Here is an 84,442-nt window from a genome sequence, read left to right as displayed (position 1 = left end):
GGACGTCCGCGAGTGGATCAAGGACTGGAACGAGGACCCCAAGCCGTTCGTGTGGAAGAAGACTGCCGAAGAGATCCTCGACTCGCTCGCCCGATATATCTCACGAATTTCCGGCGCAGGACACTAGAGCGTGAACCACTGGGAGGTCAGCAGCACGAGCCCGAGCGAGCACGCGGCCACGACGACCAGGCCCAGCGCCGCGACGACGAGCGGCCGGAAGCCGCTGCGGGCCATCTCCCGGAGGTCGAAGTTCAGGCCCACGCCGGCGAAGCACAGCAGGAACGCCCACTTCGACAGGTTGCCGAGGCTGGTGACGTCGGCCTTCGAGAAGACGTGGGCGGTCGCCAGCGCGGACACCACGACGAAGCCGAGCACGAACTTGGGGAACGTGCGCCACACGAACCCGGCGCGGCCCTTCAGTCCACTCGCGACGGCCTTGCCGCCCCGGGTCGACCAGTAGGCCGCGTACCCGAGCACGACCAGGCCGATCAGCGCGTTGCGGGTGCTCTTCACCGCGACGGCGACGTCCTGGGCGTGCGGCGAGTAGGCCGCGCCGGTCGCCGTCGTCTCCGCGGTGTTGTCCACGGCCAGGCCCGCCCACAGCCCGAACTGGGTGTCGGTCAGGTTCAGCGCGTGCCCGATCAGCGGGAAGGTGAACAGCGCGACGGCGCCCAGAGCGAGGATCGCGGCGATGGCGTACCCGGAGTCCTCGTCGTCGGCGTCGATGGAGCCCCGGCCCGCGATGATCGCCGAGACGCCGCAGATGGACGTGCCGATGGCCAGCAGCGACGAGAGCTTCCCGCCGAGCTTGAACGCCTTGCCCACCAGGAGGATCACCGTGGTGGCGACGGCCATGTCGACGAGGATCAGACCGAGGCTCAGGCCGCCGAGCTTGGCCAGGTCGCCCAGCACGAACCGGGCGCCGAGCAGCACGATGCCGATCTTCAGCCAGAACTCGTAGGTCGCGACGCCCGGGCGGAAGACGGCCGGGACGCCGATGGTGTTGCGGATGAGCAGGCCGAGGATGATCGCCCACAGCACGTACTCGAGGTCGGGCAGCGCGGTGCCGGTCGCCTTGCCGATGCTGCGCACCCCGTTCTGCGCCAGCGTTCCCACGATGCCGACCGCGACGAGCAGCAACAGGCCGGGGAGGTAGCGCAGGACGGGGATCGCCGTCAGCCCACCGCTTCGGGTGGTGGTGTCGGTCGGCGTCGTCATTTGACCAGGAAGGTGATCGTCGGCAGCAAGCCGAAGGCGGCCAGCGCCACCAGCACGGCGGCGACCGCCACGGCGGCCCAGTCGGCGCTGATGCGCGGCGCCGGTTCGCGGTCTGAATCGGAACTCATGACTGCAGGACTGTAGGCGCCGGTACGCGCACTGGACAGCGCGCGGCACCCGCGTCCAAGGGGTGGGAGTTGTCCGGTTCGCCCTTGACGGCGACCGGCGGCTCACGGGAGGGCGAACGCGGAACCGCCGCCGTGCCACCACTTCCGGTAGAACCGCGAAGCCTCGACGAGCGCGAGGTAGTCGTGCTCGATCTTGGCGCACACCTCGCCCACGAGCGATGCCAGCCGGGAGTCCTTGCGCCACGCGAGAACCAGGTCGCGCGAGAGCGGCGTGCCGGCCAGCGACAGCGTCGCGAGCCCGTCGCGCGGCGTGCCGATCGGGTAGAGCAGGCAGATACCCCGGTTCTCGGCGGTCAGCGCGAACGCGACGTGCGCCTCGGTGGTGAGGTGCGCGATGCGCTGCTCGAACCCGGCCGCCGCGCAGGCCCGGGCGAAGTACTCGTTCATCCCGCTGTCGTCCGGGTCGGGCATGACCCACTTCTCGTCGGCGAGGTCGGCCAGCTCGATCTCGCCGCGCTCGGCGAGCGGATGCCGCCGCGAGACGCCGATGAAGAACGGCTCCCGCACCAGCAACCGGTGTTCGACGCCGTCGGGCGGGCTCACCGGGAACCCCGAAAACTGGCGCAGCACCGCGACATCCAGCTCGCCGGAGCGCAGCAACGCCGTGAGCGTCCCGGTTTCGCGGATCGTGCGGCTGGTGACCTCGCGGCGCGGCAGCATCGCGGTCAGGGTGTTGACCAGCAGGCTGAACTGCTGCGCCGGGATCCCGCCCACCTTCACCGGCGCGCCGGACTCGCTCGCGGCGTTCACCCGGGCGGTGCGCTGCAGCGCGTCGAACTGGCGCAGCAGGTTGCGCGCGTCCCGGATCAGTTCGGCGCCGGTGTGGGTCGGCACCACGCCTTCGGGGGAGCGGAGGAACAACGCGCCGCCGACGAACTGCTCGATGCGTTTGAGCTGCGTCGTCACGGCCGGCTGGCTCAGGTGCAGCCGCGCGGCGGCGCGCCGCAGGCTGCCGGCTTCCGCCACCTCGACGACGAGTTCCAGGTGCCGGATCTCCAGACGCATCCCGAAACATTATCGCCTGATGCAATAGCGCCGATCCCGTGACGATCATGGCCGCCCCCGCCGCGGCCCGGTTACGTTCCTCCGCGTGACAGTCCTGGCTTGTGTTCCGCTGAGCGGAAAGACGGCGCTCCCCGCCCTGGTCTCCGACGACGTCGTCCGGCGATTCCTGGACGCCGCGGCCGCCGAGTACGCCTGCATCACGCCCGACACGCCGAGACCCTGCTTCGGCGTGCTGCTGGGCACGGTCGCCGAGGACGCGCTGCTGGTGTCGGACATCGCCTTCGCGCGCAACGCCCGCACCACCGATCCCAGCGCGCGGGCGGAGTTCGCGACGACGATCGTCCCGCGGTTCGGCTCGGCGTACGAGAACGCCGTGCGCGCGTGGTGGGTCGCGCCCGCCGATCTGCTCCGCATCTCCCGCGACGGCGACGACCGCGGCCTCGACCTCCTCGGCTCGATCCACCTGCACCCGGACTGGCACCGGCTCGGCCCGGAGTGCGAACGCGACCGGCCGCTGAGCGACCGGCCGACCCCGATGGACGAGTACGTCTTCCGCAGCGCGGGCTGGCCGTTGAACGTCGTCTGCTACCTGGAACGGCAGCACGGCGGGTTCTACTACTCGCTGGCCGCGTGGGACGGCGACTGCGCACCCGTTTCGCTGCGCGTGCTCGCCTCGGCGGGGGTGCCCGCGTGACGGACGAGGAGATCCGCGCGTTGTGGCACACCATGACGGCCGGGTGGGCGCGCGGTGACGCCGCCCGGTTCGCCTCGGTCTTCGCCGCCGACGTCGACTTCGTGAACGTCCGCGGCGAAGCGCTTTCCGGGCGTGACGCCGTCGAATCGGGCCACGCGCGGCTCTTCGCCACGGCGTATCGCGGGACGACGTTGTCGGCGTCGGTGACGCTGATCCGCCGGCTCGCGCCTGATCTCTCCCTGGTGCACGCGATGTCGGAGATCGCGCCCGCCGGCGTCCTGACGCACGCCCAAGCCGTGGTCCGGCACACCGGCGCTCCCGAAATCACCGCCTTCCACAACATGATCCCGAAGGGACCCCCTCGATGACCCGCCCCCGGCTGCGGCACCTCGCGTTCGTCGTCCAGGACGCCGAGCGGCTGGCCGCGTTCTACTGCGAGCAGTTCGGCATGGACCTGTTCCACGCCGACCCCGACGGCAGCTGCTTCGTCACCGACGGGTACCTCAACCTGGCGCTCATCCAGCAGCGGCTGGACGGCGACGTCGCGACCGGCTTCAACCACTTCGGCTTCCAGGTCGCGGACATCCCGCCGGTTGCCGACCGCCTCGCCGAGGCCGGCGTGCCGCGGCCCGTCCTGCGCGGCGGCGACCGCCCGTTCGCCGAGTACCGGGCGATCGATCCGGAAGGGAACTGGTTCGACCTGTCCGAGCACGGTTTCCTGCCGCCCGGCATCAACACTGAAGCGGGGTGATCGCACCGGCGCTCTTCTCACTTCGCGTGCTGCGGCCGGTTCCCGTGTTAGAAGTGGAGAATGCTATCCACTTCGATGCGGCTCGCGACCTACGACCGCTACGGACCGCCTGAGGTCCTGTCCGTGACCACGGCGCCCGTGCCCCGGCCGCGCCCCGGCGAGGTCCTGGTCCGGGTGCGCGCGGTGTCGGTCAACGGCGGCGAATCCACCGTGCGCGCGGGGAAACTACGCCCGTTCACCGGCAGGAAGTTCCCCAAGGGCGTCGGGGTCGATCTGGCCGGCGAGGTCGTCGAGCCGGGGACCGGCCGGTTCGCCGCGGGCGACCTGGTCTGGGGCGTGCTGGGCCGGCGGCTGGGATCGGCCGCGGAGTACGTCGCCCTGCCGGCCGACCGGCTGGACCACGTCCCGGCCGGACTCGACGCGGTGCAGGCGGTCGCGCTGGCCGTCGGGACCACGGCGATCACGGCGTTGCGGGACCTGGCCGCCCTCGCGCCCGGCGAGCGGCTGCTCGTCCGCGGCGCGACCGGCGGCGTCGGCTACATCGCCGTCCAGCTCGGCAAGGCGATGGGCGCGCACGTCACCGGCCTGGCGAGCGCGGGCAACCTGGACCTGGTGCGGGAGCTGGGCGCGGACGAGGCGATCGACTACCGCGCGCCCGGAAAGCTGGGCCGCTTCGACGTCGTCCTCGACACGGTCGGCACCGAACTGCCCGCCTTCCGCCGTCTGCTGACGCCGCGGGGCCGGATGGTCACGATCGCCTTCGAGCCCGGGCGCCCGGTCCGCTCCCTGGGCTACATCGCGGCGAACGCGCTGCGCCGGCGCCGGTGGGTCCGCTTCTTCAGCGGCAACCCGACCACGCCACTGCTGGCCGAGCTGGGCCGCTGGGTCGCGGCGGGGGCGATCCGCCCCCAGGTCGACCGGGTGTTCCCGCTGGCCGACATCGCCGCCGCGCACGGCGCGCTGGAACGGGGCGGGGTGCGCGGCAAGATCGTCGTCGACCTGTCCTGAGCTAGGTTGGCGTTCGGCCTGCCGAAAGGGAGAACGATGCCGGCTTTCGAGTTCGACGCCGTGGTGTTCGACGTGCTCGGCACGCTCGTCGACGAACCCGCCGGGATCCGCGCCGGTATCCGTGAGTCCGGGCCCGCCCTCGCGGATCCGGTGGTCGACGACCTCGTGCGGCGGTGGCAGGGCCACATCGAGGCCGAGCAGCGGCGCATCGCCGACGGCGAGCGGCCGTACGTCGTCAGCGACGTCCTCGACCGCGAAGCCGCCCAGGTTGTCGCCGAGGCCGCTGGGATCGCCGACCCGGCCGCGCTCGCGGTGTCGGCCCGGCGGCTCCCCGCGTGGCCGGACACAGTGGACGGTCTGGCCCGGCTCGCCACGCGGTTCCCGCTGATCGGGCTGTCGAACGCCAGCCGCACGGCGCTGCTGGGGCTCAACGCCCACGCGGGGTTGCGGTGGCACCAGGCGCTTTCCGCCGAGGACGCGCGGGCCTACAAACCGGACCCGGCGGTGTACCAGCTGGCGGTCGCGGTGTCCGGTGGCCCGCCGGAGCGGTTGCTGATGGTGGCGGCGCACGCGTGGGACTTGCGCGGGGCGCAGAAGGCCGGCCTCCGGACCGCGTACGTCGTCCGGCCCGTCGGCGACCCGCCGGCGTCCTCGGATCGGTTCGACCTCCACGCCGAGGGCCTCGCCGATCTGGCCGACCAGCTGGGCGGGTAAATCGGCGGGTGTCGACATGCCGATCCGGCTAGGGTGGGCCGATGAGTTCGGTCAGGCAGGTACAGATCACCTTCGACTGCGCGGATCCCGAGCGGGTCGCCCGGTTCTGGTGCGAGGTGCTGGGGTACGTCCTCCCGCCGCCGCCGAAGGGGTTCGACACCTGGGACGACTTCGACCGCACCCTGTCGCCCGAGCGTCAGGGCTCGGCGTTCGCCTGCGTCGATCCCACCGGCGAAGGGCCGCGTTTGTTCTTCCAGCGCGTCCCCGAAGGCAAGGCCGTCAAGAACCGGGTGCACCTCGACGTGCGCGTGGGCACCGGGCTCGTGGGGGACGAGCGGCTCGCCGCCCTCCAGGCCGAGAGTGCGCGGCTGGTCGCGCTCGGCGCGGTCCAGGAGCGGGTGCTGCTGGCCGACGGCTTCAACGAGTCGTGCATCACCATGCAGGACGTCGAGGGCAACGAGTTCTGCCTGGACTGAGCCTCAGCGGACGGCGACCCGCTCGATCACCGTGACGAGGTCGGCGAGGTCGGTGTCGAACTCGGTGTCCCAGTCGACCTGGGGGTCGAGCAGCGGGCCGAGGCGGTGGTGGGCGGGCAGCTCGTCCGGGCCGAGCAACGCGCGGCGTGAGCGCATGTCGCGGTTGCCGTCGGAGAACCGGCCCTGCGTCTCGGAGATCACGAACCCCAGCACGAACGTGGTCAGCAGCCGTTCGAGGCGGGCGACGTGGGCGTCGGGGACCCCCGCGTCCAGCAGCGCCTGGTAGATCCGGTCGACCGCGACGACGGCGTCTTCGGTGACCGACGGCCGGGTGAACAGCAGGGTCACCACGGCGGGGTGTTCTTTGGCGAGGACACGCACACCGCCCGCGAGCAGGCTGAGCCGCTCGAGCGGCGGCGCGCCCGGATCGGGCTCCGGCAGCAGGCCGAGCAGCCGGCCGACGATCGCGTCGAGCAGGTCGTCCTTGCCGCGGAAGTAGCCGTAGAGGGCCATCGGCGTCAGCTCGAGCCGCCCGGCGACGGCGCGCATCGAGACCGCGCCGAGCCCCTTCTCCCGGGCCAGGGTCATCGCCGCGTCGACGATCTCGTCGCGCCGGCCGGTCTTCATCTTGCGCACCGGGTCAGTCTACGGTGTAGATTCCTGGTCTACACCGTAGACTGGAGGTGGGGGATGCTCGAAGTCACCGATCTGGTGAAGCGGTACGGCGCGACCCGCGCGTTGGCCGGGTTCACGCTGCGCGCCGAGCCCGGCGAGGTGGTCGGCCTGGTCGGCCACAACGGGGCGGGCAAGACGACGTTCGCCCGGCTGGTGGCCGGCCTGGCCACGTCCGACGCCGGTCAGGTGCGGATCGGCGGCCGGGCACCGAAAGCCGCCCGGGCCCTGCTCGGCTTCGCACCGCAGGAACCCGCGCTCTACCCCGACGTCACCGTCGCCGAGACGCTCCGGCTCTTCGGCGGACTGGCCGGGCTGCGCCGCCGCGCGCTGGCCGAGGCGATCGACCGGATCGCCGACGCGTTGCTGCTCACGGCGTTTCTGCACCGGCGGGTCGGCGTGCTGTCGGGCGGTCAGCAACGGCGGACCCAGGCGGCGACGGCGATGCTGCACCGGCCCCGCCTGCTGCTGCTCGACGAACCCACCGCGGGCGTCGACCCGCAGACCCGGGCCGCGCTGCTCGCCGCCGTCCGCGCCGCGGCCGCCGACGGCGCGGCGGTCGTCTACACCACCCACTACCTGCCCGAGCTCACCGAACTGGGCGCGACCCTCGCGGTCGCCAAGGGTGGCCGGGTGATCGCCCGCGGCACCGCGGCGGACCTGCTCGGCGGGCTGCCCGGCGAGATCCTGCTCAGCACCGACGACGGCGAGATCCGCGTCGCCGCCACCGATCCCGGGGCGGCGCTGGCGGGCGTGCTGGCGACGACGTCCGCGCACGTCCGCGACGTCGAGCTGCGCCGGCCGACCCTCGACGACCTCTACCGGGCGGTGGCGCATGAGTAGGTTTTCGGTGCTGGTGCACCACAACGCGGTGCTGCGGCTGCGCGATCCCGGTCACCTGATCAGTTACGCGGTGATGCCGATGGTGCTGATGCTGGTGTTCAAGCCGCTCTTCGCCGCGTCGATCGTCGACGGCGCCACCCAGGCCGTGCTCGGCCTGCTGGTGATGTTCACCGTCCTCGCACTGTCCATTGTGGGCACCGCGCTGCTGTCGGAGCGGACGTGGCACACGTGGGACCGGCTGCGTGCCACCCCGGCGACCGCCGTGGAACTGCTGGCGGGCAAGGCGGTGCCCGTGTTCACCGTCCTGGTGGCGCAGCAGGCCCTGCTGCTGGTGTTCGGGCACTACGTCGTGGGCATGCCCGCGCCCGCGTCGCCGGTCCTGCTCGGGTTCGCGGTGCTCGTCTGGAGCCTGACGCTGCTGGCCATCGGCACCGCGGTGGCGACGCTCGTGCGCAGCCACGGCGAGCTGTCGGCGGTCTGCGACGTCGGCTCGCTGGTCGTCTCCTCGCTCGGCGGCGCGTTGATCCCGGCCGTGATGCTGCCGGGCTGGGCGCACACGATCGCGCCGATCTCGCCCGGCTACTGGGCGATGACGATGCTGCGTGGCGCCGTCGAAGGGCAGTCCGGCGACGTCTTCCGCGCGGCCGCGGTCCTCGGCGGGCTCGCCGTCGTCGCCGGGGGCGTCGCCGTGGTGCGGCTGGAGCGCGGCCTGAGCCGGCTGCGGGGGTGACTCAGCCGGCGCGCGGGGCGACGGCCGCCAACGTCGTGTACGGCAAGGTGAACCGGCCGCCGATCTTGTCGACGGCCGCGCCGACGTCGGCCAGGACCTCGGCGACCTGGTCGGCCGGGAGCCGCGTCAGCACGCCGGTGGTGGGCAGCAGGTCGAGCCATTCGTCGCGCGTGTACGGGTGTTCCCAGTCGAACCGCCACTGTTCCGGCTCGCCGAGTCCCGGCACCTGGCGCATGCCGTCGGCGGCCGCGGCGAACATCGTCTCGTAGATGTCCAATGCGGAGCGGTCGTGGCCCGCGACGCTCATGGGGGAGTCGGGCGCGACGCGCTTCAGCGCGGCCGCGTAGACCTCCGCGACGCCGGGCGGCATGTCGTAGACGTGCCCGAACACGGCCAGCAGGCCGCCCGGCCGCAGCACTTCGGCGGCCTTCGCCGGGCCGGCGACCGGGTCCACCCAGTGCCACGCCTGGGCGGCGACGACCGCGTCGAACGTCCGGCCGGCGGGGTCCCAGGCTTCGAAGGTCGAGACCTCGACGTCGACGCCGGTCTCGCGGGCGAACCCGGCCATCCGCGCGTCGGGGTCGACGCCGAGCACGCGGCCGCCGGCCGCCAGGAACTGCCGGGCCTCGATGCCGGTTCCGCAGCCGACGTCGAGGATGTCGCGGCCGGGACCGGCGGCGAGGATCCGCTCGATCAGCGCGGCGGGGTAGGGCGGCCGGGCGCGGTCGTAGCGTCCGGGATCGACCCCGAACGACTCCGCGATCCGCCGGGCCCGATGGGGCGCGGTTCCGGCAGAATAGGGCTGTTCCGAAGGGGAAGTGGGCATGCGCCCACCATAGTGGGCACTTGCCCACACGGGCAAGGGAGGAAGGCCGGGTGCCGACCGGGGTGCACATCCGCGACGCGCGGCGGCAGCTGTTCGACGCCGCCGAGCGCGTCCTGCTCCGGGATGGGCCGAGCGCGCTGACCAGCCGTTCGGTGACGACGGAGGCCGATGTTGCGAAGGGTGTGCTGCACCGGCACTTCGCCGACTTCGACGAGTTCCTGGCCGAACTCGTCCACGAACGCATCGCCCGGGTCGACGACCAGGCCGGGTCACTGCGCGCCGCGGCCGGCACGGGCACGGTCGCGGGCAACCTCGCCGCGGCGTTGACGGAACTGCTCGACCCGATCGCGCTGGCGATGGTCAGCCTGGTCTTCTTCCGCGACGAGGTCCGCACTCGCCTGCGCCGCTCCGGCCTGCCCCACGGGGTGCCGGTGCTCGCCGAGGCCCGCGGGATGTTCGCGGCCTACCTCACGGAGGAACGCGCGCTGGGCCGCATCGCCGCGGACGCCGACGTCGACAACGTCGCGTTGTCGCTGATCGGGGCCGGGCACCTGCTGTTCGCCGGCCGCCGCGGTGGGCCGCCGCCGGCCGGGGAGGTCGACCAGCTGGTGGCGACGGTCATCGCGGACGTCGTGCAGCGGCGCCTGCTGTAGGCAGCGGACTGCTCATCCGCAGGAACTGCTGCCGCAGCGGCCCGGTGACGTGCGGCTCGATCGCCCGGACGAACTCCTGCGTGTACGGCTGGGCCAGGTGCTTGTCCAGGTCGGCCTTCGACCGGAACATCTCGTAGATCACGAAGGTGTCCCGGTCGGCCCGATCCCGGTGGACGTGGAACTCGAGCGCGCCCTCCTCCGCCCGCAGCGGCTCGACCAGCCCGAGGATCAGCTCCTCGACCCGGTCCGCGCACCCCGGCTTGGCCGTGGCGAAGCCGAGATGGGTGTAGGGCCCGGTCTCATCGGCGTCCGGCTCGGGCAGCACGGTCATCGGCCCTCTCCGTTCACGGGGAACCACTTGCCCAGCCACGAAGTCACCGACGCCGGATCGGTACCGGCGGCGGCGAGGTAGCCGTCGGGCCGGATCACCAGGACGCCGGGTTTCGCCGCGAGTTCCGCCGCGATCCGGGCGTCGCCGCCGACCAAGCCGGGCTGCGCTGCCGCGATCCGGCCTTTGTGGATGGTGAAAACCCGTTGCTAGGGAAGGAGAATCTCGACGTTCGGTCCGGTCGTGAGCACGGTGAGCTTGGTCAGGTCGAGCAAGTCGTAGAGCCGCCGGACGCCGCCCTCGGCCACGACGTCGACGTCGGGCACCCGGTCGCCGGCGCGCAGCGGGCCCAGCCGGCCGGCCCCGGCGGCGATCGGGCTCTTGCGGTAGCTCGCTGTGGTTTCCCCGAGGATCGCGGTCGCCTTGTCCTGCACGAAATCCCGGCTCAGCGCGATCGGGGCCATCGTCGTGACCATCCGGTGCACCAGGGGATTGGTGGAGTTCCACACCTTCGTGGCCGTCTCGGTCGCGCGGACCAGCTTGGCGATCACCGGGACGCGGTCGGTCTGGTAGGTGTCGAGCAGCGCCGGCGCGGCCAGGCCCCGGTGCACCAGGGCCAGCTTCCACGACAGGTTGATCATGTCTTGGATCCCGGTGTTCATCCCCTGCCCGCCCGCGGGGCTGTGCACGTGCGCGGCGTCGCCGCCGAGGAACACCCGGCCGGCGCGCAACGCGGGCACGTGCCGGCTGTTGATCCGGAAGCGGGAGAGCCAGTTCGGGTCGCGCAGCCGCGCCGGCAGCGGTGCCACGTGGTCCCAGATGTCCTGCAGTGCGGCCAGTTCCGGCACGTCGTCGTCGCCGCCCGGTCCGGGATCCGTCGCGATGAACCGGAACCGGTGCCCGGCCATCGGGAAGACCGCGACGAAACCGTCCCGGGCGAGGAAGATCGAGAGCTGGTCCTCCGGGACGTCGCCGTCGAGGTACAGGTCGGCCAGCAGGTACCGCTGCGCCATCGCACGGCCCTTGAACGGCAGGTCGAGGGCGTGCCGGACGCCGCTGTGCGCGCCGTCCGCGCCGATCAGGTACGCGGCGTGCACCGTCTCGTGGCCGCCGTCGCCGTCCTTCAGCACCGCGCGGACGCCGTGCGCGTCGTGCTCGAAGGAGAGCAGCTCGACGCCGCGTTCGATCTCCACGCCGTGCGCGCGCGCCTGCTCGGCCAGCAGCTCTTCGGTCTCGGCCTGGGGAAGCAGCAGGATGTGGTTGTACCGCCCGGGAACCCGGTCCAGCTCGACGGTCGCCAGCTTCCGGCCGCGCCCGTAGATCGCGGTCCCCGAAGCCCGCTGCCCCCGGCGGACCATCTCGTCACCGACGCCGCGGGGCCGCAGCAGTTCGAGGGTCCGGGCCTGGATGGCCAGCGCTTTCGACGTCGTCGACGGCGCGGGCGCCCGGTCGACGATCCGGACGCGCACGCCGAGGCGCGCCAGCTCCATCGCGGCGGTCGGCCCGGTCGGTCCGGCGCCGACGACGAGCACGGGACGTTCCTGGTCCATGTCACCACTGCCTCTCAAGTCACCGAGCGTTGACTTATCGAGGGTAAGCCGGTCCGGGCGAGCAAGTCAACGGTGGGTGACTTATCCTCGTCCCATGGCACCCTCGCGAAGCCGCAACGCCCAGGCCACCCGGGCCGAGATCCTGTCGGCCGCGCGGGAACGGTTCGCGGCGGACGGCTACGAGCGCACGACGCTGCGGACGGTCGCGGCCGACGTCGGCGTCGACCCGGCCATGGTGATCCGCTACTTCGGCAGCAAGCAGGGCCTGTTCACCGCCGCCGCCGACTTCACGCTCGACCTGCCGGATCTCGCCGGCGTCGCGCCGGAGGACCTGGGCGCCGAGATCCTGCCGCGGTTCCTGGTCGCCTGGGACCACGACAGCACGTTCCTCGCGCTGCTGCGCGCGGCGATGACCAGCCCCGAGGCCGCTGGCAAGCTGCGCGAGCTGTTCAGCGCGCAGGTCGCGCCGGCGTTCGCCAAGGCCGCCCCGGACCACGCGAGCGAGCGGGCCGCGCTGCTGGGCTCGTTCCTGCTGGGGATCGCCACCACGCGCTACGTCCTGGAGACGCCGGGGACGGCCATGTCACCCGCCCGGCTCACCGCCTGGGCCGCCCCGGTGATCCGCCGGATCCTCACCGGCCCGGCCCCGGAGTGACGATCGTGGTCAGCCTGCCGCCGCGCGGCCGCCGTCGATGGTGACGATGGTGCCGCTGATGTAGCCGGCGCGGTCGGATGCCAGGAACGTCACCAGGTCCGCGACCTCGCGCGGTTCGGCGACCCGGCCCGAGGGCAGTGCCGCGAAGCTCGCGTCGACGTCCGCGTTGGCCGCGCGCATCGCCGTGATCCGCTCGGTGGCGACCGGGCCCGGGTTCACGCCGACCACGCGGACGCCGTCGCGCGGGCCGACGCCGCCCAGCGCCCGCGTGAAGGCCATCAACGCGGCGTTGCCCGCGCCGCCCGCGATGTAGCCGGCCGTCGGACGCTCCCCGCCGGTGCCGATCACGTTGACGATCACGCCGTGACCGGCTTCGCGCAGCCGCGCGTAGACGAGCCGGGTGAGGTCGACGTAGCCGAAGACCTTGAGGTCCCAGGCGTGCCGCCACTGCTCGGGGCCGACCTGGTCGAGCGAGCCGGCGGGGATGTCGCCCGCGTTGTTCACCAGGATGCCGGCGTCGGTCGTGGCCGCGGCGAGCCGCTCGAGGTCGGCGGCCACGCGCAGGTCCACGACGTGCACCGTGACCTCGACGCCGTACGCCTCGCGCAGCTCGTGCGCGCGGGCCTCCAGCGCGTCCGCGCTCCGGGCCGCCAGGTGCAGGTGGCAGCCCTCGCCGGCCAGCACCTCGGCGATCGCCGCCCCGATGCCCTTCGACGCGCCGGTCACCAGCGCGCGCCTGCCGCGAAGATCCAGGTCCATGTGCCGTCCTCAGTCGTGGGGAACCACCCGGTGTCGAACGTACGGGAAGTGCCACGCAGTCTCCCGGTTCCGCCGCCGCGGCTGGGGCGCGCGTGAGAGGCTTGACCTCGGCCGTAGCCGCCGGAGCGAGGTGGCGCACCGTTGGGGGGCGGTCAGCCGAGACCGAGGACACCATGACGTACCCGCAGCACCCCGGCCCGCCGCAGGGGCCGTACCCCGGACAGCAGCCGTACCCGGGGCAGCAGCCCTACCCGGCCCCTTCGGGCGGGTTCCCCGCGCAGCAGTACCCCGGTCAGCCGGGCTACCCGCCGCCGTACCCGCAGTCGCCCTACGGGATGCCGCCCCCGAAGCCGAACGGCGCCACGGCGATCATCGCGGGCGTGCTCGCGGTGCTCGGCGGGCTGCTGTACCTCGTCGGTGTGATCGGCAGCGTCATCGGGCTGGCGAGCATCGGGTTCGGGTACTGGTTGATCATCGTCTACCTGCTGCTGGACGTGGTGCTCGCGGGGACGCTGCTCGGCGGCGGCATCCTCCTGTTCGCGCGCAAGCCGATCGGCCGGCTGCTCACGATCGTCGGCAGCGGGCTCGCCATCCTGGTGACCGTCGTGTCGGTCGTGCTGGACGCGGTCGGTCTCATGCACTTCGGCGCCGGCATCGGCGGCATGTACCTCGGCGGCCCGATCGCCGGCCTGCTGATGGTCCTGATCCCGGCGGCCGCGACGCTGACCCTCGCGATCGTCAAGCCGACGGCGGTCTGGTGCGGCCGCCCCACGCCGGGCGCCGCGGGGTACCCGCCGCGCTGACCCGGCCGGCCGCGGGTGATCGGTGTGCGAGGGGCCGGGCAAAGCGCCCCTGCGCCGGTCCGGCATTGTTGCGCCCGGGAGTGCACGCCGCCGATCGGGGAGTCGTAGCTTGAGCACCGCACCAGAGTTCGTGGTTCCGGCCGTCGTCGAAAGTCCCGTGACGGCGAAACCGCCGTCCGGGCGGACCGTGCGGTGGCTCCTGGAGCACCGGGTCGCGCCGGCGGGCCCGGAGGCGGCCGAGGACCACGCGAGCCCGCAGGCGTGGTGGAAGGTCATGTGCCTCACCGGCGTCGACTACTTCTCCACCCTGTCCTACCTGCCGGGCATCGCCGCGCTCGCCGCCGGCGCGCTGTCGCCGCTCGCGACGTTGCTGATCGTCGCGCTGACCCTGCTGGGGATGCTGCCGATGTACCGGCGCGTCGCCCGGGAAAGCCCGCGCGGGCAGGGGTCGGTGGCGATGCTGGAGGACCTGCTGCCGTTCTGGCGCGGCAAGGTCTTCGTGCTGGTGCTGCTGGGGTTCGTGGCGACGTCGTGGATCATCACGATCACCCTGTCCTCGGCGGACGCGTCGGTCCACCTCCTCGAAAACCCGTACCTGCCCGGGTTCCTGCACGGCCACGCCGTGCTGATCACGGTCGTCCTGCTGCTGATCCTCGGCGGCGTCTTCCTGCTGGGCTTCAGCGAGGCGGTCGGCGTGGCCATCCCGCTCGTGGCCGTCTTCCTGCTGCTCAACGCCGTCGTCGTGGTCGTCGCCGGCGTCGACCTGTTCTCGGACGCGGCCGCGTTGTCGCGGTGGTCGGACGCGCTCACCTCGGGCGGCGGCGGGTTCGGCGGCATCGTGGGGCCGGCCGTCGTCGCGTTCCCGCTGCTCGTGCTCGGGATGTCCGGCTTCGAGACCGGGGTCAGCATGATGCCGCTGGTCGCGGCCGAGGGCAAGACCGACGAGCAGCGGCTCGAGTCGCGCATCCGCAACACCCGCAAGCTGCTCACGGTCGCGGCGCTGATCATGTCGGTCTACCTGATCGCCACGAGCTTCATCACCACCGTCCTGATCCCCGCGGACAAGTTCAAGGAAGGCGGGGAAGCCAACGGCCGCGCCATGGCCTACCTCGCCCACCAGGAGCTCGGCGAGGCCTTCGGCACCGTCTACGACGTCTCCAGCGTGCTGATCCTGTGGTTCGCCGGGGCGTCGGCGATGGCCGGCCTGATCAACATCGTGCCGCGGTACCTGCCCTCCTACGGCATGGCGCCGGAGTGGGGCCGCGCGGTCCGGCCCGTCGTGCTCGTCTACACCGTGATCAGTGTCCTGATCACCGTCGCGTTCGGCGCCGACGTCAACGCCCAGGCCGGCGCCTACGCCACCGGGATCCTCGCCATGATGGTCTCCGGCGCGGTCGCGGTGACGATCTCCTCGATCCGCCGCAAGCAGCACGCCGGCACCATCGGGTTCGCCGTGCTGACGCTCGTGTTGCTGTACGCGCTGGTCGAGAACGTCATCGAGAAGCCGGACGGCCTGGCCATCTCGGCGCTGTTCATCCTCGGCATCATCGTGGTGTCCCTGGTTTCGCGGGTGTCCCGCACGACCGAGCTGCGGGCCGAGCGCATCGAGTTCGACGAGCCGGCCCGCCGGTTCGTGACCGAGTCGCTGGCCGACGACGGCGCGCTGCACATCATCGCCAACCACCGGCAGGGCGGTGACCTCGCCGAGTACTCCGCGAAGGAAGCCGAGCAGCGCAGCATGAACCCGTTGCCCGGCACGGCGGCCGCGCTCTTCCTCGAGATCGACGTCGTCGACCCGTCGGAGTTCAGCAACGTGCTGCAGGTGCGGGGCGTCGAGGTCGACGGCTACCGGGTCCTGCGCGCGGACAGCCCGGCGGCGCCCAACGCGATCGCCGCGGTGCTGCTGGCGCTGCGGGACGCGACGGGCGTGCGGCCGCAGTGCCACTTCGAGTGGTCGGAGGGAAATCCGCTCGGGCACCTGTTCCGCTACCTGATCCTCGGCCGCGGCGACACCGCCCCGGTCGTCCGCGAGATCCTGCGGACCAGCGAGGCCGATCCCGCCCGCCGGCCCGGCATCCACGTCGGCGGCTGAGTTCGCGGCTGCCGTCTACTTGCGACGGACCGGTCACTCGTCGTCGGCGGACGCCTCCGGCGGCCGGGTGCCGAGGAGCTGGTGGGCCCGCAGCGCCATCTGCAGCTCCAGCCGGTGCAGCGGGTCCGCGAGCCGGTCGCCGAACAGGCCCGTCAGCTGGCCGACGCGGTAGCGCACGGTCTGCGGGTGGATGCCGAGCGCCTGGGCGATGTCCGGGGTGTTCCCGTTGTGCTCCAGCCAGCTCAGCAACGTCTCGGCCAGCCGGAGCTGCTGCTTGACCGTGAGTCCCGCGAACGGGGCGAGCACCTTATCCGACAGCCGGTCGAGCAGGAAGCGGTCCAGCAGCAGCCAGAGCGTCGAGAGGTGGTCCCCGCAGTGGGTCACGGCCCGGTCTTCGACGAGCCCCTCCCGGACGAGGTCGAGGGTCTTGCGGGCCCAGTGCCGCGACGTCGCCGCGTCGGGCGGCCGGACGCGGGGGCCGACCGCGGCCCGCCAGCCGGGCAGCCGGGCTTCGAGGGCGCGCAGGTCGCGGTCCGGGTTCGGGGTCAGCAGGCAGGGTTCGCTGCCTTCGAGGTCGAGCAGCACGTCGTCCGGCACCTGAGGCGCGGAGGGCAGTTGCTGCTCGTCCCGCGGTTCGAGCGCGATGACGGTGATCCACTCCGGGATCTCCCACTTCGCGGCTTTGGCCATCGTCGCCACCGTGGCCGGTGCCGAGGCCGGGGTGGCCAGGAGCAGGTCGAGCAGCCGTCTCCGGCGGCGCTCCAGCGTCCCGGTCGCCCGCGCCTGGGCCAGGGTGTACCCCTCGACCGAGTAGGACGAAATCTCGTCCACGTAAGCGAAGATGGCCTCGGCGCCGACGCAGAGGATCGCCGCGGGGAGGCGGTGGACCTGGCCGAACCGGGAGATGTAGCGCCAGGCGGCCCGGCCGCCCGCGCGGTAGGCGGCCTGCAGCGAGTTCAGGCTGCCGCCGTCGTGGTGGACGCGCTTGCCGACCTCGATGAACAGCTTCGCCCAGTCGTCCTGGGTGGCCCCTTGGTCTTCGATGCTGTCGATGCAGCTGACGACAGCCTGCTCGATCGCCTGGACGATCACCTTGCCGAACTCCCCTTCGAGGGGCTTCGCGTACTCCGGCACGGACCGCTGGATCTCTTCGAGGATCCGCCGCGCGACGGGATCGGCGTGCGGCCGGAACCGCCGCGCGATCTCGGTCGGCAGCGAGCACCAGAGCCGGCGGGCCTGGCCCGCGCTCCGAGGTAACGGAACCAGGTGTGTCACGTCGTTCGAGACCACCCGGTCTCCGGTCGTCCGCGTCACTGCCACCCCTTGCCGCACGACGGCTGCGACTTCCCCGGTGAAGTCCGCGATCTGCCGCGTGCTCTCACGTCGCGCCTGACGCTCCGACATCAACCGCGCACGCCATGTACTCATACGAGGTCCGATTTGGCAACCGTTGATCTTGCGTGCGGGTGACGTTCTGTCGCATCGCGAACAACCGGCCCGAAGAACTTGTCAACGTCCGACAACGCCGCGGGGCGGCGAACACTCACGTCCGGACGGGGTTCGCCGGGCCGATTTGTGAAGCCGGACGGTATCTTCGCCCGCGCCGCGGTTGTTAGCGTGATCAGCTGTTTCCGCTGCTCACGACCGGGGAGGACAGGATGACGGCGCTCGTGGCGTGGTGTTTCCGGCGGGCGCCGTGGGTGCTCGCCTGCTGGCTGCTCGCGCTCGGCGGGCTCCTCTTCGCCGCGCAGCACACCGGCGTCGCCTACCGCGACACCGTCGCCCTGCCCGCGGCGGACAGCTCCGTGGCGGCGGACCTCCTGCGCGGCGCGGGCGGGGACCGGGAACGCGTGGTCGTGCGAACCGCCGACGGCGCCCGGGTCGACGCGCTCGCGGGCCGGCTGCGGAGCCTGCCGCACGTCGTCTCGGTCGATCCCGGGCCGGTGTCGGCCGGCCACCGCGTCGCCGTGCTGGACGTCCGGTTCGACGCCGACGCCGAGACCTTGGGGCAGGCGGTGGCCGACGACTTCGCCGACGTCGTGCGCGGCGCCGGTGTGACCGCCGGGGCGTCCGGTCAGCTGGCCTCGATGACCGCCGCGGCGCCCGACCTCGGCAACGCCGGGATCGGGCTGGTCGCGGCCGCACTGGTGCTGCTGCTGGCTTTCGGCTCGCTGACGTGCGTGCTGCTCCCGGTCCTGACGGCGTCGGCGTCGGTCGGCTGCGCGCTCGCGGTCGTCGCGCTGCTGTCGCACGTCATGACCGTGCCGAAGATCAGCACCGAGATCGCCGCGCTGCTCGGGCTCGGCGTCGGCGTGGACTACGCGCTGTTCGCGCTCACCCGCTACCGCCAGGGGATCCAGGACGGCCTGGCCGCCGAACAGGCCCTCGCGGCCGCCGCGGCGACGTCGTGCCGGAGCGTGGTCTTCGCCGGGGTGACGGTGTGCGTGTCGCTGTTCGGCATGTTCACCGTCGGGATGGCGTTCCTCGACGGGATCGCCGTCGCCGCAACGGTTTCCGTGCTCCTGACGATGGCCGCCGCGGTGACGTTGTTCCCCGCGTTGCTGCGGCTGCTCGGCCGCCGGATGCGCGTCCGCCCGGCCGGCGCGGGCGGGCTGTGGCCGCGGGCGGCGCGCTCGGTGACGTCGCGTCCGGCGCCGTACGCGGTGGCCGCGGTGCTGGTCATCGCCGTGCTCTCGCTCCCGATGACGGGCCTGCGGCTCGGCGTCCCGGGCGCGGAACTGGACCCACCGGGCAGCGTCACGAAGGTCGCCGCGGAACTCCTGGAAGACGGCTTCGGGCCGGGCGCCAACGGACCCGTGCTGGTCGTCCGCCACGTCACCACGGACGCCGATCGAGCGGCCGTCACGGCCTTGCGCGTCACCCTGCTGACCCGCGCCGACGTCGGCCCGCCCGACTACCTGCCCGGACCGGTCGCGGTCCTGACGGTGGTGCCGCGGACCGCGCCCGACGACCCGGCCACCACCGACCTGCTCGCGTGGATCCGCACGGTCGGCGGCCCGGACGTCCACCTCGGCGGCGTCGTCGCCACCCAGGCCGACTTCTCCGCCGCGATCACCGGGCGGCTGCCGCTGTTCCTGCTCAGCGTCGTGGGCATCTCGGTGCTGGTGCTCGCCTGGGTGTTCCGCAGCGTGCTCATCCCGCTGACCGCCGCGGTGATGAACCTGCTCACCGCCGCGGCGACCACCGGCGTGGTCGTGTGGGTGTTCGGTGCGCCCGTCGAGCCGTACCTGCCGGTGTTCCTCTTCGCGGGGCTGTTCGGGCTGTCGATGGACTACGAGGTCTTCCTCATCGCGTGGATCCAGGAGGAGTGGCGCCGCGGCGCGGACACGCGGACCGCGATCGTCGAAGGGCTCGTCTCGACCGGGCGGACCATCACCGCCGCCGCGGTGATCATGGCGCTGGTGTTCGTCTCGTTCGCCTTCGTGGACGCGCGGGTGGTGCGCGAAGCGGGCGTCGGGCTGACGGCCGCCGTGCTGCTGGACGCCGTGCTGATCCGCTGCCTGCTGGTCCCCGCGGTGATGGTCCGGCTCGGTGCCGCGAACTGGTGGTTCCCGCGCCGGTTGCGTCCGCGTGAGCACCGTTCCGCAGCAATTCCGGTGCCGGATGACAACCGCGAAGTCTTGACACCCACCGACCGTTGATTCCATTCCGGCGCGTTGTTAGTTTCCGAAACAACCCGGTGAAAGGAGACCGCCGAAATGATTCGCGCCGGTGCGGCCGCCATGGTCATCGCCGTGACCGCCGCCGTTTTTCCGGGCGTCGCGACGCCCGAGGGATTCGCCACCAGTTTCGCCGACGTGCCCGCGACCGGGGGCATCACCCTCGGCGCCATGGTGATGCAGCCGTCGTCGCCCGGGCCGCACCCGCTCGCCGTGCTCATCGGCGCCTGGGGCGGCGGCCGCACTCAGAACATCATCCCCGCGCGCGACCTGGCCAACCGCGGCTACGTGGTGATCTCCTACGGCGCCCGCGGCTTCGGCGAGTCCGGGGGAGCGGTCGAGGTCGCCGGGCCCGACGACATCACCGACGTCTCCACGGTCATCGACTGGACGCTCGCCCACACGGCCGCCGACCCGGCCCGGATCGGCGTCGGCGGGGTGTCCTACGGCGCCGGGATCGGCCTGATCGCGGCCGGGTTCGACGCGCGGATCAAGGCCGTCGCCTCGCTGAGCGGCTGGGCGGACCTGGTCGCGTCGCTGACCCAGAACGACACCCGCCACGGCCTCGCCGGGCTGGTGCTCTACCTGTCGGGCAAGGCCAACGGCACGCTCAGCCCCGAGACCGACACGATGCTGACCAAGTTCCTGGAGCCGGCGATCTCCGACGCCGACTCGCAGGCCGTGATCGACTGGTCCCGGCCGCGCTCGCCGTCGTCCTACGTGGACCGGATCAACGCGAACCACCCGGCCGTGCTGGCCATCCAGACCTGGAGCGAGACGGTCTTCCAGCCCGGGCAGATGGCCGACCTGTACCAGCGGCTCACCGGGCCGAAGCGGGCCGAGTTCGTGCCGGGCGACCACGCTGCCTCCGAGTCCGGCGGCCTGCTCGGCCTGCCCAGCGACACCTGGACGTCGGTCTACCGCTGGTTCGACGCGCACGTCGCCGGCACCGACACGTCGATCGAGACCGAACCGCCGGTCGTCACCCGCGCTCGCCCCGGGACGCAACGTCCGGAGTACCACGCGGACTGGCCGTCCTTCGTCGCCTCGCCGTCGCGGTCCTACCTCGGCCGCGACACGCTGCAGGCCACGCCCGCCGCCTGGAGCGGCAGCATCGCCGCGAACCGCGACACCGTCGCCAACGGCGGGATTCCCTTGGCCACCTACAGCCTCGAAGCGCTGAGCGGGAACCCGCCGACGGCGTTCCTCTGGCAGGTCGACCGGGGCAGCGGCGCGGTCTGGAGCCAGCCGCCGGTCAAGGCCGTCACCCAGCTCCGCGGCTCGCTGCGCGCGCACCTCACGGTGGTGCCGCCGGCCACCGTCGGGTCGGTCGTCGCCTACGTCTACGACGTCGACCCGCTCGGCACCGGCAGCCTTGTCGACTACCTGCCCTACAGCTGGAAACACGCGACGCCGGGGCGGCCACAGCCGGTCGACCTGGACTTCTCGCCGACGGCCTACACCCTCGCCGCCGGCCACCACCTCGCCCTGGTCGTCGACTCCAAGGACCCGCTGTTTCTCGACTGGAACACCGGCGATGGCCGACTGGGCTTCGTCTCGACAGCGGCCGACCCGTCGTGGCTGGAGGTACCCGTGCGAAAGACTGGAGTGACGCCGTGACCGGAACCATGCCCGGCACCCGTGAGGAGTTCACGGCCCTGCGCGCGGGCGGGCTCAACTGGGACGTCCTGCCGTTGCGGCTGTTCGCCAAGGGCAACGCGAAGTTCTGGAACCCCGCCGACCTGGACTTCACCCAGGACGCCGTCGACTGGGCGGCGCTGTCGGACGAGCAGCGCTTCGCCGCGACCATGCTGTGCGCGCAGTTCGCCGGCGGCGAGGAGGCCGTCACCCACGACATCCAGCCGTTCCTCGCCGCGATGGGTGCCGAAGGCCGCTTCGCCGACGAGATGTACCTGACGCAGTTCTGCTTCGAGGAAGCCAAGCACACGCAGGTGTTCCGGCTCTGGCTCGACGCCGTGGGCGTCACCGGCAACCTGCACGAGCACGTCGAGGACAACCCGGGCTACCGCGCGATCTTCTACGACGCGCTGCCCACCGCGCTCGGCCGGCTGCGCGAGGATCCCAGTCCCGCCAACCAGATCCGCGCGTCCGTCGTCTACAACCACGTCGTCGAAGGCGTGCTCGCGCTGACCGGGTACTTCGTCTGGAACCGGGCCTGCCGCACGCACGGGATCCTGCCCGGCATGCAGGAGCTGATCCGCCGCATCGGCGACGACGAACGCCGGCACATGGCGTGGGGCACCTTCACCTGCCGCCGCCACGTCGCGGCCGACGACCGCAACTGGCAGATCGTGCAGGACGAGATGCAGGCCCTGCTGCCGCACGCCATCGCGCAGATCGAGTGGACCACCGCGCGGCTCGACGGCGACCCGTTCGACCTGCGGCTGGACGGCGTCATGGAGTACGCCGCCGACCACGCGATGCGCCGCCTGCGCGCGATCGAAGCCGCGCGCGGGACGCCGGTCGCGTCCATCGACCTCGACTACAGCCCGGAACAGCTCGAGGAGGACTTCCTCGACGAGGACACGGCAGGCGAATCCGCCTAGCACTGCGCCCGGCAACCCCGCCGGGTTCCAGCGGGTGCCCCTGCCGCAGCTGGTCGTGAGTGGCAATTCGGGTTCTAACCCTCATTACCACTCACGACCAGCCGCGGCAGACCCGCCGACGTTCCCCGACAGATCTGGAGGTGGTCGTCGTGAGCGGCCGGAAGGCGCCGACGCTGGTCGTGGTCGCGCTCGGCGCGTTCGTCACCACCCTGGACAACAACATCGTCGCGGCCGGGGTGCCGTCCATCGCGCGCGACCTGGCGCTGGACCTCTCGTCCCTGCAGTGGGTCAGCATCGGGTACATGCTCCCGTTCGCGAGCCTGCTGCTGGTCGCGGGCACGCTCGTCGACCGCTGGGGCCAGCGGCTAACGTTGTCCGCCGGGCTGCTCGCGTTCGGGCTCGGCGCGGCGATCGGCGGCCTGGCCGGGTCCGCGTGGGTGCTCGTCGGCGCGCGGGTGCTGCAGGGCCTGGCGGCCGCGTTCCTGGTGCCCGGCCTGCTGAGCCTGCTCCGGACCAACCTGGACGCGCGCGGGCGGGCCGTCGGCGCCACGATCTGGACGGCGAGCCTGGCGATCGCGCTGGCGCTCGGCCCGACGCTCGGCGGGTTGCTCAGCGAATACCTCGGCTGGGGCTGGATCTTCTTCGTCAACCTGCCGTTCGTCGCGGTGATGCTGGCCCTGCTGCCGGTGACGGCCGGCGCCCGCCGCGGCCCGGGCGGCGGCCGCCCGGCGATCGGATCGATGACGCTGGTGACGGCCGGGCTCGTCCTGCTCACCGTGGCCCTGGTCGAGTTCGGCGACGACACGCGCACCGGCGACGTGATCCCGTCGGTGCTCGCCGCGGGCGGGCTCGGGTTCCTCGGCTGGTTCGCCGTCCGCGAGCGGCGCGCCCGCGAACGCCTGGTCTCGCCGGACCTGACCGGGCAGCGCGTGTTCGTCGGCGCGCTCGCCGTGCAGCTGCTGTGGGGCCTGGGCGTCTCGGGCGTCTTCTTCTTCACGCCGTTGCTGCACCAGGAATCCCTCGGGCTCAGCCCGGTCCAGGCGGGGCTTCCGCTGATCCTGGTGGCGGTGGCGATCATGGCCGCCACACCGGCCGTGCCGTGGGCCGTGACGCGGTTCGGGCCGCACCGGACGGTCGCTGCCGGGCTCGTCGTCGTCGCCCTCGGGCTGCTCGCCGTCGCGCTGGTCAACCACATCCCCGAAGTGCTGCCCCGCGCGCCCGGCCTGCTGCTGATCGGCGCCGGCTCGGCCCTGACCACGCCGTTGACCTCGCACGCGCTGGAAGTCGTGGCCGAACGACACGCCGGTACCGCGTCGGGCCTGCTCACGGCGTCCCGGGAGCTGTCCAGCGCCCTCGGGGTCGCGCTCGTCGGCGCCGTGCTGACGGCCGTGCGCGCCGCCCGGCTCGACGCGGGCGTCGCGGCCGGGCCGGCGCTGGCCGGCGGCTACACGGCCGGGCTGCTGGTCGCGGCCGGTCTCGAACTCGCCGGGGCGGTCGTGGCCCTGACGGTATTCCGGGCGCGGAAAATCCTTCCCCCGGTGACAATCGCGCCCGTGGGTTCTCCGCTTCCCGATGAGTACGGCGTTTCCCGTGATTGACACTCGCAGTTCGGCCGAAATACAGTTTCTTCGAAGGTGAGGATCGGCGCTTTTCGGCGCATCCCCTTAATTACTCCGACGCTATTGGCGAGGGGCTATGGAAACCATTTCTCAGCCGGCCTTCGCGCTGCCCGGCCACGACACATTCGACCGCGATTCCTTCGCCACCCTGCTCGGCCGGTGGGCCCGGGTCCTGGGCGACGAGGTCGCCGTGACCTTCCTGGACCACCGCACGAGCGTCGACGGCCGCGCGGTGAGCCTCACCTGGCGCGAGCTCGACGACCGGGTCAGCGCCGTCGCCGCGCACCTGCGCACCCTCGCCGCACCGGGGGAGCGGGCCGCGGTCCTGGCCGCGCAGTCCGCCGACTACGTCGTCGCCTTCCTCGGCGCCATCCGGGCCGGGCTGGTCGCCGTCCCGCTGTTCGCGCCGAACCTGCCCGGCCACGCGGGCCGTCTCGCCGCGACGCTCACCGACTGCGCGCCGCAGGTCGTGCTCACCACCGCCGACCTGACCGGCGAGGTCACCGGCTTCCTCGGGACCCTCGACGTCGACGCGGCCGTCGTGGCCGTGGACACCCTGCCGCCGGTCACCGGCGAGCACGAGTGGCACCGCCCGGCCCCGGACGAACTCGCGTACCTGCAGTACACGTCCGGGTCGACGCGCTCGCCGGCCGGGGTCATGCTGACCCACCACAACGTCCTCACCAACGCCCGGCAGTGCTGCACCGCCTACGGCGCCGAGTCCGGCACGACGTCGACGATCAGCTGGCTGCCGCTCTTCCACGACATGGGCCTGATCCTCGGCATCGGCGCGCCGATGTTCGGCGGCCTGACCGCGGTGCTGATGGACCCGCTCGCCTTCCTCGAGCGGCCCGGCCGCTGGCTGCGGGCCCTCTCGGCCAGCCCCGGCGCGATCAGCGCGGCCCCCAACTTCGCCTACGCCTACAGCGCTTCCCGCGTGACCGACGACGAGAAGAGCTACCTCGAGCTGAGCCGGGTCGTCTCGCTGATCAACGGCAGCGAGCCCGTCCTGCCCGCCACCATCGCGAAGTTCCAGGCCGCGTTCGGCGAGTGCGGGCTGCGGCCGGAGGTCCAGCGGGCGTCCTACGGGCTGGCCGAGGCGACGGTGCTCGTCTCGGTGACCGACGCGGGCGCGCCGTCGCGCCAGGTCACGTTCGACCGCGACCGGCTGGCCGAGGGGTTCGCGGTGCCGGCCGCCACCGGCACGACGCTCGTCGCCTGTGGCCGGCCGGTGGACCAGCGGATCCGGATCGCCGACACCAACGGCGAACCGGTCGCGGACGGCGAAGTCGGCGAGATCCGGGTGAGCGGGCCGAACGTCGGCCAGGGCTACTGGCGGCGTCCCGGCGCGTCCGCGGCGACGTTCGGCGACGGCTGGCTGGCCACCGGCGACCTGGGTGTGTGGTTCGAAGGTGAGTTGTACATGACCGGCCGCTTGAAGGACCTCGTGATCGTCGACGGCCGCAACCACTACCCCCAGGACATCGAACAGACGATCGAAGCCCACGCCGCCGTCCGGCTGCACTCCGCCGCGGCCTTCGCGATCCCGCACGACGAGGGCGAAGTCGCCGTCGTCGTGCTGGAACGGGCCAAGAACTCCGACGCTGAGGTCGCCGTCGGGGAGCTGCGCGCGGCGGTGTCGGCCGAACACGGCCTGCGGCTGCACGACATCGTCGTCCTGTCACCCGGCGAGGTGCCGCGCACCTCCAGCGGCAAGATCAGCCGGGCGCTGTGCCGGACGTCCTACCTGGACGGCCGGTGGCCGCGATGACTCCGGACGCCATCCGGGCGTGGCTCGTCGAGCAGGTCGCCGCGATCACCGGGCTCCCGGCCGCCGAGGTCGCCGTCGACCGCCCGCTGCAGGAAGCCGGACTGTCCTCACGGGACGCGATGAGCCTGACCGGCGACTTGGGCCGGCTCCTCGGCCGGCCCCTCGACGCCACGCTGGTGTGGCAGCACCCCAGCATCACCGCGCTCGTCACGGCCTTGTCCACAGTAGACGTTGTGCAGGCCGCGCCGGTGCCGATGGCGGCGGGGGAGCCGATCGCGATCGTCGGCGTCGGCTGCCGCCTGCCCGGCGGGGTCGAGTCGCCCGCGCAGTTCTGGCGGTTCCTCGACGCGGGCGCCGACGGGATCGGCGAGGTCCCCGAGGGCCGCTGGGAGTCCTTCGCCCCGGCCGACGCGCTCGCTGGGCTGCCGCGTCATGGCGGCTTTCTGGGCGACGTCGCCGGGTTCGACGCCGCGTTCTTCGGCATCACGCCCCGCGAAGCCGAGGCGATGGACCCGCAGCAGCGCACGCTCCTGGAGGTCACCTGGGCGGCCCTGGAACACGCGGGCATCCCGCCCGGCTCGCTGCGCGGCACCCGGACCGGCGTGTTCGTCGGGCTGTCGGCCAGCGAGTACGGCTACCTCACGATGACCGACGTCCCCGGCATCGACGCCTGGTCCGGCACCGGCGCCGCGGCGAGCATCGCCGCGAACCGGCTGTCGTACCTGCTCGACCTGCGCGGCCCGAGCCTCACCCTCGACACGGCGTGTTCGTCGTCGCTGGTCGCCGTGCACCAGGCGGTGCAGAGTCTGCGCCGCGGCGAAAGCGACACGGCGCTGGTCGCGGGCGTGAACCTGCTGCTGTCGCCGGGCATCACGGCGAACTTCCACCGCGCCGGGGTGCTCGCGCCCGACGGGTCCTGCAAGCCGTTCGACGCCGGGGCCGACGGGATCGCCCGCGGTGAAGGGTGCGGCGTCGTCGTGCTCAAGCCGCTGAAGGCCGCCCGCGCCGCCGGCGACCGCGTGCTGGCCGTGATCCGCGGCAGTGCCGTCAACTCCGACGGCCGTTCCAACGGCATGATGGCGCCCAACCCGGACGCCCAGGCGGCGCTGCTGCGGGACGCCTACGCCGTCGCCGGCGTCGATCCGTCCTCCGTGGACTACGTCGAGGCGCACGGCACCGGCACGCTGCTCGGCGACCCGATCGAAGCCGGCGCGCTGGGCGCGATCCTCGGCGCCGGGCGCGAACCCGGCCGCCCGCTGCTCGTCGGCTCGGTCAAGAGCAACCTCGGCCACCTCGAAGGCGCGGCCGGCATCGCCGGGCTGATCAAGGTGGTCCTGGCCCTGGTGCACCGGCGGCTGCCGCCCAGCCTGCACTACCGCACGCCCAACCCGCACATCGACTTCGACGGCCTCGGCCTGCGGGTTGCCGCGGCCGGCACGGACTGGCCGCGTTACCCGGGCACCGCCCGCGCCGGCGTCTCGGCCTTCGGCTTCGGCGGGACCAACGCCCACGTGGTGCTGGAGGAGTGGCCCGCGGCGTCCTTCCCGGCCCGCGCAGGCAAAGACGACGGCCCGCGGATCTTCGCGCTCTCGGCGCGGTCGGCCGACGTCCTGCACACCCGCGCGAGCGAGCTGGCCGACTGGCTGGACTCGCCCGCCGGACGCGCCGTCCCGCTGAGCGCCGTCGCCTCGACGCTGGCGACGAGGCGGGAGCACCTGCCCGTCCGCGCGGCCGTCGTCGCCGAAGAACGCGGCGCTCTCGTCGACGCGTTGCGCAACATCACGCCCGGTGAAGCCCGGGGACGCGCGGACGTCGTGTTCGTCTTCTCCGGCTACGGCTCGCAGTGGCCCGAGATGGGCCGGCAGCTGCTGCGCACCGAACCAGCGTTCCGAGCCGAGATCGACGCCCTGGATCCGGCGTTCCGCGCCGACGCCGGGTTCTCGCTGCGCGAAGTCCTCGCGGGAGAACAGGAACTGCCCGACCTCGGCGCGACGCAGCTGGCGTTGTTCGGCATGCAGACGGCGCTGGCCGGGCTGTGGCGCGCGTACGGGGTCGTCCCCGCCGCCGTGCTGGGGCACTCGATGGGCGAGGTCGCCGCCGCTGTCGTCGCGGGGGCGCTCGACGTCACCGACGGGCTGCGCGTGATGGCGACCCGCGCGCGGCTGCTCGCGGAGGTCGACGCCGGGGGCACCGGCGCGATGGCCGTCGTCGAGCTGACGCCGGCCGAAATGGCCGAGCTGGCCGAATTCCCCGACGTCACCGTCGCGGTGTACGCGTCGCCGACCCAGTGCACGATCAGCGGCGACGCCGACCAGGTCGACGCGCTCGTCGCCCACGTCGAGCAACTGGGCCGGCTCGCCCGCCGGCTGCCGGTCCGCGGCGCCGGGCACTCGGCCGCCGTCGACGCCGTGCTCGACCGCTTCCGCGCCGAGCTGGCGTCGCTGAAGCCCGGTCAAGCCGAGATTCCCTGCTACAGCAGCGTTCTCGACGATCCGCGTGAGACACCGGCGTTCGACGTCGAGTACTGGGCGGCGAACCTGCGGCGGCCGGTGCGGTTCACGCAGGCCTTGGCGGCCGCGACCGCCGACGGCCACAGCGTGTTCGTCGAGATCTCGCCGCACCCGGTCGCGCTCGCCGCGATCGAGCAGACCACCGGCGGCGCCGCGATCGGCCTGCCCACCGGCAGCCGCAAGAGCGACGAGCGCGTCGCGTTCCTGACCAGCCTCGCCCGGCTGCACGTCCTCGGCCGGCCCGGGGTCCTGGACCACGGCCCGCGCACGGCGCCGGTCGAGCTGCCCGGCCCGGTCTGGCGGCACGAGCGGTTCTGGCCGCAGCGCCCGGCGCACCGGCCGGACACCGGGGCGCACCCGCTGCTCGGCGTCCACATCGAACAGCCCGGCGGCGACCTGCACCTGTGGCGCGGCGACGTCGGCACGGCGCGGCTGCCGTGGCTCGCCGACCACGCCGCGATGGGCGTCCCGCTGTTCCCGGCGACCGGGTTCCTGGAACTCGCGCTCGGCGCGGGCGACCGGATCGGGGATCTCGAACTGCACCAGGTGCTGCCGCTGGCCGAGCACACCGAGGTGACGACGAGCCTGGCGGGCACGGAGATCAGCGTGCACGCCAAGTCCGCGCACGGCGACTGGGTCCGCTACGCCACCGCGCGAGTGCTCGCGGATTCGCCGCCGCCGACGCCGTTCGGCCCCACGACCGGGGACGCCGTCGACCTCTACCGGGCGCTGGAGGACCTGGGCCAGCACTACGGCCCGGCGTTCCGCGGCCTGCGGCGGGTCGTGGCCGCACCGGGCCGGGCGTCGGCGTCGATCGCGCTGCCGTCGGAGGCCCGGGACCACCCGGCGTACCGGCTGCACCCGGCGCTCGCCGACGCCTGCCTGCACGCACTGGCCGCCGCGACCGGCGAGGCCCTGGGCGAGACCGCCGGGCTGTACCTGCCCCTGACGATCGGCGAGGTCAGCCTCGCCGGTGACCCGCGCCAAGGCGTCCGGGTCGACGCCGTCCTCGACTCGGTCGACGAGTCGGGTGACGGGCTGCTCGGCAGCGTCCAGCTCGTCGACGCCGAAGACGTGGTCCTGGTCCAGTTCCGGGACGTCTACTGCCGGCGGTTCCGGCGTTCGGCGTTGCCGGTGCCGTTGTCGAGCCTGGTCTTCGAGGCCGGCTGGCAGCAGTCCGAGCTGCCACCGGCGCCCGCGGACGACACGCACAGCTGGGTCGTGCTCCTGGACGCGGCGCAGGAGTCCGCGCCGTGGCTGGCCACGCTGCGCGAGAGCGACGCCTCGTTGTGCACGGTCCCGCTGGGTGACCACGAAGGGCTCGCGAAGGTGCTGCGCTCCCGCGAGGTGACCGGCGTGCTGGCGATGGTCGGCTGCGCGGCCGAGCTGGGCACCCCGGATCCGGCGCGGTCCGGGGACCTGGTGCTGACGCTGTCGGGGGTAGTCGCCGAGCTGGCGTCCGTCCCGGAGCCGCCGAGGTTGTGGCTGGTCAGCGCGGGCGCGGCGGCGGTCGAGCCGGGCGAAACCGGCCACCCGGAACTGGCGGCGTTGCGCGGGCTGGTGCGGGTGCTGGCGTTCGAGCACCCGGAGCTGCGGGTGAGCCAGCTGGACTTCGACGCCGAGCCCGACCCCGCGCGCTTGTGGGTGGCCGAGCTGCAGGACGAGATCCGCGCGGACGGCCCGGACGACGAGATCGCCTGGCGAGAGGGCATCCGCCACACCCGCCGCCTGGTGCGCCCGGCTCTCGCCGAACCTTCCCGCGTCCCTGTTGTTCGCGATGGTGCCTACCTCATCACCGGTGGCCTGGGCGGGCTCGGCCTCGTCGCCGCGAAGTGGCTGGCCGGACGCGGCGCCACCCGGCTGATCCTCTCCGGCCGGCGCGGCCCCACCCCCGAGACCGAAGCGTTCCTGCGGGACCTCGGCGTCGACGTCCAGGTCGTCACCGGGGACATCGCCGAACCCGGCACCGCCGAGCGGCTCGTCGCGGCCGCCGGTGACCTGCCCCTGCGCGGCGTCCTGCACGCCGCCGGCGCCCTCGCCGACGGTGCCGCGATCGTCCTCACCCCGGAAGCCGTCGAGACCGTCTGGCGGCCCAAGGCCCTCGGCGCCTGGCGGCTCCACGAAGCGACCGCGGGCCACGACCTCGACTGGTGGCTCGTCTACTCCTCGGCCGCCGCGCTGTTCGGCTCCCCGGGCCAGGCCGCCTACGCCACCGCGAACGCCTGGGCCGACGCGCTCGTCGCCTGGCGGCGCGGCCGTGGACTGCCCGCCGCGACGATCAACTGGGGCGCCTGGGGCGAAGCCGGCGCTGTCACCGGCAGCCAGAACCCGGTGCTGGACCCGCTCGGTACCGCGGAGGCCCTCGACGCGCTCGAAGCCGTGCTCGAACGCGATCGCGAAGCGACCGGCGTCGCCCGCGTCGACACCGAGACCGTGCTGGCGCTCTTCCCACGGCTGGCCGAACGGCCGTTCTTCGCACTGTTCGTCCCGGCCGAAGCACCCGGCACCGCCGGACCGTCCACATGGGACGGGATGGCCGCGCTGCGAGCGGACGAACCGGCACGGGCACGGAAAGCGATGGCCGACCACCTCGCGGCCCTCGTCGCCGGGCTGATGGGCTTCACCGCCGGCGACGTCGACCGGAACGCGCCGCTGACGAGCCTCGGGCTGGACTCGCTGATGGCGATGCGGGCCCGCGGCGCCGTGGAACGCGACTTCGGCCTGCCGCTGCCGGTGCCCCTGCTGCTGCGCGGCGCGAGCCTCGCCGAGATCGCCGGGCACCTCGCCGAACAGGCCGGGTTCGGCGCGGGCGCGCCGGACGAGCCGAGCTACGCCGTGCTCGGGCCACGCGACCCCGCCGAACGCTGGGTCGCCCGGCACTGGCAGGCCGTCCTCGGCGGGCCGGAACCGGGCGTCTACGACGACTTCTTCGCCGTCGGCGGCGACCAGGACGCCGCGGACCGGCTGTGGGCCGCGTTCGCCGAAGACCTCGACGAGGTGCCCGAAGCGGACCTGCTGTTCGCCACGCCCACCATCGCCGCGCTGGCCGACCTGCTGCGCGCCGAGGTCGAAGGCTTCGGCGGCGGCCCGGTGCGGCTGCTGCGCGACGGCGTCGCGGCCGACCCCGTCTTCCTGTTCCACCCGGCCGGCGGCCCGACGAGCGTCTACCAGGAGCTCGTCCGCCTGCTGCCCGAAGGACAACCGGCCTACGGGCTGGAGCGGATCGACGAAGAGGACACCGTCGAGGGCAAGGCGGCGTGTTACGTCGAGCTGATCCGCGAGATCCAGCCGCACGGGCCCTACCGGCTGGGTGGCTGGTCGTTCGGCGGCTGCCTCGCCTACGAGACGGCCAAGCGCCTGACCGACGCGGGGGAGAGCGTCGGCGTCGTCTTCATGATCGACACGATCCTGCCGCTGCCCGCGCCGGACACCCCCGTGCAGGATCTGCTCCTCGCACGCTTCGACCGGTTCGCCGAGCACATCGAACTGACCTACGGCGTACCCCTGGAGATCCCGCGGGCCGAACTCGCGCAGCTCGGCGAGCACGACCAGATCCGGCTCGTGATGAGCCGGCTGGCCGCGCAGGTTCCCGGGATGGGCCAGGGCGTCCTGCACCACCAGTACACGTCCTACCTGGACGCCCGGGTCGCCGAGCGGTACGTCCCCGAGCCGTACACCGGGAAGGTGCTGCTGCTGCGGGCCCAGGACCCGCACCCGCTCACGACCACGCTCGACCCGCGGTACCTGCGCACCGACGACCCCCTCGGCTGGGACGCGCACTGCGCCGACCTGGAGATCGTCCGGGTGCCCGGTGACCACCTCTCGATGATCGACCCGCCGCACGTGGCGGTGATCGCGGCCGCCCTGTCCGCCCGCCTCGCCGGTCAGCACGCAGGAAAGGGATGACGATGACACTCGAAGACCTCTCCTTCACGCCGACGACGTCGTTCCGGATCGCCGACCTGGCCGCCCGCCAGGACGAGGTGGTCCGGATCGCCGAGAAGCGCGCGATCGACCGGCAGCACGCCAAAGGCAAGCTCACCGCCCGCGAGCGGATCGACCTGCTGGTCGACCCGGGCTCGTTCGTCGAGCTCGACCAGTTCGCCCGGCACCGCTGCACCGAGTTCGGGATGGACGCCAACCGCCCCTACGGCGACGGCGTCGTGACCGGCCACGCCACAGTGGACGGTCGGCAGATCTGCCTGTTCTCCCAGGACTTCAGCGTCTTCGGCGGCAGCATGGGCGAGGTCTTCGGCGAGAAGGTCCTCAAGGTGATGGACCTGGCCATGACGCTCGGCTGCCCGGTCGTCGGCATCAACGACTCCGGCGGCGCCCGGATCCAGGAAGGCGTCGTCTCACTGGCCTACTACGCGGAACTGGGGCGCCGCAACGCCCACGCGTCCGGCGTGATCCCGCAGATCTCGATGATCATGGGCCCGTGCGCCGGCGGCGCGGTCTACTCGCCCGCGATCACCGACTTCACCGTGATGGTCGACGAGACGTCGCACATGTTCGTCACCGGCCCGGACGTCGTGCACGCCGTGACCGGCGAGCGGGTGACCGCGCAGCAGCTCGGCGGCGCCGCCACCAACAGCGAGGTCGCCGGCAACGCCCACCACCGGGCGCTCGACGAGGAAGACGCGATCGAGTGGGTGCAGACCCTGCTCGGTTACCTGCCCTCGAACAACCTCGACCTCGCCCCGGAGTACGCCGACGACACCGCCCCCGAGCTGACGGCGGCGGACCTGGAGCTCGACCGGCTGGTGCCGGATTCGCTCAACCAGGCCTACGACATGACCGAGGTGCTCGCGCGGCTCGTCGACGACGGCGAGTTCACCGAGATCCACAGCGCCTTCGCACCCAACATGATCTGCGCGTTCGCCCGGATCGAGGGCCGCTCGGTCGGCGTCGTGGCCAACCAGCCGCGGCACCAGGCCGGCGTGATCGACATCGACGCGTCCGAGAAGGCCGCGCGCTTCGTCCGGTTCTGCGACGCGTTCGGCATCCCGCTGCTCACCCTCGCCGACGTCCCCGGCTACCTGCCCGGTGTGGACCAGGAACGCGGCGGCATCATCCGCCGCGGCGCCAAGCTGATCTACGCCTACGCCGAGGCGACCGTGCCGAAGGTGACCGTGGTGACGCGCAAGGCCTACGGCGGCGGGTACGCCGTGATGGGCTCCAAGCACCTCGGCGCCGACGTCAACCTGGCCTGGCCGACCGCGGAGATCGCGGTGATGGGCGCCGAGGGCGCGGTGCAGGTGCTGCACCGGCGTGAGCTCGCCGGGCTGTCCCCGGACGAGGTCGCCGTCACCCGGCGCCGCCTCACCGAGGAGTACCGCGAGCGCCACGCGAGCCCGTACCTGGCCGCCGAGCGCGGCTACGTCGACCAGGTGGTCGCCCCGTCGCAGACCCGCCTCCAGGTGGCCCGCGCGCTGCGCACCCTGCGGACCAAGCGGCAGACCCTGCCGGCCAAGAAGCACGGGAACATCCCGCTGTGAGAACGGAGAACAGATGAAGCTCGAGCGGGCCGGGCGCCGACGTCGTCGCCGGGCCGGACTGGCAGTGCTCTTCGCGGCGGTGCTCCTCGGCACGGGAACCAGTCCCGTGGCGGCGGTGACCCCGGTGACCGCCGACGACGGCGCGAAGGTGACGCAGGAGACGTGGCTGGACGCGCGCACCGTCGACCTCAAGATCAGCTCGCCCGCCCTCGGCACCACCGGGATGGTCCGGCTGATCGTGCCGGCCGGCTGGCAGGCGCAGCCGACGCGGACCTGGCCGACGCTGTACCTGCTGCACGGCTGCTGCGAGCCGGTGGACTACAAGTCCTGGGACCAGTTCACCGACGTCAAGGCGTTCACCGCGACCAAGGACGCCATCCTGGTCATGCCGACCGACGGCGCGGCCGGGATGTACAGCAAGTGGTGGAACTTCGGGCTGAAGAACACCCCCGACTGGGACACCTTCCACACCGCCGAGGTCCGCCAGATCGTCGAGCGCGGCTACCACGGCGGCACGCGCCGCGCGGTCGCCGGCGTGTCGATCGGCGGGTACGGCGCGCTCGCGTACGCCTTCCAGCACAAGGGGATGTTCGGCGCGGCCGCCTCCTACAGCGGGGTGCCCAACACGCTCTTCCCGGGCACCGCAGGCGTCATCAAGGGCATCCTGGCGCGCGCGGGGTTCTACAACTTCTTCGACCTCTGGGGCGACGAGGTGGCGACCTGGCCGATCTGGTCGGCGCACAACCCCTACGACCACACCGACGCCCTGCGCGGCACCGCGCTCTACCTCTCCTGCGGCAACGGCCAGACCGGCCCGCTCGACCCGCCGGGGCAGTCCGATCCGCTGGAACCGTCGGCCTTGCTGACGTCCCAGAGTTTCACGGACAAGCTGAAGTCGCAGGGGATCCCGGCGACGGTCGACTACTACGGCCCCGGCACCCACAGCTGGCCGTACTGGCAGCGCGCCCTGCACAACTCCTGGCCGATCCTCGCGAACGCGCTCGGCCTGCCCGTGTGAAAGTCCTTTCCCCGATGGAGGTTCCGGTGAAACGCAAAGTACTGCTCGCGCTGCTGAGCTTGTCGACGCTGGCGGCGGGAGTGGCCGTCGTCGGCTCTCCGGCGGCCGCCGCGCCCGTACCCGCGGCCACGGCGGCCGTGGGCCTGCCCGGCCCGTTCGACGACTCCTTCTACAAGGCCCCGGCCCCGCTGCCGGCCGGGCAGCCCGGTGACGTCCTGCGCTGGCGCCCGTCGGTGCCGCTGATGAACGCCGCCAACGCCGACGCCTGGGAGGTCATGTACCTCTCGACCAACGGGCTGGGCAAGCCGGACGCGGTGACCGGCACGATCCTCGTCCCGAAGGGCGTCGACCCGGCGAAGGCGCCGATCATCGGCTACGGCGTCGGCACGCAGGGCCCGGCGTTCAAGTGCACGCCGTCCAAGGCGATCGAGCGCGGCACGCTCTACGACCAGCCGGCCATCAACGACTCGCTCTCCAGCGGGTACGCCGTCGCCGTCACCGACTACGAGGGCTATTCGCCGACGACCGTGCCGACCTACATCACCGGCCAGTCGATGGGCCCGGCCGTGATCGACTCGGTCCGCGCGGCGCAGCGGTTCTCCCCGGCCAAGCTCTCGAAGACCGCCAAGGTGATCTTCCAGGGCTACTCCCAAGGCGGCGGCGGAGCCATGTGGGCGGGGGAGAAGCAGCCCACCTACGCACCGGAGCTGAACCTGGTCGGCGTCGCGGCGGGCGGGGTCCCGGCGGACCTGACCGCGGTCGCCAAGGGCCTCGACGGCTACATCGGCTTCGGCTTCCTCGCCTTCGCCGCGGTCGGGCTCGACGCCGCGTACCCGGACCTGAAGCTGGACTCCTACCTCAACGCCACCGGCCGCCAGCAGCTCGACGACGCCAAGCAGAACGCCTGCGTGGTCGAGCTGCTGACGAACTACCCGTTCAAGAAGATCAGCGACTACACGACGTCCAACCCGCTGGACACCCCGCAGTGGAAGGCGCGGCTCGCGCAGAACAAGCTCGGCGCGAACCCGCCGCGCGTGCCGGTGTTCCAGTACCACGCGAGCACCGACGAGATCGTGAACACGCCGCAGGCCGACGCGCTGCACAAGACCTACTGCGCCGCCGGGGTTCGTGAGCAGTGGAACACCTACGTCTCCGACCACCTGTCCGGCATCTTCGCCGGCAACGGGGACGCGCACCAGTGGATCGTCAAGCGGTTCGCCGGTGACCAGGCGCCGTCCAACTGCTGATCGGCGAGGCGCGTGAACGATGAGGAGCAGGAGTGCCTGGCCGCGCGGCTGCGCGCGTGCCGGGAACGCCTCGGGCTGACCCAGCGCGCGGTCGCCGACCGGCTCGGCGTGCCGCGGTCGGCGGTGTCCGGGATCGAAGCGGGCACGCGCAAGGTCGACAGCCTGGAGCTCAAGGCCCTCGCCGGGCTCTACCAGCGGCCGGTCGGCTTCTTCCTGGAAGAGGCGGCCGGCCACCCGTCCGAGCCGGCGCGGCTGCTGCGGCTCTACCAGTGCCTCGCCGCGGCCGACCGCACCCGGCTCGTCGAGTACGCCGAACTGCTCGAAATCGCGCGTACGGCCCGGCGTGCTCCGGCCGGCACCCCCTTCACCGGCCGCTGACGCCCAGCCCGGGTGGGGCCCCGAGCGCCCCAATGTGGCGTTGGGTGCGCTGGACGCACCGAACGCCACATTGGGTGCGTTGGACGCACCGAACGCCACATTGGGGCGCATCGCCACCTGCCCACCGCAGTTTGTCCATCCGCAATTGTCCACAAAGGAGTGGTTCCCATGTCCCACGGCATCCGTCCCCTCGGCGTGCTGGCGGTGGCCGGCGCGGCCGCGGTGGCCCTCGCGGCCCCGGCGTCCGCGGCGGTCGTCCCGGTCAACCTGGACTGCCAGGCCAACGCGCCGATCGTCGGCCCGCAGCAGGCGAACCTGGTCCAGGGTACCGACGTCACGGCCCCGGCCACGGTCGCGCCGGGCGCGGCGTTCGACATCGTCGTCGACCCGGCGCCGAACACCGTGCCGGCCACGGTCGCGGGCTTCAAGCTCAAGCAGGTCAAGAACTTCGCGCTGAAGCTGCCGGTCCCGGCGAACTCGACGTACGTGAGCTCGGCCCTCTCGGGCGGCTCCGGCCTGGGCTCGAGCGCCCCGACGATCGCGGTCTCCGGCGGCGTGGCGACGCTGAGCTTCGCCGGCCCGATCGCCGGCGGCGCGGCGTTCGAGCTGCCGACCATCACGTTCCACCTGAAGGCCGGCGCCTCGGGCACGATCAAGACCCAGCTGGCCGGCACGAGCTACAGCAACCCGGGCCTCACGTTCACGTCGGTGGTCAACCAGATCTTCGACATCTCCGCCCCGACGGCCTGCTTCCCCAACCCGAGCCCCATCTTCACCACGACGACGATCGCCTGACCCAGGTACGGGGCCGTGGCGGCCGGGTGCCAAACCCCGGCCGCCACGGCCCGTTCACCCCTGGGCGACGTCGACGGGCCGGGTGCCGCGCAGGCGGTGGGCGTGCAGGGCGAGCTGCATGTCCAGCCGCTGCGCCGGGTCGTTCAGGCGGTCGCCGAACAGTTCCGTCAGCTGGTTCAGCCGGTACCGCACCGTCTGCGGGTGGATCTTCAGCACCTCCGCGATCTCCGGTGTGCTGCCCCGCGACTCCAGCCACGCCATCAGCGTCTCGCCGAGGCGCTCCTGCTGCTTCGCGGTCAGGCCGACCAGCGGGCCGAGGACCTTGCGGCTCAGCTCCGTGAGCAGAAAGTCGTCGTGCATCAGCCAGACCGTGCTCAAGTGGTCCGTGCTGTGCACGACCGGGTTCGGCTCGATCACCCGTTGCCGCATCAGCTGGAGCGTCCGGCACGCCCAGCTCAACGACGTCGCCGCGTCGGCCAGCGGGACGCGCGGCCCGACCGCCAGGAGCCAGCCCTTCAACGCGGGCTGGAGCAGCCGCAGGTCGCGCTCCAGGTTGGCCGACACCAGGCACGGCTGGGTGCTCTCCAGGTCGACCAGGACGTCCGCGTGCAGCGGCAGGCCCTGCAGGTCACCGTGCTGGTCGTCGGGGGATTCCAGCGCCACGGCGTTGACGTGCTCCGGGAGCTTCCACTCGGCCGCCTTCGCCGTGGCGGCGATGTTCTGCGGGGACGACGGCGGCGTGGCCAGGATCAGTTCCAGCAGCCGCCGCCGGCGCCGCTCGAGCGTGCCCGCGGCCTTCGTCTGGGCCACCGTGTACCCCTCGACCGAGTACGACGAGATCTCCTCGATCACGGCGAAGATCGCTTCGGCGCAGACGCACAGCATCGGCGTGGGCATGCCGGTGCGCTGGCCCCACGCCGCGATGTAGCGCCACGCGGCCTGGCCGCCGACGCGGTAGGAGGCCTGCAGCGAGTCCAGGCTGCCGCCGCCCTTGTGGACGCCGCGGCCCACCTCGCGGAACATCGCCCCCCACTTGTCCTGAGTGGACGGCCGGCCGCCGATGCTGTCGATCGAGCCGATGACGGCTTCCTCGATGGCCTTGATGATGACCGAGCCGAAGCCGCCTTCCAGGGGCTTGGCGTACTCGGGCACCTCGCGCTGGATCGCTTCGAGGATCTTCTTGCCCAGGTTGTCCGCGTGCGGCCGGAACCGCCGCGCGACCTCGCCGGGCAGGGACACCCACAGCGTCCGGGCCTGGCTGCCCGTCTCCGGCGCCGGGCGTCCGCGCTCCGCCGGCTCGTTCATGTCGAAGCTCCTTCGCTCCACTGCCCCGTTTGCCATGCACTCACGCGCCGGACGAGGACGCAAAACGGCCCGGACCGGCTGAGCCGGGGTGATGAATCCGGGGGACGCGGTTGTGCGCGGCTGCTAAAGACGCGACGATCGGGGCATGGGTGCTCAGCGGTTCCGCGCCGTCATCACCGCGGGCAGCCGGGGTGCCGGCGTCATCGAGGTGCCGTTCGACCCGGACGAGACGTGGGGCGCGAAGGCCGACCACCCGGTCGGTGGCACGATCGGCGACCGCCGCGTCCGCGGGAGGCTGGCTCCCGGCGACACCGGGTGGGCACTGACCGTGACGCCGTTGTGGCTGCGCGACACCGCCGTCGCGATCGGCGACGAGGTGACCGTCGAACTCGCGCCGGAGGGGCCGCAACGCGGTGACCTCGCCGAAGACCTCGCCGCGGCGCTGGCGGCCGACCCGGCGGCGGCCGCGTTCTTCGACACGCTGGCACAGTTCTACCGCAAGGCGTACCTGCGCTGGATCGACGGGACCAAGGGCAAGCCGGACGTCCGCGCGACCCGGATCGCCGAGGTGGTCGGCCTGCTCGCCGACGGCGTCAAGGAACGCCCGCGGCCGTAGAGTCGCCGCATGCGACGAAGGACCGGACTGGCGATGGCCGCAGCCGCGGTGCTGGCCTGGGGCGAGTGGCTGAACTGGCGCTGGTCTCGCGCGCTCGTCGGAAGCGGTGCGGGCGCGTCCGAAGCCGTGGTCGTGCTGGGCTACCGGAACCCGCGGCCGACGGCGAACGTCGTCAACCGCTGGCGGGTGCGCGCGGGACTCCGGTCCGCGGCCGCTGACACCCGCGTGATCTTCAGCGGTGGTCCCACTGGCAGCGGAGCGGCGGAGGCCCGGTTGATGGCCGGCTACGCGAAGGCGGTGCTCGAGTTCGACGGCACCGTGCTTCTCGAAGACCGGAGCGCGACGACCTGGGAGAACATCACGAACGTGATCCCGCTCATCGAGGACGTCGACCGCATCAAGATCGTCTCCCAGCCGGCTCACGCGCTCAAGGGCCGGGCGTACCTGCGGCGGCAGCGCCCTGATCTCGCCGAGCGGCTCGTGCGGGCGGACGACTACCGCCTCGGCGAGTGGCTGCTCGGCAAACCCCTGCTGGCGCTGTACGGGCTGTGGACGCTCCGCAGGCTCACGGCCGACGAACGGAAGGTCGCGCCCGGGCCGGAAATCCGGCCCGGGCCCGCTGGGTGATCACCGGCAGAACGCGGTGTCCACAGTGGCCACGACGGCCTTCGCCGCCTGGTCGGCGTCGCCGAAGGTGCCCGGCAACGCCGTCACCGCGAGCCCGACCGAGCGGCCGTCGTCCGTGGTGCCGCCCCGGGTTTCGTACCCGTCGATGTCGCCGCCGTGGCCCCAGTACGCGCCGCCGCAGCTGAGCGGGACGCGGAACAGGCCGAGGCCGTAGCGCCACCCGGGCAGCAGCGGCGCGTCGACCGTCTTGCGCATCTCGGCCAGCTGCGCGGGCGGGAGCAGCCGGCCGTCGAGCAGCGCGCGCGAGACCTGCGCGAGGTCGCTCGGCGTCGAGATCAGCTGGCCGGCCGCGCCGCCCCAGGACGGGTCCATCTCGGTGGCGTCGAGGATCGTGGGATCGGTGAAGGTGCGGGTCGCGTAACCCTGCGGGTGGGGTCCGTGGATGGTCTGGTCCCCGGGCTGCGGCCAGTAGGTGTGGCGCAGTCCCGCCTTCTTGATGACGCGTTCGGTGATCTGCTCCTGCACCGGGCGTTCGGTCACGCGCTCGATGAGCATGCCCGCCAGGAGGTAGTTGGTGTTGCTGTACTCCCACTGCGTGCCGGGCGCGAACTTCGCCGGGTGGGCGAGGGCCGCGGCGAGCAGGTCGTGGGGCTGGAAGAACTTGTGCTGGATCTTCCCGAAGTCCTCCAGTCCGATGTACTCGGTGTAGTTCGGCAGCCCGCTGGTGTGCTGCAGCAGCTGCCGGACGGTGATCTTCGTGTCGTCGATGCCTTCGCCGCGCACCACGCCGGGCAGGTACTTCTCGATGGGCGCGTCCAGCTCGACCTGGCCCTCGGCCACGAGCTGCAGGACCACGGTCGCGGTGAACGTCTTCGTGTTGCTGCCCGCCCGGACCTCGCCGTCCCGCGGCACCGGGACCTGGCCGCCGAGCCGGGCGGACCCGGAGACCAGCGACGTCGTCCGGCCGTCCTTGGTCACGGAGGCGAGCGCGGCCGGGAACTTCTCCTGGCTCACCAGCGAGTCCAGGCTCTGCTGGACCGCCGACCTCGATGGCGGGCCCGCCGCGGCCGCCGTCGTCAGGGCGGCCCCGAGTGCCCCCGCCACGGTCAGCACCACTACGCCCTTGCGCACCGTCGTCTGCATCAGCTCTCCTTCGCCGAACCGGATTCGATGGCCCAATGCTGGTCGGATCCGGCACGAAGATCAGTAGCGCTGCCTACCGGACGCCGGGTAGTGCAGGCGCTACCTCGACGAGCTGCACGAGCGCCCCGGCGTCGGAAGTGCTGTGCTGGGCCAGTTCGGTGAAGAAGTGCGCGACGTGCCCGGTGGCCAGGTGCACGCGGAACGCTTCGGTGTCGTCGTAGATCTCGTAGAGGTAGAAGACGCCGGGGTTCGCGACGTCCCGGAACGGCCGGAACTCGCGGCAGCCCGGCTCGCCCCGCACCGCGGTGGTGAGCGTCGCGATGGCGGCGGCGAGCTGCTCTTCGTGGCCGGGGACCGCCCGGACGACGGCGACCATCGGCCGCTCGCCGGGCGGGAGGTCCGTGCCGACCTCGGGCATGAACTCCCTCACGGGACCAGCACCGGGGTTCCGGGCAGGACCAGCCGGACCTCGATCTCCGGCGCGAGCCGCGCGACCGCGTCGGCGTAGTGGCGCGGATCCTGATCGCCCTTGGTGATCATCCGGTCGCCCAGCCGTCCACTGTGGAACGCGTAGTGGTGCGGCACGGCCAGCGTCGGCTTCAGCGCGGCCGTCAGCCCGGCGGCTTCCTCGGCGTCCATCACGACCTGCTGGAGGTTCAGCGGCCGGATGCACAGGCCGTTGGTCGGCAGGATGGCCAGGTCGACGTGCCCGAACCGCTCCGGGATGGTGTCGAGCTCGGGGACGCGCAGCGAGTCACCGCCGAAGAACACCGTGCGGCCGCCCGCCTGGATCACGAAGGTGACCTCGTGGACGCCGTGCTTGCCCGGCGTCGCGGTCACGGTCAGCTCGCCGACCGTGGTGGCTTCCCACGCCTCGACGACGCGGACGTCGCGGAATCCCTTGTCCCGCGCGATGGTCGCGACGGTGCCCGGCCCGATCAGCGGGGTGTCGAGGTCGAAGCCGCCGGCGACGAGCGCGTCGAGGTCGCAGTGGTCGTAGTGCTCGTGGGTGACGACGACCGCGTCGAGCCGGACGAGGTCTTCGACGCTCGAGACGACCGGTTCGCCCTGGTAGTAGGTGGCGGTCTGGGTGAACCACGGGTCCGTGAGAACGCGGAGCCCGCCGATGTCGATCAGCTGGCAGGCGTGCCCGATCCGGGTCACGCTCAGCGAGGTGCTCATGCGACTTCTCCTTGTGGTCAGTTGCCGAGGTCGAGCAGCGCGCCGAGCAGTTCTTCGGGCGTCTCGAACTGGGGGAGGTGGCCGCTGCGGGGGAGCAGGGTGAACTTCGCCATCGGGATCGCGGCGGCGAAGGCGCGGCCGTAGTCCGGGGTGACGATGCCGTCGCTCTCGCCCCAGATGACGTGGACCGGGATGTCGAGGCCGCCGAGCCGCTTGGCCAGCGTCGGGTCGGCCATGGCCGCGCCGGTGTAGCCGAGCAGGGCGACGACGTCGGGGCTCGGGCCGGTGCCCCCGGCCGGCGGCACCGGCGCCCGGCTCGGGTCGTGCCAGGAGAGCGCCCGCAGTTCGTCGGCGGTCAGGCCCCGGACGTCGGTCACCGGGTGGCCGTCGACCTCGACACCGACGCCGTCGACGATCACCGCGCCGCTGACGCGCGGGCTCTCGAGCAGGGCGATCTCGGCGGCCAGCCAGCCGCCGAAGGAGTTGCCGAGCACGGTGACGTCGGTGAGGTCGAGCTCCTCGAGCATCGTGACGTAGAGCTTGGCCAGCTCGGCGACGGTCGTCAGGCCGTCGGCCTTCGGGGTGCCGCCGAAGCCGGGGTGGGTGGGCAGCAGCACCCGGGAGTGGGTGCGCTCGGCGAGCAGGTCGGCGAAGCCGGCCATCGTCGCGACGCCGCCACCGCCGTGCAGCAGCAGGAAGGGCCGGGTGCGGTCGCGGTCCTGGAGCGTCACCTCGGCGGTACCGAACGTGTGGGTCTCGGTGCGGACGGGCCGGAGCGAACCGGCCGGGGAGAGCGTGGTCATGGTGCCTTCTTCGGTGTCGGCGAGGCCTTACCTAAGGAACCTTAGATCAGCTTCCTTAGATAAGCAAGCTGTCCTCGATGAGTTAGGGTGAGCGCATGACGTATCGCCCGGCAGAGGTCGCACTGGCCGTGAAGCGCCTGCAGTACCGCCACCACCGCGCGCTGAGCCGGGTGCTGGCGCCGCTGGGTCTTTCGCTCGTGCAGTGGGACACCTTGCGCCACCTGCACCGCGAGCCGGAGGCGTCGCTGCACGACCTCGCCGTGCTGACCTTCCAGACCGACCAGTCCTTCGGCTCCCTGGCCGCGCGGATGGCGGACCGCGGGCTGATCGAGCGCGTCCCCGGACCCGGCCGGGCCGTGCGGCACCGGCTCACCGAAGAGGGCGCGAGGCTGCGCGCCGAAGGCCAGGACCGCGTGGACGGCGTCGTGGAGTCGTCCTTCGCGGACCTGTCGGCCGCCCAGCTCGACCAGCTGGGCGGGCTCCTGGACCGCGCCCTCGGCCCCGACCCGACCGCTTAGGCGGGCATCCGCGGCGCGAACACCGGCCGCGCGGTCCTGCACTGGGACACGGCGGTCGCGGTCGCCGCCGGGTTGTTCGACCGGCTCGCGCGCTGCCGGCCGAACTGGTCGAGGGCGATCCACCGCCGGGCAGCGATGCCGCGCTACTGGCCGAGGGCCACGCGACGGTCACCGCGCTGCGCTCGGTCGCGGAGGATCCCGACCTCCTCTGGTGACGCTCTCAGGCGGCCGCCGCCGAGCGGCGGGCCGCCACCGACCAGATCAAGCCCTTCCGCAGCCCCGGCAGCACCGTGTCGACGTGGTCGGCGATCGCCCGGAACGCCTTCCGGTGCGCGCGCCGCTCCTTGGGCGTGAAGACGGTGTGGACGTCGCCGTTGGCGGCGAACAACGCCAGGCTCGTGTCCTCGATGGCGACACCGGCCGGGTCGTGCCCGCCCAGCACCGCGTTCCGCACGCGCTCGCGCAGCGTCCGGGCCCGGTCGGGATCGGTCACCGTGACGCGGCGAACCGGGAACAGGCCCAGCGCCCGGCGGCGCTCGACCGTGAGGGCGCCGGCCGCTTCGAGCTGGTCGCGGACGGCGGCTTCGGCCTGGTGCCAGTCGCGATCCAGGACGCTCGCCCAGCGCCGCGGCCGGTCCTGCGGGACGCCGTCGAGGACCTGGGCGAGAAACGGGTCGTCCGGGGTGCGCGCGGCCTGCGGCGTGCGGCCGGCCTTGCCGTCGAGGTCCTGGAGGAGCCCGCCGAGGGTCAGTTCGGCCACCGCGGCCGCCCGCAGCAGCGGCCCGCGGGCCAGCACGCTGGCCGGGTCGAGCCGGTTCTTGTCTCCGTCCCAGCACAACAGGTACATCCGCTGGGGCAGGGGCTGTTTCATGACGCTCCTCGCGGGTCGGCGCGGACACCTCGGCCGAACAGGAATACCCCGGCGGCCACGGTTCCGACCGCGTCGAGGCCATTCGTCACCGGAATGCGCGGCCCCGGGGTCGGCGTGTCGGGGCCGGTGTGGTCCGACCGGGTGTATCGCCGTGTCAGACTTCGCGGCGATGTACACCCCAGCCGATCTCGCCGACCTGCTCGAATGCGAACACCGCAGCGTCCTGAACCAGGCGCTGGCCGCGGGCCTGCCGGGCGCGCCACGGCCCGGTCCCACGCCGGACGAACAGGGCCGCAGCGCGGCGGAGACCATGCTGGCCGGGTTCCGCGCCGAAGGCCGCGCGGTGGCCGAGATCGACGTCCGCGACCTGGCCGTCGCCGCGAAGGCGACCGAAGCGGCGTTGCGGGACGGCGCCCCGGTGATCCACCGGGCCGTCCTGCACGACGGTGAGTTCTCGGGCCGCGCGGACTTCCTGGTCCAGGACGGCGAAGGCCGTTATGAGGTCTACGACGCGAAGCCGGCCCGCCAGGCGAAGCCCGCCGCGGTGGTGCAGCTGACGGCGTTCGCCGACGCGCTGGACCGGGCCGGTTGGCCGGCCGGGCCCCACCTGCACCTGCGCCAGGCCGACGGTGGCACCCGCACCCTGCGCGTCGACGACTTCCGGCCCCTGGTCGACCGCCTGCGGACCCGGCTGCGCGGCCGGGCGCCGAGCCTGCCCGCGCAGCTCTGGGCCGACGACCGCCCGGCCTGCGCGAGCTGCGGGTTCGCTCAGCACTGCACGTCGGCCCGGGAGGCCGACCGCGATCTCGCGCTCGTCGCCGGGATGCGCGGCGACCAGCGCCGCAAGCTCGTCGCCGCCGGGCTCGGCTCGATCGACGCGCTGGCCGCGGCCGGCCCGGCCGACCGGCCGCGGGACCTGTCCGTCACGGCGTTCGCGGCCCTGCGCGCCCAGGCCGCGCTGCAGGTCCGGCAGGACAAGACCGGCGACGTCTCCTACGAGATCGTCGAGCCCGGGGTGCTGGCCGAGCTGCCGGCCCCCGCGCCGGGCGACGTCTTCCTCGACCTCGCGGGCGATCCGCACGCGCTGTCGGGCGAGGGCCTGGAGTACCTCTTCGGCGCGGTCACCACGGAAGACGGCCAGGCGTTCACGCCGTTCTGGGCGCACAGCCGCGTCCAGGAGAAGCGGGCGTTCGAGGAGTTCGTCGACTTCGCCGAGGCGCGCGTCGCCGAGCACCCCGGCTCGCACGTCTACCACTACGCGCCCTACGAGGTCACCGCGATCAAGCGGCTCGCGGCGGTGCACGGCACCCGCGAGGAAGCCGTCGACCAGCTGCTGCGCGGCGGCGCGGTCGTGGACCTGCACGCGGTGGTGCGCAAGGCTTTGCGCGTGTCCCAGCGGTCCTACTCGATCCGCTACCTCGAAGCGCTCTACATGCCCGGCGCGCGCGAGGGCAGCGGGAAGACCGCCGTGTCGGACGTCGAGGCGTACGAGGAGTACCTGGCGCTGTCCGGGGAACCGGAACGCGCCGGGGAGATCCTGCGCGGCATCGCCGACACCACCGAGTACGACTGCGTCTCGACGCTGCGGTTGTTCGAGTTCCTCCACCAGATCCGCGCCGACGCCGGGATCGACCTGCCGGAGCCGGTCGAGGAGTCCGCCGAGGACGCGCTGATCCGGCAGACCGAAGAGGACGTCGCCGCCGAGCGGCGCGCCGAACGGGCCGCGCAGCTGGCCGCGCTGGTCGACCCGCTGCTCGACGGCCTGCCCGACGACCCGGGCGCCTTCACCCCCGACGACCGCGCCCGCGCGCTGCTGGCGGCGTCGGTCGGCTACCACCGCCGCGAGACCAACCCGGCGTGGTGGGAGTACTTCCGGCAGCTGGCCGCGCCGCTCGGCGACCTCGAGGTCGACACCGCCTGCACGGTGCCGGTGGCGCTGGACGCGGGGGAGTGGGTCCCGCCGGCCGGGCGCGTCCGCAACGCGAAACGGACGCTGCTGCTGACGTGCGACCCGGACCGGCCGCACCCGTTCGCGCCGGGCGACGACGTCCGGCTGCGCTACGGCGCCACCGCCCGCGACGCCAAGGTCGTCGCCGCGACGGCCGTGGAGCTGACCCTCGAAGAGAGCTGCCCGCCGAACGCCACCACCGGCGACCGGCCGACCGCCGTGCTGCCCGGCAGCCCGGTGCGGCCGTCGCCGAAGGACGAGGCCGTCGCCGATCTCGCCCGCCTCGTCGTCGACGCGCTTCCCGAGCTGCCACGCCATCCCGGCGTCGACCTGCTCCGCCGGACACCGCCGCGGCTGCTCGGCGGCGCCGCACTGCCGGAGCCGGGCGACGACCTGGTCCGCACGGTGATCGAAGCCGTCGATGAGCTGGACGGCTCGGCGCTCGCCGTGCAGGGGCCGCCGGGCGCGGGCAAGACGTACCTCGCCGGGCGGCTGATCGCCCACCTCGTGCGCGCCGGACGGACCGTCGCGGTGACCTCGAACAGCCACAAGGCCGTCGAAAACGTGCTGAGCGCGGCGAAGAAGAGCGCGCCCGAGCTGCCGTGCGCCAAGCGGGCGAAGCGGGCGCCGGACCCGGCCGCGCCGTGGGACCAGCCGAAGAGCAACCCGGCGCTGGTGAACTGGCGCCTGGAGCACGACAACGGGCACCTGGTCGGCGGGACGGCGTGGACGTTCGCCAACGCCGCGATCCGCGAGGAGCCCTTCGACCTGCTGATCATCGACGAGGCCGGCCAGTTCGCCCTCGCCGACGCGCTCGCCGTGTCGATGTGCGCCAGGAACGTCCTGCTGCTGGGCGATCCGCAGCAGCTGCCGCAGGTCGTGCAGGGCACGCACCCGGCGGGCGCGGAGGCGTCGGCGCTGGGGCACCTGATCGGCGAGGCCGACATCATGCCGCCGTCGCTGGGCTACTTCCTCGACGAGACCCGGCGGATGCACCCGGCCGTGTGCGAGCCGGTGTCGAACCTGTCCTACGCGGGGCGCCTCCACGCCCACCCCTCGGCCGCCGAGCGCGCCATCGAGGGCGTCGACGCGGGCCTGTACCTGGCCGAAGTCGACCACCACGGCAACACGACCCGCTCGGTGGAGGAAGCCGCGGCCGTCACGGCGATCGTCGCCGGCCTCCACGGTCGCATGTGGACGGACCACGGGACGCCCCGGCCGCTCGGCGACGCCGACATCGTCGTCGTCGCGCCGTACAACCTGCAGGCACGCACGGTGACGCGGGCGTTGGAGGAAGCCGGGTTCCCCGGCGTCCGGGTCGGCACGGTCGACCGGTTCCAGGGCCAGGAAGCGCCGGTCGTGATCACCACGATGACGTCGTCGTCGGCGGTCGACCTGCCCCGCGGGCTGGACTTCCTGCTGTCGCGCAACCGCCTCAACGTCGCCCTGTCGCGGGCCCAGGCGCTGGCGATCCTGGTGTGCTCGCCGCGGCTCGTCGAGGCCGACATCCGGACGGTGGACCAGATGCGGCTGGTCGCGGGCATGATCGGCCTGATGGCCGGCGCGGGCCATTGGCCGGTCACGCCGGCAGCATGCGCGACTTCGGACTGATCTGGAAGAAGTTGTCCGCCGGCGCTGCTCACTTGGTGGCGTTGCGGACCCCGGCTTCGGCGAAGGCGACCACCTCGTCCACCAGGCCGGACAGCTCGCTCGCCGCCGACTGGGCTTTCGCCTGGCCTTCCCGGGTCACGTAGATCTCGCGCAGGCCCGTGACGACCGTGGCGGCGGCGAGGCGGGGGAGCAGCGCGTCCGCCGGCCGGCCGATGTCCTCGCCGATTCCTGTGGCCACCAGGAGTTCGAGGTCGCGGTAGCCGGCGCGGGCGCGGCCGCGCAGGTCGTCGTCCTCCATCAGCAGCCGGGCGCGCAGGGCTCGGCGGCGCCACACCTGCGCGGGGTCGGCCTCCTGCTCGAGGTCGCTCGCGTCGAGGGCGCGCATGGTCGCGTGCATCCAGTCGCGCAGCGCCTCCAGCGTGCCGGCCGGCCGCTCGCGCAGGTGCCGGCCGAGGGACTCGGGGTCGAACGGGTCGTCGGCGAAGAGCAGGTCGTCCTTGGCGGGGAAGTGGAGCGTGACCGTGCGGGTCGCGACGTCGGCGCTCGCGGCGATCTGCGCGATCGTCGTGTCCCGGTAGCCCTGGCTCGCGAAGAGCTCCAAGGCCGCTTCCTGGATGCGGGCCCGGGTCAGGGCCTTCTTGCGCTCACGGCGGCTGTCTCCGGCGATCATGCCCGAACACTACCACTCGGCGTATTAATGCAGTCCGTGCTACTGTTATGTCATGACGCAGCGAACTGAGACGAAGAGCTGGTTGATCACGGGAACGTCGAAGGGCTTCGGCCGCGAATGGGCCGAAGCGGCGCTCGAGCGGGGTGATCGGGTCGCGGCCACCGCGCGGGACGTCGAGAGCCTGCGCCCGCTCGTCGACCGGTACGGCGACGCCGTGCTGCCGCTGCGGCTGGACGTCACCGACCGCGCGGCGGCGGTCGCGGCCGTCGAGGCGACGGTGGCGAAGTTCGGGACCCTGGACGTCCTGGTGAACAACGCCGGTTACGGGCACTTCGGCATGGTCGAGGAACTCACCGAAGCGGAGATCCGCGCGGAGCTCGACACGAACTTCTTCGGCACGCTCTGGCTGACGCAGGCGGCCCTGCCGGTCATGCGCCGGCAGGGGAACGGCCGGATCATCCAGGTCACCAGCGAGGGCGGCGTCCGCGCGTTCCCCGGCATCGGGGCTTACCACGCGTCGAAGTGGGCGGTGGAAGGGCTTTCGGAGTCCCTGCGGCAGGAGGTGGCGGCGTTCGGGATCGACGTCATCTGCCTGGAGCCCGGCCCGTACCGGACGGACTTCGGTGGCGCCAGCGTCCGGACCAGCGCTCCGAACCCGGACTACGACGCCGTCCGCGAGGCGGGCCGGATCGAGTGGGACCTGGGTGATCCCCGGGCGACCCGCGGGCCGCTGCTGCAACTGGCCGACACCGAGAAGCCGCCGAAACGGGTGTTCTTCGGCAAGTCCCTCGCCGCGGTCGAAGAGGAGTACCGCGAGCGCCTGGAAACCTGGCGAGAGTGGGAACCCCTCGCCCAGGCGGCATTCGGCTGAACCGCCGGGTTCGTGGTTCGCTGGGGGCATGACGAAGGCGGAGCGGTGGCGGCGGTACTGGGACCGCAAGTCCGCGACCTACGACGCGGAGATGGACGTCTGGGACCGCCGCCTCTTCGGCGACTCGCGGGCGTGGGTGTGCGGGCAGGCGTCGGGTGACGTGCTCGAGGTCGCCGTCGGGACCGGCCTCAACCTGCCGAACTACCCCGACGGCGTTCGGTTGACCGGCCTCGACCTCAGTGCCGGGATGCTGGACCTCGCCCGGGCCCGCGCGGAGAAGCTCGGCCGCGCGATCACGCTGAAGCAGGGCAGCGCGCACGAGCTGCCGTTCGCCGACGCGTCCTTCGACACCGTCGTCTGCACCTTCGGCCTCTGCGCGATCCCGGACCACGCGGCCGCGGTGGGGGAGATGGCGCGGGTCCTGCGGCCCGCCGGCCGGCTGATCCTGGTGGACCACGTGGCGAGTTCGGTGTGGCCGGTGCGGGGGATGCAGTGGCTGGTCGAGCTGGCCAGCGTGCCCCTGGCCGGCGAGCACTTCCGGCGCCGGCCGCTGAAGGACGTCGAGGCGCTGGGGCTGGTCGTCGAACGGCGGGAGCGGTTCAAGGCGGGACTCGTCGAGCGGCTGGTCGCCCGCCATGGATGAGCGCGTCGCGACGGAGCTGATCGCCCGGGCTCGCGCCGAGACCGAGCGGCTGGCCGCCTCGCTCGCGCGGCAGCGCGACGGGATCGTCGAGGCGTCGGAGTTCACCAGCAACGACGACGAGCACGACCCGGAAGGCGCCACGATCGCGTTCGAACGGGCGCAGGTCCAGGCGATGCTGCGGCAGGCCCAGGACGACCTCGCGGACCTCGGCCGGGCCGCCGAGCGGGTGCGCGCCCGCACGTACGAGACCTGCGAACGCTGCGGCGGCCCGATCGCCGAAGAGCGCCTCGCCGCCCTCCCGGCGACGCGGATCTGCATCGCCTGCGCGAACAAGGCGCGCTGAGCTGATCGAGTGTCTTCTTCGCCGTGATCCGGACAGGAATGACGCCGTTTCTTGTTTCGCCGCCAGGATGGTTGTAGACAGTCCCTCGGCTGATTGAAACGTTTTTATGGCGTCAGGAGACGTTCATGCGCCGGCTGGGAACCTCAATGACGAGACGGGCTGTCGTCGTCGCGCTCGCGCTCGCCACGGCGGTCGTACCCGCCACGACGGCGAGTGCGGAACCGGCGCACGGCGGCCCGCTGCCGCCGACCGCGCTGCGGGCCGACGGCCAGGCGGCGAACGTCCTGGTCGGCAGTCCACGGCCGACCTTGGCGTGGACGGTGAACGACGCCGGTCGCGCGGAAACCCAGACGGCGTACGAGATCCGCGTCGACGGCCCGCGGTCCCACTGGGACTCCGGCCGGGTGGTTTCGGGCAACTCGGTCGATGTCGCCTATACCGGGCCGGCGTTGGACAGCGACCGCACCTACGAGTGGTCGGTGCGGACCTGGAACAGCGAGGGCCGGCAGTCGCCGTGGTCGGCGCCCGCCCGCTTCGACACCGGCCTGCTGCAGCCGGCCGACTGGTCCGCCTGGTGGCTGCAGGTCGACGACGGCGCGCTCGTCCGCGGCGGCTTCGACGTCACCAAGCCTGTCGCCCGCGCCCGGCTGTACTTCGGCGCCCAGGGCGTGGCCGAGCCGCACCTCAACGGCGCCCGCGTCCAGCCCCAGCAGGTGCTCGACTCCGCCGTCACCGACTACGCCGCCCGCGTGCTCTACCGCGACCTCGACGTCACGAAGCTGCTCAAGCCGGGCCACAACGCGCTCGCGTTCATGGCCGGCAAGGGCCAGTACACCGGCCGGCCCGCGCTCGTCGCCCAGGTCGACGTCACCTACACCGACGGCTCGACCGCGCGGTTCGGCACCGGCACCGACTGGAAGGCCCACGCCGGCCCGGTGACCGGCGACGACTTCTACTACGGCGAAACCTACGACGCCCGCAAGGAGATCGCGGGCTGGGACACCGCCGGGTTCGACGCCGGTGCGTGGCCCGCCGCGCACGCCGTCGCCCCGGCGTCCCACCGCCGGAGCCTGGCGCAGGGCAAGCCGGTGACGGCCTCGGACACGACCACCTGCTGCGGCTGGTCCCCGGCGGCCGCGACCGACGGCATCGACGGCTCGATCGACGCGTCGGAGGGCTACCACTCCGCCATCGAATCGAGCGCCGACAGCACGAAGTGGGCCCAGGTCGACCTCGGCTCGGCCCAGCAGATCGGCTCGGTGGCGCTGTTCCCGGCGCGGCCGACCAACGACACCTCGGGTGACGTCGTCGGCGCCGGCTTCCCGGTGCGCTACCGGGTCCAGGTCGGCGACGACCCGGCGTTCGCCACCGCGACGACCGTCGCCGACCGCACCGACGCCGACCAGGCCAACCCGGGCACCGCGGCCGTCACCCTGCCCGCGGACGTCACCGGCCGGTACGTCCGGGTGACCGCGACGAAGCTCGCCTGCGTCGGCACCAGCTGCACCTTCCGGCTGGCCGAGATCGGCGTTTACGGACCGAATCCCGCCGTCGTCAGCAGCGGCGTCACGCAGCTGCAGGCCGACATCACCCCGCCGACCCGGATCGTCGCGAACCACGACCCGGTCAAGGAAACCCGGCCCGCGCCGGGCGTGCGCGTCTACGACTTCGGCCAGAACCGCACCGGCCAGGCGACGCTGCGGGCCGCGCAGCCCGCCGGGACGACGGCATCGCTGAAGAAGGGCGAGATCCTCGACGCGAACGGCCGCGTCTCGACCGCGAACATCAGCTTCAACGGCTCCGAGCCGGCGCGGCAGACCGACCACTACACGTTCAGCGGCACCGGCACCGAGACCTACCTGCCGCACTTCAACTACGCGGGCTTCCGCTACGCCGAGCTGACCGGCGTGCCCGACGACGCCGCCGTCACCGTGACCGCGCAGGAGATCCACACCGATGTCGCCTCGACGGGCCGGTTCGACACCTCGGACCCGGGGCTCGACCAGATCCAGGCCGCCGTCACGCAGACCCAGCTGAACAACCTCGAGTCGATCCAGATGGACTGCCCGACCCGGGAACGCCACGGCTGGCTCGGCGACGCCGCCGACTCCGACCAGGAGGCGATGGCCAACTTCGACATGCAGGCCTTCTACACGAAGTGGCTCGGCGACATGGTCACCAGCGCCGGCGCCGACGGCAGCCTGCCGTCGGTCGCGCCGGTCAACGGCCGCACCGACTGGCTCACCGACCCGGCGTGGGGCACGGCGTACCCGCAGATCATCTGGGACTCCTACACCCAGTACGGCAACGCGCAGCTGCTGGCCACGCACTACGACCACGTCAAGGCGTGGGTCGACTACCTCGGCACCATCAGCGACGCCGACCACGTCGTCGTCAACCCGCCGACCTCCTGGGGTGACGACTGGCTCTCGACGGTCAGCACCCCGCACGGCTACTTCCAGACCGGCTTCTCCTACTTCGACGCGCAACTGCTCGCGAAGATGGCCGGAGCCCTGGGCAAACAGGCCGACGCCACCAAGTACAACGCCCTCGCCGGGCAGATCGCCGCGGGCTTCCTCAAGCGCTTCTACTCCGCCGAGACCGGCGTCTTCGGCACCGGGACGCAGCTGTCCTACGCCCTGCCGCTGGTGTTCGGGCTCGTCCCGGCCGGCCGCGAGCAGTCCACAGTGGACCGCCTGGTCGCCGACGTCGCCGCGCACCAGAACCACGTCACGACCGGCTTCGTCGGTACCACGCTGGTGTTCCAGGCGCTGGGCAAGTACCAGCGCAACGACGTCGCGCTCGCGATCGCGCAGCGCACCGACTACCCGAGCTTCGGCTACATGGTGAACCAGGGCCCCGGGACGATCTGGGAGAAGTGGGACAACTCCTCGGCGCCGGACGGCACGTCGTCGAAGGACCACATCGGGCTCGGCGGCGCGATCGGCCAGTGGTTCCAGCAGCAGCTCGCCGGGATCCAGCCCGGCACCCCCGGTTGGCGCGAGTTCACCCTCGCCCCGGCCGTCGCCGGGAACCTCACCCACGTGACGGCGCAGCAGCAGACCGTGCGGGGGACCGTGGTGAGTGCCTGGCAGCGTGACGGCAGCACCCTCACCTACCACGCCACGATCCCGGTCGGCGCGAAGGCGACGATCCGGCTGCCGCTGCTCGGCGGCAAGCAGTCGTCGGTGCGGGAGAACGGGCGGACGATCTTCGCCGACGGCCACGCCGCCCAACCCGACCCCGGGCTGACGGTCGGCCGCGCCGACGACGAGACGCTCACCCTGACCGCCGGTTCGGGCGACTACACGTTCACCGTGACGCCGCCGCGCACGCCGTTCACCCGGCTCGCGCTCACCGCGGGCACGCCCGCCGCGATCACCGCGGGCGGCAGCGGTGACGTCCCGGTCGTCGTCGAGGGACGGTCCACAGTGGCCGGTCAGGCGACCCTCGGCGCGCAGGTGCCCGCGGGCTGGACCGTGACGGCGACCCCGGCCGGGATCCCGTTGACCCCGGCCACGTCCGAGACGCCGGGCAGTGTGCGGATCACCGTGCCGGCCGGCGCCAAGAGCGGCCTGTACCCGGTGACGCTGACCGTGAAGGCACCTCGCGGTGGCGAGGCGAAGACGACGGTGAACGTGCCGGTGTTCGGCAGCTGGGCGAGCGGCACGACGGCTTCGGCGTCGAGCGAACACGCACCGAACGTCGTCAACGGCGCTACCCGCACCTATGTCGCGTCGAACGCGATCGACCACGACCTCGCGACCTTCTGGAACGACGACACCGACAGCCAGTACCCGGACACCCTCACCATCACGGCGCCCGCCGCGACCGCGCTGACCGGCGTCGGCTTCGCGTCCCACCCCGACGGCGTCCCGACCGACTTCACCGTGCAGACCTGGGACGGCGCGCAGTGGGCCGACCAGGTCCACGTGACCGGCAACACGGCCGTCTACCGGTGGATTCCGTTCCCGGCGCCGGTGACCACGACCCAGGTGCGGATCGCCGTCGCGGCCGCGCAGAACAGTTTCACGAGGATCGCGGAGGTGACGCCGTGATACGGCGTGGAGCAGCCCTGATCGCGGCCGTGCTGATCACCGGCACGACCGTCCCCACGGCCGCCGAGGCCGCGCCCGCACCATCTAACGCAGCTTGTCCCTGGGTGGGGACCCGCGCGCCCGTGGACAAGCGGGTGGCGCAGGTGCTCGGGCAGATGACGCTCGACGAGAAGATCACGATGGTGCACGGCACCGCCACCGGCGGTTACACCGGCCGCGTCGCGGGCAACGACCGGCTGTGCGTCCCGTCGCTGAAGATGGAGGACGGCCCGCTCGGCGTGAACCTGGGCAACACGACCCAGCTGCCCGCCGCGTCCGCCGTTGCCGCGTCGTTCGACTCGTCGCTGGCCAAGACCTACGGGTCGGTGATCGGCGCCGAGGACAAGACGAAAGGCGTCGACGTCGACCTCGGCCCGACCATCAACATCGTCCGTGACCCGCGCTGGGGCCGCGCTTTCGAGTCCTACAGCGAAGACCCCTACCTGGCCGGGCAGATGGGCGCGGCCGACATCGACGGCGTCCAGTCCCAGGGCGTGATGGCGCAGGTGAAGCACTGGGCCGTCTACAACCAGGAGGAAAACCGCAACACCACGGCCGACAACGCGGTGATCGACGACCGGACCGTGCACGAGATCTACGCCAGCGCGTTCGGGAACGTCGTCGCGAAGGCCAAGCCGTCGTCGGCGATGTGCTCGTACTCCTCGATCAACGGCACCTACGCCTGCGAGAACCCTTATCTCAACGACATCCTGAAGCAGGACTTCGGCTTCGACGGCTTCATCACGTCCGACTGGGGCGCCACGCACAGCGCGGCGCCGTCGGCGAACGCCGGGATGGACATGGAGATGCCCGGCCAGGACTTCTTCGGCACCACGCTGAAGACGGCCGTCCAAAGTGGACAGGTGCCGCAGTCCCGGCTGGACGACATGGTCACCCGCATCCTGCGCGAGGAGTTCCGCTTCGGGCTGTTCGACCACCCGTCCGCCGACACGCTCGACGCGGCCGCGTCGACCGGCGCGCACCTCGCGGTGGCCAAGAAGGCCGCCGAAGACGGCACGGTCCTGCTCAAGAACGACGGCTTGCTGCCCCTGGACGCGCGCAAGCTGCACTCGGTCGCGGTGATCGGCGACGGCGCGGGCAAGAACACGCTCAGCTCCGGCGGCGGCAGCGCGCACATCGCCGGCACCGGCACGGTCACGCCGTTCGACGGGATCAAGGCGCGCGCTGGCGCCGGCATCGACGTCGAGTACGCACAGGGCAACCTCGGCACCGGCAGCGCGCTGCCCCCGATCGAGAGCAGCGCGCTCAAGCCGCCGTCGGGGACCGGCGCCGGCCTGCAGGGGGACTACTACGCGAACACCGACTCGTCCGGGACGCCGGTCGTGACCCGCACCGACCCGCAGGTCGCGTTCACCTTCAGCGGGGCACCCGCGCCCGGCGTGCCCGCGACGAACTTCTCGGCCAAGTGGACCGGCACGCTCACCGCGCCCGTGACCGGCACGTACACCCTCGGCTTGACCAGCGACGACGGCAGCCGGCTGCTCGTGGGCGGGCAGCAGGTGATCGACAACTGGGGTGACCACGGCGCGCAGACCAAGACCGCGCAGGTCCCGCTGACCGCGGGCCAGCCGGTCCAGGTCGAGGTCGACTACTACCAGGCCGGTGGGGACGCCTCGGTGAGCCTCGGCTGGCTGCCGCCGGGGGAGGACCTCGTCGGGCAGGCGGCCGCGCTCGCCGCGAAGTCCGACGTCGCGGTCGTCTACGCCAACGACTACGAGTCCGAAGGCGGCGACCTCGACGACATCGACCTGCCCGCCGACCAGAACAAGCTGATCGACGCCGTCGCGGCGGCCAACCCGAACACGGTCGTCGTGCTCAACACCGGGTCCGCGGTGACGATGCCGTGGCTGGCGAAGGTCAAGGGCGTCTTCGAGGCGTGGTACCCGGGCCAGGAGGCCGGCCACGCGATCGCGTCGCTGCTCTTCGGCGACGTCGCGCCGTCCGGCAAGCTGCCGGTGACGTTCCCGACGTCGCTCGGCCAGGTGCCCGCGTCGACGCCGGAGCAGTGGCCCGGTGTCGACGGCAAGGTCCAGTATTCCGAGGGCCTCGACGTCGGCTACCGCTGGTACGACCGGAAGAACCTGACGCCGTTGTACCCCTTCGGGTTCGGGCTCTCGTACACGAACTTCCGCTTCTCGAACCTGAAGGTCGACGGCGACACGCTGCGCGAGAACGGCCGGCTCTCGGTCAGCGCCGACGTCACCAACACCGGCGCGCGGCGGGGTGCCGAGGTCGCCCAGCTGTACCTGAGCGATCCGGCGTCCACCGGGGAGCCGGTCAACCAGCTCAAGGGCTTCCAGAAGGTGGATCTCCAGCCGCGCCAGACGCAGCGGGTCCGGTTCGAGCTGACCGCGCAGGACGCGTCGTACTGGAGCACCGACGCACACGCGTGGGAACTCGGTGTCGGCAAGTACACCGTCCGCGTCGGCGACTCGTCCCGGAACCTCCCGCTGTCGGGCGGCTTCCGCGTCGACCACACCACCGGGCCGCGGTTCACCAAGGTGGCCGCGCCCGCGATCGCCGCGCCCGGCAAGACCCTCTCGGTGACGACCACCTTCACCAACGGCGCCACCGAAGCCGTGCACGACGCCGTGACGACTCTGGCCGTCCCGGCGGGCTGGAAGGCGACCCCGCGCACCCCGGTGGTCGTCCGGACGGTCCGGCCGGGGGAGTCGGTATCGACCACCTGGGCGGTGACGGTCGGCGCGTCGGCGGCGCCCGGCCCGGTCTCGTTGTCCGCCACCACCCGGTACGCGGGTGGCTCGGTCCGGGGAACGGCGTCCACGCAGGTCGCCTACCCGAATCTGGCGGCGGCGTACACGGACGTCGGCGTCACCGACGACGCGGATCCGGCGCCGGGCAACCTCGACGGCGCGGGCTTCAGCTTCTCCGCCCAGGCCCTGGACTCGGTGGGCGTCCACCCCGGCGGCCCGGTCACGAGCGGCGCGGCGACGTTCACCTGGCCCGACGTCCCGGCGGGCCACCCCGACACGGTGACCACGGCCGGCCAGAGCGTCACGGTGACCGGCTTCGGGTCGGCGTTGAACCTGCTCACCACCGGCACGAACGGCACCCAGAGCGGCCCGATCACCGTGACCTACGCCGACGGCACAACGTCCACCTCGACGCTCACCGTCGCGGACTGGTACGCCAACCAGGCGGTGGCCGGCTGCGTGCTCGCGGCGACGACGCCGTACTGGAACCGTCCCGCGGGCAGCACCTACCCGCACGACCAGAAGGTGAGTCTCTACGCGGCTTCCGTGCCGCTGACGGCGTCGAAGCAGGTCGCGTACGTGACGCTGCCGGCGAACAAGCAGCTGCACGTCTTCGCGACGGCGTTCACCGCGTGAAGCCGTAGCGCAGGAACCGCATGGCGTCGCGGACCGGCGGCACGTGGGCGAACGCCCGCGTGACCGCCCGGGCCGCGGCGCCGCTCTGGTGCCCGCCGATCAGGTCGACGGCGGACCGCTCGTCGAGCAGCCGCAGGGGCGGGTGCTTGGTGGCGAAGGCGTCCGGCGCGGGCATCGCCCAGCGGAAGCCGGTGCCTGCGCGGCGCATCGACGGCTGCAGGCCGGCGATCGTCTTGACCCACGGCGCGACGCCGTCGAACACGAGACGGCCGCTGGGGAAGTGCCGCAGCGCCCGGTCGACGAGCCGGTCCACGTCGTCCGGGGCGAGGTACATCAGCAGCCCTTCGGCCAGCACCAGCGCGGGCCGGTCGGCCGGGATCTCGTCCCACCACGCGGCTTCGGTGACCGACGAGCCCACCGTGCGGACGCCGTCGATCGGTCCGTAGAGGCGTTCGCGCAGTTCGATGACGTCGGGGTAGTCGACGTCGATCCACCGGGCCGTCGCCGGGCGGTCGATGCGCAGCGGGCGGCTGTCCAGGCCGCACGCCAGGTGCAGCACCAGGCCGTCGGGGTGGCCGTCGAGGAAGTCGCGGGTCCACGCGTCGAACTGGCGGGCCCGGGTCGCGATCAGGGGCGCGTTGCCCTTGAGGTTGCCGATCCGGCCGAAGTCGTAGTCGATCCGGTCGACGACGTCCTGCGCGAACGGGTCACCGAGGATCGGCGTCCTGCGGCGGTTGTCGAGGGCGCGCAGGTACAGCGCCATCAGCAGGGTTTCCTTCTCCTGGCTCAGGCGGACCTGTTCGGTCATCGGGGTCTCCGTTCTCCGGCGGCCGCAGCAGCGAGCCGACCCAGTGGTAGACCGATTGCGCGGCGCGCAGCCGGGACGCGCGTTCGGCGTCGGGGCCGACGAGGTCGAGGCCCTGGTGGAGGACGTCCTCGAAGGCGCTCATGCCCTCGATGCGCCGGCGGACGGCGGTTTCCCAGCCCTGGTCGTCGAGCCGGTAGTAGGCGGTCCGGTCACCGGCGCGCGTGTAGCGGCGGACCAGCCCGGTGGCGGTCAGGGAGCGGATGTTCGCCGTCATCGACGCGCGGCTCGCCTTGATCCCGGCGGCGATGTCGGCCGCGGACTGTTCGGCGGGCTCGCAGATCATCAGCCAGCCCAGGATGCGCCCGGTGATCGGCGGCAGCCCTTCCTGGCGCGCGAAGAAGGCCGAGACCTGCTCGATCCAGGCTTCCTCGTCCACCCGCGTCTCCCTTCAGTCATTACAGTCGTGACTGTAACACGCGTCGAATGTGACCCGGCTCACTCGCGGGCGAAGTTTCTGTGATCCAGGATGGTCGGGCCCGGTCTCCTGGTCGTACGGGAATTCGTCGGCGGAGTGAGGGTGTGGACGTGATCGGTCAGAAGCGGCTCGAGCAGGTGGACGTGTCGCAGGTGGTCGCCGCGCGAGCCGGCGACAGCGCGGCGCTCGACGCGCTGGTCGCGGCGTACCTGCCGCTGGTCTACAGCATCGCCGGCCGCGCGCTCTCGTCCGACGCCGACGTCGACGACGTCGTGCAGGAGACGATGCTGCGCGTCCTGCGGGGCATCGAGACCCTGCGGGAGCCGGGCCGGTTCCGGTCGTGGCTGGTCGCCGTCACGATCAACCAGATCCGCGAGCACCACCGCCGCCGGAGCGCGGCCCCGGACCCGCTGGCCGAGTACGACGAGCGCCCGGACCCGGGCGCCGAGTTCGCCGAGATCGCGTTGGCCCGGCTGCACATCGCCGAGCAGCGCCGCGAAGTCGACGAGGCGGCCCGCTGGCTCGACCCGGCGGACCGCGAACTGCTGGCCCTGTGGACCCTCGAGCGCGCCGGGCACCTGACCCGTACGGAGGTGGCGGAGGCCCTGCGCCTGGACGCCCACCTGGTGACGGTCCGGGTGAGCCGCCTGAAGACCCGCCTGGAGACGATCCGCCCCCTGGTGCGCGCCCTGACGGCCGAGCCGAGGTGCGCCCGCCTGGACCAGGCGTCGGCGGGCTGGTCGGGCCGCCCGGGACCGTTGTGGCGCAAGCGGTTCCTGCGCCACGTGGAGGAGTGCGCGCGTTGCCGCCGCGAGACGGACGACGCGGTCCCGGTGGACCGGATCCTCACGGGCGCGGCCCTGCTGGTGCTTCCGGCCGGGTACTTGCCACAACTGCTGGCGAACCTGTGGGACGTGGTCTCGGGACCGGCTGCGGGCGGTGCGGTCGCGGCCGGTGGTGCCGCTGGGAGCAGTACGGCTGCGGGCGGTGGTGCGAGTGCTGCAGGCGGTGCCGCGGGTAGCGGCGCAAGCGGTGCCGTGGGCGGTGGTGGCGTCGGGAGTGGCGCAGGCGCTGCCGCCGGGAGTGGTGCCGCCGGAGGCGGCTTGGCTGCGGGTGCTGGTGCCGGGAGCGCTGCGGGTGGTGCAGTAAGTGGTGCGGGTGCGGGTGCCGCGGCCGGGGTTGGCCCGGCCGCTGCCGTGGGCGCTGGTGCCGTCGCCGCGGGTAGTGCCGTGGCGGCCGGTTCCCTTGCCCGGCTTCTCGCCGCGAAGCCCTTTCTCGCGGCGGCCGGTGCTGCGGTCGTCTGTGCGCTCGGCGTGGCCGGGGCCGTGGCGCTTTCCCAGCCTGGGCAGCCGATCCAGCCGCCGGCCGCGTTGTCCGGGGGAACCTCCCGGCCCGCTCCGGCGCCCGGGACCGAGTCCGGCACCGCCACCACCGCTCCGACCTCCGCGCCGGTGGCGAGCACCTCGGCAGCGGCGTCCACTCAAGCGAGTCCGAGTCCGACGCTGCCGCCCGCCGCACCGCCGGCTCCGAGTTCGGCGAAACCGCGTGTCCTGACGCCCGAGGAACGGGTCCTCGCGCTGATCAACGACCAGCGCGCCGCCGCCGGATTGGCCGCGCTGCGGATGGATCCCGCGCTCGTCACCGGCGCCGCGGCGCACAACCGGACGATGGCCGGCGGGTGCGGCCTGTCGCACCAGTGCCCCGGCGAGGCCCCGCTCGGCGACCGCGAGCACGCGGCGGGCGCACAGTGGAGCTCGGCGGGCGAGAACATCGGCACCGGCGGCCCCGTAGCCGACGCGACCGACCCGATCGCTCGGATGGCCCTCGGCCTGACCCAGAGCATGATCGACGAGAAGCCCCCGAACGACGGTCACCGCCGCAACATCCTGAGCACCTCGTTCACCCGCATCGGAATCGTCGTCACCCGCGACGCCCACGGCTCGGTCTGGCTGACCCAGGACTTCGCCGGCAGCTGACGCGGCCTTCGGGGCAGGCGAAGGCACCCAAATTCCCCGGCGAACCCAGCGGCCTCCCGGCAAACCGGCCGGCCGGCACCCGGTGCCCCCGCGACTCCGCCAACCCGGCCGGGCGAGACCCGGCGGACCCGGCAACCTGGCTGACCCAGCGACCCGACGGCTCAGCGAACCTCCGGCCAACCCAGTGAACCCCGGCGACCCCAGCGGCAGACCCGGCGCCCGGCAAGCCCTCACCATCGCGACCTCCGTCCATTGTGGACCGAAAAGCGCGCGCGACCAAGTGGCGTCCTCCTGATGGAGCAACGCCGTTTAGTCGTAAATTTACTCATCCATGTCAAGTTCTTGCATGTTGTCTCCCGGTTGTTGCATGCTCGTACGACTCTGGCTCCCCTCCTGCTGTCTCGAAGAAGAGAAGACGCCATGACTCGTATGCGCCTGTCCCGGCTCGTCGCAGGTCTCCTCGCTGCGGGGCTGTCCATCACCGGGCTCGCCTCCGCGGCCGGTGCGCCACCACCGCCACCTCTGTCACCTCAGGAAACTGCTCAGGTCCAGTCGGCCGCGCTCGCGGACGTGCCCCTGACCCGCACCGTGTCGGCCAGCAGTGCGCTGCCCGGCTATCCCGTCGCCAACACCGTCGACGGCAACCAGGACACCTACTGGGAGTCCGCGAACAACGCCTTCCCACAGTGGCTCCAGGCCGACCTCGGCTCGGCCAAGCCGCTCTCGCGGGTCGTGCTGAAACTGCCCGCGGCCTGGGAGTCCCGCACCCAGACCCTCGCCGTGCGCGGCAGCACCGACGGCACCTCGTTCGCCGACCTCGTCGCGTCGAAGGGGTACGCGTTCACCCCCGGCGGCAACACCGTGACGATCCCGGTGACGGCGTCGGCCCGGTACGTGCGGCTGACCATCACCGCCAACACGCAGTGGCCCGCCGCGCAGCTCTCGGAGTTCGAGCTGTACGGCGCGGACACCGGTGACACGCAGGCGCCGACCGCGCCCGCGAACCTCGCGCTGACCGAGCCCGGCTCCGGCCAGATCGGGCTGAGCTGGTCGGCCTCGACCGACAACGTCGGCGTCACCGGCTACACCGTCTACCGGGACAACGCGCCCGTCACGACGGTCACCGGCACCACGTTCAGTGAGACGCGCCCCGCGGGCACCCGCGTCGAGTACTTCGTGCGGGCCAAGGACGCCGCCGGCAACGAGTCCGCCGACAGCAACCACGTGGTGCGCCAAGGCACCCAGGCCGGCCAGAACCTCGCCGTGGGCAAGCCGATCGAAGCGTCGTCGACGGTCAACGACTTCGTCGCCACCAACGCCAACGACGGCAACACCGCCACGTACTGGGAGTCCGCCGCGGGCTACCCGAACACGCTGACGGTGAAGCTCGGCGCCAACGCCGACCTCGACTCGGTCGTCGTCAAGCTCAACCCGGACGCGGCCTGGGGCGCGCGGACGCAGAGCTTCGAGGTCCTCGGCCGGGACCAGGGAGCGACCGCGTTCACGTCGCTGAAGGCCCGCGCCGACTACCGCTTCGACCCGGCCGGCAACCAGAACTCGGTGACCATCCCGGTCAGCGGGCGGGCCGCGGACGTCCGGCTGCAGTTCTCCGCCAACTCCGGCGCGCCCGGCGGGCAGGTCGCCGAGTTCCAGGTGCTCGGCACCCCGGCGCCGAACCCGGACCTCGTCGTCACCGGCACGTCCTGGACGCCGGCGAACCCGACCGAGACCAGCCAGGTCGCCGTGTCGGCGACGGTGAAGAACGCGGGTACCGCGAACGCGGCCGCGACGACCGTGAACGTCAGCCTCGGCGGCACCGTCGTCGGCAACGCGGCCGTCGGCGCGCTCGCCGCGGGCGCGTCCACCACGGTGACGGTGAACGCGGGCACCCGGCCGCAGGGCACCTACAGCGTGTCCGCGACCGTCGATCCGGCCAACACGGTCGTGGAGCAGAACGACACCAACAACACCTACACCTCACCGGCGCAGCTCGTCATCGCGCAGGCGCCGGGGCCGGACCTCGAGGTCACCGGCATCACGTCGAACCCGCCGAACCCGGCCGTCGGCGCGGCGGTGTCGTTCACCGTCGCGGTGCACAACCGCGGCACGAGCAGCGCGGGCGCGTCGGTGACCCGGGTGACCGTCGGCGCCACGACACTCGACGCCACCACCGCCGCGATCGCGGCCGGTGCCACGGCGAACGTCGCGGTGCCGGGCACCTGGACCGCCACCAACGGCGGCGCCACCCTGACGGCGACGGCCGACGCGACGAACACCGTCGCGGAGACCAGCGAGTCCAACAACGCGCTCTCGCGGGCGATCGTCGTGGGCCGCGGCGCCGCGGTGCCGTACACCGAGTACGAGGCGGAAGCCGCGCAGTACCAAGGCGAACTGCTGACAGCCGACCCGCTGCGCACGTTCGGGCACACGAACTTCGCGACCGAGTCCTCGGGCCGCCAGTCCGTGCGGCTGGCGAGCCAGGGCCAGTACGTCGAGGTCACGTCGACGAACCAGTCGAACTCGATCGTCGTGCGCAACTCGGTGCCCGACGCCGCGGCCGGCGGCGGGCAGGACTACACGCTCAGCCTGTACGTCAACGGCGCGTTCGCCCAGAAGCTGACGCTGTCCTCGACGCACAGCTGGCTCTACGGCACGACCGACGACCCGGAGGGCCTCACCAACCGGCCCGGGGGAGACGCGCGCCGCCTGTTCGACGAGTCGCACGCGCCGCTGGCGCAGTCGTACCCGCCGGGCACGAAGTTCAAGCTGCAGCGGGACAGCGGCGACAACGCGGCGTTCTACGTCCTCGACCTGGTCGACCTGGAGCAGGTCGCCCCGGCGACGGCCAAGCCGGCCGAGTGCACCTCGATCACCGACTACGGCGCGGTGCCGAACGACGGCGTCGACGACTCCACGGCGATCCAGCGCGCGGTGACCGACGACCAGAACGGCGTCATCGCCTGCGTGTGGATCCCGGAAGGGCAGTGGCGGCAGGAGAAGAAGATCCTGACCGACGACCCGAACGTGCCCAACGGCGGCGGCCAGTACAACCAGATCGGCATCTCCAACGTGACGATCAAGGGTGCCGGCATGTGGCGCTCGCAGCTCTACTCGCTGATCCAGCCGCAGGACGCGGGCACCATCAACCACCCGCACGAGGGCAACTTCGGGTTCGACATCGACAAGAACGTCCAGATCTCCGACATCGCCATCTTCGGGTCCGGCCGGATCCGCGGCGGCGACGGCAACGCCGAGGGCGGCGTCGGCCTCAACGGCCGGTTCGGCACCGGCACGAAGATCGCGAACGTCTGGATCGAGCACGCAAACGTGGGCGTGTGGGTCGGCCGGGACTACGGCAACATCCCGGCACTGTGGGGGCCGGCCGACGGCCTCGAGTTCAGCGGCATGCGGATCCGCGACACCTACGCCGACGGCATCAACCTCACGAACGGCAGCCGGAACTCACGGGTGTTCAACTCGTCGTTCCGCACCACCGGAGACGACTCGCTCGCGGTGTGGGCGAGCCAGTACGTGAAGGACCCGTCGGTGGACATCGGGCACGACAACGTGTTCACCAACAACACGATCCAGCTTCCGTGGCGTGCCAACGGGATCGCGATCTACGGCGGGTACGGCAACAAGATCGAGAACAACCTCGTCTACGACACGATGAACTACCCGGGCATCATGCTGGCGACCGACCACGACCCGCTGCCCTTCTCCGGGCAGACGACGATCGCCAACAACGCCCTCTACCGCTGCGGCGGCGTGTTCTGGGGCGAGCAGCAGAAGTTCGGCGCGATCACGTTCTTCGCGCAGAGCAAGGACATCCCGGGGGTGACGTTGCGGGACACCGAGATCCACGACTCGACCTACGACGGCATCCAGTTCAAGACGGGCGGTGGCGTCGTGACCGCGGCCGTCACGAACGTCAAGATCGACAAGTCGAACAACGGCGCGGGCATCCTCGCGATGAGCGGCGCCCGCGGCAGCGCGACGCTGACGAACGTGGCGATCACGAACTCGTCGACGGGCAATGTCGTCGTCGAGCCGGGTTCGCAGTTCGTGATCAACGGCGCCCCGATCCCGGCCGTGGTCGCCTCAGGCCGCCGCGAGACGCGGTAGCCGAGTCTGCCGCAGCCGGTCGTGAGTGTTCAGGGCGGTTAGAACCGCCCTAACCACTCACGACCAGGGTGGGCCTTCGGATCCGTAGCGGGGGATCACCGCGAACACCTCGAGGTCGGTGGGCGCGCCCTTCGCGCGGAACTTGCGGCGACGGCGGACGGTGAACCGGTCGCGGTCGAGGTTCCCCAGGACGTCGCCGGTGATCAGGACTTCGCCGCCGCCGGCCGCGTCCATGATCCGGGCGGCGATGTTGACGTCGACGCCGAAGTAGTCGCGCCCGACCCGGCGCGGGCGGCCGGTGTGCAGGCCCGCGCGCAGCTGGGGGCGGTAGCCGTCGAGGTCGATCGCGCTGACCGCGCCGCACGTCTCGTACGCCGCTTCGACCGCGGCCGCGGGATCGGCGAAGGCGGCCATCAGGCCGTCGCCGAGGCCCTTCACGACGCGGCCGCGGTGACGGGCGATCGTCGCCTCGCTCGCGGTCGACACCGCGCGCAGCAGGTCCAGGGCCCGCGCGTCGCCGACGTCGAGGGCCCAGCTGGAGAAGCCGACCAGGTCGGTGAACACGATCGTCGTCTCGCCGGTGTCGCTTTCGCGGCCCTGGGCGACGGCCTGCCACACCTGCACCGCCGCGAGCCCGAGCTCACGCATCGCGCTGGGCTGCTCGGCTTTCGCCTCGGCCAGCAGCCGGGCCACCCGGTCGGACGGGTGGCCTGCGGTGGTCGACAGCGCGTCGCCGAGGTCGCGGTCGCCGGGCACCAGGCGCCGCACGACGCGGGCGGATCGCACCAGGCCCGGCCGCCGGTCGGCCGCCCGCAGCAGGTCGACGAACCGGGCGACTTTCCGCGTCCGGTCCGGCTGTCCGTTGTCGCTGTCCGTCACCAGCTGCATGCTACCGGCAGGTAGCCTCCCCGGCGGCCGGAACGTGACGGGCTCCGCTCAGGCGCGGACGTCGGGCAGGCTCGCGCCCCGCTGCCGCTGCCAGGCGTCGCCGGCTTCGTCGTGGTCGGCGCAGCGGTCAGTCGTCGTGCTTGGCGGGGCGGGTGAGGTCGATCTCGGCCCAGACGGTCTTGCCCGTGCTGCGCTGCCGCTGGCCCCAGGAGACCGTGATCGCGTCGACGACTTCGAGGCCGTGGCCGCCGCTGTCCGACGGGGTGCGGCGGCACGCGGGGTCCAGGCAGGCGTCGTCGACCTCGAGGCAGATCCAGCCGCGTTTGCGCAGCAACCGGACCTGACGCGGGGGTTCGCCGTGCCGGAGGGCGTTCGAGGTCAGCTCGTCGAGCACCAGGACGACGTCGAGGCGCTGGTGCTCGGGCAGGTCCCGCAGCACGCGGTGGGCCCACGCCCGGACCGCGGGCAGCTCGCCGAAGTCGTCGGCGACCTCCAGCGCGACCACTCGCGGTTCGTCGTGGGTGCGTGTCGGCTGCATCGCGGCCTTGTCCTCCTTGATCACCGTTCCGCGCCTGGTGGGGGCTCGTCCCTCGGCCGGTCCGGCGCCGGGCCGTGGGTGCGACTGGCGCACCCACGACCCGGTGTGCGGTCCCGGTGCCGCCGCGTCGAGGGGGGAGTGAACGCGACGGAACCCGGGACCTCGGCCCGCTCGCGAGGGGAGAAAGCCGAGCGGGACGCACTTGCGGAATTCCCGCACCGAGCGTGGTGCGAAACCTGGCATTCCGGTGAACCGCCGGATCGGCCCGACCGCGGGTCGAAGTCCCCCTGCCCGCCGCGGATCTCTGCCCGTTGCGTCTTGTGTCCTCAATGGACGGTGGCCTTCCGGCACGCCGATGCCGGTGCCCGCGAGGCCCGGGACGGTCGGGGGGAAGCCGTCCCGGACCGCGGACACCGGCACCGGTGGTCGACGACGACCGCGCCTGTGGTCTCCGTCTGCCGAAGAAGACGCGATTCGCTGCGTGAGCGTTACAGCCGTCAAGCCCGAACGGCCGGCCCCCCGGGTACATCTCACGGTGGGAGCCGGCCGTCCGGTGACGCGATGGGCTCCTCGGCAGGACCCATCGCGGTCGGTTCGCGTCCTGCTACGCGGCTTTCGGACCTACTTCGTGTGCTGACCCGGGCGGTCGACGTCGCCGCGCCAGGCGCCGGTCTCGTGACCGTCGCGGGTTTCGATGAACTTCTTGAAGCGGTCGAGGTCACCCTGGACGCGGTGGTCGAGGATGCCGGTCTTGTCGGCGACGTTCTCGACGAAGCCCTCGGGGTCGATGTCCATCTGGACGGTGACCCGGGTGTGGGTGTTGTCGAGGCGGTGCACGGTCACGACGCCGGCGTGGTTCGGGCCGGTGTCGGACTTCCAGGCGATCCGCTCGTCGCGGTTCTGCTCGGTGATCGTGGCGTCGAACTGCTTGGTGACGCGGGCGACGCTGATGGTCCAGTGGGTGTGGGTGTCGTCCACCTGGTCGATGCGGTCGACGCCGTCCATGAACCGGGGGAAGTCGGTGAACTGCGTCCACTGGTTGTAGACGGTGCTCACATCGGCTTCGACGTCGACGGACTTGGTGATCGTGCTCATGCCGCGGTCAGCTCCTTCTCGTGGTTCCGGGTACCGCACCTGCAGTGCACGGCCACCCCACGGCTACCCGCTCGGCGGGAGAACAAACCGATCCAGATTCGATGCACGCATTTGTCCACCTACTGTGGACTCCTGGTCACGGCTCGACGCGCGCCCGCCGGCCGACGGCGAGGTCGGCCAGCCGCGCCAGCGACTCGGTGTTGCGGGGCCGCAGCAGCAGTCCCTGGACGGCCTCCGGCAGCACCTTGGCCGGCCCGCGCACGACGTGCTCGGTCATCCGGACCAGCGTCCGCGTGCCGCCGTCGTGCGGGACGAGCGTGAGGCCGACCGCGGCGGCCCCGGTCGGCCACGCCTTGGCCTCCAGCGACAGTGAGCGGCCGGTCTCGACCGCGACGACCGTGGTCTCGTCCTGCAGCTGCAGCGGCCAGGAACCGACGCTGTGGTGGATCCGGCTCCCGACGGCGGGCCAGTCCGCGTCGACGGCCCGGATGTGGGAGCTGCCCACCACCCACCCGCCGTAGGACCAGCCGTCGGCGAGTACGGCGAAAACGGTCTGCGGTGGTGCGTCGACCACCCGGCTGACCTCGGTCATGGGGCTCTCCGTTCGTTCTGCGCGAAGCCGGCCGGGTACCCCGTGCCGGGCCGTCCCACGCGGCCGCGTCCGGGAAACCGATCGGCGCGATCGGAGACCGGCGGCTACCGTGACGCCTATGGAGTCCTCGGAACCGGACCTGATCCGGGCGTTGGAGCGCGGGCTCGGTGCGTACGTTCAAGCCGTCGCCGCCGCGATCGGAGTCCCCGCGGAGGGCACGACGGTGGAGATCAGCGACACGGCCACGGCCTACCTCGGGCTGTCGCGACCCTGGCCGGGCCGCCCGCGTCACGACGTGATGCTGGTGTGGAGCGAACGCCGCGGCTGGACGGTCGCGGTGGAGACCGCGCCCATCGAGGACCCGGTCGTGCTCGCGCGCTGGCCGGGTGACGAGCTCGTCCCGCCGCCGGAGGAGGTGGCGCGCTTCGTCGACGACGCCGCCGCGGGCCGGAGTACCGGCAAGGACCGCGTCACAGCGGTCCCCGTCACCCGCCGGATCCTGGCCGAGCGCCTCGACGAGTACGTCCCGCTGCACTCCGACCAGGTGTAGCCCGGGATTTCTGTCCGCTCAAGTCTCGCGAAACCCCCCGATCCGCCGTTGTGGCCGACGTCACGCCTGTGCCACGGTCAATGCTGACAACGTTGTCTCCGAAGGGTGAGGCTCGTGGTTCGCATCGCCCGCGTGTCGCTCGTCGTCCTGCTCGCCGCCTTGGCGGTCTTCGTGCCGGTGTCTCCCGCGAGCGCGGGCACCGTGGCCGACTACCCGGAGTTCCCCTACCCGGCGACCACCTACCAGGAGCCGTTCCGGGGGCAGTTCCACTTCAGCTCGCAGGCCGGGTGGATGAACGACCCCAACGGGCTGGTCTACGCCAACGGCCTCTACCACTTCTTCTACCAGCACAACCCGCACGGGCTCGAGTGGGACACCATGCACTGGGGCCACGCCACCAGCCCGGACCTGGTGCACTGGACGCAGAAACCGATCGCGCTGGAACCCGGCGTGCACCCCGGCACCCTGTTCTCCGGCGGCGGGGTCGTCGACCGGGACAACACCTCGGGGCTGAAGACCGGCGCGCTCGACCCGATCGTCGTGTTCACCAACACCGACGGCGTCAGCGTCTACTACAGCAACGACAACGGCCGCAGCTTCCAGCCGTACGACCGGGGGCGCAAGCAGATCGAGATCCCGGCGGAGAGCCGGGACCCGAAGGTGGTCTGGGACGCCGCCCGCCACCGGTGGGCGATGGTCGTCTGGTCGAACCGGGGCGGGAACGGCGTCGACCTCTACACCTCGCCCGACCTGCTGCACTGGAGTTTCGCCAGCCGGTACGCGGCGGACTGGCTCTTCGAATGCCCGGACCTCATCCCGATGACGCTCGACGGCGTGCGGCAGTGGGTGCTGACGTCGGGGACGAGCGAGTACGTCGTCGGCTCGTTCGACGGCACGACGTTCCGCACCGACCGGCCGCAGCCGAAGAAGATGAACCAGGGCACCACGTTCGCCGGCGGCACGTTCTACGCCGCCGAGACGTTCTCGAACGCTCCGGACGGTCGCGTCGTGCAGCTGGCGTGGCAGGGCGGAAACCGCGGCAGCACCTGGACCGGTGACGCCACCTTCCCGGCGGAGCTGAAGCTCGTCGGCTCGCCCGACGGCCCGCAGATCACGCGGACGCCGGTCGCCGAGCTGGACTCGCTGCGCGCCGACAGCCGGAGCTGGCAGAACCAGACGGTGACCCCCGGGACCAACCTCTTGGGCGGGATCCTCGCCGACACCTACGAGATCACCGCGACCTTCGACGTCGCGAGCGCGACCGCCGGGCAGTTCGGCTTCGCGCTGCACAGCCGCTCCGACGGCAGCGCCGACCGGACCGTGGTCTACGACCGCGCGGCAGGCACGCTCTACGGGAAGCCGCTGGCGCCGGCCAACGGCGAGGTCAGCATGCGGCTGCTCGTGGACCGCGGCCAGCTCGAGGTCTTCGGCGACGGTGGGCGGTTCTCCGTCGCCGACAACGTGAACTTCGACTCCGCCGCGGTCAGCCAGGGCATCCGGCTGTTCGCGACCGGGGGACAGGTGCGGCTGAAGAGCGCGAAGTTCACCCGGCTCAGCACGAGCTGGGGCACGGCGCAGTCGACACTGGAGAGCACCCTCGCCGGCCCGTGGCACGCGGCGGGCGGCTCGTGGACCGACACCAGCGGCGGCAAGCAGGCCCAGGCCGGCGGCGACGCCTTCTACCTCAGCGCGAGCACCGCGGGCGACGCCGTCTACCAGGGCGACGTCCGGCTCGACACCGCGCAGGCGGCCGGGCTGACCTTCCGGGCGGCCGACGACGGCGCCGGCTACACCGCGAACATTGACACGAGCGGGGTGGTCAAGCTGTGGCGCCCCGGCCGCGACATCGCGACCTACGCCACGCCCATCGCGGCCGCCAGCACCCACCACCTGGAGGTGCGCACGGCGGGCTCCCGCATCCAGGTCCTGCTCGACCACGGCACCACACCGGTCATCGACGCGACCGACGACGTCTACGCGTCGGGCCGCTTCGGCGCGAACGCCTACCACGGCACGGCGACCGTGCAGAACCTCGACACCGGCCCCGGCGGCCTCGACGCGTTCGCCTCCGGTGCCTGGACCGCCCGGGGCGGCACCTGGACCACCACCCCGGACGGCCTGCGCGGCCGCTCGCCCGACAACGGCTTCTACCTGAGCGACCGCACCGGAACGGACTTCACCTACGACGGCGACGTCTCGGTCACCAACGGCACAGCGGCCGGCCTGACCTTCCGCGCGGCCGCCGACGGCACCGGCTACACCGCGAACGTCGACAGCAGCGGAGTGGTCAAGCTGTGGCGGCCCGGCCGCGACATCGCGACGTACGCGACGCCGATCATCGAGGGCCGCACGTACCACCTGACGGTGCGGACGACGGGCACCCGCATCCAGGTCTGGCTCGACCACGGCGCCGCCCCGATCATCGACGCCACGGACAGCACCTACGCATCGGGACGGTTCGGCGTCAACGGCTACGCCGGGAACACCCTCACCCAGCACCTCGCGATCAGCTGAGTCACCAGCCCAGCTCGGCGTCGTCCTCCTGGAACGTCCCCGTCGGCCCGTCCTCGCCGATGACGGCCATCCGGACGATGGTCCGGGCGCTGACCTCGACCGGGCGGCCGTGGGGGTTCTCGACGCCGCCGAGCATGGTCGCCGTGTAACCCGGCTCGACGGCGTTGAACTTGACCTCGGGCACCGCCCGCGCGTACTGGACCGTGAGCATCGAGACCGCTGCCTTGCTCGCGCCGTAGACGATCGCCGAGACCTGCGACGCGGGCCGCGAGGGGTCGTGGTTGGCCGAGAACGAGCCCAGCGCGCTGGAGATGTTGACGACGACCGGGTTGGCCGACCTCCGCAGCAGCGGCAGCGCCGCCTCGGTGACGCGGACGATCCCGACCGCGTTCGTGTCGAACACCGCCAGGGCCTCCGGGCCGTTGAGGGCTAGCAGGGCGATCCCGGCGTTGTTGACGAGCACGTCGAGCCCGCCCTCGAGCCGGTCGAAGGCCGCGGCGACGGACGCGTCGTCGGTGACGTCCAGCCGGACGAACCGGGCGCCGACCTCGTCGGCGGCCGCGCGGCCGTGAGCGGCGTCACGGGCGCCGAGGTAGACGGTGTGGCCGGCGGCGACGAGCTGGCGGGCGGCTTCCTTGCCGAGGCCCCGGTTGGCCCCGGTGATCAGTGTCGTGGTCATGAACCGAGCTTGCGAGGCCGACGGCGAAGTAGGCAGTCGTGCCGTTTTCGTAGGACTGCCAGGGCCAGGACAAGGCGGCCGCGGTCGCGCACACTGGAGGCGTGGAGACGTGGGAGTTCGGCCGGATGGTGCGCCGCCGGCGTGACGGCGTCGCGCCCGAGACGGCCGGGGTGCCGGTGGGCCGCCGCCGGCGGGCGACCGGCCTGCGCCGCGAAGAGCTCGCCGGCCTCGCGGGGATCTCCGCCGACTACCTGACCCGCCTCGAACAGGGGCGCGCGACCTCGCCGTCGGTGCAGGTCGTGGAGGCGCTGGCGCGCGCCCTGCGGCTGGCCGACGGCGAGCGTGACCTGCTGTTCCGGCTGGCCGGGCACGTCGCGCCCGGGCTCGACGTCGTCCCGTCGCGGATCACCCCGAGCGTCCAGCGCCTGCTCGACCGGCTGGCGCACACGCCGGTCGCCGTCTACGACGCCACCTGGACGCTCGTCGTCGCCAACGCGCCCTACGACGCGCTCATGGGGGAGACGACGGCCTGGCGCGGGATCGAGCGCAACGCCGTCTGGCGCCACCTCGCCGGCCCCGGCACCCGCGCCGTTCACACTCCCGAGGAGCACGCCGGCTTCGTGGCGCAACTGGTCGCCGACCTGCGGTTGAACGTGGCGCGCTACCCCGCCGACCGGAGCGCCGCCCGGCTCGTCGAACAGCTGTCGCGGAGCCCGCGGTTCGTCGAGCTCTGGGACGCCGGTGCTCCCGAGCCGGGCCAGGAGACGTCGAGGCACAAGGTCGTCGACCACCCGCTGGCCGGCCGCATCACCCTCGACTGCGACACGCTCGTCGTGGCCGCCGACGACCTGCGCATCATGGTCTACACGGCCGAACCGGGCACCGAGGACGCCGAGCGCCTCGACCTGGCGATCGTGCTCGGCACGCAGACGCTCGTCTGACGAAGCGTTGACCTGGGCTTCACCCGGTGTTCCCCCGCGGCGGTAGTGGTTTCGCGGCGGGGCGGGCGATACTGGCGCGGATCCCGGCCACCACACCTCCGGAGTGCTCATGACGGACGTCAACCGCAGGCGGTTCTTGCAGCTGACCGGCGGCACCGCTGCCCTTTCGGTCCTTTCGGGCAGCATCGCCCGCGCGGCGGAGATCCCCGCCCACCACCGCACGGGCACCCTGCGTGACGTCGAGCACATCGTGGTCCTGATGCAGGAGAACCGGTCGTTCGACCACTACTTCGGCACGATGCGCGGCGTCCGCGGCTTCGGCGACCCGCGGCCGGCGACACTGCAGTCCGGTAAACCCGTCTGGGCGCAGTCCGACGGCAGTCGCGACCTCCTGCCGTTCCACCCCGACGCGGACAATCTGGGCCTGCAGTTCATCCAGGACCTCCCGCACAGCTGGAACGACACGCACACGGCGTGGAACCGGGGCAAGTACGACAAGTGGGTCCCCGCCAAGGGCTCGACCACGATGGCGTACCTGACGCGCGAGGACATCCCGTTCCACTACGCGCTGGCCGACGCGTTCACGATCTGCGACGCCTACCACTGCTCGTTCATGGGCTCCACCGACCCGAACCGCTACTACATGTGGACCGGATTCACCGGCAACGACGGCACCGGCGGCGGGCCGGTCCTGGGCAACGACGAAAAGGGCTACTCCTGGACGACCTACCCCGAGCGGCTCGAGCAGGCCGGGGTGTCGTGGAAGATCTACCAGGACGTCGGCGACGGCCTCGACGCCGCCGGCGGCTGGGGCTGGATCGACGACGCCTACCGCGGCAACTACGGCGACAACTCGTTGCTGTACTTCAACTCCTTCCGCAACGCCAAGCCCGGCGACCCGCTCTACGACAAGGCCCGCACCGGCACGAACGCGAAGGCGGGCGACGGCTACTTCGACCGGCTGCGTGCCGACGTCAAGGCCGGGACGCTGCCGCAGGTCTCGTGGATCACGGCGCCGGAGGCGTTCTGCGAACACCCGAACTGGCCGGTGAACTACGGCGCCTGGTACCTGGCGCAGGTGCTCGACGCGCTCACCGCGAACCCGGAGGTCTGGAGCAAGACCGCGCTGCTGGTCACCTACGACGAGAACGACGGCTTCTTCGACCACGTGCTCCCGCCGTACGCGACGGCCGGGCAGTCCACTGTGGACACGACCGGCGAGATCTTCGCGGGGTCGGCCGCGAACCCGGGCGGCCCGTACGGCCTCGGCCAGCGCGTGCCGATGATGGTCGTGTCGCCGTGGAGCAAGGGCGGCTGGGTGTGTTCGGAGACGTTCGACCACACGTCGATCATCCGGTTCATCGAACGGCGGTTCGGGGTGCGGGAACCGAACATCACGCCGTGGCGCCGCTCGGTCTGCGGCGATCTGACGTCGGCGTTCGACTTCGCGCGCACCGACACCCACGTGCCACGGCTGCCGGACACGGCCGCCTACCAGCCGCCGGACCGCGAGCGGCACCCGGACTACGTGCCCGCGGTGCCCGCGAAGGGCGTGCTGCCCAAGCAGGAACGCGGGTTGCGGCCGGCACGGGCGCTGCCGTACGACCTGGCGGCCGAGGCGCGGGTGCACGGTGACCAGCTGACGCTGACATTCGCCAACCACGGCCGGGCGGGCGCGGCGTTCGTCGTGACGTCGCCCGCGGCCGACCCGCGGACCTACACCGTGGGCGCGGGCCGCTCGCTGTCCGGCGCGCTGCCCGCGGCCGGCGGGTACGACTTCACCGCCCACGGCCCGAACAGCTTCCTGCGGCAGTTCCGGGGCGCCACGCCCGGGCCCGAGGTGAGCCTGCGCGAGGACGGCGGGTGCGTCGAGCTGACCCTGACCAACACCGGGCCCGCCACCGTGCGGCTGACGATCACGGACGCCTACGGGCGGCGCTCGACGACCCGGCGGCTGCGGCCGGGCGCGCGGGTCGTCGAACGGGTGGACACCGGGCGGAGCAACGACTGGTACGACGTCTCCGTGACGTCGGACCAGGACCCGAAGTTCCTGCGCCGGCTGGCCGGGCACGTCGAGACCGGCCGCCCCGGCACCAGCGACCCGGCGATCCTGACGCGGTGAGCCGATAGCGCTGTCCTGCCGGACAGGATGCCGGTCATGCCTTGACGGGTATGACCGGCGTCACGTAACTTCCGCCGTGTCTTGAATCGTTTCAATCCACGGTCGGGGGATCAACGGTGATCGAAAACGACCCGGTACGCGCCACGTCGATCGGCGGGGAGTTCCGGCTGTCCCGGCGGCGCGCGCTCGCGCTCGCCTCGGCCGCGGCCATCGCCGGCACGGCCGGCGGGTGGCCGATCGCCTACGCCGCAGCGGAAACCGACGGCGCGGCGGGCCGGTTCGCCGACCCGCGCCCGGACTCGCGGCCCACGGTGCTGTGGTTCTGGAACGGCACCGTCACCACCGCGCTGGTGGCCGACGGGCTGGCGGACCTGCGCGACAAGGGCGTGCACGAAGTCCTGGTCTTCCCGTTCGACACGGCCGCGCTGAAACCGGCGTTCTTCACCGAAGACTGGTTCACGATCATCGAGTTCACCCTGCGCGAGGCGCAGCGCCACGGCATGCACCTGTGGCTGTTCAACGACGACTACTTCCCGAGCGGCCGCGCCGGTGGGCTGGTCGTCGACGGCGGGAAGGTCGGCGACCGCGTCTACCCGCCGCGGCCGGACCTGCGCCTCAAGGGCGTCGGGCACCAGCTCCTGACCGTTCCCGGCGGCGAGCCGGTGCCGCTGGTGAGCCGGGGACTCTCGGTGTCGGGCGGGCGGTTGCTGGTCGACGCCGCGGCCCGCGACGGCGTCACCCTGCTGCGCGAGGGTGCCGGGTGGCAGGACTACGACGTCGTGGCGGAGGTCCGCGTGGACAGCGCGACCGCCGGGCTCATGGTGCGCAGCACCGACGCGGACAACGGCGTCCTCGCCGACCTGCGCACCGACGGCGCCGTCGACGTCTGGCAGCAGACCGGCGGCGCGTTCACCCAGCTCCGGGGCGGTACTCCGGTCCCGGGCTTCGACCCCGCCGCGGACCACGAGCTGGCCGTGCGCGTCCGCGGAACGAGTTTGACCGTGACGCTGGACGGCGTCGCGCAGCCCGCGGTGGACGGTCTCGAGTACCCGACCGGCCGGGTGGGCGTGCGCTCGGTGGCGTCCCAGCGGTCGTCGTGGGACAGCCTGACCGTGCGCGACGCGACCGGTGCCGTTCTCTACACGGAGACGTTCGACAGTGCCGCCGCGCTCGACGGGTTCGACCTGCCCGCGACCGGCGTGCCGCTGGTCGCCGCGGCGGCCCGGCCGGCGTCCTCGACGGACCCCGCCGCGCTGGTGGACCTGACCGCGCAGGCCCGCGCGGGCGGCACGTGGACGCCGCCCGCCGGGACCTGGCAGCTGGACCTGTTCACCGTCCGCGACCTGAGCACCCCCACCGGCACCGGCCGGGCCTACCTCGACCTGCTTGACGACGAAGCCGTGCGGCTGTTCCTCGACGCCGTGCCGGGGGAGTACGTGCGCCGCTTCCCGTGGGCGCCGGGCGCGGTCCTGCGCGGCTTCGCCGACGACGAGCCCTATCTCGCTTCGGCCGACGGGCCGTTCAACACGGTGCCCTGGTCGCCCACGCTGGACGCGGAATTGCACGCGCTCGGGACGTCGCCGGGCATCGCGCTGACCGCGGTGCACGACGCCGGGCTCGGCGACGGCGGTCTGCGGCTGCGTGGGCTCTTCTGGCGCGCGGTGAGCAACCGGTTCGCGGCCGCGTACTACAAGAGCCAGGGCCAGTGGCTGGGCGCACGCGGGTTGAAACTGATCTCCAACCCGCTGTGGGACGAGTACGGCCCGGGTGAGCAGCTGCGCAGCTCCGGCAACCTGAACACGAACAACCAGTGGGCGCAGGTGCCGGGCACCGACCTGATCTTCGACCACTACCAGCGCGGTTACCACCGCACGCTGTCGCGCTGGCCGGCCAGCACCGCGCACCAGCTCGGGCTGGAGCGCGTCTACCTGGAGGCGATGGGCGGCACCGGCTGGCCGGTCACGCCGTCGTTCGTCCGCGAGGTGGTCGGTGCGTTCGCCGTGCGCGGGGTCAACCACACGCTGCTGCACGCGCGGTTCAGCGACGAGAACCAGATCGTCTACCCGCCGCCGTTCCAGCCGGCCAACCCGTGGTGGGCGGTGTCCGCGCCGCTGAACGACTGGATCGGCCGGCTGATGGAAGCGTGCCGCGCGCCGGCCCGTGCCCGCACCGCGTTGCTGCAGCCGCAGCGCGCCGTCGAGTCCACACAGGACACTCCGGCGATGGCCGACCTCGACACGGCGTTCCTGACCGCCGCCCACGCGCTGGAGGACGTCCAGGTCGACTTCGACTTCCTCGACGAAGGCGCGCTCGACGCCGACCCCGCGCTGCGGACGCACGCCCAGCCGACCGGCTCGAAGCTGGTCGTCGGGCAGCAGGCGTACGGGATCGTCGTAGTGCCCCGGACGCCGATCCTCGCGGTCGGGACCGTGCGGACGCTGATCCGGTTCGTCCGCGGCGGCGGCACGATGGTCGTCGTCGGCGAACCGCCGAGCCGGGAGGCCGGCGGGAACGACGCGGGCCTGCGGGCCGCGCTGGCCGAGTTGTTCACCGCACATACGGCGGTGCGGGCGGCCGACCCGGTGGCGGCCGCGACCGCGGTGGCCGCCGCGGGTGGCGCGGCGGCGACGCTGGAGCCGCGCCACGACGACGTCCGGGTGCTGCGCCTGGAAAGTGCCGGCCGGCCGATGTTCGTCGTGCTCAACGAGCGCGCCGACGCCGTGGAGCTGACCGCGACGTTCCCGGCGACCGGCGTACCCGAGGTGTGGGACCCCGACACCGGCACCACGGCACCGGTGGGCGTCTGGCGGCGAGCGGCGTCCGGGAGCACGGCGACCGTCCTGCGCCTGGAACCGAAAGCCACGCTGCTGGTCGTGTTCCGCGCGGGAGCGGAGCCCGCGCACGCGGTGAGCGCGTCGGCTCCGGTGGAGCGGGTGCGCGCCGACGGCCGGGCCGCGACTTTGCGCGTGATCGCCCCGGGTCCGGTCGGCGTTACCGTGAATTCGGGCGGCCGGACGCTTTCCGGAACGGCCACGGTTTCCGATCCGCTCACGGCCATTCCGTTCGGCGGGGACTGGGTGTTCCGCTTCGATCGTCCGGACGCGTCGACGATTTCGCGCCCCTTGCGTTCCTGGACCGACGTGGACCCGGCGTATTCGGGATCGGCTTGGTACGAAAAGGACTTCGATGTCACGGCGGCGACGTTGTCCGATCGCAAGTGGACGCTTGACCTCGGCGAAGTCCACGAGGTGGCCGAAATCGAGGTCAACGGGAACCGGCTCGGATCCCGGTTGTGGGCGCCGTACCGAGTGGACGTCACGGCCGCGCTGCGCGCCGGCCGCAACAAAGTACGGGTGCGGGTCACCAACACCGGGGCGAACGCGCGGGGCGAGGTGCTCGCGTCCGGCCTGATCGGTCCGGTGAACCTGCGGCCGCACCGCCTCGTCGACGTCGCGTTGGCCCGGCACTGACGGCGGTCTGCGGCATTCGGACGCAGCCGCGGGAGCAATCAGTCCAACACAATTCCGTGACGAGGAATCCGCGAATGTGATACATTGTCCTTTAGGGACGGTGCGCAGGCTTCCCGCCTCTACTTATCCGCCACGAGCGGACATCGAGTGGTGTAGACGACCGGCGGCCGGATTGGTTACGGCTCGTGGACGTGTCGATCAGTTGAGATTGCTCACTGCGGTTTCCGGCCGTATCCGGTTTTCGATGGGGCCTTCCGGTGCATTCCTAGGAAGTCGAATTCGGACTTCGAAAGGAGCACAACAGTGAGAATCGGAAAGCTCGGCCGCTCCGCGGTCGTCGCCCTGCTGGTCACGGCTCTCGTCGGCTTCTTCGCCGGTGCGGGCACGGCTTCCGCGGCTCCGGCCCCGGCGGCCCAGGCCGCTCCGGCGCTGACCGCGCCGATCACCGGCACGTTCACCGACGCGTCGGGCGGCACCGGCACGGCGGTCGGCAGCTTCACGCCGACCGGTTTCACCACCGATGGCACCAGCACTCTCGCCAACGGCGTCGCCGACCTGACCATGGTCGACTCCGCCGGCCAGCAGGTCGGCACCGTTTCCCAGGCCGTCACCGTTCCGGTCGGCGTCGCCGCGGCGTCCTGCCAGATCCTCGACCTGGTGCTCGGCCCGCTCGACCTGAACCTGCTCGGCCTGGTCGTGCACCTGAACCAGGTGCACCTGAACATCACGGCCGACGCCGGTCCCGGCAACCTGCTGGGCAACCTCCTGTGCGCGATCGCGGGCCTGCTCGACCCGGGCCCCTTGAGCAACCTGCAGGCGCTGGTCAACCTGCTGAACCAGATCCTCGCGATCCTCGGCGGCTGACCTTCCACATCGGACACCCCGGCTGGACCGGAGTGACGGAACGGCCCACCCGGAAACCCCGGGTGGGCCGTCGTCGCGTGCGCTACTCCGTCGAGAAGTCCGCCATCATCGCCATGTCCTCGTGTTCCAGGTTGTGGCAGTGCAGCATGTACCGGCCCGCGTAGTCGGTGAACTTCACCGCCACCTCGACCGCCTCCGACGGGCGGACGTCGACGGTGTCCTTCCAGCCCGCGTCGTAGGGGCCCGGCGCGTGGCCGTTGCGGCTCAGCACCTGGAAGTGGTTCAGGTGCAGGTGCACCGGGTGGTGGACGTCGCTCGTGAAGCGCCAGATCTCCGTCGTGCCCAGCTTGGCGCGGGCCAGGTCGCGGCCCGGCGTGTACGGGGCGCCGTTGATCGTCCAGGAACCCGACGACTTCTGGAACAGGAAGTCCCGCGTCACCGTGGCACTGGTCCGGTTCAGGACGGCGATCTCCGACAGCTTCGCCGGGACGTGGCTGTCGTCGGCCACCCGGCCGTCGGTGCCGACGTCGAAGCACATCACCTCGGCCGTCGCGCCGGAGCCGAGCTTGTTGACGAGCCGGACGCGGGTGCCCGGCGCGTAGCGGGCGAAGTCGATCACGACGTCGAAGCGTTCGGCGGGGGAGACGTCGATGCTGTCGTGCGTCAGCGGGCTCGCCAGCAGGCCGCCGTCGCCGCCGATCTGGACCAGGGCGCCGCCGCCCGGCGGCTGTGGGTCGAGCGCCAGCGAATACCGGCGGGCGTTGGAGCCGTTGAGGATCCGGAAGCGGTACCGGGCGCGGTCGGCGCGCAGCACCGGCCACGGCGCGCCGTTGACGAGGATGACGTCGCCGAGCACGCCGTCCATGTAGGCCGGCGAGACGCCGGGAAGCTGCTGCCCGCCGGCGAGCGCGGGGTAGGTGAAACTGCCGTCCGCGCCGAACGACCGGTCGCAGATCATCAGCGGGATGTCCCGTTTTCCTTGTGGCAACGGCAAAGCCGCTTCTTCGTCGTCCGTCACGAGGTGGAAGCCGGCCAGGCCCCGCCAGACGTTGGCGGCGGTGAAGCCCATCCGGTGGTCGTGGTACCAGAGCGTCGCGGCGCGCTGGTCGAGCGGGTACGTGTGGGTCCGGCTGGTCTGCCCGCCGCCGGTGTCGATCTTCGCCATGTCCGCCATCGCCGACATCGCCGCCATGCCCGGCGCGGGGCTCGTCTGCTCGCCGCCGACGGGGTGCACGAGCTCGGTGGGGTAGCCGTCGCTGTCGGCCGGGGTGTGCCCGCCGTGCAGGTGCACCACGGTCGGGTGCGGCAGCTGGTTGGTGTGCTTCACGACGGCTTTGCGCCCGGCGGGTGTGCTCAAGGTGGGGCCGGGAAAGCTGCCTTGGTAGGTCCACGCCTCGGTGGTCAGCCCGGGCAGGATGCCCAGCGACGCCGGCCGCTGGACGATCTCGTAGAAGTCCGTCGTCGCGTCGGAGCGCACCGGCGCGAGCACCGGCGGGATCGGCAGTTCGGCGCGGAACGCCGTCGGCACGGGGGCGCGGCTCGACAGCAGCAGCCCGGGCTGGCCGTCGGCGAACAGCTCGCGCAGGAACGGCGTGCCGGCGACGGCGAGCGCACCGGCGCCGGCCAGGGCCACGGTACCGACGCCGAGGAACCGGCGGCGGCTCATCCCGGGGCTCACGCCGGGACCCCGGCGTAGCGCGCCACCGGCTGCTTCGCCCACGAGAGCATGACGATCCGCACGACGAGGTAGAGCAGCACCGCGCCGAGCGGCACGTGGACGACCAGGTCCCGGGTGAAGCCCAGCACGATCTGCGCGGCGCAGAGCACGAGCGCCAGCGCGGCGAACAGGGCGGGGCGGCCCGGCCCGCGGCCCCCGCGCCACACGACCAGCGCCGCCGGCAGCGTCGGCAGCAGGGCCAGCGCGAAGAGCATGCCCGACATGCGGTGTGCGGACAGCATCGAATAGTGGCCCTGCAGGAAGGCGCCGGCCAGCACCGGCTGCAGGCAGGCGAGCACGGCCGCCACGACGGCGCTCGCCCGGAGCAGCAGGAGCGCGCCGCGGCTGATCGGGTTGTGGACAGGGTCCATCACAAGACTCGTTTCTCCGTGGGGACTTCGGGAGGAAGCAACCAGTCTTCGGTCACTGAAAAATTACTGTAGCAGAAAATATCTGGGCGGTGCACTAAGCTGGAGTCATGAGTCCGCGAACGGTGAACTGGGCGGCCTCGCGCACCCGGCGCAACGGGGAGCCCGAGGTCGAGGGACTGCGCGAGCGCAAGAAGCGGCTGATGCGCCAGCAGCTCTCGGACACGGCGACGGAGATGTTCGTCGAGCGGGGTTTCGACGCCGTGCGCGTGGCGGAGATCGCCGAGGCGTGCGGGGTGTCGGAGAAGACCGTCTTCAACTACTTCCCGACCAAGGAGTCGCTGATCCTCGACCACCCGGACGCGGCGCTGACCGCGCTGCGGACCGACCTGGCCGAGCCCGGCGTGTCCCCGGTCGAAGCGACGTTGCGGATCCTCGCGGAGGAGCGCGCGGCCGTCCTGTCCTGGCTCGCGGAGCAGGACGATCCGGCCGAGGCGATCGCGAAGTCCCGGCGGTTCGGGCTGCTGATCGCGACCACGCCGGCCCTGCGCGCGCACCGCCTGGAGATGACCGAACAGCTCGTCGTGGTGGCCGCCGAGGCGCTGGCCGAGCGGGCCGGCACCACCCCGGACGACCCGGAACCGCGGGTGCTGGCGACCGCGCTCGTCGCGCTCTGGCAGATCCAGTTCCGGTCGATGGCCAAGCACCTCGACGTCACCCGCACCGCGGAGGAGGTCGAGGACCTGGTCGCGGCCGACGTCGGGCGCGCGGCGGGACTCGTCGAAGCCGGGCTCGCGGCCCTCCCGGAGTTCGCGGGAGAGGCCTGAGCTACTTCGTGGTCGAGCGCCGCCGGGCGACGTGGTGCGCGACGGCGGTCGCGACGCCGACCGCGGTGAAGACGCCGGTGGCGACCGGGCTCAGGAACTTCGACAGGCTCGGCGCGTCGCTCGGGCCGAGCAGCCAGAACGCGAGCGACCCGGCGTAGACCGCGGTGAGGGCGGCGGTCGGCCAGCGGACGGCGTGCAGGCGGGGTTCGCGCAGCGTGCCGATCAGCACGACGATGATCGGGATCCCGGCGAGCAGGGCGAACTGACCGGCGACGAAGACCGGGACGGCCCAGGCCGCGACGAGGACGGCGAGTGAGGTCTTGCGGGCGGTGGCGGTGGTCATCGGTTTCTCCTGACGGTCGTGGGGTTTCAGCGGGCTTCGGCGGTCGTCTTGAGTGCGGCCAGCCAGGCGTCGAGGCCCGGGGCGAGGTACTGGATGGCGGTGGCCGGGTCGGCTTCGATCTGCTTGCCGGTCCAGCTCTCCTCGGTGCGGACGAGGACGCCGCCGCGGACCGGCGTGAAGTTCCAGACGTGGACGCCGCGGTCGATGCTCAGGCCGTCGCCGATCGCCGGCCCGGTCCAGCGGATGCACCGGCCGGGCGTGACCTGCTGGACGGTCGAGGTGATGACGAGGGTCGTCGCGGGCGTGGTGGGCGTGGCCGGTGCCGGGGTGGTCCACCGGAACCGTGAGCCCGGCCGCAGCGGGCCCGGGTCGAGCCGCTTCACGCTGGTGACGGCGTTCTGCCAGGACGGCCAGCTCTCGACGGCGGTGTGCAGTTTCCAGACGGTGCTCAAGGGCGCCTTGATCAGCGTCTCGGTCCGGTAGTGGAGCTGGGCGGCGGCGTCGATGCCCACGCCGTGGCAGGTCAGGCTCGTCGCCGCTTCGGCCGGGGTGGCGGCGGTGACGCCGAAGATCCCGGCGGCGGCCAGCGGGATCGCGATCAGTGCGGAACGGAAGCTCATCGGAAACTCCTTGTTAGTGGTCGTCGTGTTGGTTAGAAGCTATAACTAAGCCTGCGTGAGTGTCAATAGGAAAAGTGATAGCCTCTAACTCATGACGGATCCAGCTGGTCAGGGCCCACGTGAGCGGTACCGGGCTCAGGTGCGCGCGGAGATCAAGCAGCACGCGTGGGAGCAGATCGCCGAGGCGGGCGTGCCGGCGTTGTCGCTCAACGCGATCGCCAAGAAGGTGGGTATGAGCGGCCCCGCGCTGTACCGGTACTTCGCGAGCCGCGACGAGCTGATCACCGCCCTGATCCGCGACGCCTACCGAAGCCTCGCCGACACGGTCCGGGCAGCCCACTCCGCAGGCGCGGACCTGGCCTCGCTGGCCCGGGTCGTACGGGACTGGGCTCGAAGCGACCCGCAGCGGTATTTCCTCATCTACGGCACCCCGGTCCCGGGCTACCACGCACCGGACGACATCACGGCGATCTCGTTCGAGGTCATGACGGTGCTCCTCGACGCGGCTGGCGCGCTACCGGAGGACAAGCCGTCAACCCCATTCGACAAGCACCTGGAGACCCACCGCGACTGGGCTTTGGACCATCCGGCCGGCGCCGAGACGCTGCACCGCGCACTGGCGTTCTGGACGCGCCTGCACGGCGTGCTGTCCCTGGAACTGGCGGGCCACTTCGCGGGCATGAAGTTCGACCCGGACCTGCTGATCGACGAGGAACTCAAGGCCCTGCTGGAAAAGTAACCGGTGCGGCTTGCGCACGGCGGCCGCGGTCGTGAGTGTTTAGGAGGGTTAGAACCCTCCTAAACACTCACGACAACCCGCGGCAGAGCTCGACGGCCGGGAGGTCGGACCCGGCGGCCTCGCGGAAGGGCTGGCGAACATGCCCGACCGGCGCGGCCGACTCGCCGACCAGCGGCCAACTCGTTGCCGGGAGCGGAAAGGCGCGCCACCGCACGGGGGCTGGTCGGCTGCCCAGGGCAAAGCCGTGAGGGGCACCTTCATGGCTTTTATGTCCCTGAGGGTGCCCCTTATGACAGGCCGGTCCGACGGCCCGCGGCAGACGCGCTGCCGGGAGCGGGCAACGTGCGACCTGAGTGGCCAGCACGTTGACCGGGCGACCCGGGGTCAGGGCTAGACGCAATGCCGGTCGTTTAGAACGCCGCATGGCCGGTAACCTGCCCACTTGTGGATTTTGAGACAGGTGGTGCCGGCGCCAGTCTGGCCGACCAGGCGGCGATCGGCGTGCTGACCCGGACGTTCCCGCC

The 84,442-nt window shown here is 72.3% G+C and carries 70 protein-coding genes; 42 read left to right on the top strand and 28 right to left on the bottom strand.

All coding sequences use genetic code 11. From position 1 onward, the window contains the following. Positions 1-123: 123 nt before the first annotated feature. The 3 genes from ACLJQZ_RS42320 to ACLJQZ_RS42310 all read right to left on the bottom strand — a co-directional run bounded on the left by ACLJQZ_RS42320 (position 124) and on the right by ACLJQZ_RS42310 (position 2,411). Positions 124-1,218, bottom strand: coding sequence for a YeiH family protein (locus ACLJQZ_RS42320; RefSeq protein ID WP_410626666.1), 1,095 nt, complete (start codon positions 1,216-1,218; stop codon positions 124-126). Then, positions 1,215-1,346 (bottom strand): hypothetical protein, encoded by a 132-nt coding sequence (locus ACLJQZ_RS42315; protein WP_256474731.1) that lies wholly within the window; start codon positions 1,344-1,346, stop codon positions 1,215-1,217. Before ACLJQZ_RS42315 ends, ACLJQZ_RS42320 begins: the two co-directional genes overlap by 4 nt. A 102-nt stretch (positions 1,347-1,448) precedes the next feature. Then, positions 1,449-2,411, bottom strand: a complete 963-nt coding sequence (locus tag ACLJQZ_RS42310; RefSeq protein WP_410626664.1) for a LysR family transcriptional regulator — start codon at positions 2,409-2,411, stop codon at positions 1,449-1,451. 85 nt (positions 2,412-2,496) lie between these two features. Between ACLJQZ_RS42310 and ACLJQZ_RS42305 the strand changes: the two genes are divergently transcribed. Genes ACLJQZ_RS42305 through ACLJQZ_RS42280 form a run of 6 tightly spaced genes read left to right on the top strand, consistent with a single transcriptional unit; the run spans position 2,497 to position 6,054 of the window. Next, positions 2,497-3,105 (top strand): hypothetical protein, encoded by a 609-nt coding sequence (locus ACLJQZ_RS42305; RefSeq protein WP_410626662.1) that lies wholly within the window; start codon positions 2,497-2,499, stop codon positions 3,103-3,105. Continuing rightward, positions 3,102-3,473 (top strand): SgcJ/EcaC family oxidoreductase, encoded by a 372-nt coding sequence (locus tag ACLJQZ_RS42300; protein ID WP_410626660.1) that lies wholly within the window; start codon positions 3,102-3,104, stop codon positions 3,471-3,473. Before ACLJQZ_RS42305 ends, ACLJQZ_RS42300 begins: the two co-directional genes overlap by 4 nt. Beyond that, on the top strand, positions 3,470-3,856 hold the full coding sequence (locus ACLJQZ_RS42295) for a VOC family protein (protein ID WP_410626659.1): 387 nt from the start codon (positions 3,470-3,472) through the stop codon (positions 3,854-3,856). Before ACLJQZ_RS42300 ends, ACLJQZ_RS42295 begins: the two co-directional genes overlap by 4 nt. Positions 3,857-3,916: 60 nt before the next feature. Beyond that, complete coding sequence (locus tag ACLJQZ_RS42290; protein WP_410626657.1) at positions 3,917-4,864, top strand: NAD(P)-dependent alcohol dehydrogenase; 948 nt, start codon at positions 3,917-3,919, stop codon at positions 4,862-4,864. Between the two features lie 36 nt (positions 4,865-4,900). Then, the gene (locus ACLJQZ_RS42285) at positions 4,901-5,578 is read left to right on the top strand and encodes a haloacid dehalogenase type II (protein ID WP_410626656.1); all 678 of its coding nucleotides are present in this window, start codon (positions 4,901-4,903) and stop codon (positions 5,576-5,578) included. 41 nt (positions 5,579-5,619) lie between these two features. Next, positions 5,620-6,054 carry a VOC family protein gene (locus ACLJQZ_RS42280; RefSeq protein ID WP_326953849.1) on the top strand — a complete coding sequence of 145 codons (435 nt, stop codon included), beginning with the start codon at positions 5,620-5,622 and terminating at the stop codon, positions 6,052-6,054. Positions 6,055-6,057: 3 nt separating this feature from the next. On the opposite strand, the gene ACLJQZ_RS42275 is transcribed toward ACLJQZ_RS42280, so the two are convergent. After that, on the bottom strand, positions 6,058-6,681 hold the full coding sequence (locus tag ACLJQZ_RS42275) for a TetR/AcrR family transcriptional regulator (RefSeq protein WP_410626674.1): 624 nt from the start codon (positions 6,679-6,681) through the stop codon (positions 6,058-6,060). Between the two features lie 63 nt (positions 6,682-6,744). On the opposite strand from ACLJQZ_RS42275, the gene ACLJQZ_RS42270 reads away from it, so the two are divergent. After that, a complete protein-coding gene (locus tag ACLJQZ_RS42270) occupies positions 6,745-7,569 on the top strand; it encodes an ABC transporter ATP-binding protein (protein WP_410626655.1) in 825 nt (274 codons plus the stop codon). Beyond that, positions 7,562-8,299 carry an ABC transporter permease gene (locus tag ACLJQZ_RS42265; RefSeq protein ID WP_410626654.1) on the top strand — a complete coding sequence of 246 codons (738 nt, stop codon included), beginning with the start codon at positions 7,562-7,564 and terminating at the stop codon, positions 8,297-8,299. The genes ACLJQZ_RS42270 and ACLJQZ_RS42265 overlap by 8 nt, the downstream gene beginning before the upstream one ends. A gap of 1 nt (position 8,300) precedes the next feature. On the opposite strand, the gene ACLJQZ_RS42260 is transcribed toward ACLJQZ_RS42265, so the two are convergent. Then, complete coding sequence (locus ACLJQZ_RS42260; protein WP_410626673.1) at positions 8,301-9,062, bottom strand: class I SAM-dependent methyltransferase; 762 nt, start codon at positions 9,060-9,062, stop codon at positions 8,301-8,303. Positions 9,063-9,175: 113 nt separating this feature from the next. Between ACLJQZ_RS42260 and ACLJQZ_RS42255 the strand changes: the two genes are divergently transcribed. Next, a complete protein-coding gene (locus ACLJQZ_RS42255; protein ID WP_410626653.1) occupies positions 9,176-9,778 on the top strand; it encodes a TetR/AcrR family transcriptional regulator in 603 nt (200 codons plus the stop codon). On the opposite strand, the gene ACLJQZ_RS42250 is transcribed toward ACLJQZ_RS42255, so the two are convergent. From ACLJQZ_RS42250 to ACLJQZ_RS42240, 3 genes are read right to left on the bottom strand one after another with little or no spacing between them, the layout of a single operon-like run. After that, complete coding sequence (locus ACLJQZ_RS42250) at positions 9,744-10,109, bottom strand: putative quinol monooxygenase (protein WP_410626652.1); 366 nt, start codon at positions 10,107-10,109, stop codon at positions 9,744-9,746. The two genes, ACLJQZ_RS42255 and ACLJQZ_RS42250, sit on opposite strands and share 35 nt — an antisense overlap. Continuing rightward, positions 10,106-10,264, bottom strand: coding sequence for a hypothetical protein (locus ACLJQZ_RS42245; RefSeq protein ID WP_410626650.1), 159 nt, complete (start codon positions 10,262-10,264; stop codon positions 10,106-10,108). The genes ACLJQZ_RS42250 and ACLJQZ_RS42245 overlap by 4 nt, the downstream gene beginning before the upstream one ends. A gap of 51 nt (positions 10,265-10,315) precedes the next feature. After that, complete coding sequence (locus tag ACLJQZ_RS42240) at positions 10,316-11,656, bottom strand: FAD-dependent oxidoreductase (RefSeq protein WP_410626649.1); 1,341 nt, start codon at positions 11,654-11,656, stop codon at positions 10,316-10,318. A gap of 94 nt (positions 11,657-11,750) precedes the next feature. Between ACLJQZ_RS42240 and ACLJQZ_RS42235 the strand changes: the two genes are divergently transcribed. Further along, positions 11,751-12,311, top strand: a complete 561-nt coding sequence (locus ACLJQZ_RS42235; protein WP_410626647.1) for a TetR/AcrR family transcriptional regulator — start codon at positions 11,751-11,753, stop codon at positions 12,309-12,311. Positions 12,312-12,320: 9 nt separating this feature from the next. On the opposite strand, the gene ACLJQZ_RS42230 is transcribed toward ACLJQZ_RS42235, so the two are convergent. Next, complete coding sequence (locus ACLJQZ_RS42230; protein WP_410626646.1) at positions 12,321-13,070, bottom strand: short-chain dehydrogenase/reductase; 750 nt, start codon at positions 13,068-13,070, stop codon at positions 12,321-12,323. Between the two features lie 173 nt (positions 13,071-13,243). Between ACLJQZ_RS42230 and ACLJQZ_RS42225 the strand changes: the two genes are divergently transcribed. After that, positions 13,244-13,873: a hypothetical protein gene (locus tag ACLJQZ_RS42225; protein WP_410626644.1), complete on the top strand. Its 630-nt coding sequence runs from the start codon at positions 13,244-13,246 to the stop codon at positions 13,871-13,873. A gap of 109 nt (positions 13,874-13,982) precedes the next feature. Continuing rightward, positions 13,983-15,965 carry an amino acid transporter gene (locus tag ACLJQZ_RS42220; RefSeq protein WP_410626643.1) on the top strand — a complete coding sequence of 661 codons (1,983 nt, stop codon included), beginning with the start codon at positions 13,983-13,985 and terminating at the stop codon, positions 15,963-15,965. A 33-nt stretch (positions 15,966-15,998) separates the two neighbouring features. On the opposite strand, the gene ACLJQZ_RS42215 is transcribed toward ACLJQZ_RS42220, so the two are convergent. Beyond that, a complete protein-coding gene (locus tag ACLJQZ_RS42215; RefSeq protein WP_410626672.1) occupies positions 15,999-17,255 on the bottom strand; it encodes a helix-turn-helix domain-containing protein in 1,257 nt (418 codons plus the stop codon). A 368-nt stretch (positions 17,256-17,623) separates the two neighbouring features. On the opposite strand from ACLJQZ_RS42215, the gene ACLJQZ_RS42210 reads away from it, so the two are divergent. From ACLJQZ_RS42210 to ACLJQZ_RS42160, 11 genes are all read left to right on the top strand, one after another. Then, positions 17,624-19,627 carry an MMPL family transporter gene (locus ACLJQZ_RS42210; protein WP_410626641.1) on the top strand — a complete coding sequence of 668 codons (2,004 nt, stop codon included), beginning with the start codon at positions 17,624-17,626 and terminating at the stop codon, positions 19,625-19,627. A gap of 57 nt (positions 19,628-19,684) precedes the next feature. Continuing rightward, the gene (locus tag ACLJQZ_RS42205) at positions 19,685-21,265 is read left to right on the top strand and encodes a CocE/NonD family hydrolase (RefSeq protein WP_410626640.1); all 1,581 of its coding nucleotides are present in this window, start codon (positions 19,685-19,687) and stop codon (positions 21,263-21,265) included. A gap of 8 nt (positions 21,266-21,273) precedes the next feature. Then, positions 21,274-22,212, top strand: a complete 939-nt coding sequence (locus ACLJQZ_RS42200; RefSeq protein WP_410626671.1) for a R2-like ligand-binding oxidase — start codon at positions 21,274-21,276, stop codon at positions 22,210-22,212. A 149-nt stretch (positions 22,213-22,361) separates the two neighbouring features. Continuing rightward, positions 22,362-23,810 (top strand): MFS transporter, encoded by a 1,449-nt coding sequence (locus tag ACLJQZ_RS42195; RefSeq protein WP_410626639.1) that lies wholly within the window; start codon positions 22,362-22,364, stop codon positions 23,808-23,810. A gap of 97 nt (positions 23,811-23,907) precedes the next feature. Continuing rightward, positions 23,908-25,602: a fatty acyl-AMP ligase gene (locus ACLJQZ_RS42190; protein ID WP_410626637.1), complete on the top strand. Its 1,695-nt coding sequence runs from the start codon at positions 23,908-23,910 to the stop codon at positions 25,600-25,602. Then, positions 25,599-32,018, top strand: coding sequence for a beta-ketoacyl synthase N-terminal-like domain-containing protein (locus tag ACLJQZ_RS42185; RefSeq protein WP_410626636.1), 6,420 nt, complete (start codon positions 25,599-25,601; stop codon positions 32,016-32,018). Before ACLJQZ_RS42190 ends, ACLJQZ_RS42185 begins: the two co-directional genes overlap by 4 nt. Next, positions 32,015-33,610 carry an acyl-CoA carboxylase subunit beta gene (locus ACLJQZ_RS42180; RefSeq protein WP_410626634.1) on the top strand — a complete coding sequence of 532 codons (1,596 nt, stop codon included), beginning with the start codon at positions 32,015-32,017 and terminating at the stop codon, positions 33,608-33,610. The genes ACLJQZ_RS42185 and ACLJQZ_RS42180 overlap by 4 nt, the downstream gene beginning before the upstream one ends. A 13-nt stretch (positions 33,611-33,623) precedes the next feature. After that, the gene (locus ACLJQZ_RS42175; protein ID WP_410626632.1) at positions 33,624-34,628 is read left to right on the top strand and encodes an alpha/beta hydrolase; all 1,005 of its coding nucleotides are present in this window, start codon (positions 33,624-33,626) and stop codon (positions 34,626-34,628) included. Between the two features lie 14 nt (positions 34,629-34,642). Beyond that, positions 34,643-35,875: a lipase family protein gene (locus ACLJQZ_RS42170; protein ID WP_410626631.1), complete on the top strand. Its 1,233-nt coding sequence runs from the start codon at positions 34,643-34,645 to the stop codon at positions 35,873-35,875. Positions 35,876-35,887: 12 nt separating this feature from the next. Then, positions 35,888-36,253, top strand: a complete 366-nt coding sequence (locus tag ACLJQZ_RS42165) for a helix-turn-helix domain-containing protein (protein ID WP_410626629.1) — start codon at positions 35,888-35,890, stop codon at positions 36,251-36,253. A gap of 168 nt (positions 36,254-36,421) precedes the next feature. Next, a complete protein-coding gene (locus ACLJQZ_RS42160; RefSeq protein ID WP_410626628.1) occupies positions 36,422-37,048 on the top strand; it encodes a cyclase in 627 nt (208 codons plus the stop codon). 54 nt (positions 37,049-37,102) lie between these two features. Here the strand turns inward: ACLJQZ_RS42160 and ACLJQZ_RS42155 are convergent, their stop codons facing one another. Continuing rightward, a complete protein-coding gene (locus ACLJQZ_RS42155) occupies positions 37,103-38,353 on the bottom strand; it encodes a helix-turn-helix domain-containing protein (RefSeq protein WP_410626626.1) in 1,251 nt (416 codons plus the stop codon). A 145-nt stretch (positions 38,354-38,498) separates the two neighbouring features. On the opposite strand from ACLJQZ_RS42155, the gene ACLJQZ_RS42150 reads away from it, so the two are divergent. Continuing rightward, a complete protein-coding gene (locus ACLJQZ_RS42150) occupies positions 38,499-38,969 on the top strand; it encodes a YdeI/OmpD-associated family protein (protein WP_410626624.1) in 471 nt (156 codons plus the stop codon). Positions 38,970-38,978: 9 nt separating this feature from the next. After that, positions 38,979-39,596: a YdcF family protein gene (locus tag ACLJQZ_RS42145; RefSeq protein ID WP_410626622.1), complete on the top strand. Its 618-nt coding sequence runs from the start codon at positions 38,979-38,981 to the stop codon at positions 39,594-39,596. Here the strand turns inward: ACLJQZ_RS42145 and ACLJQZ_RS42140 are convergent, their stop codons facing one another. The 4 genes from ACLJQZ_RS42140 to ACLJQZ_RS42125 form a co-directional block, all read right to left on the bottom strand. Then, positions 39,597-40,739, bottom strand: coding sequence for a serine hydrolase domain-containing protein (locus ACLJQZ_RS42140; protein WP_410626620.1), 1,143 nt, complete (start codon positions 40,737-40,739; stop codon positions 39,597-39,599). A 73-nt stretch (positions 40,740-40,812) separates the two neighbouring features. Then, a complete protein-coding gene (locus ACLJQZ_RS42135) occupies positions 40,813-41,169 on the bottom strand; it encodes a putative quinol monooxygenase (protein ID WP_410626618.1) in 357 nt (118 codons plus the stop codon). After that, positions 41,166-41,921, bottom strand: a complete 756-nt coding sequence (locus ACLJQZ_RS42130) for an MBL fold metallo-hydrolase (RefSeq protein ID WP_410626616.1) — start codon at positions 41,919-41,921, stop codon at positions 41,166-41,168. Before ACLJQZ_RS42130 ends, ACLJQZ_RS42135 begins: the two co-directional genes overlap by 4 nt. Positions 41,922-41,938: 17 nt before the next feature. Then, on the bottom strand, positions 41,939-42,724 hold the full coding sequence (locus ACLJQZ_RS42125; protein ID WP_410626615.1) for an alpha/beta fold hydrolase: 786 nt from the start codon (positions 42,722-42,724) through the stop codon (positions 41,939-41,941). Between the two features lie 95 nt (positions 42,725-42,819). On the opposite strand from ACLJQZ_RS42125, the gene ACLJQZ_RS42120 reads away from it, so the two are divergent. Next, entirely contained in the window at positions 42,820-43,242 is a 423-nt protein-coding gene (locus tag ACLJQZ_RS42120; protein ID WP_410626614.1) for a MarR family winged helix-turn-helix transcriptional regulator, read from the top strand. A gap of 220 nt (positions 43,243-43,462) precedes the next feature. Here the strand turns inward: ACLJQZ_RS42120 and ACLJQZ_RS42115 are convergent, their stop codons facing one another. Next, the gene (locus ACLJQZ_RS42115) at positions 43,463-44,113 is read right to left on the bottom strand and encodes a GOLPH3/VPS74 family protein (RefSeq protein WP_410626613.1); all 651 of its coding nucleotides are present in this window, start codon (positions 44,111-44,113) and stop codon (positions 43,463-43,465) included. 169 nt (positions 44,114-44,282) lie between these two features. Between ACLJQZ_RS42115 and ACLJQZ_RS42110 the strand changes: the two genes are divergently transcribed. Then, the gene (locus tag ACLJQZ_RS42110) at positions 44,283-47,672 is read left to right on the top strand and encodes a TM0106 family RecB-like putative nuclease (protein ID WP_410626669.1); all 3,390 of its coding nucleotides are present in this window, start codon (positions 44,283-44,285) and stop codon (positions 47,670-47,672) included. Between the two features lie 28 nt (positions 47,673-47,700). Here ACLJQZ_RS42110 and ACLJQZ_RS42105 read toward each other — a convergent pair whose 3' ends face one another. Further along, a complete protein-coding gene (locus ACLJQZ_RS42105) occupies positions 47,701-48,342 on the bottom strand; it encodes a TetR/AcrR family transcriptional regulator (RefSeq protein WP_410626611.1) in 642 nt (213 codons plus the stop codon). Positions 48,343-48,394: 52 nt separating this feature from the next. On the opposite strand from ACLJQZ_RS42105, the gene ACLJQZ_RS42100 reads away from it, so the two are divergent. The 5 genes from ACLJQZ_RS42100 to ACLJQZ_RS42080 all read left to right on the top strand — a co-directional run bounded on the left by ACLJQZ_RS42100 (position 48,395) and on the right by ACLJQZ_RS42080 (position 57,667). Next, complete coding sequence (locus ACLJQZ_RS42100; RefSeq protein ID WP_410626609.1) at positions 48,395-49,213, top strand: SDR family NAD(P)-dependent oxidoreductase; 819 nt, start codon at positions 48,395-48,397, stop codon at positions 49,211-49,213. A gap of 28 nt (positions 49,214-49,241) precedes the next feature. Then, on the top strand, positions 49,242-49,856 hold the full coding sequence (locus ACLJQZ_RS42095) for a class I SAM-dependent methyltransferase (RefSeq protein WP_410626608.1): 615 nt from the start codon (positions 49,242-49,244) through the stop codon (positions 49,854-49,856). Beyond that, on the top strand, positions 49,849-50,199 hold the full coding sequence (locus ACLJQZ_RS42090; RefSeq protein ID WP_410626607.1) for a TraR/DksA family transcriptional regulator: 351 nt from the start codon (positions 49,849-49,851) through the stop codon (positions 50,197-50,199). Before ACLJQZ_RS42095 ends, ACLJQZ_RS42090 begins: the two co-directional genes overlap by 8 nt. Positions 50,200-50,345: 146 nt before the next feature. After that, positions 50,346-54,257: a family 78 glycoside hydrolase catalytic domain gene (locus tag ACLJQZ_RS42085; RefSeq protein WP_410626606.1), complete on the top strand. Its 3,912-nt coding sequence runs from the start codon at positions 50,346-50,348 to the stop codon at positions 54,255-54,257. Further along, positions 54,254-57,667, top strand: a complete 3,414-nt coding sequence (locus tag ACLJQZ_RS42080; protein WP_410626604.1) for a glycoside hydrolase family 3 C-terminal domain-containing protein — start codon at positions 54,254-54,256, stop codon at positions 57,665-57,667. Before ACLJQZ_RS42085 ends, ACLJQZ_RS42080 begins: the two co-directional genes overlap by 4 nt. Here ACLJQZ_RS42080 and ACLJQZ_RS42075 read toward each other — a convergent pair. Both ACLJQZ_RS42075 and ACLJQZ_RS42070 read right to left on the bottom strand, forming a co-directional pair. Further along, positions 57,657-58,475, bottom strand: coding sequence for a class I SAM-dependent methyltransferase (locus tag ACLJQZ_RS42075; RefSeq protein ID WP_410626602.1), 819 nt, complete (start codon positions 58,473-58,475; stop codon positions 57,657-57,659). The two genes, ACLJQZ_RS42080 and ACLJQZ_RS42075, sit on opposite strands and share 11 nt — an antisense overlap. Further along, the gene (locus tag ACLJQZ_RS42070) at positions 58,375-58,911 is read right to left on the bottom strand and encodes a GbsR/MarR family transcriptional regulator (RefSeq protein WP_410626600.1); all 537 of its coding nucleotides are present in this window, start codon (positions 58,909-58,911) and stop codon (positions 58,375-58,377) included. The genes ACLJQZ_RS42075 and ACLJQZ_RS42070 overlap by 101 nt, the downstream gene beginning before the upstream one ends. Before the next feature lie 149 nt (positions 58,912-59,060). Between ACLJQZ_RS42070 and ACLJQZ_RS42065 the strand changes: the two genes are divergently transcribed. Then, entirely contained in the window at positions 59,061-60,926 is a 1,866-nt protein-coding gene (locus ACLJQZ_RS42065) for a sigma-70 family RNA polymerase sigma factor (RefSeq protein WP_410626598.1), read from the top strand. Between the two features lie 429 nt (positions 60,927-61,355). Further along, positions 61,356-65,051 carry a CARDB domain-containing protein gene (locus ACLJQZ_RS42060; protein ID WP_410626668.1) on the top strand — a complete coding sequence of 1,232 codons (3,696 nt, stop codon included), beginning with the start codon at positions 61,356-61,358 and terminating at the stop codon, positions 65,049-65,051. Between the two features lie 57 nt (positions 65,052-65,108). Here ACLJQZ_RS42060 and ACLJQZ_RS42055 read toward each other — a convergent pair whose 3' ends face one another. The 4 genes from ACLJQZ_RS42055 to ACLJQZ_RS42040 all read right to left on the bottom strand — a co-directional run bounded on the left by ACLJQZ_RS42055 (position 65,109) and on the right by ACLJQZ_RS42040 (position 68,164). Continuing rightward, positions 65,109-65,939, bottom strand: coding sequence for an adenylate/guanylate cyclase domain-containing protein (locus tag ACLJQZ_RS42055; protein WP_410626597.1), 831 nt, complete (start codon positions 65,937-65,939; stop codon positions 65,109-65,111). 127 nt (positions 65,940-66,066) lie between these two features. After that, the gene (locus ACLJQZ_RS42050) at positions 66,067-66,501 is read right to left on the bottom strand and encodes an ATP-binding protein (protein WP_410626596.1); all 435 of its coding nucleotides are present in this window, start codon (positions 66,499-66,501) and stop codon (positions 66,067-66,069) included. 597 nt (positions 66,502-67,098) lie between these two features. After that, positions 67,099-67,572, bottom strand: coding sequence for an SRPBCC family protein (locus tag ACLJQZ_RS42045; protein ID WP_410626594.1), 474 nt, complete (start codon positions 67,570-67,572; stop codon positions 67,099-67,101). A 136-nt stretch (positions 67,573-67,708) separates the two neighbouring features. Continuing rightward, a complete protein-coding gene (locus ACLJQZ_RS42040; RefSeq protein ID WP_410626593.1) occupies positions 67,709-68,164 on the bottom strand; it encodes an SRPBCC family protein in 456 nt (151 codons plus the stop codon). 118 nt (positions 68,165-68,282) lie between these two features. Here ACLJQZ_RS42040 and ACLJQZ_RS42035 point away from each other — a divergent pair, with 118 nt between their 5' ends. Both ACLJQZ_RS42035 and ACLJQZ_RS42030 read left to right on the top strand, forming a co-directional pair. Beyond that, positions 68,283-68,714, top strand: coding sequence for a DUF6292 family protein (locus ACLJQZ_RS42035; protein WP_410626591.1), 432 nt, complete (start codon positions 68,283-68,285; stop codon positions 68,712-68,714). A gap of 114 nt (positions 68,715-68,828) precedes the next feature. Next, the gene (locus ACLJQZ_RS42030; protein ID WP_410626589.1) at positions 68,829-71,228 is read left to right on the top strand and encodes a glycoside hydrolase family 32 protein; all 2,400 of its coding nucleotides are present in this window, start codon (positions 68,829-68,831) and stop codon (positions 71,226-71,228) included. A gap of 1 nt (position 71,229) precedes the next feature. Here the strand turns inward: ACLJQZ_RS42030 and ACLJQZ_RS42025 are convergent, their stop codons facing one another. Then, positions 71,230-71,907: an SDR family NAD(P)-dependent oxidoreductase gene (locus ACLJQZ_RS42025; RefSeq protein WP_410626588.1), complete on the bottom strand. Its 678-nt coding sequence runs from the start codon at positions 71,905-71,907 to the stop codon at positions 71,230-71,232. A 101-nt stretch (positions 71,908-72,008) separates the two neighbouring features. Here ACLJQZ_RS42025 and ACLJQZ_RS42020 point away from each other — a divergent pair, with 101 nt between their 5' ends. The 4 genes from ACLJQZ_RS42020 (at position 72,009) to ACLJQZ_RS42005 (ending at position 79,304) form a co-directional block, all read left to right on the top strand. After that, positions 72,009-72,848: a helix-turn-helix transcriptional regulator gene (locus ACLJQZ_RS42020; protein ID WP_410626586.1), complete on the top strand. Its 840-nt coding sequence runs from the start codon at positions 72,009-72,011 to the stop codon at positions 72,846-72,848. Between the two features lie 109 nt (positions 72,849-72,957). Further along, positions 72,958-74,970, top strand: a complete 2,013-nt coding sequence (locus ACLJQZ_RS42015) for a phosphocholine-specific phospholipase C (RefSeq protein WP_410626585.1) — start codon at positions 72,958-72,960, stop codon at positions 74,968-74,970. Positions 74,971-75,086: 116 nt separating this feature from the next. Beyond that, a complete protein-coding gene (locus ACLJQZ_RS42010) occupies positions 75,087-78,440 on the top strand; it encodes a glycosylhydrolase-like jelly roll fold domain-containing protein (protein ID WP_410626583.1) in 3,354 nt (1,117 codons plus the stop codon). Positions 78,441-78,743: 303 nt separating this feature from the next. Next, the gene (locus ACLJQZ_RS42005) at positions 78,744-79,304 is read left to right on the top strand and encodes a hypothetical protein (RefSeq protein ID WP_410626582.1); all 561 of its coding nucleotides are present in this window, start codon (positions 78,744-78,746) and stop codon (positions 79,302-79,304) included. An 82-nt stretch (positions 79,305-79,386) separates the two neighbouring features. On the opposite strand, the gene ACLJQZ_RS42000 is transcribed toward ACLJQZ_RS42005, so the two are convergent. Further along, complete coding sequence (locus ACLJQZ_RS42000; protein WP_410626581.1) at positions 79,387-80,982, bottom strand: multicopper oxidase family protein; 1,596 nt, start codon at positions 80,980-80,982, stop codon at positions 79,387-79,389. Next, entirely contained in the window at positions 80,979-81,392 is a 414-nt protein-coding gene (locus ACLJQZ_RS41995; protein WP_410626579.1) for a hypothetical protein, read from the bottom strand. Before ACLJQZ_RS41995 ends, ACLJQZ_RS42000 begins: the two co-directional genes overlap by 4 nt. 107 nt (positions 81,393-81,499) lie before the next feature. On the opposite strand from ACLJQZ_RS41995, the gene ACLJQZ_RS41990 reads away from it, so the two are divergent. Then, a complete protein-coding gene (locus ACLJQZ_RS41990) occupies positions 81,500-82,216 on the top strand; it encodes a TetR family transcriptional regulator (protein WP_410626578.1) in 717 nt (238 codons plus the stop codon). Position 82,217: 1 nt separating this feature from the next. Here ACLJQZ_RS41990 and ACLJQZ_RS41985 read toward each other — a convergent pair whose 3' ends face one another. Together ACLJQZ_RS41985 and ACLJQZ_RS41980 are read right to left on the bottom strand one after the other, a co-directional pair. Then, positions 82,218-82,559 (bottom strand): hypothetical protein, encoded by a 342-nt coding sequence (locus ACLJQZ_RS41985; RefSeq protein WP_410626577.1) that lies wholly within the window; start codon positions 82,557-82,559, stop codon positions 82,218-82,220. Positions 82,560-82,585: 26 nt separating this feature from the next. After that, the gene (locus tag ACLJQZ_RS41980; protein ID WP_410626576.1) at positions 82,586-83,179 is read right to left on the bottom strand and encodes an SRPBCC family protein; all 594 of its coding nucleotides are present in this window, start codon (positions 83,177-83,179) and stop codon (positions 82,586-82,588) included. Between the two features lie 91 nt (positions 83,180-83,270). On the opposite strand from ACLJQZ_RS41980, the gene ACLJQZ_RS41975 reads away from it, so the two are divergent. Further along, a complete protein-coding gene (locus ACLJQZ_RS41975; protein WP_410626575.1) occupies positions 83,271-83,918 on the top strand; it encodes a TetR/AcrR family transcriptional regulator in 648 nt (215 codons plus the stop codon). The last annotated feature ends 524 nt before the right edge of the window (positions 83,919-84,442 follow it).

The organism is Amycolatopsis sp. cmx-8-4, assembly GCF_046548675.1.
GTDB lineage: Bacteria > Actinomycetota > Actinomycetes > Mycobacteriales > Pseudonocardiaceae > Amycolatopsis.
Note: the sequence above shows the minus strand (reverse complement) of the source record. Positions and strands in the feature narration are given on the sequence as shown.

Bases quoted from the DNA above. Each gene is read 5' to 3' on its own strand.
- ACLJQZ_RS42320 (WP_410626666.1), bottom strand. From the start codon at position 1,218: ATGACGACGCCGACCGACACCACCACCCGAAGCGGTGGGCTGACGGCG.
- ACLJQZ_RS42315 (WP_256474731.1), bottom strand. From the start codon at position 1,346: ATGAGTTCCGATTCAGACCGCGAACCGGCGCCGCGCATCAGCGCCGAC.
- ACLJQZ_RS42310 (WP_410626664.1), bottom strand. From the start codon at position 2,411: ATGCGTCTGGAGATCCGGCACCTGGAACTCGTCGTCGAGGTGGCGGAA.
- ACLJQZ_RS42295 (WP_410626659.1), top strand. From the start codon at position 3,470: ATGACCCGCCCCCGGCTGCGGCACCTCGCGTTCGTCGTCCAGGACGCC.
- ACLJQZ_RS42290 (WP_410626657.1), top strand. From the start codon at position 3,917: ATGCTATCCACTTCGATGCGGCTCGCGACCTACGACCGCTACGGACCG.
- ACLJQZ_RS42285 (WP_410626656.1), top strand. From the start codon at position 4,901: ATGCCGGCTTTCGAGTTCGACGCCGTGGTGTTCGACGTGCTCGGCACG.
- ACLJQZ_RS42280 (WP_326953849.1), top strand. From the start codon at position 5,620: ATGAGTTCGGTCAGGCAGGTACAGATCACCTTCGACTGCGCGGATCCC.
- ACLJQZ_RS42275 (WP_410626674.1), bottom strand. From the start codon at position 6,681: ATGAAGACCGGCCGGCGCGACGAGATCGTCGACGCGGCGATGACCCTG.
- ACLJQZ_RS42270 (WP_410626655.1), top strand. From the start codon at position 6,745: ATGCTCGAAGTCACCGATCTGGTGAAGCGGTACGGCGCGACCCGCGCG.
- ACLJQZ_RS42265 (WP_410626654.1), top strand. From the start codon at position 7,562: ATGAGTAGGTTTTCGGTGCTGGTGCACCACAACGCGGTGCTGCGGCTG.
- ACLJQZ_RS42250 (WP_410626652.1), bottom strand. From the start codon at position 10,109: ATGACCGTGCTGCCCGAGCCGGACGCCGATGAGACCGGGCCCTACACC.
- ACLJQZ_RS42240 (WP_410626649.1), bottom strand. From the start codon at position 11,656: ATGGACCAGGAACGTCCCGTGCTCGTCGTCGGCGCCGGACCGACCGGG.
- ACLJQZ_RS42235 (WP_410626647.1), top strand. From the start codon at position 11,751: ATGGCACCCTCGCGAAGCCGCAACGCCCAGGCCACCCGGGCCGAGATC.
- ACLJQZ_RS42230 (WP_410626646.1), bottom strand. From the start codon at position 13,070: ATGGACCTGGATCTTCGCGGCAGGCGCGCGCTGGTGACCGGCGCGTCG.
- ACLJQZ_RS42225 (WP_410626644.1), top strand. From the start codon at position 13,244: ATGACGTACCCGCAGCACCCCGGCCCGCCGCAGGGGCCGTACCCCGGA.
- ACLJQZ_RS42210 (WP_410626641.1), top strand. From the start codon at position 17,624: ATGACGGCGCTCGTGGCGTGGTGTTTCCGGCGGGCGCCGTGGGTGCTC.
- ACLJQZ_RS42205 (WP_410626640.1), top strand. From the start codon at position 19,685: ATGATTCGCGCCGGTGCGGCCGCCATGGTCATCGCCGTGACCGCCGCC.
- ACLJQZ_RS42200 (WP_410626671.1), top strand. From the start codon at position 21,274: ATGCCCGGCACCCGTGAGGAGTTCACGGCCCTGCGCGCGGGCGGGCTC.
- ACLJQZ_RS42190 (WP_410626637.1), top strand. From the start codon at position 23,908: ATGGAAACCATTTCTCAGCCGGCCTTCGCGCTGCCCGGCCACGACACA.
- ACLJQZ_RS42185 (WP_410626636.1), top strand. From the start codon at position 25,599: ATGACTCCGGACGCCATCCGGGCGTGGCTCGTCGAGCAGGTCGCCGCG.
- ACLJQZ_RS42180 (WP_410626634.1), top strand. From the start codon at position 32,015: ATGACGATGACACTCGAAGACCTCTCCTTCACGCCGACGACGTCGTTC.
- ACLJQZ_RS42175 (WP_410626632.1), top strand. From the start codon at position 33,624: ATGAAGCTCGAGCGGGCCGGGCGCCGACGTCGTCGCCGGGCCGGACTG.
- ACLJQZ_RS42170 (WP_410626631.1), top strand. From the start codon at position 34,643: ATGGAGGTTCCGGTGAAACGCAAAGTACTGCTCGCGCTGCTGAGCTTG.
- ACLJQZ_RS42160 (WP_410626628.1), top strand. From the start codon at position 36,422: ATGTCCCACGGCATCCGTCCCCTCGGCGTGCTGGCGGTGGCCGGCGCG.
- ACLJQZ_RS42155 (WP_410626626.1), bottom strand. From the start codon at position 38,353: ATGAACGAGCCGGCGGAGCGCGGACGCCCGGCGCCGGAGACGGGCAGC.
- ACLJQZ_RS42150 (WP_410626624.1), top strand. From the start codon at position 38,499: ATGGGTGCTCAGCGGTTCCGCGCCGTCATCACCGCGGGCAGCCGGGGT.
- ACLJQZ_RS42145 (WP_410626622.1), top strand. From the start codon at position 38,979: ATGCGACGAAGGACCGGACTGGCGATGGCCGCAGCCGCGGTGCTGGCC.
- ACLJQZ_RS42140 (WP_410626620.1), bottom strand. From the start codon at position 40,739: ATGCAGACGACGGTGCGCAAGGGCGTAGTGGTGCTGACCGTGGCGGGG.
- ACLJQZ_RS42130 (WP_410626616.1), bottom strand. From the start codon at position 41,921: ATGAGCACCTCGCTGAGCGTGACCCGGATCGGGCACGCCTGCCAGCTG.
- ACLJQZ_RS42125 (WP_410626615.1), bottom strand. From the start codon at position 42,724: ATGACCACGCTCTCCCCGGCCGGTTCGCTCCGGCCCGTCCGCACCGAG.
- ACLJQZ_RS42120 (WP_410626614.1), top strand. From the start codon at position 42,820: ATGACGTATCGCCCGGCAGAGGTCGCACTGGCCGTGAAGCGCCTGCAG.
- ACLJQZ_RS42115 (WP_410626613.1), bottom strand. From the start codon at position 44,113: ATGAAACAGCCCCTGCCCCAGCGGATGTACCTGTTGTGCTGGGACGGA.
- ACLJQZ_RS42110 (WP_410626669.1), top strand. From the start codon at position 44,283: ATGTACACCCCAGCCGATCTCGCCGACCTGCTCGAATGCGAACACCGC.
- ACLJQZ_RS42105 (WP_410626611.1), bottom strand. From the start codon at position 48,342: ATGATCGCCGGAGACAGCCGCCGTGAGCGCAAGAAGGCCCTGACCCGG.
- ACLJQZ_RS42100 (WP_410626609.1), top strand. From the start codon at position 48,395: ATGACGCAGCGAACTGAGACGAAGAGCTGGTTGATCACGGGAACGTCG.
- ACLJQZ_RS42095 (WP_410626608.1), top strand. From the start codon at position 49,242: ATGACGAAGGCGGAGCGGTGGCGGCGGTACTGGGACCGCAAGTCCGCG.
- ACLJQZ_RS42090 (WP_410626607.1), top strand. From the start codon at position 49,849: ATGGATGAGCGCGTCGCGACGGAGCTGATCGCCCGGGCTCGCGCCGAG.
- ACLJQZ_RS42085 (WP_410626606.1), top strand. From the start codon at position 50,346: ATGACGAGACGGGCTGTCGTCGTCGCGCTCGCGCTCGCCACGGCGGTC.
- ACLJQZ_RS42075 (WP_410626602.1), bottom strand. From the start codon at position 58,475: ATGACCGAACAGGTCCGCCTGAGCCAGGAGAAGGAAACCCTGCTGATG.
- ACLJQZ_RS42060 (WP_410626668.1), top strand. From the start codon at position 61,356: ATGCGCCTGTCCCGGCTCGTCGCAGGTCTCCTCGCTGCGGGGCTGTCC.
- ACLJQZ_RS42055 (WP_410626597.1), bottom strand. From the start codon at position 65,939: ATGCAGCTGGTGACGGACAGCGACAACGGACAGCCGGACCGGACGCGG.
- ACLJQZ_RS42045 (WP_410626594.1), bottom strand. From the start codon at position 67,572: ATGAGCACGATCACCAAGTCCGTCGACGTCGAAGCCGATGTGAGCACC.
- ACLJQZ_RS42040 (WP_410626593.1), bottom strand. From the start codon at position 68,164: ATGACCGAGGTCAGCCGGGTGGTCGACGCACCACCGCAGACCGTTTTC.
- ACLJQZ_RS42035 (WP_410626591.1), top strand. From the start codon at position 68,283: ATGGAGTCCTCGGAACCGGACCTGATCCGGGCGTTGGAGCGCGGGCTC.
- ACLJQZ_RS42025 (WP_410626588.1), bottom strand. From the start codon at position 71,907: ATGACCACGACACTGATCACCGGGGCCAACCGGGGCCTCGGCAAGGAA.
- ACLJQZ_RS42015 (WP_410626585.1), top strand. From the start codon at position 72,958: ATGACGGACGTCAACCGCAGGCGGTTCTTGCAGCTGACCGGCGGCACC.
- ACLJQZ_RS41995 (WP_410626579.1), bottom strand. From the start codon at position 81,392: ATGGACCCTGTCCACAACCCGATCAGCCGCGGCGCGCTCCTGCTGCTC.
- ACLJQZ_RS41990 (WP_410626578.1), top strand. From the start codon at position 81,500: ATGAGTCCGCGAACGGTGAACTGGGCGGCCTCGCGCACCCGGCGCAAC.
- ACLJQZ_RS41985 (WP_410626577.1), bottom strand. From the start codon at position 82,559: ATGACCACCGCCACCGCCCGCAAGACCTCACTCGCCGTCCTCGTCGCG.
- ACLJQZ_RS41980 (WP_410626576.1), bottom strand. From the start codon at position 83,179: ATGAGCTTCCGTTCCGCACTGATCGCGATCCCGCTGGCCGCCGCCGGG.
- ACLJQZ_RS41975 (WP_410626575.1), top strand. From the start codon at position 83,271: ATGACGGATCCAGCTGGTCAGGGCCCACGTGAGCGGTACCGGGCTCAG.